At 50.7% G+C, this 115343-nt stretch carries 115 protein-coding genes, 1 tRNA gene and 1 pseudogene (1 of these 117 running past the window's edge); 69 read left to right on the top strand and 48 right to left on the bottom strand.

What is annotated here, in order from left to right; all coding sequences use genetic code 11:
* Nucleotides 1-294: 294 nt before the first annotated feature.
* Both cbpM and cbpA read right to left on the bottom strand, forming a co-directional pair.
* Nucleotides 295-600: a chaperone modulator CbpM gene (gene cbpM / locus ACJHYO_RS08150; protein ID WP_000024569.1), complete on the bottom strand. Its 306-nt coding sequence runs from the start codon at nt 598-600 to the stop codon at nt 295-297.
* Nucleotides 600-1520 carry a curved DNA-binding protein gene (gene cbpA, locus ACJHYO_RS08155; protein WP_000420625.1) on the bottom strand — a complete coding sequence of 307 codons (921 nt, stop codon included), beginning with the start codon at nt 1518-1520 and terminating at the stop codon, nt 600-602. The genes cbpM and cbpA overlap by 1 nt, the downstream gene beginning before the upstream one ends.
* Before the next feature lie 152 nt (nt 1521-1672).
* Between cbpA and ACJHYO_RS08160 the strand changes: the two are divergent.
* Nucleotides 1673-1774 (top strand): annotated as a pseudogene (locus tag ACJHYO_RS08160) (hypothetical protein); the annotation flags it as partial.
* Nucleotides 1775-2054: 280 nt separating this feature from the next.
* Nucleotides 2055-3296, top strand: a complete 1242-nt coding sequence (agp, locus tag ACJHYO_RS08165) for a bifunctional glucose-1-phosphatase/inositol phosphatase (RefSeq protein WP_001044299.1) — start codon at nt 2055-2057, stop codon at nt 3294-3296.
* Nucleotides 3297-3333: 37 nt separating this feature from the next.
* Here agp and ACJHYO_RS08170 read toward each other — a convergent pair whose 3' ends face one another.
* Together ACJHYO_RS08170 and wrbA are read right to left on the bottom strand one after the other, a co-directional pair.
* A complete protein-coding gene (locus ACJHYO_RS08170; RefSeq protein WP_001143120.1) occupies nt 3334-3561 on the bottom strand; it encodes a YccJ family protein in 228 nt (75 codons plus the stop codon).
* A gap of 20 nt (nt 3562-3581) precedes the next feature.
* A complete protein-coding gene (gene wrbA, locus ACJHYO_RS08175) occupies nt 3582-4178 on the bottom strand; it encodes an NAD(P)H:quinone oxidoreductase (protein ID WP_001151437.1) in 597 nt (198 codons plus the stop codon).
* Between the two features lie 372 nt (nt 4179-4550).
* On the opposite strand from wrbA, the gene ACJHYO_RS08180 reads away from it, so the two are divergent.
* Nucleotides 4551-4724: a general stress protein gene (locus ACJHYO_RS08180; RefSeq protein WP_001273658.1), complete on the top strand. Its 174-nt coding sequence runs from the start codon at nt 4551-4553 to the stop codon at nt 4722-4724.
* A gap of 82 nt (nt 4725-4806) precedes the next feature.
* Here ACJHYO_RS08180 and rutG read toward each other — a convergent pair whose 3' ends face one another.
* From rutG to rutA, 7 genes are read right to left on the bottom strand one after another with little or no spacing between them, the layout of a single operon-like run.
* Complete coding sequence (gene rutG, locus ACJHYO_RS08185) at nt 4807-6135, bottom strand: pyrimidine utilization transport protein G (protein WP_024705044.1); 1329 nt, start codon at nt 6133-6135, stop codon at nt 4807-4809.
* Between the two features lie 20 nt (nt 6136-6155).
* Nucleotides 6156-6650, bottom strand: coding sequence for an NADH-dependent FMN reductase RutF (rutF, locus tag ACJHYO_RS08190; RefSeq protein ID WP_001028095.1), 495 nt, complete (start codon nt 6648-6650; stop codon nt 6156-6158).
* 10 nt (nt 6651-6660) lie between these two features.
* On the bottom strand, nt 6661-7251 hold the full coding sequence (locus tag ACJHYO_RS08195) for a malonic semialdehyde reductase (RefSeq protein WP_001001173.1): 591 nt from the start codon (nt 7249-7251) through the stop codon (nt 6661-6663).
* A 9-nt stretch (nt 7252-7260) separates the two neighbouring features.
* Nucleotides 7261-8061 carry a pyrimidine utilization protein D gene (gene rutD / locus ACJHYO_RS08200; protein ID WP_024705045.1) on the bottom strand — a complete coding sequence of 267 codons (801 nt, stop codon included), beginning with the start codon at nt 8059-8061 and terminating at the stop codon, nt 7261-7263.
* Nucleotides 8062-8068: 7 nt separating this feature from the next.
* The gene (gene rutC / locus ACJHYO_RS08205) at nt 8069-8455 is read right to left on the bottom strand and encodes a 3-aminoacrylate deaminase (protein ID WP_001126780.1); all 387 of its coding nucleotides are present in this window, start codon (nt 8453-8455) and stop codon (nt 8069-8071) included.
* Nucleotides 8456-8466: 11 nt separating this feature from the next.
* Nucleotides 8467-9159, bottom strand: a complete 693-nt coding sequence (gene rutB / locus ACJHYO_RS08210) for a peroxyureidoacrylate/ureidoacrylate amidohydrolase RutB (RefSeq protein WP_001313728.1) — start codon at nt 9157-9159, stop codon at nt 8467-8469.
* Entirely contained in the window at nt 9159-10250 is a 1092-nt protein-coding gene (rutA, locus tag ACJHYO_RS08215) for a pyrimidine utilization protein A (protein ID WP_001340066.1), read from the bottom strand. Before rutA ends, rutB begins: the two co-directional genes overlap by 1 nt.
* A 287-nt stretch (nt 10251-10537) precedes the next feature.
* Here rutA and rutR point away from each other — a divergent pair, with 287 nt between their 5' ends.
* Nucleotides 10538-11176: an HTH-type transcriptional regulator RutR gene (gene rutR / locus ACJHYO_RS08220; RefSeq protein ID WP_001311595.1), complete on the top strand. Its 639-nt coding sequence runs from the start codon at nt 10538-10540 to the stop codon at nt 11174-11176.
* 39 nt (nt 11177-11215) lie between these two features.
* Here rutR and putA read toward each other — a convergent pair whose 3' ends face one another.
* The gene (putA, locus tag ACJHYO_RS08225; RefSeq protein WP_024705046.1) at nt 11216-15178 is read right to left on the bottom strand and encodes a trifunctional transcriptional regulator/proline dehydrogenase/L-glutamate gamma-semialdehyde dehydrogenase; all 3963 of its coding nucleotides are present in this window, start codon (nt 15176-15178) and stop codon (nt 11216-11218) included.
* Between the two features lie 54 nt (nt 15179-15232).
* On the opposite strand from putA, the gene ACJHYO_RS08230 reads away from it, so the two are divergent.
* From ACJHYO_RS08230 to phoH, 6 genes are all read left to right on the top strand, one after another.
* On the top strand, nt 15233-15442 hold the full coding sequence (locus ACJHYO_RS08230; protein WP_000979523.1) for a hypothetical protein: 210 nt from the start codon (nt 15233-15235) through the stop codon (nt 15440-15442).
* A 158-nt stretch (nt 15443-15600) separates the two neighbouring features.
* Nucleotides 15601-17109 carry a sodium/proline symporter PutP gene (putP, locus tag ACJHYO_RS08235; protein ID WP_001018494.1) on the top strand — a complete coding sequence of 503 codons (1509 nt, stop codon included), beginning with the start codon at nt 15601-15603 and terminating at the stop codon, nt 17107-17109.
* A gap of 219 nt (nt 17110-17328) precedes the next feature.
* Entirely contained in the window at nt 17329-18159 is an 831-nt protein-coding gene (gene efeU / locus ACJHYO_RS08240; protein WP_085455302.1) for an iron uptake transporter permease EfeU, read from the top strand.
* A 57-nt stretch (nt 18160-18216) separates the two neighbouring features.
* Complete coding sequence (gene efeO / locus ACJHYO_RS08245; protein WP_000154386.1) at nt 18217-19344, top strand: iron uptake system protein EfeO; 1128 nt, start codon at nt 18217-18219, stop codon at nt 19342-19344.
* A 5-nt stretch (nt 19345-19349) separates the two neighbouring features.
* Nucleotides 19350-20621, top strand: coding sequence for an iron uptake transporter deferrochelatase/peroxidase subunit (gene efeB / locus ACJHYO_RS08250; protein ID WP_085455303.1), 1272 nt, complete (start codon nt 19350-19352; stop codon nt 20619-20621).
* Nucleotides 20622-21240: 619 nt separating this feature from the next.
* Nucleotides 21241-22029, top strand: a complete 789-nt coding sequence (phoH, locus tag ACJHYO_RS08255) for a phosphate starvation-inducible protein PhoH (RefSeq protein ID WP_001764410.1) — start codon at nt 21241-21243, stop codon at nt 22027-22029.
* A 49-nt stretch (nt 22030-22078) separates the two neighbouring features.
* On the opposite strand, the gene pgaD is transcribed toward phoH, so the two are convergent.
* Genes pgaD through pgaA form a run of 4 tightly spaced genes read right to left on the bottom strand, consistent with a single transcriptional unit; the run spans nt 22079 to nt 28262 of the window.
* A complete protein-coding gene (pgaD, locus tag ACJHYO_RS08260; RefSeq protein WP_001061099.1) occupies nt 22079-22492 on the bottom strand; it encodes a poly-beta-1,6-N-acetyl-D-glucosamine biosynthesis protein PgaD in 414 nt (137 codons plus the stop codon).
* Between the two features lies 1 nt (nt 22493).
* Nucleotides 22494-23819 carry a poly-beta-1,6-N-acetyl-D-glucosamine synthase gene (gene pgaC, locus ACJHYO_RS08265; protein ID WP_000610446.1) on the bottom strand — a complete coding sequence of 442 codons (1326 nt, stop codon included), beginning with the start codon at nt 23817-23819 and terminating at the stop codon, nt 22494-22496.
* Nucleotides 23812-25830: a poly-beta-1,6-N-acetyl-D-glucosamine N-deacetylase PgaB gene (gene pgaB, locus ACJHYO_RS08270; RefSeq protein ID WP_001764411.1), complete on the bottom strand. Its 2019-nt coding sequence runs from the start codon at nt 25828-25830 to the stop codon at nt 23812-23814. The genes pgaC and pgaB overlap by 8 nt, the downstream gene beginning before the upstream one ends.
* An 8-nt stretch (nt 25831-25838) precedes the next feature.
* A complete protein-coding gene (pgaA, locus tag ACJHYO_RS08275) occupies nt 25839-28262 on the bottom strand; it encodes a poly-beta-1,6 N-acetyl-D-glucosamine export porin PgaA (protein ID WP_000287440.1) in 2424 nt (807 codons plus the stop codon).
* 587 nt (nt 28263-28849) lie between these two features.
* On the opposite strand from pgaA, the gene ACJHYO_RS08280 reads away from it, so the two are divergent.
* Nucleotides 28850-30217 (top strand): GGDEF domain-containing protein, encoded by a 1368-nt coding sequence (locus ACJHYO_RS08280; protein ID WP_000409834.1) that lies wholly within the window; start codon nt 28850-28852, stop codon nt 30215-30217.
* A 104-nt stretch (nt 30218-30321) separates the two neighbouring features.
* Here ACJHYO_RS08280 and ACJHYO_RS08285 read toward each other — a convergent pair.
* Nucleotides 30322-30409 (bottom strand) — tRNA-Ser (locus ACJHYO_RS08285).
* A 233-nt stretch (nt 30410-30642) separates the two neighbouring features.
* On the opposite strand from ACJHYO_RS08285, the gene ghrA reads away from it, so the two are divergent.
* The 4 genes from ghrA to ACJHYO_RS08305 all read left to right on the top strand — a co-directional run bounded on the left by ghrA (nt 30643) and on the right by ACJHYO_RS08305 (nt 33544).
* On the top strand, nt 30643-31581 hold the full coding sequence (gene ghrA / locus ACJHYO_RS08290) for a glyoxylate/hydroxypyruvate reductase GhrA (RefSeq protein WP_000351287.1): 939 nt from the start codon (nt 30643-30645) through the stop codon (nt 31579-31581).
* A 54-nt stretch (nt 31582-31635) separates the two neighbouring features.
* A complete protein-coding gene (ycdX, locus tag ACJHYO_RS08295) occupies nt 31636-32373 on the top strand; it encodes a zinc-binding phosphatase (protein WP_000283664.1) in 738 nt (245 codons plus the stop codon).
* Between the two features lie 23 nt (nt 32374-32396).
* Entirely contained in the window at nt 32397-32951 is a 555-nt protein-coding gene (gene ycdY, locus ACJHYO_RS08300; protein ID WP_001001909.1) for a molecular chaperone YcdY, read from the top strand.
* Between the two features lie 101 nt (nt 32952-33052).
* Entirely contained in the window at nt 33053-33544 is a 492-nt protein-coding gene (locus tag ACJHYO_RS08305; RefSeq protein WP_001309402.1) for a DUF1097 domain-containing protein, read from the top strand.
* A 64-nt stretch (nt 33545-33608) separates the two neighbouring features.
* On the opposite strand, the gene csgG is transcribed toward ACJHYO_RS08305, so the two are convergent.
* The 4 genes from csgG to csgD are packed head-to-tail and all read right to left on the bottom strand — an operon-like array spanning nt 33609 to nt 35954.
* Nucleotides 33609-34442 (bottom strand): curli production assembly/transport protein CsgG, encoded by an 834-nt coding sequence (csgG, locus tag ACJHYO_RS08310; protein ID WP_001189332.1) that lies wholly within the window; start codon nt 34440-34442, stop codon nt 33609-33611.
* A gap of 26 nt (nt 34443-34468) precedes the next feature.
* Complete coding sequence (gene csgF / locus ACJHYO_RS08315; protein ID WP_001264088.1) at nt 34469-34885, bottom strand: curli production assembly/transport protein CsgF; 417 nt, start codon at nt 34883-34885, stop codon at nt 34469-34471.
* A gap of 24 nt (nt 34886-34909) precedes the next feature.
* On the bottom strand, nt 34910-35299 hold the full coding sequence (csgE, locus tag ACJHYO_RS08320; RefSeq protein ID WP_000833288.1) for a curli production assembly/transport protein CsgE: 390 nt from the start codon (nt 35297-35299) through the stop codon (nt 34910-34912).
* A gap of 4 nt (nt 35300-35303) precedes the next feature.
* The gene (gene csgD, locus ACJHYO_RS08325; protein ID WP_000481500.1) at nt 35304-35954 is read right to left on the bottom strand and encodes a biofilm master transcriptional regulator CsgD; all 651 of its coding nucleotides are present in this window, start codon (nt 35952-35954) and stop codon (nt 35304-35306) included.
* 752 nt (nt 35955-36706) lie between these two features.
* On the opposite strand from csgD, the gene csgB reads away from it, so the two are divergent.
* From csgB to clsC, 6 genes are all read left to right on the top strand, one after another.
* Entirely contained in the window at nt 36707-37162 is a 456-nt protein-coding gene (gene csgB, locus ACJHYO_RS08330) for a curli minor subunit CsgB (RefSeq protein ID WP_000791650.1), read from the top strand.
* A 40-nt stretch (nt 37163-37202) separates the two neighbouring features.
* On the top strand, nt 37203-37661 hold the full coding sequence (gene csgA / locus ACJHYO_RS08335) for a curli major subunit CsgA (RefSeq protein WP_000771429.1): 459 nt from the start codon (nt 37203-37205) through the stop codon (nt 37659-37661).
* Between the two features lie 58 nt (nt 37662-37719).
* Nucleotides 37720-38052 carry a curli assembly chaperone CsgC gene (gene csgC / locus ACJHYO_RS08340; protein ID WP_000992815.1) on the top strand — a complete coding sequence of 111 codons (333 nt, stop codon included), beginning with the start codon at nt 37720-37722 and terminating at the stop codon, nt 38050-38052.
* Between the two features lie 120 nt (nt 38053-38172).
* On the top strand, nt 38173-38484 hold the full coding sequence (locus ACJHYO_RS08345; protein WP_085455304.1) for a type 1 fimbrial protein: 312 nt from the start codon (nt 38173-38175) through the stop codon (nt 38482-38484).
* A gap of 94 nt (nt 38485-38578) precedes the next feature.
* Complete coding sequence (ymdB, locus tag ACJHYO_RS08350; RefSeq protein ID WP_000857405.1) at nt 38579-39112, top strand: O-acetyl-ADP-ribose deacetylase; 534 nt, start codon at nt 38579-38581, stop codon at nt 39110-39112.
* Nucleotides 39054-40535, top strand: a complete 1482-nt coding sequence (gene clsC, locus ACJHYO_RS08355; protein WP_139815366.1) for a cardiolipin synthase ClsC — start codon at nt 39054-39056, stop codon at nt 40533-40535. Before ymdB ends, clsC begins: the two co-directional genes overlap by 59 nt.
* Nucleotides 40536-40542: 7 nt before the next feature.
* Here clsC and mdoC read toward each other — a convergent pair whose 3' ends face one another.
* Entirely contained in the window at nt 40543-41700 is a 1158-nt protein-coding gene (gene mdoC / locus ACJHYO_RS08360) for a glucans biosynthesis protein MdoC (protein WP_001070350.1), read from the bottom strand.
* A gap of 393 nt (nt 41701-42093) precedes the next feature.
* Here mdoC and mdoG point away from each other — a divergent pair, with 393 nt between their 5' ends.
* The 3 genes from mdoG to ACJHYO_RS08375 all read left to right on the top strand — a co-directional run bounded on the left by mdoG (nt 42094) and on the right by ACJHYO_RS08375 (nt 46564).
* Nucleotides 42094-43629 carry a glucans biosynthesis protein MdoG gene (gene mdoG, locus ACJHYO_RS08365; RefSeq protein WP_001300662.1) on the top strand — a complete coding sequence of 512 codons (1536 nt, stop codon included), beginning with the start codon at nt 42094-42096 and terminating at the stop codon, nt 43627-43629.
* Nucleotides 43622-46165, top strand: a complete 2544-nt coding sequence (gene mdoH, locus ACJHYO_RS08370; RefSeq protein ID WP_001304473.1) for a glucans biosynthesis glucosyltransferase MdoH — start codon at nt 43622-43624, stop codon at nt 46163-46165. The genes mdoG and mdoH overlap by 8 nt, the downstream gene beginning before the upstream one ends.
* A 171-nt stretch (nt 46166-46336) precedes the next feature.
* Entirely contained in the window at nt 46337-46564 is a 228-nt protein-coding gene (locus tag ACJHYO_RS08375) for a YceK/YidQ family lipoprotein (RefSeq protein ID WP_001237205.1), read from the top strand.
* Here ACJHYO_RS08375 and ACJHYO_RS08380 read toward each other — a convergent pair whose 3' ends face one another.
* The 3 genes from ACJHYO_RS08380 to lpxL all read right to left on the bottom strand — a co-directional run bounded on the left by ACJHYO_RS08380 (nt 46565) and on the right by lpxL (nt 49340).
* The gene (locus ACJHYO_RS08380; protein ID WP_021580660.1) at nt 46565-46939 is read right to left on the bottom strand and encodes a MysB family protein; all 375 of its coding nucleotides are present in this window, start codon (nt 46937-46939) and stop codon (nt 46565-46567) included.
* Between the two features lie 82 nt (nt 46940-47021).
* Nucleotides 47022-48248, bottom strand: a complete 1227-nt coding sequence (gene mdtG, locus ACJHYO_RS08385) for a multidrug efflux MFS transporter MdtG (RefSeq protein WP_000074159.1) — start codon at nt 48246-48248, stop codon at nt 47022-47024.
* A gap of 171 nt (nt 48249-48419) precedes the next feature.
* Nucleotides 48420-49340 (bottom strand): kdo(2)-lipid IV(A) lauroyltransferase, encoded by a 921-nt coding sequence (gene lpxL, locus ACJHYO_RS08390; RefSeq protein ID WP_001295958.1) that lies wholly within the window; start codon nt 49338-49340, stop codon nt 48420-48422.
* Between the two features lie 224 nt (nt 49341-49564).
* Between lpxL and ACJHYO_RS08395 the strand changes: the two genes are divergently transcribed.
* Nucleotides 49565-50617: a rhodanese-related sulfurtransferase gene (locus ACJHYO_RS08395; protein WP_021580662.1), complete on the top strand. Its 1053-nt coding sequence runs from the start codon at nt 49565-49567 to the stop codon at nt 50615-50617.
* A 41-nt stretch (nt 50618-50658) separates the two neighbouring features.
* On the opposite strand, the gene ACJHYO_RS08400 is transcribed toward ACJHYO_RS08395, so the two are convergent.
* From ACJHYO_RS08400 to mdtH, 10 genes are all read right to left on the bottom strand, one after another.
* The gene (locus tag ACJHYO_RS08400; protein ID WP_000749266.1) at nt 50659-51234 is read right to left on the bottom strand and encodes a YceI family protein; all 576 of its coding nucleotides are present in this window, start codon (nt 51232-51234) and stop codon (nt 50659-50661) included.
* Nucleotides 51235-51237: 3 nt separating this feature from the next.
* Nucleotides 51238-51804 carry a cytochrome b gene (locus ACJHYO_RS08405; protein WP_000011130.1) on the bottom strand — a complete coding sequence of 189 codons (567 nt, stop codon included), beginning with the start codon at nt 51802-51804 and terminating at the stop codon, nt 51238-51240.
* Nucleotides 51805-52065: 261 nt separating this feature from the next.
* On the bottom strand, nt 52066-52179 hold the full coding sequence (locus tag ACJHYO_RS08410) for a YceO family protein (RefSeq protein ID WP_001253739.1): 114 nt from the start codon (nt 52177-52179) through the stop codon (nt 52066-52068).
* A 47-nt stretch (nt 52180-52226) separates the two neighbouring features.
* A complete protein-coding gene (gene solA, locus ACJHYO_RS08415; RefSeq protein WP_000872794.1) occupies nt 52227-53345 on the bottom strand; it encodes an N-methyl-L-tryptophan oxidase in 1119 nt (372 codons plus the stop codon).
* Nucleotides 53346-53459: 114 nt separating this feature from the next.
* Nucleotides 53460-53714: a biofilm formation regulator BssS gene (gene bssS, locus ACJHYO_RS08420; RefSeq protein ID WP_000414438.1), complete on the bottom strand. Its 255-nt coding sequence runs from the start codon at nt 53712-53714 to the stop codon at nt 53460-53462.
* A 289-nt stretch (nt 53715-54003) separates the two neighbouring features.
* Nucleotides 54004-54249, bottom strand: a complete 246-nt coding sequence (gene dinI, locus ACJHYO_RS08425; protein WP_001217754.1) for a DNA damage-inducible protein I — start codon at nt 54247-54249, stop codon at nt 54004-54006.
* Between the two features lie 73 nt (nt 54250-54322).
* Nucleotides 54323-55369, bottom strand: coding sequence for a dihydroorotase (gene pyrC / locus ACJHYO_RS08430; RefSeq protein WP_000126520.1), 1047 nt, complete (start codon nt 55367-55369; stop codon nt 54323-54325).
* Nucleotides 55370-55474: 105 nt separating this feature from the next.
* A complete protein-coding gene (locus tag ACJHYO_RS08435) occupies nt 55475-56035 on the bottom strand; it encodes a lipoprotein (RefSeq protein WP_001443229.1) in 561 nt (186 codons plus the stop codon).
* 133 nt (nt 56036-56168) lie between these two features.
* The gene (gene grxB, locus ACJHYO_RS08440; protein ID WP_000780912.1) at nt 56169-56816 is read right to left on the bottom strand and encodes a glutaredoxin 2; all 648 of its coding nucleotides are present in this window, start codon (nt 56814-56816) and stop codon (nt 56169-56171) included.
* A gap of 63 nt (nt 56817-56879) precedes the next feature.
* Entirely contained in the window at nt 56880-58088 is a 1209-nt protein-coding gene (gene mdtH / locus ACJHYO_RS08445; RefSeq protein ID WP_000092206.1) for a multidrug efflux MFS transporter MdtH, read from the bottom strand.
* Between the two features lie 235 nt (nt 58089-58323).
* On the opposite strand from mdtH, the gene rimJ reads away from it, so the two are divergent.
* The 4 genes from rimJ to murJ all read left to right on the top strand — a co-directional run bounded on the left by rimJ (nt 58324) and on the right by murJ (nt 62136).
* Entirely contained in the window at nt 58324-58908 is a 585-nt protein-coding gene (gene rimJ / locus ACJHYO_RS08450) for a ribosomal protein S5-alanine N-acetyltransferase (protein WP_000468186.1), read from the top strand.
* A gap of 10 nt (nt 58909-58918) precedes the next feature.
* Complete coding sequence (locus tag ACJHYO_RS08455) at nt 58919-59566, top strand: YceH family protein (RefSeq protein ID WP_021531226.1); 648 nt, start codon at nt 58919-58921, stop codon at nt 59564-59566.
* A gap of 1 nt (nt 59567) precedes the next feature.
* Nucleotides 59568-60491, top strand: a complete 924-nt coding sequence (locus ACJHYO_RS08460; RefSeq protein ID WP_021580664.1) for a Gfo/Idh/MocA family protein — start codon at nt 59568-59570, stop codon at nt 60489-60491.
* Nucleotides 60492-60600: 109 nt separating this feature from the next.
* Nucleotides 60601-62136, top strand: coding sequence for a murein biosynthesis integral membrane protein MurJ (murJ, locus tag ACJHYO_RS08465; protein WP_085455305.1), 1536 nt, complete (start codon nt 60601-60603; stop codon nt 62134-62136).
* Nucleotides 62137-62175: 39 nt separating this feature from the next.
* On the opposite strand, the gene flgN is transcribed toward murJ, so the two are convergent.
* The 3 genes from flgN to flgA all read right to left on the bottom strand — a co-directional run bounded on the left by flgN (nt 62176) and on the right by flgA (nt 63625).
* Complete coding sequence (gene flgN / locus ACJHYO_RS08470; protein WP_000197366.1) at nt 62176-62592, bottom strand: flagella biosynthesis chaperone FlgN; 417 nt, start codon at nt 62590-62592, stop codon at nt 62176-62178.
* Between the two features lie 4 nt (nt 62593-62596).
* Nucleotides 62597-62890: a flagellar biosynthesis anti-sigma factor FlgM gene (flgM, locus tag ACJHYO_RS08475; protein ID WP_000020884.1), complete on the bottom strand. Its 294-nt coding sequence runs from the start codon at nt 62888-62890 to the stop codon at nt 62597-62599.
* A gap of 75 nt (nt 62891-62965) precedes the next feature.
* The gene (gene flgA, locus ACJHYO_RS08480; protein ID WP_000879681.1) at nt 62966-63625 is read right to left on the bottom strand and encodes a flagellar basal body P-ring formation chaperone FlgA; all 660 of its coding nucleotides are present in this window, start codon (nt 63623-63625) and stop codon (nt 62966-62968) included.
* A gap of 155 nt (nt 63626-63780) precedes the next feature.
* Between flgA and flgB the strand changes: the two genes are divergently transcribed.
* The 11 genes from flgB (at nt 63781) to flgL (ending at nt 73711) form a co-directional block, all read left to right on the top strand.
* Complete coding sequence (flgB, locus tag ACJHYO_RS08485) at nt 63781-64197, top strand: flagellar basal body rod protein FlgB (RefSeq protein WP_000884702.1); 417 nt, start codon at nt 63781-63783, stop codon at nt 64195-64197.
* A 3-nt stretch (nt 64198-64200) separates the two neighbouring features.
* The gene (gene flgC / locus ACJHYO_RS08490; protein ID WP_001196460.1) at nt 64201-64605 is read left to right on the top strand and encodes a flagellar basal body rod protein FlgC; all 405 of its coding nucleotides are present in this window, start codon (nt 64201-64203) and stop codon (nt 64603-64605) included.
* 11 nt (nt 64606-64616) lie between these two features.
* Nucleotides 64617-65312 carry a flagellar hook assembly protein FlgD gene (flgD, locus tag ACJHYO_RS08495; RefSeq protein WP_000020484.1) on the top strand — a complete coding sequence of 232 codons (696 nt, stop codon included), beginning with the start codon at nt 64617-64619 and terminating at the stop codon, nt 65310-65312.
* 24 nt (nt 65313-65336) lie between these two features.
* On the top strand, nt 65337-66542 hold the full coding sequence (gene flgE / locus ACJHYO_RS08500; protein ID WP_085455306.1) for a flagellar hook protein FlgE: 1206 nt from the start codon (nt 65337-65339) through the stop codon (nt 66540-66542).
* A gap of 19 nt (nt 66543-66561) precedes the next feature.
* Nucleotides 66562-67317 carry a flagellar basal-body rod protein FlgF gene (gene flgF / locus ACJHYO_RS08505; RefSeq protein WP_000349324.1) on the top strand — a complete coding sequence of 252 codons (756 nt, stop codon included), beginning with the start codon at nt 66562-66564 and terminating at the stop codon, nt 67315-67317.
* Between the two features lie 136 nt (nt 67318-67453).
* Complete coding sequence (flgG, locus tag ACJHYO_RS08510) at nt 67454-68236, top strand: flagellar basal-body rod protein FlgG (RefSeq protein ID WP_000625837.1); 783 nt, start codon at nt 67454-67456, stop codon at nt 68234-68236.
* A gap of 52 nt (nt 68237-68288) precedes the next feature.
* Nucleotides 68289-68987, top strand: coding sequence for a flagellar basal body L-ring protein FlgH (flgH, locus tag ACJHYO_RS08515; protein WP_001295442.1), 699 nt, complete (start codon nt 68289-68291; stop codon nt 68985-68987).
* Between the two features lie 11 nt (nt 68988-68998).
* Nucleotides 68999-70096: a flagellar basal body P-ring protein FlgI gene (gene flgI, locus ACJHYO_RS08520; protein ID WP_000589300.1), complete on the top strand. Its 1098-nt coding sequence runs from the start codon at nt 68999-69001 to the stop codon at nt 70094-70096.
* Nucleotides 70096-71037 carry a flagellar assembly peptidoglycan hydrolase FlgJ gene (flgJ, locus tag ACJHYO_RS08525; protein ID WP_021580667.1) on the top strand — a complete coding sequence of 314 codons (942 nt, stop codon included), beginning with the start codon at nt 70096-70098 and terminating at the stop codon, nt 71035-71037. Before flgI ends, flgJ begins: the two co-directional genes overlap by 1 nt.
* Before the next feature lie 65 nt (nt 71038-71102).
* Nucleotides 71103-72746: a flagellar hook-associated protein FlgK gene (flgK, locus tag ACJHYO_RS08530; protein ID WP_085455307.1), complete on the top strand. Its 1644-nt coding sequence runs from the start codon at nt 71103-71105 to the stop codon at nt 72744-72746.
* A gap of 11 nt (nt 72747-72757) precedes the next feature.
* Nucleotides 72758-73711: a flagellar hook-associated protein FlgL gene (gene flgL / locus ACJHYO_RS08535; RefSeq protein WP_001212764.1), complete on the top strand. Its 954-nt coding sequence runs from the start codon at nt 72758-72760 to the stop codon at nt 73709-73711.
* A gap of 194 nt (nt 73712-73905) precedes the next feature.
* On the opposite strand, the gene rne is transcribed toward flgL, so the two are convergent.
* Nucleotides 73906-77091: a ribonuclease E gene (gene rne, locus ACJHYO_RS08540; RefSeq protein WP_000827400.1), complete on the bottom strand. Its 3186-nt coding sequence runs from the start codon at nt 77089-77091 to the stop codon at nt 73906-73908.
* Nucleotides 77092-77663: 572 nt separating this feature from the next.
* Here rne and rluC point away from each other — a divergent pair.
* Complete coding sequence (gene rluC, locus ACJHYO_RS08545; RefSeq protein ID WP_000846326.1) at nt 77664-78623, top strand: 23S rRNA pseudouridine(955/2504/2580) synthase RluC; 960 nt, start codon at nt 77664-77666, stop codon at nt 78621-78623.
* A gap of 111 nt (nt 78624-78734) precedes the next feature.
* Here the strand turns inward: rluC and yceF are convergent, their stop codons facing one another.
* Nucleotides 78735-79319, bottom strand: coding sequence for a 7-methyl-GTP pyrophosphatase (yceF, locus tag ACJHYO_RS08550; RefSeq protein ID WP_001125202.1), 585 nt, complete (start codon nt 79317-79319; stop codon nt 78735-78737).
* Between the two features lie 198 nt (nt 79320-79517).
* On the opposite strand from yceF, the gene yceD reads away from it, so the two are divergent.
* From yceD to ptsG, 14 genes are all read left to right on the top strand, one after another.
* Complete coding sequence (yceD, locus tag ACJHYO_RS08555; protein WP_001174481.1) at nt 79518-80039, top strand: 23S rRNA accumulation protein YceD; 522 nt, start codon at nt 79518-79520, stop codon at nt 80037-80039.
* Between the two features lie 51 nt (nt 80040-80090).
* Nucleotides 80091-80264, top strand: a complete 174-nt coding sequence (gene rpmF / locus ACJHYO_RS08560; protein WP_000290727.1) for a 50S ribosomal protein L32 — start codon at nt 80091-80093, stop codon at nt 80262-80264.
* A gap of 80 nt (nt 80265-80344) precedes the next feature.
* Entirely contained in the window at nt 80345-81415 is a 1071-nt protein-coding gene (gene plsX, locus ACJHYO_RS08565; protein WP_000197578.1) for a phosphate acyltransferase PlsX, read from the top strand.
* A gap of 67 nt (nt 81416-81482) precedes the next feature.
* Complete coding sequence (gene fabH, locus ACJHYO_RS08570; protein ID WP_000288132.1) at nt 81483-82436, top strand: beta-ketoacyl-ACP synthase III; 954 nt, start codon at nt 81483-81485, stop codon at nt 82434-82436.
* Between the two features lie 15 nt (nt 82437-82451).
* Nucleotides 82452-83381 carry an ACP S-malonyltransferase gene (gene fabD / locus ACJHYO_RS08575; RefSeq protein WP_085455308.1) on the top strand — a complete coding sequence of 310 codons (930 nt, stop codon included), beginning with the start codon at nt 82452-82454 and terminating at the stop codon, nt 83379-83381.
* A gap of 12 nt (nt 83382-83393) precedes the next feature.
* Nucleotides 83394-84128 carry a 3-oxoacyl-ACP reductase FabG gene (gene fabG / locus ACJHYO_RS08580; protein ID WP_001008535.1) on the top strand — a complete coding sequence of 245 codons (735 nt, stop codon included), beginning with the start codon at nt 83394-83396 and terminating at the stop codon, nt 84126-84128.
* A gap of 210 nt (nt 84129-84338) precedes the next feature.
* Nucleotides 84339-84575 (top strand): acyl carrier protein, encoded by a 237-nt coding sequence (gene acpP, locus ACJHYO_RS08585; RefSeq protein WP_000103754.1) that lies wholly within the window; start codon nt 84339-84341, stop codon nt 84573-84575.
* A gap of 86 nt (nt 84576-84661) precedes the next feature.
* Nucleotides 84662-85903 (top strand): beta-ketoacyl-ACP synthase II, encoded by a 1242-nt coding sequence (gene fabF, locus ACJHYO_RS08590; RefSeq protein ID WP_085455309.1) that lies wholly within the window; start codon nt 84662-84664, stop codon nt 85901-85903.
* A gap of 119 nt (nt 85904-86022) precedes the next feature.
* A complete protein-coding gene (gene pabC / locus ACJHYO_RS08595; RefSeq protein ID WP_000478684.1) occupies nt 86023-86832 on the top strand; it encodes an aminodeoxychorismate lyase in 810 nt (269 codons plus the stop codon).
* Between the two features lie 2 nt (nt 86833-86834).
* Nucleotides 86835-87857, top strand: coding sequence for a cell division protein YceG (gene yceG, locus ACJHYO_RS08600; RefSeq protein ID WP_000756838.1), 1023 nt, complete (start codon nt 86835-86837; stop codon nt 87855-87857).
* The gene (gene tmk / locus ACJHYO_RS08605) at nt 87847-88488 is read left to right on the top strand and encodes a dTMP kinase (RefSeq protein ID WP_001257012.1); all 642 of its coding nucleotides are present in this window, start codon (nt 87847-87849) and stop codon (nt 88486-88488) included. Before yceG ends, tmk begins: the two co-directional genes overlap by 11 nt.
* A complete protein-coding gene (gene holB / locus ACJHYO_RS08610; RefSeq protein WP_085455310.1) occupies nt 88485-89489 on the top strand; it encodes a DNA polymerase III subunit delta' in 1005 nt (334 codons plus the stop codon). The genes tmk and holB overlap by 4 nt, the downstream gene beginning before the upstream one ends.
* Before the next feature lie 10 nt (nt 89490-89499).
* Complete coding sequence (locus ACJHYO_RS08615; protein WP_000480245.1) at nt 89500-90297, top strand: metal-dependent hydrolase; 798 nt, start codon at nt 89500-89502, stop codon at nt 90295-90297.
* 294 nt (nt 90298-90591) lie between these two features.
* Nucleotides 90592-92025: a PTS glucose transporter subunit IIBC gene (gene ptsG / locus ACJHYO_RS08620; RefSeq protein WP_000475719.1), complete on the top strand. Its 1434-nt coding sequence runs from the start codon at nt 90592-90594 to the stop codon at nt 92023-92025.
* Between the two features lie 59 nt (nt 92026-92084).
* Here the strand turns inward: ptsG and fhuE are convergent, their stop codons facing one another.
* Nucleotides 92085-94274, bottom strand: a complete 2190-nt coding sequence (gene fhuE / locus ACJHYO_RS08625) for a ferric-rhodotorulic acid/ferric-coprogen receptor FhuE (protein ID WP_000953416.1) — start codon at nt 94272-94274, stop codon at nt 92085-92087.
* Nucleotides 94275-94607: 333 nt separating this feature from the next.
* Between fhuE and hinT the strand changes: the two genes are divergently transcribed.
* The 8 genes from hinT (at nt 94608) to ACJHYO_RS08665 (ending at nt 100877) form a co-directional block, all read left to right on the top strand.
* Nucleotides 94608-94967: a purine nucleoside phosphoramidase gene (gene hinT, locus ACJHYO_RS08630; protein ID WP_001313744.1), complete on the top strand. Its 360-nt coding sequence runs from the start codon at nt 94608-94610 to the stop codon at nt 94965-94967.
* 2 nt (nt 94968-94969) lie between these two features.
* A complete protein-coding gene (locus ACJHYO_RS08635) occupies nt 94970-95347 on the top strand; it encodes a YcfL family protein (protein ID WP_001225269.1) in 378 nt (125 codons plus the stop codon).
* 13 nt (nt 95348-95360) lie between these two features.
* The gene (gene lpoB / locus ACJHYO_RS08640; protein ID WP_000164439.1) at nt 95361-96002 is read left to right on the top strand and encodes a penicillin-binding protein activator LpoB; all 642 of its coding nucleotides are present in this window, start codon (nt 95361-95363) and stop codon (nt 96000-96002) included.
* Nucleotides 95983-96807: a thiamine kinase gene (thiK, locus tag ACJHYO_RS08645; RefSeq protein WP_085455311.1), complete on the top strand. Its 825-nt coding sequence runs from the start codon at nt 95983-95985 to the stop codon at nt 96805-96807. The genes lpoB and thiK overlap by 20 nt, the downstream gene beginning before the upstream one ends.
* Before the next feature lie 10 nt (nt 96808-96817).
* A complete protein-coding gene (gene nagZ / locus ACJHYO_RS08650) occupies nt 96818-97843 on the top strand; it encodes a beta-N-acetylhexosaminidase (RefSeq protein ID WP_049595141.1) in 1026 nt (341 codons plus the stop codon).
* Nucleotides 97844-97865: 22 nt separating this feature from the next.
* On the top strand, nt 97866-98408 hold the full coding sequence (ycfP, locus tag ACJHYO_RS08655; RefSeq protein WP_000587933.1) for an alpha/beta hydrolase YcfP: 543 nt from the start codon (nt 97866-97868) through the stop codon (nt 98406-98408).
* 398 nt (nt 98409-98806) lie between these two features.
* A complete protein-coding gene (ndh, locus tag ACJHYO_RS08660) occupies nt 98807-100111 on the top strand; it encodes an NADH-quinone dehydrogenase (protein ID WP_001295966.1) in 1305 nt (434 codons plus the stop codon).
* Nucleotides 100112-100337: 226 nt separating this feature from the next.
* On the top strand, nt 100338-100877 hold the full coding sequence (locus ACJHYO_RS08665) for a glycine zipper 2TM domain-containing protein (protein WP_001043458.1): 540 nt from the start codon (nt 100338-100340) through the stop codon (nt 100875-100877).
* A 61-nt stretch (nt 100878-100938) separates the two neighbouring features.
* Here ACJHYO_RS08665 and comR read toward each other — a convergent pair whose 3' ends face one another.
* Nucleotides 100939-101571, bottom strand: coding sequence for a TetR family copper-responsive transcriptional repressor ComR (gene comR, locus ACJHYO_RS08670; RefSeq protein ID WP_001298465.1), 633 nt, complete (start codon nt 101569-101571; stop codon nt 100939-100941).
* 240 nt (nt 101572-101811) lie between these two features.
* Here comR and bhsA point away from each other — a divergent pair, with 240 nt between their 5' ends.
* Nucleotides 101812-102069 (top strand): multiple stress resistance protein BhsA, encoded by a 258-nt coding sequence (gene bhsA, locus ACJHYO_RS08675; protein WP_000800153.1) that lies wholly within the window; start codon nt 101812-101814, stop codon nt 102067-102069.
* 82 nt (nt 102070-102151) lie between these two features.
* On the opposite strand, the gene ldtC is transcribed toward bhsA, so the two are convergent.
* The 3 genes from ldtC to ACJHYO_RS08690 all read right to left on the bottom strand — a co-directional run bounded on the left by ldtC (nt 102152) and on the right by ACJHYO_RS08690 (nt 107904).
* Nucleotides 102152-103114: a L,D-transpeptidase LdtC gene (ldtC, locus tag ACJHYO_RS08680; protein WP_012578883.1), complete on the bottom strand. Its 963-nt coding sequence runs from the start codon at nt 103112-103114 to the stop codon at nt 102152-102154.
* 142 nt (nt 103115-103256) lie between these two features.
* Nucleotides 103257-106703 (bottom strand): transcription-repair coupling factor, encoded by a 3447-nt coding sequence (gene mfd / locus ACJHYO_RS08685; RefSeq protein WP_001443233.1) that lies wholly within the window; start codon nt 106701-106703, stop codon nt 103257-103259.
* Between the two features lie 127 nt (nt 106704-106830).
* Nucleotides 106831-107904 carry an acyltransferase family protein gene (locus tag ACJHYO_RS08690; RefSeq protein ID WP_000810242.1) on the bottom strand — a complete coding sequence of 358 codons (1074 nt, stop codon included), beginning with the start codon at nt 107902-107904 and terminating at the stop codon, nt 106831-106833.
* A 260-nt stretch (nt 107905-108164) separates the two neighbouring features.
* Between ACJHYO_RS08690 and lolC the strand changes: the two genes are divergently transcribed.
* From lolC to cobB, 5 genes are read left to right on the top strand one after another with little or no spacing between them, the layout of a single operon-like run.
* Nucleotides 108165-109364: a lipoprotein-releasing ABC transporter permease subunit LolC gene (gene lolC / locus ACJHYO_RS08695; RefSeq protein WP_000284714.1), complete on the top strand. Its 1200-nt coding sequence runs from the start codon at nt 108165-108167 to the stop codon at nt 109362-109364.
* The gene (gene lolD / locus ACJHYO_RS08700; protein ID WP_001033695.1) at nt 109357-110058 is read left to right on the top strand and encodes a lipoprotein-releasing ABC transporter ATP-binding protein LolD; all 702 of its coding nucleotides are present in this window, start codon (nt 109357-109359) and stop codon (nt 110056-110058) included. Before lolC ends, lolD begins: the two co-directional genes overlap by 8 nt.
* The gene (lolE, locus tag ACJHYO_RS08705; RefSeq protein WP_001251352.1) at nt 110058-111302 is read left to right on the top strand and encodes a lipoprotein-releasing ABC transporter permease subunit LolE; all 1245 of its coding nucleotides are present in this window, start codon (nt 110058-110060) and stop codon (nt 111300-111302) included. Before lolD ends, lolE begins: the two co-directional genes overlap by 1 nt.
* Before the next feature lie 28 nt (nt 111303-111330).
* Nucleotides 111331-112242: an N-acetylglucosamine kinase gene (gene nagK / locus ACJHYO_RS08710; protein WP_024705273.1), complete on the top strand. Its 912-nt coding sequence runs from the start codon at nt 111331-111333 to the stop codon at nt 112240-112242.
* 15 nt (nt 112243-112257) lie between these two features.
* Nucleotides 112258-113079, top strand: coding sequence for a Sir2 family NAD+-dependent deacetylase (gene cobB, locus ACJHYO_RS08715; protein ID WP_000952736.1), 822 nt, complete (start codon nt 112258-112260; stop codon nt 113077-113079).
* 137 nt (nt 113080-113216) lie between these two features.
* On the opposite strand, the gene ACJHYO_RS08720 is transcribed toward cobB, so the two are convergent.
* The 3 genes in view from ACJHYO_RS08720 to potD are tightly spaced (at most 57 nt apart) and all read right to left on the bottom strand, a layout consistent with a single transcriptional unit that may run on beyond the window.
* The gene (locus ACJHYO_RS08720; RefSeq protein ID WP_053290929.1) at nt 113217-114005 is read right to left on the bottom strand and encodes a TPM domain-containing protein; all 789 of its coding nucleotides are present in this window, start codon (nt 114003-114005) and stop codon (nt 113217-113219) included.
* Nucleotides 114002-114463: a DUF3592 domain-containing protein gene (locus ACJHYO_RS08725; RefSeq protein WP_001313748.1), complete on the bottom strand. Its 462-nt coding sequence runs from the start codon at nt 114461-114463 to the stop codon at nt 114002-114004. Before ACJHYO_RS08725 ends, ACJHYO_RS08720 begins: the two co-directional genes overlap by 4 nt.
* Nucleotides 114464-114520: 57 nt before the next feature.
* Nucleotides 114521-115343, bottom strand: partial view of a spermidine/putrescine ABC transporter substrate-binding protein PotD gene (gene potD / locus ACJHYO_RS08730; protein ID WP_000759310.1) — the 3' portion only. The gene runs 224 nt beyond the window's last position; the window shows 823 of its 1047 coding nt (coding positions 225-1047); the start codon falls outside the window, past its right edge — the gene reads right to left on this strand; the stop codon is at nt 114521-114523.

Raw genomic sequence — 115343 nt, forward strand, 5'->3', positions numbered from 1 at the left:
CGGATGCGGCGAGAACGCCTTATCCGGCCTACGGGAACAGTGCTTTTTGTGGGCCTGATAAGATGCGTTAAGCGTCGCATCAGGCATTATGGCGCAGTTGCCGGATGCGGCGAGAACGCCTTATCCGGCCTACGGGAACAGTGCTTTTTGTGGGCCTGATAAGATGCGTTAAGCGTCGCATCAGGCATTATGGCGCAGTTGCCGGATGCGGCATGAACGCCTTATCCGGCCTACGGGAACAGTGCTTTTTGTGGGCCTGATAAGACGCGTTAAGCGTCGCATCAGGCAACAAACTCACGGGTGAGCCACAAACCGGGAAAGCCGCTGGCGCAGCAGGCGGTTTTCCTGCTTCAGGTGCGCAATATCATCCATTAACGTCAGCGCCACCGCGATCCCCGGCCAGTCCAGAGCCAGTTCATGACGCAGGCGTACCGCGCGTTGCACCACAATGGCGGCATGGTCGTCAAATACCCAGGTTGTCTCCTGGATCTCACTCGGTTCAACCACCCCCAAACCGACAATTTCATTCAACTCCTCTTCAGAGATGCCGGTATGCAGGCAAAATTCGGTAATAGTAAAAGTCACCGTAACATTAGCCATTATGCTTTCCCCCAATCTTTACGTGGATCAAAAGACGACTGGGCGTCTGCCAGTTGCTGCCACAGCGCGGCAGTGTTTTCATCCGGTTTCGGCGGCATCACGATTTTCAGTACCGCATACAGATCGCCGGTCTGTTTTTTGCTCACCAGACCTTTGCCTTTAACGCGCAATCGTTGCCCGGCCTGGCTGCCAGGCGGGATAGTCAGCAAAATGCTTTCTTTCAGTGTTGGAACGGTGACTTTAGTACCCAGCGCCGCTTCCCACGGGCTAACCGGCACCACTATTTCCAGATCCTGGCCGACAATATCAAACAGCGGATGTGGCGCAATGTGAATCACCAGCCACAGGTCGCCATTTGGACCGCCGTTTTCGCCCGGCGTCCCCTGGCCTTTCAGGCGGATGCGTTGACCATTGCCGACGCCCGCCGGGATCTTCACATTCAGCGTTTTCGGGATTTCCTGTTCGATCATGCCAAAGGCGTTATAAACCGGCAGGTTATAGCTGATGGTACGCTTATGCTCAGTAAGCGTTTCTTCGAGGAATACCGCCACTTCGATTTCAATATCGTGGCCGCGTGTGGCGGGGCGTTGACGGCTCTGGCGGGCATGCTGACCGAAAATTGACGAGAAGATATCGTCAAAATCTTCGGCGTTAAAACTCTGACCGTCGCCATGATGGAACTGACGGTTAAATTGCGGATCGTTGCGATGTTGCCACATCTGATCATACTCAGCGCGACGTTGTTCATCACTTAACACTTCCCAGGCTTCAGCGACCTCTTTGAAGCGGGCTTCGGCATCCGGTTCTTTGCTGACATCAGGATGGTATTTGCGGGCCAGTCGACGATAGGCGGTCTTGATTGTCTTGAGATCGTCCGTCGGTTTCACGCCCATGATGGCGTAATAATCCTTTAATTCCATAGCGTTATCTCGCGTAAATCAACACAAATTGAAGGAACCCCTGTAAGGTAACTCCTATAAGTGTAGGGTAATCCTCAAAATTTCATATGCCAACACAGAATATGTTATTGAAATCATCGCGGAGGGGAGGTCGCCTCAAGGTGGGAGGAACATATTTTATTTACCTCACTCCTGAACTTTTGGCTCATGCTTACAAGTTAAACAATAAGGAAAGGAATGCACAACTCGACTATTTAAATCGTTATGCAATTTAATGATAAAGACATGTGCTAAAAACCATTGCTATTAGTCTCACATTCTTTTTTTATTGGTAATGGTAACGCCGCTGATTTTCTTTATAGCTACTGATGTAATCATTAGCGGCGTAAACGAGGCCGGGGCTAATCAGGCATAGTTTGTGTCAAAACTTGCCTGTTTTTAAAGGGGAATATAGAAAAACAGGCGTTCAACGAGCCATTTTGCGAACCTGTTCCCGGAAAAATGACATATTTCTGTCACACTCTTTAATTATTGATAACAAAAGAGGTGTGAGGAATGAACAAAACGCTAATCGCCGCAACTGTGGCAGGGATAGTTTTACTCGCTTCAAATGCTCAGGCACAAACCGTACCGGAAGGCTATCAGCTACAGCAAGTGCTCATGATGAGCCGCCATAACTTACGTGCGCCGCTGGCGAACAATGGCAGTGTGCTGGAGCAGTCGACGCCGAATAAATGGCCTGAATGGGACGTCCCCGGTGGGCAGCTCACCACTAAAGGGGGCGTGCTCGAAGTGTATATGGGCCATTATATGCGTGAATGGCTGGCAGAACAGGGGATGGTGAAATCAGGGGAATGCCCGCCACCGGACACCGTTTATGCCTATGCCAATAGTCTGCAACGCACCGTCGCGACCGCGCAGTTCTTTATTACTGGCGCATTCCCTGGGTGTGATATTCCTGTTCATCACCAGGAAAAAATGGGCACTATGGACCCCACCTTTAACCCAGTGATCACCGATGATTCCGCCGCATTCAGTGAACAGGCGGTGGCGGCAATGGAGAAAGAGCTCAGCAAACTCCAGCTTACCGACAGCTACAAGCTACTGGAACAAATCGTTAACTATAAAGATTCTCCTGCGTGTAAAGAGAAGCAACAATGTTCGCTTGTAGATGGCAAAAATACCTTTAGCGCGAAGTATCAACAAGAACCGGGCGTTTCCGGGCCGCTGAAAGTCGGCAACTCGCTGGTAGATGCGTTTACTTTGCAATACTACGAAGGTTTTCCGATGGATCAGGTGGCCTGGGGAGAAATCAAATCTGACCAGCAGTGGAAGGTGTTGTCGAAGCTGAAAAACGGTTACCAGGACAGCCTGTTTACCTCACCGGAAGTGGCGCGCAATGTTGCGAAACCGCTGGTCAGTTATATCGACAAAGCCCTGGTCACCGATCGCACCAGTGCACCGAAAATCACGGTATTAGTTGGGCACGACTCCAACATTGCCTCTCTGTTAACGGCGCTGGATTTCAAACCGTATCAGTTGCATGACCAGAACGAACGCACGCCGATTGGCGGCAAAATCGTTTTCCAGCGTTGGCATGACAGCAAAGCCAATCGCGATTTGATGAAAATTGAATATGTGTACCAGAGTGCGGAACAGTTACGTAATGCCGATGCGTTAACCCTGCAGGCACCTGCGCAGCGCGTGACGCTGGAATTAAGCGGTTGCCCGATAGATGCCAACGGTTTTTGCCCAATGGATAAGTTTGATCGCGTATTGAATGAAGCGGTGAAATAACAGAAAACTCCCCCGCGTGAAGCGGGGGAGTCGCTGGTTAAACGTTTTTACGTTCGATGGTCTGTTCGCCCCAAAAAAGCGAATCTTTATCGGTCTTAGCAAAGGCTTTGACTAACACTTCATCGCTACCTTCTTCCCAAATCTTTTCCGCCATTTTTTCGTCGTACCCGGCGACTTCGAAAATGGCCTCGGCTATTTCCGGCGACGTATTGCGCAGAGATGCCCATTCACCGACGTGATGAGCTTTCGCTTCTTGAGTTGGCATGCGTATCCTCCTGTTGAAGATTAGCCGTTAAGTTTAACTGCCAGACCTGCGACATATTCCCCTTGATAACGAGCAATAGACAGTTCTTCCTGGCTGGGCTGGCGTGAACCGTCACCGCCTGCGATGGTGGTTGCGCCGTACGGCGTACCGCCGCGAACCTGTGAAACGTCAAATAATTCCTGCGCTGCGTAGCCAATGGGGACAATCACCATGCCGTGATGCGCAAGGGTCGTCCAGGTGGATGTGATGGTTTGTTCCTGACCGCCGCCAGTACCGGTGGAACTAAAGACGCTCGCCAGTTTTCCGTATAGTGCGCCGGAAGCCCACAGGCCGCCCGTCTGGTCGAGGAAGGTACGCATTTGACCGGACATGTTACCAAAGCGGGTAGGTGTACCAAAAATAATGGCGTCGTAATCGGCCAGTTCTTGCGGGGTTGCAACCGGTGCAGTTTGCGTTTTACCGCCTGCTTTTTCAAATAATTGCGGCGGCATGGTTTCCGGTACACGCTTAACGACAACTTCTGCGCCATCCACTTTGCTTGCACCCTCAGCAACTGCGCGTGCCATCGTTTCAATATGTCCGTACATGGAATAATAAAGCACCAGAACTTTAGCCATTTCTAACCACTCCTCGTGTTATCTCTATTCCGTAGCGATTCGCTACCACTTATTTAAAGATAAGACGTCCTTTTCAGAGTGCAAATTTCACAACCACTTATTTGATTTATAACAACTTTCACAAGCACGTAATTTTGTCGCAAAATGACACATTTTTATCTCATCGCGTTTTTTTAATCATAAGAGCGGCTTATGGATAATTATTGGAGATGATATCTATTCTCGCTAAGAAGCTGTTGCAGGATATTACCAAACGCGGGTCTGCCCGCGTCAGTTCACTAAGCTTAGTCCCACGTAGCGAAAATATGGCAGCCGCCATACGCCGCGTTAATTCTATGCAATATGATGTCTATACCCAGACGGAGGTCAGTAATGGCAAACCATCGAGGCGGTTCCGGCAATTTTGCAGAAGACCGCGAAAGAGCATCAGAAGCAGGTAAAAAAGGTGGACAGCACAGCGGGGGTAATTTCAAAAATGACCCGCAGCGCGCATCTGAAGCAGGTAAAAAAGGTGGCAAGAGCAGTCACGGTAAAAGCGACAACTAGCCGGGCTAATCAATGACGCATGCATTTTTGTCTGTAGCTCGTCAAAACGCCATCACCGCCGGTTACCCCGGCGGTTTTCTGTTTATGGCTCCTGATGAACAACTTCTGGCGGTGGAACGTCAACCAACCTTCTGCTTAACAACGCATTGAGTAAAATCGCGCCAAAGGTGGCTGTACCGATCCCTCCCAACGTAAAACCGCCCAGTGTGAGAGCAAAATCACCCGCACCCAGCACTAAGGTTACTGCGACCATAATCAAATTACCGTTCTGGCTTAAATCCACACTGTTTTGTACCCAGATCCGTGCGCCTGCGACGGCAATCAGCCCGAACACAACAATTGATGCACCACCAATCACCGCAGCCGGAATAGTATGGATCAGCGCGCCAAATTTCGGCGAAAAGCCCAACAGCATGGCGATGACGGCAGCGGCAACAAACACCAGCGTCGAGTAGACTTTTGTCACGGCCATCACACCGATATTCTCGGCGTAGGTGGTTACGCCGCTACCGCCGACAGAGCCAGAAAGCATCGTCGCCAGCCCATCGCCTACGAATGCCCGCCCCATATACGGGTCCATATTGCGTCCGGTCATCCCGGCGACCGCCTTGAGATGACCTAAGTTTTCCGCCACCAGAATCACCGCCACGGGCGCAATCAGCATCATTGCCTGACCATTAAAAGCAGGAGTGGAAAAATGTGGCAGACCGAACCAGGCAGCATGGCTGACGAGAGTAAAATCGACGGCTTTTCCCAGCCCTAAAACGTTGGTCATCACGCCATACAGCAGACAGGCAACAATTAATCCTACGAGAATCAATAATCGCTGGATCATGCCACGGGTAAATACGGCTACCAGCCCAATACACAGCACCGTCATTACCGCCATCCAGCTATCAAAGGCCGAAGCCGATACATTTTTCACTGCGATAGGCGCTAAGTTCAGGCCAATCGCCATCACTACCGCACCTGTCACAACCGGTGGCATTAGTCGTTCAATCCAGCACGTACCGATTTTCATCACCACCAGGCCAATGACGGTATAAACCAGCCCACAGGCGATAATCCCGCCCAGCGCGATGCTGATATTCGGATTAATTCCCTGACCATTAAAGCCCGTCGCGGCAATCACCACGCCGACAAAAGCCGCGCTGGAACCGAGATAACTGGGCACGTGCCCGCCGGTAATAAAGAAAAACAGTAACGTGCCGATCCCCGACATTAAAATGGAAAGATTGGGATCCAGCCCCATCAGAATTGGCATTAACACCGTCGCGCCAAACATCGCCACCGCGTGTTGAACGCCCATTACTGCCGTTTGAGCAAACGGCAATCGTTCATCCGGCGCGACCACGCCGCTCTCTGTAGAGGTCGATTTTAACTGCCAGTGAGGAAAACCGAACATTGCCATCAGCTGTCTCCTTAAGGAGGTTAACAAGCAGGGCGCATCAGCGCGTGATAACTGCGATCGAACCACACCAGCCCGTAGGGTGTGGCGTGACGATGAATCGCTTCGATGGCGCAAAACAAAATGTCGTGGGTGCCGACGCTCACCACCTGGCTGATACGGCAGTCAAACGAAACCAGTGCCTCTTCCAGTTGCGGGCATCCGGTCACACCAGTCTGCCAGCGGGCGGCGGCAAAGCGGTGTTCCATGGGCGTTTTGCCGCCAAAAAGGTTTGAAAGCGGCTCCTGCCCGGCGCTAAGTGTATTTACACACAGCGTTCGATTTTCATTGAATACCGGCCAGACGGACGCCCCACGATTCAGGCACACCAGTAATGTGGGCGGCGTGTCGGTCACGCTGCAGACGGCGCTGGCGGTGAACCCGGCGCGCCCGGCTGGACCGTCCGTAGTGATGATATTGACCGCCGCGCCCATACAGGACATCGCATCGCGAAAGGTTTGTTGATCGACAATGTTCATTGTTTGCTCCTTATAACAGCCCGCAGGCTTCTTCAAAGGACAGACGTGGCAGGCGCGCAAAAAGTTTGCTGGAATCGCCATAGCCGATATTAATCAGCAGATTGCTCTTCAGCGTGCTGCCCGCAAAAAAGGCGTCGTCAACGTATTGACGGTCAAAGCCCGACATCGGGCCGGTATCCAGCCCCAGCGCACGGCAGGCGACGATCAGATAGGCCGCCTGCATGGAACTGTTGCGAAACGCTGTTTCTTCGGCAAGTTGTGGGCTGGAGGTAAACCAACTGCGGGCATCGCCGTGAGGAAACAGCTGTGGTAACCGTTCATAAAATTCACTGTCCCAGGCGACGATAGCGGTGACGGGCGCGGTCAGGGTTTTTTGCAGATTGCCGCTGGAAAGCGCCGGGCGAAGACGTTCTTTTCCTTCTGCAGTGCGGATAAACACGATCCGTGCCGGAGAACAGTTAGCAGATGTTGGCCCCCATTTCATCAGGGCATAAATCTCCCGTAACGTCTCATCGCTGACGGGTGTCTCCCGCCAGCCGTTGTGAGTGCGGGCATCGGTGAACAGGGTGCTAAGCGCACCTGGGCTAACGGCTTCGTTCATAGCAATTCCTTACAGGGCGGCTTCACGGTGATGTAACAGGCTGGCAAGCCCGTTGAGTAACAGAGCATTAAACGTTTCGGGATCGGTCACGTTGCAGGCGTGTCCGCCATAGCGCATCACCATTTTCTGGCTATCGGGCAGAGCGGCATGAAGTTCACTGGAACATGCTGATGGCACCAGCAGATCATCACTGGCGCAGATGATTTGCACCGGGCAGCGGATACGATCCGCATGGCGACTAAAGTCAGCGCGTTTGAGGGCGTTAAGTCGACGCAGTAAATTATTTTTGCCCTGAAAATGCGCCAGTGCCAGCGCGTCTTCTGCCTCAAGGCGAGGTGCGCGGGCCGCCATCCAGTCGGCGGGATAGAGGAACAACGGCTGCGCTTCCACCCATGCCTGCGCGCCGCCGCTATGTAGTAACTGTTCGCGAACCTGAAAACAGCGGCGCGTATGGGCGTTTATTCGTAGCCAGCCGTTAACGCTGACCAGCACAGTTACCGACGCGGTATAATCCAGCGCCAGCTGCATTCCCACCAGCGCACCGAGCGCATGGCCGACCACCGCGTAACGCTCAATCCCTGCGGCTACCAGCGCCTGATGCAGTTCCGCTGCCATCTGGGCGATACTGTAATCTTCTGCCAGCGTGTCGGGATTATTGCCGGTGCCGCGCTGGTCGTAACAGACTACCTGATACTCCTGAACCAACACCGCCAGTTGCGGTAACCAGTAACTGCCGCTACCGCCAAGACCCGAAATCAACACCACTACGGGCGCATCAGCATAAGGGGGAGGTGAGAGTGAAAGTTTCATCGCGGCCTCACTTGGCGATATGCGCAATTGTGGCGATTTCCACCAGCGCGTCAGGTTTTACCAGTCCGCACTGAATGCAGAATCGCGCCGGTTTGTCACCCGGGAAAAATTCGGCGTAGATTTCGTTAATCGCGGCGTAATTTTTCCAGTCGGTAATAAAGATGCTGTTGAAGGTCACATCCGCCATTGTGCCACCCGCCGTCTCGATGACCTTGCGGATGGTTTCCAGAACGTGGCGGGTTTGCGCCTTTGGGTCATCGGCAAACAGCACGTTGTTATGTTGATCAAAAGCCAGCGTACCGGAGACATACACCACGCCATCAGCCAGCGTGCCGGGAACGAAGGGGGCCAGCGGTGCGCTGCTGCCAGCAGGAATAATTACGGATTTTGGCATCGTTAAACTCCTTAAGCGATACGAGCAAAGGACGTGGAAGAAAGCGCGTCGCAGAACGTTTCGACGTCGCTGACCCAGCCAAAAAAGGTTTCGATATTGAACAACGCGGCTTTCTGTGCAAATTCCGGTCCCGCCTGGTGTGTTGCGTCTTCCAGCACCACGCCGAAATACTCCAGAAAAAAGCCGTCGCGTAGCGTCGATTCGACGCAGACGTTGGTAGCGATACCGGTGAAAACCAGATGGCGTATTCCACGGCTGCGCAAAATGCTGTCCAGCGGCGTATTGAAGAAACCGCTGTAGCGCGGCTTCGGCAGCACAATATCGCCAGGCTGCGGCATCAGTTCATCCACCAGTTGATAATCCCAGGAGCCTTTCGCCAGCAATTTCCCCTGCAGCTGCGGCTGATTACGCATGGTTTTCAGGGCGTTCGATTTATGAAAATTTGGTGAGCCGGGGCCGCCAGCCTCGACATACTGTTCATCCCAGCCATTTTGAAACCAGATGATCAGCATCCCTGCCGCTCGCGCTGCGGTCACGGCGGTTTGAATGTTGGCAATGACCGGGCGAGTGGTTGAGACATCAAACCCGGCGAGATCTAAGTAGCCGCCTGGCGTGGCATAGGCATTTTGCATATCCACCACGATCAGCGCAGTTTGCTGCGGATCGAAGGTAATGGCTTCCGGTCGTGCGGTTAAGGTCGTCATCATGCCACCTCCTGAGTCAGCGCAGGGAGATGGGCGCGGCACTGCATCAGTGGTTGAATGCGCTCGCCGAAGTTTTCGATTCCCGACAGAAAATCATCGAAGGTCAACAGCACGCCTTCGGCACCAGGCACGCTTGCGACTTCATCTAACATGCGCGCGACACTGGCGTAAGAACCGACTAACGTCCCCATATTGATGTTTACCGCCGAAGTGGGATCGGCCATCTGACGGACGTTGGTGTCTGTACCGGAGCGGGTATCTTTCTGACTTTGTTCGGTTAGCCAGCTTAACGCCTCTTCATCCGCGCCCGCTTTGTAGTGTTCCCATTTGGCGCGAGCGGCATCGTCGGTTTCGTCGGCAATCACCATAAACAACACATAAGAGCCAACGTCGCGTCCGGTTTGCTCTGCGGCCTGTTTCATCCGCGCAGCGGTCGGGGCGAAAGCCGTGGGTGTATTTACGCCTTTGCCGAAACAGAAGTTAAAATCGGCATACCGGGCGGAGAACGCCATGCCAGCGTCGCTTTGCCCGGCGCAGATCACTTTCATGGGGACACTCGGTTGCGGACTGACGCGACAATCATCCATAGTGAAAAAATCGCCTTTAAAATCGCTTTTCCCCGAGCCCCACAGGTCGCGCAGCACCTGAACATATTCGGTGAGATAGTCGTAACGACGGGAGAAATAGTCATCGCCAGGCCAGATCCCCATCTGCTCATACTCGGGCTTCTGCCAGCCAGTCACGAGGTTGACGCCAAAACGCCCGCCAGAGATGGAGTCGATGGTTGCGGCCATACGGGCGACGATTGCCGGAGGTAACGTTAAGGTGGCAGCTGTCGCGTATATCTGAATGCGTGAGGTGACGGCTGCCAGCCCCGCCATCAAGGTGAACGACTCAAGGTTGTGATCCCAGAACTCAGTTTTGCCGCCAAAGCCACGCAGTTTGATCATCGACAGGGCGAAATCGAAATGGTAGTGCTCCGCTTTTTGCACAATGGCTTTATTCAGTTCAAATGTCGGCATGTACTGCGGCGCGTGGGTCGAAATGAGCCAGCCGTTGTTGCCAATAGGTACGAATACGCCAATTTTCATCATCAACCTCTCTTCGTCTCGTAAAGTGAAAGTCAGACGGGGCGCTGCATCCTGCATATCCTTTTCAGCCGCGTAATGGCTTGTTTGCAAAGCGGATGCCAGTTTTTAAAAAGTGAATGTTATTAATGTGTTAATGTTAAGTTGTCTAAGATGCCTGAAAAAAAGTGGACTAAACGGTCAAAACAGTTGCACATAAAACATGCATTCGTGCGCGATGAGAGTGCAGAAGGTCGAGGCCGGGCGGGGGTTTTGCTATCCTGTTGCCAATCAACAAGAGGGGAGAGCGCATGACGCAAGGCGCAGTGAAAACAACGGGTAAGCGTTCGCGCGCAGTAAGCGCGAAGAAAAAAGCGATTCTTAGCGCAGCACTGGACACTTTTTCACAATTCGGTTTTCACGGCACAAGGCTGGAGCAGATCGCGGAGTTGGCGGGTGTTTCAAAAACCAATCTGCTGTATTACTTTCCGTCAAAAGAGGCGCTGTATATAGCCGTACTGCGGCAGATTCTCGATATCTGGCTGGCACCGTTAAAAGCGTTTCGAGAAGATTTCGCCCCGCTGGCGGCGATCAAAGAATACATCCGTCTGAAGCTGGAAGTTTCCCGCGATTATCCGCAGGCTTCGCGCCTGTTCTGTATGGAGATGCTGGCAGGTGCACCGCTGTTAATGGATGAACTGACGGGCGATTTGAAGGCATTAATTGATGAGAAATCGGCGCTCATTGCCGGTTGGGTTAAAAGCGGCAAACTCGCGCCGATTGACCCGCAGCATTTGATTTTTATGATTTGGGCTTCCACTCAACATTACGCCGATTTTGCCCCTCAGGTGGAGGCGGTGACAGGCTCGACGTTGCGCGATGAGGTATTTTTCAATCAAACGGTTGAAAACGTGCAGCGGATTATTATTGAGGGGATTCGACCACGCTAATGATGCCGGAGGAGGTTGTAACATCCTCCGGCTACCTGTTTAACCGATCGTCATTAAACTGGCGTTACCGCCAGCGGCAGCGGTATTCACACTCAGCGAACGCTCGATATACAGCCGTTCCAGAAGGATATTGCTTTCGCCACGGGCAAAACCCTGCACCGAAACAATTGCACCATCCCGCGCGGCAACGGCTTCACACAATGCGCGAAGCTGATCCGAATCACCGTGGAAGATCACCGCATCAAAGGGTTGAGCGGTTATATTTTCCGCTTTCGCCAGTTGAATACGTTCGCTGACTGCCGATGGCAATGCCTTCACTAACTGACGATGCAGCGCATCATCCGGCCACAGCACCTGGCTACCCACCGCCAGCACGGCGGCGAGCTGAGTCAGCGCATCCTGTTCATCATCCGCAATACACAACACGCGCTCACGCGGCAGCAGCGTCCAGGTGTTGCGTTCACCCGTCGGCCCTGGCAACAATCGTTGTGTTCCTGCCTGCGCCAACTCGCCATATTGCGTACATAACGCCTGCAATTCTGGACGGTTTGCCGCCCATTCCCGCAGTGCATTTAGCGGCTGAGTCAATGCGGCTTTCAACTGCGCATCGACCGGATACTCCGCATCCTGACGCGCGAGCGTCACCGCCAGCGCACTTTCCGGGCGATTCGCCAGCAGACGGTAGAGATAGAGCGGACCGCCTGCTTTCGGCCCGGTACCGGACAACCCTTCGCCGCCGAACGGTTGCACCCCAACCACCGCGCCCACCATATTACGGTTAACGTACAGATTACCGACCTGGGCCGAGCCAGTGACCTGGGCAATGGTTTCATCAATACGCGTATGAACGCCAAGCGTCAGACCATAGCCGGAAGCGTTAATCTGCTCGATCAGCTCTGGGAGCTGGTTACGGTTATAACGCACCACATGCAGCACCGGACCAAAGACCTCTTTTTGCAATTCGGCAAAGTCATCCAGTTCGATCAGCGTCGGAGCGACAAAGGTGCCGCTTTGCCATTCACGGGCATCTTCGCTGTTTTCCCGCACCGCCTGGAACACCGGGCGGCCTTTACTACGCATGGTCTGAATATGACGCTCGATATTGGCTTTCGCTTCGCTATCAATCACCGGACCGATATCGGTGGTCAGGCGACCCGGATTACCCATCCGGCATTCGGCCATTGCGCCGCGCAGCATTTTCAGCGTGTGGTCGGCAATCTCATCTTGCAGGCACAGCACGCGCAGTGCCGAACAACGCTGACCTGCACTGTCAAACGCCGAGGCCAGCACATCTATTACGACTTGTTCGGTCAGTGCTGAAGAATCGACAATCATCGCGTTCATGCCGCCGGTTTCCGCAATGAGCGGAATTGGGCGACCCTGAGCGTCCAGGCGGCTGGCGATATTGCGTTGCAGTAACGTAGCGACTTCGGTTGAACCGGTAAACATCACCCCGCGCACGCGTTCATCACCCGTCAGTTGCGCGCCCACGGTTTCACCCCGACCTGGCAGCAATTGCACCACGCCTGGCGGTACACCCGCTTCCAGCAAAATGGCGATCCCTTGCGCGGCAATCAGCGGCGTTTGTTCTGCCGGTTTTGCCAGCACGCTGTTACCTGCCGCCAGTGCGGCAGCGATCTGTCCGGTGAAAATCGCCAGCGGGAAGTTCCACGGACTGATACATACCACAGGCCCTAATGGACGGTGGGTTTCGTTAGCGAAATCATCCCGCACCTGTCCGGCATAGTAGTGGAGAAAATCGACCGCTTCGCGCACTTCGGCAATGGCGTTACTGAAGGTTTTTCCGGCTTCACGCACCAGAATACCAATCAGTTGCTGCATCTGGCTTTCCATTAGCACGGCAGCGCGATGCAAAATTGCCGCGCGTTCAGCCGGAGGCGTGGCAAACCAGATTGGCGCGTTATTAACCGCACTTTCCAGCGCCTGTTCTACTTCACGCGGCGTGGCTTCACGCACATAGCCCACAATATCTTTCGGTTCCGCAGGGTTAATAACGGGCGACATCTCACCAGCCGCGACCGATTGTTCCAGCATTGGCAAGGACTGCCATTTTTGCAGTGCACTATTGAGCAGGGCTGAAGAGAGCGAGGCCAGACGGTGTTCGTTAGCGAGATCCAGCCCTGCCGAGTTGTCGCGCCCGTGACCGTAAAGATCGCGCGGCAGGGGAATTTTCGGATGCGGTAATCCAGTTTGCCCTTCCTGTTGCGCCAGTTTTTCTACAGCAGTGACTGGATCGGCGACCAGTTCATCCAGTGGCAAAGAGGTGTCGGCAATACGGTTAACAAACGAGGTGTTAGCACCGTTTTCCAGCAGGCGGCGCACCAGATACGCCAGCAGCGTTTCATGTGTACCGACCGGAGCATAAATACGACACGGACGGTTAAGTTTGCCGTCGGCAACTTTCCCGGTGACCTGCTCATACAGTGGCTCGCCCATACCATGCAGGCACTGGAACTCGTACTGACCCGGGTAGTAGTTTTGACCCGCCAGTTGATAAATTGCCGCCAGCGTATGGGCGTTGTGCGTCGCGAACTGCGGGTAGATTAGATTTGGCACCGCCAGCAGCTTTTTCGCACAGGCAAGATAAGAAACGTCGGTATACACCTTGCGGGTATAAACCGGATAACCTTCAAGGCCGTCCATCTGTGCACGCTTGATTTCACTATCCCAGTACGCGCCTTTCACCAGGCGAATCATCAGACGGCGACGGCTGCGGGTGGCGAGATCAATCAGGTAATCGATCACCAACGGGCAGCGTTTTTGATAAGCCTGAATAACAAAACCGATGCCGTTCCAGCCTGCCAGTTCAGGCTCGAAACAGAGTTTTTCCAGCAGATCGAGGGAGAGCTCCAGGCGATCGGCCTCTTCGGCATCGATGTTAATACCAATATCGTACTGACGCGCCAGCAGGGTGAGTGATTTCAGACGCGGGTAAAGCTCTTCCATTACCCGGTCATACTGGGCGCGGCTATAACGCGGATGTAGCGCCGACAGCTTGATTGAAATGCCCGGACCTTCATAGATGCCACGACCGTTAGACGCTTTACCAATGGCGTGAATCGCCTGCTGATAGGAAACCATATACGCTTGTGCATCTGCGGCAGTCAGTGCGGCTTCGCCCAGCATATCGTAAGAGTAACGGAAACCTTTCTCTTCCAGTTTGCGGGCATTGGCTAACGCTTCCGCGATGGTTTCGCCCGTGACGAACTGCTCGCCCATCAGGCGCATCGCCATATCCACACCTTTGCGGATCAGCGGTTCACCGCTCTTACCGATAATGCGGTTCAGCGAGCGGGAGAGGCTGGCTTCGTTATGGGTGGAAACCAGTTTGCCGGTAAACAGCAGCCCCCAGGTAGCGGCATTAACAAACAGGGACGGGCTACGACCAATGTGTGACTGCCAGTTACCGTTACTGATTTTGTCGCGAATTAACGCGTCACGGGTGGCTTTGTCGGGAATACGCAACAACGCTTCCGCCAGACACATCAGCGCCACGCCTTCCTGCGATGACAACGAAAACTCCTGCAATAACCCCTGAACCATACCTGCGCGACCACTGGCGTTTTTTTGATTACGCAGTTTATCGGCCAGTTGATACGCCAGTTTGTGCGCCTGTTCAGCAACTGGCTGCGGCAGGCGAGCTTGTTCCAGCAGCATAGAAACCGCTTCGGTTTCCGGGCGGCGATAGGCTGCGGTGATCGCGGCGCGGGAAACCGACTGGGGCAATATTTGCTCGGCAAAGTCGAGGAAAGGCTGGTGTGGTTCCTCTGCCGGAGTCGGTGCTTCATCGCTCTCATTGGCCGCGCCAGAAAGCAGCGCAGGTAGCTCCGGGAGAGTATCGCTGTTTTCCAGTTGTTCAAGATAAGAAAAAATCGCCTGTTTAATTAACCAGTGTGGTGTGCGATCGATACGTGTCGCGGCAGACTTAATACGCTCACGCGTCGCGTCGTCCAGCTTAACCCCCATGGTGGTGGTTCCCATGCCATTACTCCTGTTGTTCTGAAAGGTGCAACTTAACGTTATCGTGAAATATCCATGATGTTGCAACTTTGTGCAACCGTGTTAAATGTGACCTGCGTAGCAAGCTTAAAAATGAATGAAATGTTAATAAACGAAATCGATATGACAGGGATTAAAAAAATAACTCAGACTTTTTCTCTGCGGCAGTTAACATTTTTGAAAGGTGCAACCGCAAAAAATGTGAGAGAGTGCAACCTGATGAAAAATAGTGTCGCTGAGCACTAAAATTTAATGTAAATGGTGTGTTAAATCGATTGTGAATAACCAGCGCTTCCGGCAGGATACGGTCGCCCTGGTAAAACATAAACTCTGTTACCCCGTTCCGGTGGCAGATATAACGGCAAGTTTCGACATTGCCGATAATAATTTTTTGGAGACTTTAGATGGCTATTAGCACACCGATGTTGGTGACATTTTGTGTCTATATCTTTGGCATGATATTGATTGGGTTTATCGCCTGGCGATCAACGAAAAACTTCGACGACTATATTCTGGGCGGTCGTAGTCTTGGGCCATTCGTGACGGCATTATCGGCGGGTGCGTCGGATATGAGCGGCTGGCTGTTAATGGGGTTGCCAGGCGCTGTTTTTCTTTCCGGGATTTCCGAAAGCTGGATCGCCATTGGTCTGACATTAGGCGCGTGGATCAACTGGAAACTGGTGGCCGGGCGGTTGCGTGTGCATACCGAATACAACAATAACGCCTTAACATTGCCGGATTATTTCACCGGGCGCTTTGAAGATAAAAGCCGCATTTTGCGCATTATCTCCGCGCTGGTTATTTTGCTGTTCTTCACCATTTATTGCGCTTCAGGCATTGTGGCAGGCGCGCGTCTGTTTGAAAGTACCTTTGGCATGAGCTACGAAACGGCTCTGTGGGCGGGGGCTGCGGCGACGATCCTTTACACCTTTATTGGCGGTTTCCTCGCGGTGAGCTGGACTGACACTGTACAGGCCAGCCTGATGATTTTTGCCCTGATCCTGACGCCGGTTATCGTGATCATTAGCGTCGGTGGGTTTGGCGACTCGCTGGAAGTAATCAAACAAAAGAGCATTGAAAACGTGGATATGCTCAAAGGGTTGAATTTTGTCGCCATTATCTCGCTGATGGGTTGGGGGCTGGGTTACTTCGGGCAGCCGCACATCCTGGCGCGTTTTATGGCGGCAGATTCTCACCACAGCATTGTCCATGCGCGTCGTATCAGTATGACCTGGATGATCCTCTGCCTGGCAGGGGCGGTGGCTGTCGGCTTCTTTGGTATCGCTTACTTTAACGAGCACCCGGCGGTAGCAGGTGCGGTAAACCAGAACGCCGAGCGCGTGTTTATTGAACTGGCACAAATTCTGTTTAACCCGTGGATTGCCGGGATTTTGCTGTCGGCGATTCTGGCAGCGGTAATGTCAACGTTAAGCTGCCAGCTGCTGGTATGTTCCAGTGCGATTACCGAAGATTTATACAAAGCGTTTCTGCGTAAACAGGCCAGCCAGAAAGAGCTGGTGTGGGTAGGGCGTGTGATGGTGCTGGTGGTGGCGCTGGTGGCGATTGCGCTGGCGGCAAACCCGGAAAACCGCGTGCTGGGCTTAGTGAGCTACGCGTGGGCAGGCTTTGGCGCAGCGTTTGGTCCGGTGGTGCTGTTCTCGGTGATGTGGTCACGCATGACGCGCAACGGTGCGCTGGCGGGGATGATCATCGGTGCGCTGACGGTTATCGTCTGGAAACAGTTCGGCTGGCTGGGTCTGTACGAAATTATTCCGGGCTTTATCTTCGGCAGTATCGGGATTGTAGTGTTTAGTTTGCTGGGTAAAGCGCCGTCAGCGGCGATGCAAAAACGCTTTGCCGAGGCCGATGCGCACTATCATTCGGCTCCGCCGTCACGGTTGCAGGAAGGGTAAGGGAAGGCGTTTTACCGAAAATTTCACGTCATAACCGGAAGCAGGCAGAGGGCAATCAGTGATTGCCCTCTGCGTTTTTTCTCAAAATATTTTTACATCTTCTCATCATTATCACTACATTCCACTTGTATTTTTCTTCATCGTAATGATAATCGCTATCACTGCGATTTACTTTTCTTTGCATAGATTGACTCAGAAAAACGTTTAAGGGTGGGTGGCATGTTTGTTCCGTTTCTCATTATGTTGCGCGAAGGACTTGAAGCCGCGCTGATTGTCAGTTTGATTGCCAGCTATCTTAAGCGTACCCAGCGAGGCCGATGGATTGGTGTGATGTGGATTGGCGTGCTGTTTGCCGCTGCGTTGTGCCTGGGCTTGGGTATCTTCATTAACGAAACCACCGGCGAATTTCCGCAAAAAGAACAGGAACTGTTTGAAGGTATCGTGGCGGTGATCGCCGTGGTGATCCTTACCTGGATGGTTTTCTGGATGCGCAAAGTGTCGCGCAACGTCAAAGTACAACTGGAGCAGGCAGTCGATAGCGCATTGCAGCGTGGAAATCATCATGGCTGGGCGCTGGTGATGATGGTCTTTTTTGCCGTTGCAAGGGAGGGGCTGGAGTCGGTCTTTTTCCTGCTGGCGGCATTTCAACAAGATGTCGGGATCTGGCCGCCGCTGGGTGCAATGCTCGGTCTTGCTACAGCCGTGGTGCTTGGCTTCCTGCTCTACTGGGGCGGTATTCGCCTCAATCTTGGTGCATTTTTTAAATGGACCAGTCTGTTTATTCTCTTCGTCGCCGCAGGGCTGGCAGCTGGTGCCATTCGCGCATTTCATGAAGCCGGATTGTGGAACCACTTTCAGGAAATCGCCTTCGATATGAGCGCGGTGCTCTCAACTCACTCGCTGTTTGGCACACTGATGGAAGGGATTTTTGGCTATCAGGAAGCACCGAGCGTCAGCGAAGTCGCCGTCTGGTTTATTTATCTCATCCCGGCGCTGGTGGCATTTGTTCTGCCACCACGCGCAGGGGCGACTGCGTCCCGCTCCGTGTAGCAAATACGACGCAAACTCTTGCTTAGTTACAACATACTTTAAAGGGATAGTCTCGTCATGACCATTAACTTCCGCCGTAACGCATTGCAGTTGAGCGTGGCTGCGCTGTTCTCTTCTGCTTTTATGGCTAACGCCGCTGATATTCCGCAAGTCAAAGTGACCGTGACGGATAAGCAGTGCGAGCCGATGACCATTACGGTTAACGCCGGGAAAACGCAGTTCATTATTCAGAACCACAGCCAGAAGGCGCTGGAGTGGGAGATCCTCAAAGGCGTGATGGTGGTGGAAGAGCGGGAAAATATCGCCCCTGGTTTTAGCCAGAAAATGACGGCGAATTTACAGCCTGGCGAATACGATATGACCTGCGGTCTGCTGACTAACCCGAAAGGGAAGTTGATCGTCAAAGGTGAAGCAACGGCGGATGCGGCGCAAAGTGATGCGCTGTTAAGTCTTGGTGGTGCAATTACTGCATATAAAGCGTATGTCATGGCGGAAACCACGCAACTGGTGACCGACACCAAAGCCTTTACCGACGCTATTAAAGCAGGCGATATCGAAAAAGCGAAAGCACTGTATGCGCCGACGCGCCAGCACTATGAGCGCATCGAACCGATTGCTGAACTGTTCTCCGATCTGGATGGCAGCATTGACGCCCGTGAAGATGATTACGAGCAAAAATCCGCCGATCCGAAATTCACCGGTTTCCACCGTCTGGAAAAAGCATTGTTTGGCGATAACACCACCAAAGGGATGGATAAGTATGCTGACCAGCTTTATACCGATGTGGTCGATTTGCAAAAACGCATCAGTGAACTGGCTTTCCCTCCTTCAAAAGTGGTCGGCGGTGCAGCCGGACTGATTGAGGAAGTGGCAGCCAGCAAAATCAGCGGTGAAGAAGATCGCTACAGCCACACCGATCTGTGGGATTTCCAGGCTAACGTTGAAGGCTCGCAGAAAATTGTCGATCTGCTGCGTCCACAACTACAAAAAGCGAATCCGGAACTGTTGGCAAAAGTCGATGCCAACTTCAAAAAGGTCGATACCATTCTGGCGAAATACCGTACTAAAGACGGTTTTGAAAATTACGACAAACTGACCGATGCTGACCGGAATGCACTGAAAGGACCGATTACTGCGCTGGCGGAAGATCTGGCGCAACTTCGCGGTGTGCTGGGGCTGGACTAAGCGTTATGCAGTATGAAGATGAAAACGGCGTGAATGAACCGTCACGCCGACGTTTACTGAAAGGGATTGGTGCGCTGGCGCTGGCGGGAAGTTGTCCGGTCGCTCATGCACAAAAAACGCAAAGTGCGCCGGGTACGCTTTCACCGGATGCACGCAATGAGAAACAGCCGTTTTATGGTGAGCATCAGGCAGGGATCCTGACACCACAACAGGCTGCAATGATGCTGGTGGCGTTTGATGTGCTTGCCAGCGATAAAGCCGATCTTGAACGGTTGTTTCGCTTGTTGACTCAGCGTTTTGCTTTTCTGACTCAGGGCGGAGCTGCACCAGAAACGCCAAATCCGCGCCTGCCACCACTCGATTCCGGCATTCTTGGCGGCTACATTGCGCCCGATAATCTCACCATCACGTTATCGGTGGGTCACTCATTGTTTGATGAGCGCTTTGGCCTTGCGCCACAGATGCCAAAAAAGTTGCAGAAGATGACGCGTTTCCCTAACGACTCGCTGGATGCGGCGTTATGTCATGGTGATGTGTTGCTACAAATTTGCGCCAACACCCAGGACACGGTGATCCATGCGCTGCGCGATATCATCAAACACACGCCGGATTTGCTCAGCGTGCGCTGGAAGCGGGAAGGGTTTATTTCCGACCACGCAGCGCGTAGTAAAGGCAAAGAGACGCCGATAAATTTGCTGGGCTTTAAAGACGGCACCGCCAATCCCGATAGCCAGAATGCGAAGTTGATGCAAAAAGTGGTGTGGGTGACGGCAGATCAGCAGGAGCCTGCGTGGACAATCGGTGGCAGCTATCAGGCAGTACGCTTGATTCAGTTTCGGGTGGAATTTTGGGACAGAACGCCGCTGAAAGAGCAGCAGACGATATTTGGTCGTGATAAGCAAACCGGTGCGCCGCTGGGCATGCTGCATGAGCATGATGTTCCCGATTACGCTAGCGATCCGGAAGGGAAGGTGATTGCGCTGGACAGCCATATCCGGCTGGCGAATCCCCGCACGCCAGAGAGTGAGTCCAGCCTGATGCTGCGTCGTGGCTACAGTTATTCGTTGGGCGTCACCAATTCCGGGCAACTCGATATGGGGTTACTGTTTGTCTGCTACCAACACGATCTGGAAAAGGGCTTCCTGACAGTACAAAAAAGGTTGAATGGCGAGGCGCTGGAGGAATATGTCAAACCTATCGGTGGCGGCTATTTCTTTGCGCTGCCGGGAGTGAAGGACGCGAACGATTATCTCGGAAGCGCATTATTGCGGGTTTAATGTTTTTAGGCGGATAAGGCATTCGTGCGCAGATGCCTGATGCGACGCTTGCGCGTCTTATCATGCCTACAATCGGTGCGGGTTTGGTAGGCTGGATCAGGCGTTCACGCCGCATCCGGCGTTCGTGCGCTGATGCCTGATGCGAATCCTGCTGAAAGCACACAGCTTTTTTCATCACTGTCATCACTCTGTCATCTTTCCAGTAGAAACTAATGTCACTGAAATGGTGTTTTATAGTTAAATATAAGTGAATATATTGTTGCAATGAATGCGAGATCTGTTGTACTTATTAAGTAGCAGCGGAAGTTCCCGGCAGTGATAGTCAGTCACTATGGAGATCGCGGATGGTAACGTCCTGTTCTGGACAATGTTTTGTTAAGCAAGGCTCCACCACTCGCGGAGATTTCTCCTCCGGTAGCAACTTCGTCACTCTGTATTTTTCTCACTTCCTCTCTTTACTCGTGTTACCGACGCCGCAAACGGTGTGCGTAGCCGTTTTTCGGCATTTTATCCAAAAGCAAACTATGGCTTACAAGGAAGCCAACCCTCTGATGTTCGTGCGCATAATCGCGCTGCCAACGGCGCGTGTGATGAATACAAACAACTCAAGGTGCTCTCCATGGGAAGACAAAAAGCAGTGATCAAAGCTCGTCGCGAGGCAAAACGTGTGCTGAGACGGGATTCGCGCAGCCATAAGCAGCGTGAAGAAGAATCGGTCACCTCGCTTGTGCAGATGAGCGGCGTAGAAGCCATTGGTATGGCCCGCGACAGTCGCGATACCTCGCCCATCCTCGCGCGAAATGAAGCGCAATTGCACTATCTGAAGGCTATTGAGAGTAAGCAGCTGATATTCGCCACGGGCGAAGCCGGGTGCGGAAAAACCTGGATCAGCGCAGCAAAAGCGGCAGAGGCCCTGATACATAAGGATGTCGACAGGATTATCGTCACCCGTCCAGTTCTGCAAGCTGATGAAGATCTTGGCTTCTTACCTGGTGATATCGCAGAAAAGTTTGCTCCCTATTTTCGCCCGGTCTACGACGTGCTGGTCCGTCGCTTAGGGACTTCCTTTATGCAGTACTGCCTGCGACCGGAAATAGGGAAGGTGGAAATTGCGCCGTTCGCCTATATGCGTGGACGTACCTTTGAAAATGCAGTCGTCATTCTTGACGAGGCGCAGAATGTGACTGCCGCGCAAATGAAAATGTTTTTAACCCGCCTCGGGGAGAACGTGACGGTTATCGTCAACGGTGATATCACGCAATGCGATTTGCCTCGCGGCGTGCGCTCCGGATTAAGTGACGCGCTGGAACGTTTCGAAGAAGATGAAATGGTCGGGATCGTCCGATTCGGTAAAGAGGATTGCGTACGTTCGGCACTTTGCCAACGTACGCTACATGCATACAGTTAAGTGTATTATCGGCGCAGAGCCCGGGCGAACCGGGCTTTGTTTTGGGTGTTTACGCCCGGACTAGCGCTTTTTCTGAAACCACCATTTTTATTTGCCCCTGGCTGGTGAAGTGTACGCTCATCCTGTGGCTTTTTTGTAGTTGCTGATAGAGCTCATCAGGTATTGCTAAGCTCTCAGCATATTCTTGCGGCGTATATTGGTAGGCTGCATGATGCTGCTGTTTTTGAAAACGTAGCTTATTGTACAGCGCCCAGACAATTAACACGACGGCATTCGCCACTGCCAGCAAAAAATAGAACTGAAGTCGGCTTCTGGCCTCGCTTTGCCAGTAATAACCCGTCAGCAGATCCATTGCGAATAAGAATATGAACAAAGCAAATAATGTCCATAAGATGGTTGTGGCAACATAATCAACCATTAAACGTACTGGCGATTGTCGGGTCGTAATAATTAAATTGTTCATATTAACCTCTCAGAATCCCGCGATCGGGACTTACCCAACGGGCGCGTTGCTTTTTAGGCATCAACATGACTCGTGTAAATGATACCAATGTCGTTGCCAGACTCAGCATCCAGAAAATAACCGGGAACCAAATAATCCAGAAAAGCGATGAAGTCAGATTATGCTCATAGCGATTCTCGATCATCAGGCTGACAATAAATTGCAGTAAACATAACGTACACAATAATATTCCGGCAGTATGTGTCGCAGCGATATGTGTCAATTCAATATTTAACGGTACACCGGCAAGTTGGACTGCGTAAATAATGAAACCGACCAGGCAAGTGAAGGCCCATATTGTCGTCAGGCAGTATTCAAAAAACAGCGGCCACATTCGAAAGTTTTCTTTGCGCCACAACCTTGTCATATTTTTGAGGAATACTTCTGCACCGCCCTGAGCCCAGCGCAGGCGCTGTTTCCACAGCCCTTTTAACGTTTCAGGCATTAATATCCAGCACAGCGCCCGTGGCTCGTAAAAAATCGCCCACTGATTCAACTGCAGCTTCCAGCTAATATCAATATCTTCGGTGATCATATCGTCACTCCAGTAACCCACTTCTGCCAGGGCGCTGCGACGAAATGCGGCAATAACACCGGAAACGGTAAATACGTTTCCATAGATACGCTGGGTTCGCTTGATCAAACCAATAATTGAGGAATACTCGCCAACCTGAATTTTACCCACCAGGGTAGAACGTGTTCGAATACGAGGATTACCGGTTACGGCACCCACACGCGGGTTGTACAACATCGGTTCCACAATATATGCCGCCGCATCGCGGTCTAATAACGCATCGCCATCAATGCACACCAGATATTCACTTTTCGCCGCGGCAGCTCCGGTTTTAAGCGCAATGGCTTTCCCCTGGTTTTGCGCCAGATGAATGACCCGCAGGTGGGGAATTTGTGCAGCCATGCGATCCAGGATGGCACGGGTTTTGTCTGTTGAACCGTCATTTACGGCAATAACTTCAATGTTCTCATAACGCTGTGCTAAAGCGGCGTGTATGGTTTCCTCAACGTTTTTCTCCTCATTAAAACAGGGAATGATAATGGAGATAGACGGATTATCTTTCAACTGGGGGGCTGGTGCGTTTTCTCCCCACGGCCAGTGGCGTTCACGATAGACCCAGAAATAGACGCCGCCAACAATCCACATAATAGACATAAAAAACGGCCAGAAGAAAACGAACCTCATCATCAGTTCACCAGAGTGAAAGTACGCTACGCATAGGGGGATGCATAACACCAGACATAATATAAAAAACGATACGATGCGATTAATCATTTTTCGGATACCAGGCTGTTGAAAACTCAGGACGAATAACGTCTATTTCAGGTTGGTTATGCAGAAAATTGTCGGGATAATAACCATAGTTTTTCCCTCCATTCAGTTGTAATAGGCTCATCCAGTGAGCGAGTTGTTGCGAAGAAATAGCCTGATGCTGACCATTTTTCTGCCAGTTTTGTGCCTGTAATTCTAAAATAGATTTGTCTTTAGCCTGAGGGATGTTTTTAATTTGATTGGTCAATTGTATTAACCATTGGTCAGCCGATTTTTCTGCGACACCTTCCATATAAGGCATAGCCATAATAGCGGTCCAGTCATAGCTTTTTAGGAAATCAGCATAATTCTGTGCAAACCACGCTTCACTTTCAGGTTGTATTACCGGAAGTGCAAAAATATTTCGTGCAGTTTTAACATGTGGACCGCGAATGGCTTTTACGCGCGCACTAAGTTCTAAAGTGAAGTCAGTTAACGCACGACTTTTAAAGCGGGTCCACTGTTTAAATTGCTCCGGGTTTTGTCGAATTTCGCTCAGACTCCCGCTAAAGCCTGCTTGCTGATAAGCCGTGATAGCCGGTGCACTGGCATCTTCATAATCTGAAAGCAAAGCATCATCGTGGAACAATATGCCATCAAAAGCAGCATGTCCGGCAAGATCTTCATATAACATGCCAACTTGTGCTCTGACTCTGTCATCGAAAGGAGAGAGACGGCGATATTGTTCAGGATGAATTTGTGCTTTTTTCTCCCCAGTCGGTAAGTATTTTACTCGCGTTAATGTGGGATCTAAATCCCAGCTTAATACCGGCATCCACGCATAGATGTTTACACCTGAGCGGGTACGTAATTGCCAGGCAACCCGACTAAAAATATCTGCTTTCATTGGTAGCAAACGATTTGGAAACCAGACCTCTTTGACCAGCCCATCACCATCGGGATCAGCAAATGCCTGCAAATACACGGTTGATATTTGCATATCTTTCACCCGCTGAATTAGCACATCAATATTGCGATCCATTTGCTGGTGGTTTTCGTCATAAACGTAATCAAGATCGATATGCATTATCCGTTGTGGTGATTTTTCCTGTACGGTAATAATTTGCTGGGCAAACTCTTTTAATGAGGGATTATTGGCGATTAATACTCGCGGAATGGAATCCAATTGTGACGCATTTGCCAAACCTGATTCAAGGGTGAAGAACATGTCATAACCGAGTTTTTTTAATTCCTCTATCGCTATGCCATTCGCTTCGCCATAAGGCCAAACAAAAACGTGTGGATTTACCTTAGCCTTTGTACGCAGGTATTCCGTCATTTTTACAGCATCCAGACGAATTCTTTCCCGGTATTCTGCTGCGGTTTCATACCGTGCGTGGTCAGTAAAATATGCACGATTTACATATACAGGCAATAAGCTGCCGGTGGCATTAGCCTGAATACCGTAGTGAGAATTCCATGTATGAGAAGCGACCGCAACGAGCCGGGAACGCGCAACTTCTCGCACTTGTTGCCACGTGGCAAAATATTCTCGATCGACCATCTCATCGCCAAATTTTACTTGTTCATCCGCTGGCGTATCGACCCAACTGCCGACGGGGGCCCATACAGCAGGCCACTGGAAGGCCTGAAGAATTGGGAAGACGCGGGTATAAAAACTCTGGTAGCCGTCATCAAAAGTCAGCACTACTGCTTTTTCCGGTAGCGGTTTTCCTCCTCGATGTGCTTCACGAATTTGAGCAATACTGACCGGTTGATAACCGTTCTCGCGCAGCCAGGCAAATTGTTCACGCAGTGCTGATGTCCGCACTGACATAAAACGCTGGTCGGCAGCTTCGTCTTCAACGTTATGCCATGAAATCGCCACAAAACCATTATGCGGCCACGGTTGCTCGGCGAGTAAAGATTCGCGATCCTGTGGCGGTATAAATGATGTTCTTGACTGGCTAATGCACGCAGTGAGCATAATTATACTCACCAGCATCAGGATATATTTATTTCCATTACGTAACATATTTATCCTTAAAATCTGAATGTCATATCGAATTCAACGTATAAGTTGTGTTCTCTGTCACCGTCATAAGGTCGTTTTTCCCAGCGTAGCGTTGCGCCAGCATCAATCACGTCATTCCAGCTAATACGTTGCCCGTAGCCGAGTTGGGTGACGACATCCGTGCCATAATGTTTTTGCCAGGAGGCACCAACACCTGCGCTGAAGATTTGCTCCCAGCTATTTTCATAGCTTCGCCATAACAAATGACTTGCCTCAAATGCCGGAACAATATCGAACGTTTTTATAGGGTTGTAGTATGGAGTGTCGTGTTCTGTATTTTGTTCGTAATACAGATTGGGTAGGAAATCGACAATCAAATATGGTGAAGACCAGATGCGTTCCTGACCCTCAAGTGAGACTTCCTGACGCTGGTTACTGTCGGAAAAATCAGTGAAAGCCCAGGAGACACCGTACTTACGCCGCTCATTTTGATACCAGCGAACATAAGCCTGAGCACTGTTGCCTGTAACACCATTTTTCATTGCCCGTAATGGAACGCGGTGAGAGAGGCGTTCCAGTTGCGAACCAATACGCCAGTTATCATTAAAATCATACCAGCCAGACAGGCGCGCGCCGGGTTTATGCTCATGATTGAAAACGCGTTCAGCGTACTCCGCCTCGAGCCAGATATTACGTGACCGCCACTCAACACCCGCCAGCCAGTCGCGAACAATCCCTTTTCCTTCGCTAAATTGTCCATCGGCATAACCGAATCCAGCAAAACCGCGCCAGTTATCCTTCAGCGGTGGTGAATAAACGATGGTGGTTAAGTCGACATCATGTTTACCACTATCCGGGCCTTCGGCATCAATTCCTGTTGAACCAGCTATACGAAGCTCTGCAAGATTATGTACATCAACCGCACGTTTTAAACGTACAACGCCGGGATCTTGCGGTTCACGTTCGACAACATCGTGCGTTAAGACAGCTGCCTGCTGCCATTCTTGTAACGTTAATGCTGTCCATGCTTGTTCAACCTCCAGATTAATATTACGTGGCTCGATCACTTCTGCTTTTTTTAATTCATTTTCTGCTGCACGATGCCAACCGCGGGCTTGTAACACACTCGCGTAATCAATGCGCAGTCCCTGATTTCCTGGTGCGTTATAAGCAAGCTCTCTGGCTATCATTTCAGCCTGAGGAAGATCATTACTATATTTTGCTACGGTTGAGAGAAACGAATGCCCCTGTAACCAGGTATCATTCGGGATGCTCGTAGGCGTGCCCATTAACCGAAGGAAAGGCGGCGAAGTATTAATGGTATGTTGGGTGACAGTTAGCGCGCCGGGATAATTTTCACTCTCCAGGTGGCTGTAAAAGAGATCCGCAAGTTCTTCATCGGATAAATCCGGGGCAATGGTCTCCTTGTGATAAAAGAGCTCTGTCATTATTGACTGTGCTTTTTTTGGCTGCTGTTCTTTGAGATAAGCCGACGCAACCCAATATTGCGCCCAGGGCGGAATAATTTGCCTCGTATTTTTTAAACGCTGATAGTGAGAAATAACGTCTTTATAACGATCGCGAGTTAATAACGCGCCAAGATGATCAACCTGAATACGCTGGTACTGGGCAGTGCGGTCTGAGTTATCATGCCACAGAATTTCTAATGCAGCGTATTGGGCGAGGGCGCGATCGGCAATGGCATAACGTTCACTTTCACTGCGCGTAGGCATAAACGACAGTCTGACCAGTTCGGCATGAATATCAGCGCGAATATCTGGCGTTAAATTGGCATCGTCAATCGCGGCAGCAAGTTGATTATTCCGTAATGCCTGCACGTATTCTGTGGGATATTGTTGCGTTAAGGCATTTTCAGGTAATGACCCTGTCATCGCCCGTAATTCATCCTCATGCCGCCCCGCCAGTTTATAGATATAGGCTTCTGCGAGTAAATTAGCTTTGTCCGGTGCTCCAGAGTTAAGCTGCTTAAGTTTAACCAGCGCAGAATCATAGTGACCCGCATCTGCCAGGGTTAAAATTTGTCCCCGTTGATAATCCTTATTTTGCGACTCCAGAGAGAGTGCCTTTTGCCACAGTGTAAGCGAGTTTTGCCATTGTTGCAGGTTACGATAAGCGACGGCGACAGCTGCATAACCACGCGCTGGTAATTGCTGATGACGGTAGCGGTTGTAAACGGTAATAACCTGTTTATCTTGCCCGGCCCATAAGGCAATCTGTAACCAGTCAGCAATTTGGTTATTACTGAGTGCTGATTTTTGTGCAAACCATAACAAAGCTGGCTGAGTATTTCCCTTGCGAGCTTCGATAATTAATGCATCATAGGCGTTATTAACAGCACTCTTCGCCGCGGGACTCGCTGCTAAAAATGCGGCAGTAAGAAGTTTCAAAGCCCATTTGGTTTTCGGGCACCTTTTTCTGCTACTTGAATACATCCTGTATTACTCCATGTATTGCCAAAATCTCTCTCTATATCTAATTACAGGTAACTGAAAAGAAAGATATTTTTGCATCTCATAATCCGTTATTAAACGCGGAAGAGACACGTGAATTGTTGATGATGAGAAGAAGAAATGATGAGCAGATTGTCCATATAAAATCCTTTTCTCGCCCGAAAATCCATTCCAATGATGAGGATCTTCAGGAATACGGCATAAATCCCAATGCCTTTTTCAAAATAAATTAGGATTAAAATAATTAAATCAGTAAATTCCGATGCATAATTTCGGATTTTTCGAAAGTCCTGATGAAAGGCAGCGCTACTGCACTCACGAATTTAATTGTTATTCCTAATGTATCTATTAATTAATGCTTTATAATGATTTTATTATAATCCTTTATAAGTATTTGCAAGCCTGCCTTGCAGCAAAAAATATATAAAGCATTAAAGTGATAATAATTGCATTCTGCAACTATCATCATCGGTATTGTTTGTGGGTGGATTTTCATATTGACAACAGTACAGTTCTTATATCTATTAATAATAAAAAGGGATCTACAACCTACAGGTTGGTGTAGCTTTATGGAAAAAGACTATTTGGGAATTAGTAGTACTGTATTAGTGAGCTTATTGTTTGGGCTTGCATTGGTTTTGGTTAATAGTTGGTTCAATCAGCCAACCGTTGAGGAAGTTGTTCCACGATCAACCTATCTGATGGTTATGATTGCTTTATTTTTTATCGATACTGTTGCATTTATTTTTATGCAGTTGTATTTCATTTATGACCGTAGGCAATTTTCAAACTGTATACTTAGTTTGGCTTTTCTAAGTTGTTTGATTTACTTTATTAAAACCGTCATTATCATTCAGCAAATTATTGAGGGGCGTTTGACAAGCAGTGTTGTTCAAAATGACATTGCAATCTATTATTTGTTTCGTCAGATGAGTTTGTGCATATTAATATTTCTGGCATTGGTGAATAAAGTTAGTGAAAACACAAAACAGCGCAATTTATTTTCCAAAAAAATGACTTTGTGCATAAGTTTGTTTTTTGTTGTTGGGGGGCCGATAGTTGCTCACATACTTTCTAGTCATTATGAGAGCTACAATTTACACATTGCCGAGTTAACCAATGAAAATGATCAGGTGGTTTGGAAAACATCATATGTTACCATAATGATTTTCATGTGGTTAACCTTGCTTTCAGTTAATCTATACTTTAATGGTTTACGCTGTGATATCTGGAATGGAGTGACGGTGATTGCTTTTTGTGCCGTACTGTACAATGTCTCTCTTTTATTTATGAGCAGGTATAGCGTGTCCATTTGGTATATTAGTCGCACTATTGAAGTAGTCAGTAAGTTAACCGTTATGGTAATATTTATGTGCCATATATTCAGTGCGCTACGAGTAACAAAGGACATTGCACATCGCGATTCCTTAACCAATATATTTAACAGAAATTATTTTTTTAATGAACTGACAGTTCAATCAGCATCGGCCAAAAAAACGCCTTATTGCGTCATGATTATGGATATCGACCACTTCAAAAAAGTCAACGACACCTGGGGGCATCCGGTTGGCGATCAGGTGATAAAAACAGTGGTGAGTATCATTGGGAAAAGCATACGGCCAGATGACCTTTTTGCGCGCGTCGGCGGCGAAGAGTTTGGCGTCTTGCTGACGGACATCGATACTGAACGTGCGAAAGCTTTAGCGGAAAGGATTCGGGAAAATGTTGAGCGTTTAACTGGTGATAATCCTGAATACGCCATACCACAAAAAGTGACGATTAGTATTGGCGCTGTTGTAACGCAGAAAAATGAGTTAAACCCTAAGGAGATCTATCAACTGGCTGATAACGCACTTTACGAGGCGAAAGAGACCGGGCGTAATAAGGTGGTAGTAAAAGAGGCAGAAATTCTTATCAACCGCAAGGATGATGAATGAGTCTGTCGCTAGTTGTCGACCTCCGCCTGGGGCTTCTCATCCCCCCGGTCTATGCAATATACGAAAAAAAAGCTCGTACTTTCGTACGAGCTCTTCTTTAAATATGGCGGTGAGGGGGGGATTCGAACCCCCGATACGTTGCCGTATACACACTTTCCAGGCGTGCTCCTTCAGCCACTCGGACACCTCACCAAATTGTTGTTCCTGTCTTGCTGGAACGGGCGCTAATTTAGGGAAATCATGACCTGAGGTCAACAAACTTTTTTAAAAAATCGCGCGTTTATTCAAACTTCAATCAATATGCAGTTTTAATAAGCGAAATCTGCTTTTTTTGCCACCGACCACGGATTTGTTATGCTGGTGGCCTTTGTAGATCATAACGATAAGTGCGAATAAATTTTGCGCAACGCTTTTCGGGAGTCAGTATGGACATCATCTTTTATCACCCAACGTTCGATACCCAATGGTGGATTGAGGCACTGCGCAAAGCTATTCCTCAGGCAAGAGTCAGAGCATGGAAAAGCGGAGATAATGACTCTGCTGATTATGCTTTAGTCTGGCATCCTCCAGTTGAAATGCTGGCAGGGCGCGATCTTAAAGCGGTGTTCGCACTCGGGGCCGGTGTTGATTCTATTTTGAGCAAGCTACAGGCACACCCTGAAATGCTGAAGCCTTCTGTTCCACTTTTTCGCCTGGAAGATACCGGTATGGGCGAGCAAATGCAGGAATATGCTGTCAGTCAGGTGCTGCATTGGTTTCGACGTTTTGACGATTACCGCATCCAGCAAAATAGTTCGCATTGGCAACCGCTTCCTGAATATCATCGGGAAGATTTTACCATCGGCATTTTGGGCGCAGGCGTACTGGGCAGTAAAGTTGCACAGAGTCTGCAAACCTGGCGCTTCCCGCTGCGTTGCTGGAGTCGAACCCGTAAATCGTGGCCTGGCGTGCAAAGCTTTGCCGGACGAGAAGAACTGTCTGCATTTCTGAGCCAATGCCGGGTATTGATTAATCTGTTACCGAATACCCCTGAAACCGTCGGCATTATTAATCAACAATTAATCGAAAAATTACCGGATGGCGCGTATCTCCTCAACCTGGCGCGTGGTGTTCATGTCGTGGAAGATGACCTGCTCGCGGCGCTGGATAGCGGGAAAGTTAAAGGCGCAATGTTGGATGTTTTTAATCGTGAACCCTTACCGCCGGAAAGTCTGCTCTGGCAACATCCACGCGTGACGATAACACCACATGTCGCCGCGATTACCCGTCCAGCTGAAGCTGTGGAGTACATTTCTCGCACCATTGCCCAGCTCGAAAAAGGGGAGAGGCTCTGCGGGCAAGTCGACCGCGCACGCGGCTACTAATAAAGCATCTGGTTTCCTGCTATCCTTGGCGGGAATTGAATACAGGAGAGAGTTATGTATCCCGTCGACCTTCATATGCATACCGTTGCCAGCACGCATGCATATAGCACATTGAGTGATTACATTGCCCAGGCCAAACAAAAGGGCATTAAACTTTTTGCGATCACCGATCATGGCCCGGATATGGAAGATGCGCCGCATCACTGGCACTTCATTAACATGCGTATCTGGCCGCGAGTGGTTGATGGGGTTGGGATCCTACGCGGCATCGAAGCTAACATTAAAAATGTTGACGGTGAAATTGACTGCAGTGGCAAAATGTTTGATTCGCTGGATCTGATTATTGCCGGTTTTCATGAGCCGGTGTTTGCGCCGCATGACAAAGCGACCAATACGCAAGCGATGATCGCCACTATCGCCAGCGGCAATGTGCATATAATAAGCCATCCCGGAAATCCGAAATATGAAATAGATGTTAAAGCCGTTGCTGAAGCAGCCGCGAAACATCAGGTGGCGCTGGAAATCAATAATTCCTCTTTTTTACACTCACGTAAGGGAAGTGAAGACAATTGTCGTGCGGTAGCCGCAGCGGTACGTGACGCTGGAGGTTGGGTGGCATTAGGCTCGGATTCTCACACCGCGTTTACCATGGGTGAATTTGAAGAGTGTCTTAAAATCCTCGACGCGGTAGATTTTCCGCCAGAGCGCATTTTGAATGTTTCTCCGCGCCGCTTACTGAACTTCCTTGAATCTCGCGGTATGGCACCGATTGCGGAATTTGCAGACCTTTAATTACTAGTAATGGAAATATATTAATGAACGAGTTTTCTATCCTCTGTCGTGTGCTGGGTTCGCTCTATTACCGCCAACCGCAAGATCCTTTACTGGTGCCGCTGTTTACCCTGATTCGTGAGGGGAAACTGGCTGCGAACTGGCCACTGGAGCAGGATGAGTTACTGACGCGTTTACAGAAAAGCTGTGATATGGCGCAAGTCTCTGCCGATTACAATGCGTTGTTTATCGGCGATGAATGTGCTGTGCCGCCATATCGTAGCGCATGGGTTGAGGGCGCGACGGAAGCGGAAGTGCGCGCTTTTCTTTCCGAACGGGGGATGCCATTAGCGGATACGCCAGCCGATCACATCGGCACATTGCTGCTCGCGGCTTCCTGGCTGGAAGATCAGTCAACGGAAGATGAGAGCGAAGCACTGGAAACACTGTTCAGTGAGTATCTGTTACCCTGGTGTGGTGCGTTCCTTGGCAAAGTGGAGGCCCATGCAACTACGCCTTTCTGGCGCACCATGGCACCGCTAACCCGCGATGCTATTAGTGCAATGTGGGACGAGCTGGAAGAAGATTCTGAAGAGTAAATGTGATCTGCATCACTCATAACTGCAACAGATAATTTGTTGTTGCATAAAATGTGTGCTCGATCTCATTCATGGCCGCGTTTTCTGCTATCATGCGCGGCATGAACATACTTCTCTCTATTGCAATCACAACAGGCATTCTCTCCGGTATCTGGGGATGGGTGGCTGTTTCCCTGGGCTTACTAAGCTGGGCGGGCTTCCTGGGCTGTACGGCCTACTTTGCCTGCCCGCAAGGTGGGCTGAAAGGGCTGGCGATCTCCGCTGCAACCCTGCTTAGTGGCGTGGTGTGGGCGATGGTCATTATTTACGGTAGTGCACTGGCACCACATCTGGAAATTCTCGGTTATGTCATAACCGGTATTGTCGCGTTTCTGATGTGTATTCAGGCCAAACAGCTGCTGCTTTCATTTGTTCCGGGAACGTTTATAGGCGCATGCGCGACGTTTGCCGGGCAGGGTGACTGGAAACTGGTGTTACCTTCGCTGGCGCTCGGACTGGTATTTGGTTACGCAATGAAAAACAGCGGCCTGTGGCTGGCGGCGCGTAGTACGAAGACCGCTCACCGTGAGCAGCAAATCAAAAATAAAGCGTGAGGGGCACTCACGCTTTCGCTTAAACAGTAAAATGCCGGATTATTAATTCCGGCATTTTTATCTATCAGGATTCCGGTGGAACCGACATATGGCGGTATTTCACCAGAATGTCATTCTGCCGTTCTGCTTTGTTCTGCAAATCCCACAGACCACGGTCAATACCATCATTAATCAGGAAAATGACCCCTGTTTCGATAGCCGACATCAGGCACAGCATAACGGGTTCGTTCGAGGTGTAACCCACTTCCCCTTCCAGCAAGCGCTGGTAGTCAATAAAGCGGAAAACCCCGGCCTGAACTTCATAGGAAAGTATCGTCTTACTGGTGTTCACCGAGGAGAGGATCTCACCGGTACTCACATTGACGACACGCAGGTTCACGGCAATCTGATCGAGCTGGTATTGCGTGTCTGCACCGATCCCAAAATATCTTGCCCCAACACCGCCCGATTTAACGTTGCTTTCATAACCGATAATTGAACCTTCAACCATGATATTTGCCGCCGTTAAAGATTGCAGCGGGATTCGGTTATTAATGGCAACCGTGCCGTTTTCTTGTGCCGCACGAATAATCTTGCGCTCGTTAAGCAGGTTTTGTAAGCCCTGGCGCTCCAGCGGTATAAACCAGCGAGAATCTTTCAATGCCGTGACCAGCATTGCCGTGGCGCTTTGCGGAACAGCAGTGGAGAAGTTACTTGCCGGGTAGGGTTTAAATTGCCCGGTTTCGTCCTGAATGTTGTATACCGAAACAAAGATCTTACCCGTCGGCGCTGGCAGATGGGTCAAATCTTTGTAGCTCTGAGCACGAGGCATTAATGTCGGTCTGGCGGCTTCTTTAGGCGGGACGGTTAAGCATCCGCTCAGTAACATGACGGCAACCAAAAGAAATAAGCGCTGCATGATTATTTTCCTTATGAAGCTGGGGCTTAAAAATCGGTTGAGTTATTTTGTAAACCCGAAACCTGGATGGTCGAGGTTTGTCCGGTTTTACGATCTGTCACGTTCAACTGCAATTGACCATCGCGGTTAGCAATATCAACAATATAATCGTTGGTCACCATGCGGCCCGGTTTACCGGTATTAATATTCGACAGTAGCCCACCCAAAATTTGTGACTGGATGGCCTGAGTAAAGTTATCTAACGCCGAGGGCGTTTCAATACCAAAGTCATCGTTATAGCTCGGATCTTTATAAGAGTTTTGGGCCTGAGCGCTATTTAACAAAAAAGCGCCATTATTTGGGTTACCACCAAAGTTTGGATTACGGAACTGGAAAGTCATGGTTCCAGCCCAACTTAATGGCGAAATAAGCATGAGTAGAACTACTGCATGTTTGACACGCATTGCAGCCTCCGAACAATTTTTTATTTAAAATTCATCATGCGCCAAATCGCCCGTACTTAATAACGCCTGGTTTATCTGGCGACGATTTAGTGCTTCTTCAGTTTGAATCAGTGCAAAGACGACAGTTTTCTCGAAGTCTCTTTTCAACGGAAATAAAAAAGTCTGGAAAATAACGTCCTGATTCACCGTTATTGTGATCCAGCTTCCCCATCGTGCACTGGGCCTTTCATTAATCGTTAAGTTACCCGTATAGTCACTTTCCCATTTATCACTAAAGGCTCGGTAAAAATCATGGCCAATAGATGAAACAGTATGGTCAGTTAACAATCCCGGGACTTCTACCTCAACGGCGTGAAGATTCCCTGCGGCGAACAGAAATTCTGCCGCCACAATCCAGCGTAAATAACGTTTCATGTCTTTATCGCCTGAGGTTATCGTTTGCCCAGGAAACCGCTTGTGTCCGGTTTTTTACGGCTATCTTCTTGAAAAGATTATAAAGATGCGTTTTAACCGTATTTTCGCTGATGAACAACGAACGAGCGATCTCGTTATTAGACGCGCCGATACGCAGCTTATTCAGGATCTCTTTTTCCCGATGAGTAAGGAGGGCTGATTCCGTGCTGTTATAACGATAGTTACCTGAATGCGTAATCAGGTAACTGGCAAGCTTTTGCGTAAAGTAGCATTCGCCGCGCAGGACGCCTTGCAACCCATTGACAACACGTTCTTGATCCTCCATGGCATAAAAAACGCCGTTGATATGAGGCCAGTTTTCAATGTCGCGGTACGGGTAATCTTCAGGCGTATTTAGCAACAATATTTTGATATTGTTGTTTTTCCTGCTCAAAGTATCCTGCCAATAATGGATAAGCTTTTTATCCGCTTCCATCATATCCAGAAGAATAATAGAGCCTGAAGATATATCGTCCAGAGAACGTTGAATATTATGTAATTTTCCTGTAATTGCCAGCGATTGTTTAAGGTGCTGCAAGAGAGCTGTCGCCTGCAAAGAAGGTTTAGTGATCAACAATAATGTATGACCATGAATACTATGGACTTCATTAAACATGATGAAACCCCGCTTTTTTTATTGATCGCACACCTGACAGCTGCCTCTAAAATAGAAGCACCAGAAGTACTGACAGATGTTGCACTGCTGTGTGTAGTAATAAATCAGCCCTAAATGGGTAAAATATAAAACTAATGGATTACATCTGATTTCAATCTAGCCATTACAAATCTTAAATCAAGTGTTAAACATGTAACTAAATGTAACTCGTTATATTAAAATGTTAACCTTAAGGTTTTATTAAGTTTATAAATGATAGAAAAGTTGTACATTTGGTTTTTATTGCACAATTTTAAAAAATCATACAAATGGTGCTAACTTACTAATAATGCATATAAAAAATATTTCGCTGTAGTCCTTTCGTCATGAAAAACGTTCTTGTTTTTTCTCCATACCACCGTGGACAATTTTTTACTGCAAAAAGACGAGGTTTGTCACGGCTTGTGCGCAAGACATATCGCAGCAATCAGCGACGGGCAAGAAGAATGACTGTCTGGTGATTTTTGATAGCGGAAAACGGAGATTTAAAAGAAAACAAAATATTTTTGCGTAGATAACAGCGTATTTACGTGGGTTTTAATACTTTGGTATGAACAAAAAAAGAAAAATACAACGTGCGGGTGAGTTATTAAAAATATTTCCGCAGACATACTTTCCATCGTAACGCAGCGTTAACAAAATACAGGTTGCGTTAACAACCAAGTTGAAATGATTTAATTTCTTAAATGTACGACCAGGTCCAGGGTGACAACATGAAAAACAAATTGTTATTTATGATGTTAACAATACTGGGTGCGCCTGGGATTGCAGCCGCAGCAGGTTATGATTTAGCTAATTCAGAATATAACTTTGCGGTAAATGAATTGAGTAAGTCTTCATTTAATCAGGCAGCCATAATTGGTCAAGCTGGGACTAATAATAGTGCTCAGTTACGGCAGGGAGGCTCAAAACTTTTGGCGGTTGTTGCGCAAGAAGGTAGTAGCAACCGGGCAAAGATTGATCAGACAGGAGATTATAACCTTGCATATATTGATCAGGCGGGCAGTGCCAACGATGCCAGTATTTCGCAAGGTGCTTATGGTAATACTGCGATGATTATCCAGAAAGGTTCTGGTAATAAAGCAAATATTACACAGTATGGTACTCAAAAAACGGCAATTGTAGTGCAGAGACAGTCGCAAATGGCTATTCGCGTGACACAACGTTAATTTCCATTCGACTTTTAAATCAATCCGATGGGGGTTTTACATGAAACTTTTAAAAGTAGCAGCAATTGCAGCAATCGTATTCTCTGGTAGCGCTCTGGCAGGTGTTGTTCCTCAGTACGGCGGCGGCGGTGGCAACCACGGTGGTGGCGGTAATAACAGCGGCCCGAATTCAGAGCTGAATATTTACCAGTACGGTGGCGGTAACTCTGCTCTTGCTCTGCAAGCTGACGCCCGTAACTCTGATCTGACCATTACCCAGCACGGCGGCGGTAATGGCGCAGATGTGGGCCAAGGTTCTGATGACAGCTCAATCGATCTGACTCAGCGTGGTTTCGGCAACAGCGCTACTCTTGATCAGTGGAATGGTAAAGATTCTACTATGACTGTTAAACAGTTCGGTGGCGGTAACGGTGCTGCTGTTGACCAGACTGCATCTAACTCCAGCGTTAACGTCACTCAGGTTGGCTTTGGTAACAACGCGACCGCTCATCAGTACTAATACATCATCAGTATGAAAGAAACAGGGCGCAAGCCCTGTTTTTTTTCGGGAGAAGAATATGAATGCGTTATTACTCCTTGCGGCACTTTCCAGTCAGATAACCTTTAATACGACCCAGCAAGGGGATATGTACACCATTATTCCTGAAGTCACTCTTACTCAATCTTGTCTGTGCAGAGTACAAATATTGTCCCTGCGCGAAGGCAGTTCAGGGCAAAGTCAGACGAAGCAAGAAAAGACCCTTTCATTGCCTGCTAATCAACTCATTGCTTTGACGAAGTTGAGTTTAAATATTTCCCCGGACGATCGGGTGAAAATAGTTGTTACTGTTTCTGATGGACAGTCACTTCATTTATCACAACAATGGCCGCCCTCTTCAGAAAAGTCTTAATTTGTTGAAATATCGAGCATAAGATGAATCTGGAGAGAATGGTCTGCTGCGGATCAGCCAACCTGAAAGTATGGATAACACAACCCTCAAGGATGACTAATCATTGAGGAAATAGAATAAATGTTCAGACCTTTTTTAGACTCTCTAATGCTCGGCAGTATGTTTTTTCCTTTTATTGCCATCGCAGGAAGCACCGCGCAAGGGGGCGTGATCCACTTTAATGGCCAAATTGTGGAACCGGCATGTGACGTCAGCACCCAGTCAACACCCGTAGAAATGAACTGCCCGCAGAATGGCTCTGTTCCGGGCAGAACCTATTCCAGCAAAGCGTTAATGAGCGGCAATGTTAAAAACGCGCAAATAGCCTCAGTAAAAGTGCAGTATCTTGATAAACAGAAAAAGCTGGCTGTAATGAACATCGAATATAACTAAGTTTCTGAACAACTCACGTTGCTGAGCAGAAAAATGCGATTTAACCAAAAAGCCTGCTGTACACTTAAGAAACAAGAAGGTGTAAGGAGGCGTTATGAAAACGCGTATTCATGTTGTGCAGGGTGATATTACCAAACTGGCCGTTGATGTGATTGTGAATGCGGCTAATCCGTCATTAATGGGAGGCGGCGGCGTCGATGGGGCCATTCATCGCGCAGCGGGTCCGGCCCTGCTGGATGCCTGTTTAAAAGTCAGGCAGCAGCAGGGCGATTGCCCTACGGGGCATGCCGTTATTACGCTTGCAGGCGATCTTCCCGCGAAAGCCGTAGTGCACACCGTCGGGCCAGTCTGGCGTGGTGGTGAACAAAACGAAGACCAGCTTTTGCAGGATGCCTATCTCAATAGCCTGCGACTGGTGGCAGCAAACAGCTATACGTCAGTGGCTTTTCCTGCAATCAGTACTGGAGTTTATGGTTACCCTCGTGCGGCAGCGGCTGAAATCGCAGTAAAAACCGTTTCAGAATTTATTACCCGTCACGCTTTACCCGAACAGGTATACTTTGTCTGTTATGATGAAGAAAACGCCCACCTCTACGAAAGACTCCTTACTCAACAAGGAGATGAATGATTTGCCCCGGCTGGCGAGCGCGGTGCTGCCACTGTGTTCGCAACATCCCGGTCAGTGTGGCCTTTTTCCTCTGGAGAAAAGTCTGGATGCGTTTGCCGCCCGGTATCGTCTGGCCGAAATGGCAGAGCATACGCTGGATGTTCAGTATTACATCTGGCAGGACGATATGTCGGGTCGGTTACTCTTTTCCGCCCTGTTAGCCGCAGCAAAGCGTGGCGTTCGCGTCCGTTTGTTGCTGGACGACAACAATACGCCCGGACTTGATAACATTTTACGCTTGCTTGACAGCCATCCACGCATTGAAGTCCGGCTTTTTAATCCTTTCTCGTTTCGCTTGCTACGTCCGCTTGGTTATATCACCGACTTTTCCCGTCTCAATCGCCGTATGCACAATAAAAGTTTCACTGTCGATGGCGTGGTGACGCTGGTGGGAGGACGAAATATTGGTGATGCCTATTTTGGTGCAGGGGAAGAGCCACTTTTTTCGGATTTAGATGTCATGGCAATAGGACCCGTGGTAGAGGACGTTGCCGATGATTTCGCCCGCTATTGGTATTGCAAATCGGTTTCCCCCTTACAGCAGGTGCTGGATGTCCCGGAAGGTGAAATGGCGGATCGCATCGAGTTACCGGCATCCTGGCATGACGATGCCATGACGCATCGTTATTTACGCAAAATGGAATCCAGTCCGTTTATAAATCATCTGGTTGATGGAACGTTGTCGCTTATCTGGGCGAAAACACGTTTATTAAGTGATGATCCGGCGAAAGGGGAGGGCAAGGCAAAACGGCATTCACTGTTACCGCAGCGCCTGTTCGATATCATGGGCTCACCCAGTGAACGCATCGATATTATCTCTTCCTATTTTGTACCGACACGTGCAGGTGTGGCGCAACTCTTACGGATGGTGAGAAAAGGGGTAAAGATTGCGATCCTAACCAATTCTCTTGCCGCTAACGATGTTGCTGTCGTCCATGCAGGATACGCGCGCTGGCGCAAAAAATTGCTCCGCTATGGGGTGGAATTATATGAACTCAAGCCGACGCGTGAACAAAGTAGTACGTTACACGATCGCGGCATAACCGGTAATTCAGGGGCCAGCCTGCATGCTAAAACCTTTAGTATCGATGGTAAAACGGTGTTTATCGGCTCTTTCAATTTCGATCCGCGTTCAACGTTGCTCAATACTGAAATGGGCTTCGTGATAGAGAGCGAAACGCTGGCACAGTTAATTGATAAACGCTTTATTCAGAGCCAGTATGATGCGGCCTGGCAGCTCCGTCTGGACAGGTGGGGACGGATCAACTGGGTTGATCGTCATTCAAAGAAAGAGATTATTCTGAAAAAAGAACCCGCCACCAGTTTCTGGAAGCGGGTTATGGTCAAACTGGCGTCGATATTGCCCGTGGAATGGTTATTGTAAACGCGGCTTAACGGGCTGGTGCTTTATCGTTCTCACGCTTAACAACCGGTTTACCAGAGAACAAAAACTTCAATAATGGGATGCGTAAATGAATTTCATACAGAATTATCGCAATCCCTACTACGAATATCAGGCCACAGAGAAAACCAAGCCAGTTGGAGGTGATGTGTGGTGTAATGTATGCGCCGAAAAACAGCGTTAACGGGTGGTGAACCAGATAGATAAACAGCGATGCGTTAACAAAATAAGTCACCCGCGCTGACTGGAAGTTAAGCAAACGGTGGCCAAAGGAGAAGACCACATTCACCATCCACAGACCGAGGACCATAGTGATCACCGACTCGGTTTCATACATCCAGGCATCGCCACTGCCATAGCGCTGGTTGAGTAAATAAGCGACAAACGCCAATGCTGCTGCAAGGGTACAGCCACGAGACGGCGTGGTAAACAAGGCTTTAAGATGAGGGAAAATGAAAGCCAGTGCGCCGAGGATAAAGAACGGCAAATAAAATAACGTTTGCATGACAATAAAATTGAACATGCCGTTACTCAGAATGGGTGGATACACAATAAAAATCGTTCTTCTTATTACCGCATAACCGATGCCGAGGCACAAAAAAATCACCGATAATTTTACCATCGAGAATTTTTTATTCGTTTTATCAGAATTTTCTAAATTATTTCTGATGCGTTTAAATATCCATACGCACAGCGTCGTCATGACCACTAACACCAGTAAAAACCACAGGTGTGATATTAATTCCCAGGCCAACGTATTATATTTGTCATACAATGACAGCCCAGGCCAACTTTCCGCTTTCCCTTTGACGTATTGCAGCATAATAAATTGCGGCAATGTCAGTAAGGGGATGGCTGTTAACATCGGGATCCCTACACGTTCGACACGTACTTTCCACCATTTTTTCAAGGGATAGCGTAAAAAAAGCATGTAGGAAAAGTACCCGGATATAACGAAAAACACCTGCATGCGGAACGAGTGGATGAAGTCATTAAAAAGGGTCAGCCACAATGACGGTTCGGCGCTATTCACATGCCATGTATGGCTCGAATAGATTAAAGAAATATGAAAAGGGATCCCTAACAACATCAGCCAGGCGCGGATGGAGTCGAGGAAATATTCACGTTGCGCGGGTACTGGATTCATATATGGTTAACTAATCTCGGATTTTTCGTCTTATCCCTGTCGGGTTATGCCTTTAGGCTTGTTGCCATAGCGACACCGACCTGACCGCGCTAGGCGCAGGCTTCAAGGTTTTTATGCATAGCATCATCGCTACCACTAACCAGAATGGAAGCGTCAGTAAGACGGTTGATAAATAAATTTGCTGGCAAACCCTACACGAAGTCGATGCTTCTGTCTTTAGGAGAAGCACGGAAAGTGAAAACGGTTGCAATCAGGTGCTTAATCCATGAGCCAGTGTGCTGAACGATACCGGGATTCTGTTGTCGGAATGGCTGGTTATCCATTAAAATAGATCGGATCGATATAAGCACACAAAGGGGGAAGTGCTTACTAATTATGAAACATAAACTACAAATGATGAAAATGCGTTGGTTGAGTGCTGCAGTAATGTTAACCCTGTATACATCTTCAAGCTGGGCTTTCAGTATTGATGATGTCGCAAAGCAAGCTCAATCCTTAGCCGGGAAAGGCTATGAGGCGCCCAAAAGCAACTTGCCCTCCGTTTTCCGCGATATGAAATACGCGGACTATCAGCAGATCCAGTTTAATCATGACAAAGCGTACTGGAACAATCTGAAGACCCCATTCAAACTCGAGTTCTACCATCAGGGTATGTACTTCGATACCCCGGTCAAAATAAATGAAGTGACTGCCACCGCAGTCAAACGAATCAAATACAGCCCAGATTATTTCACTTTCGGCGATGTTCAGCATGACAAAGACACGGTAAAAGACCTTGGTTTTGCCGGTTTCAAAGTGCTTTACCCGATCAACAGCAAAGATAAAAACGATGAAATCGTCAGCATGCTCGGGGCCAGCTATTTCCGCGTGATTGGTGCAGGTCAGGTTTATGGCCTTTCTGCACGCGGCCTGGCAATTGATACCGCCTTGCCATCGGGTGAAGAATTTCCACGCTTCAAAGAGTTCTGGATCGAGCGTCCAAAACCGACTGATAAACGTTTAACCATTTATGCATTGCTTGACTCGCCGCGCGCGACAGGTGCTTACAAATTCGTAGTTATGCCAGGACGTGACACGGTTGTGGATGTGCAGTCGAAAATCTATCTGCGCGATAAAGTCGGCAAACTGGGGGTTGCACCGTTAACCAGTATGTTCCTGTTTGGGCCGAACCAACCGTCGCCTGCAAATAACTATCGTCCGGAGTTGCACGACTCTAACGGTCTGTCTATCCATGCTGGTAATGGCGAATGGATCTGGCGTCCGTTGAATAACCCGAAACATTTAGCGGTCAGCAGCTTCTCGATGGAAAACCCGCAAGGCTTCGGTCTATTGCAGCGTGGTCGTGATTTCTCCCGCTTTGAAGATCTCGATGATCGTTACGATCTTCGTCCAAGCGCATGGGTGACTCCGAAAGGGGAGTGGGGCAAAGGCAGCGTTGAGCTGGTGGAAATTCCAACCAACGATGAAACCAACGATAACATCGTCGCTTACTGGACGCCGGATCAGTTGCCGGAGCCGGGTAAAGAGATGAACTTTAAATACACCATCACCTTCAGCCGTGATGAAGACAAACTGCATGCGCCAGATAACGCATGGGTGCAACAAACGCGTCGTTCAACGGGGGATGTGAAGCAGTCGAACCTGATTCGCCAGCCTGACGGTACTATCGCCTTTGTGGTCGATTTTACCGGCGCTGAGATGAAAAAACTGCCAGAGGATACCCCGGTCACAGCGCAAACCAGCATTGGTGATAATGGTGAGATAGTTGAAAGCACGGTGCGCTATAACCCGGTTACCAAAGGTTGGCGTCTGGTGATGCGTGTGAAAGTGAAAGATGCCAAGAAAACCACTGAAATGCGTGCTGCGCTGGTGAATGCCGATCAGACGTTGAGTGAAACCTGGAGCTACCAGTTACCTGCCAATGAATAAGACAACTGAGTACATTGACGCAATGCCCATCGCCGCAAGCGAGAAAGCGGCATTGCCGAAGACTGATATCCGCGCCGTTCATCAGGCGCTGGATGCCGAACACCGCACCTGGGCGCGGGAGGATGACTCCCCGCAAGGCTCGGTAAAGGCGCGTCTGGAACAAGCCTGGCCAGATTCACTTGCTGATGGACAGTTAATCAAAGACGACGAAGGGCGCGATCAGCTAAAGGCGATGCCAGAAGCAAAACGCTCCTCGATGTTTCCCGACCCGTGGCGTACCAACCCGGTAGGCCGTTTCTGGGATCGCCTGCGTGGACGCGATGTGACGCCGCGCTATCTGGCTCGTTTGACCAAAGAAGAGCAGGAGAGCGAGCAAAAGTGGCGTACTGTCGGTACCATCCGCCGTTACATTCTGTTGATCCTGACGCTCGCGCAAACTGTTGTCGCGACCTGGTATATGAAGACCATTCTTCCTTATCAGGGGTGGGCGCTGATTAATCCTATGGATATGGTTGGTCAGGATGTGTGGGTTTCCTTTATGCAGCTTCTGCCTTATATGCTGCAAACCGGTATCCTGATCCTCTTTGCGGTACTGTTCTGTTGGGTGTCCGCCGGATTCTGGACGGCGTTGATGGGCTTCCTGCAACTGCTTATTGGTCGCGATAAATACAGTATATCTGCGTCAACAGTTGGCGATGAACCATTAAACCCGGAGCATCGCACGGCGTTGATCATGCCTATCTGTAACGAAGACGTGAACCGTGTTTTTGCTGGCTTGCGTGCAACGTGGGAATCAGTAAAAGCCACCGGGAATGCCAAACACTTTGATGTCTACATTCTGAGTGACAGTTATAACCCGGATATCTGCGTCGCAGAGCAAAAAGCCTGGATGGAGCTTATCGCTGAAGTCGGTGGCGAAGGTCAGATTTTCTATCGCCGCCGCCGCCGTCGCGTGAAGCGTAAAAGCGGTAATATCGATGACTTCTGCCGTCGTTGGGGCAGCCAGTACAGCTACATGGTGGTGCTGGATGCTGACTCGGTAATGACCGGTGATTGTTTGTGCGGCCTGGTGCGCCTGATGGAAGCCAACCCGAACGCCGGGATCATTCAGTCGTCACCGAAAGCGTCCGGCATGGATACGCTGTATGCGCGCTGCCAGCAGTTCGCGACCCGCGTGTATGGGCCACTGTTTACAGCCGGTTTGCACTTCTGGCAACTTGGCGAGTCGCACTACTGGGGGCATAACGCGATTATCCGCGTGAAACCGTTTATCGAGCACTGTGCACTGGCTCCGCTGCCGGGCGAAGGTTCTTTTGCCGGTTCAATCCTGTCACATGACTTCGTGGAAGCGGCGTTGATGCGCCGTGCAGGTTGGGGGGTCTGGATTGCTTACGATCTCCCGGGTTCTTATGAAGAATTGCCGCCTAACTTGCTTGATGAGCTAAAACGTGACCGCCGCTGGTGCCACGGTAACCTGATGAACTTCCGTCTGTTCCTGGTGAAGGGTATGCACCCGGTTCACCGTGCGGTGTTCCTGACGGGCGTGATGTCTTATCTCTCCGCTCCGCTGTGGTTTATGTTCCTCGCGCTCTCTACTGCATTGCAGGTAGTACATGCGTTGACCGAACCGCAATACTTCCTGCAACCACGGCAGTTGTTCCCGGTATGGCCGCAGTGGCGTCCTGAGCTGGCGATTGCACTTTTTGCTTCGACCATGGTGCTGTTGTTCCTGCCGAAGCTATTGAGCATTTTGCTTATCTGGTGCAAAGGAACGAAAGAATACGGCGGCTTCTGGCGCGTTACATTATCGTTGCTGCTGGAAGTGCTGTTTTCCGTGCTGCTGGCTCCGGTTCGCATGTTGTTCCATACGGTCTTCGTCGTCAGCGCGTTCCTTGGCTGGGAAGTAGTGTGGAATTCGCCGCAGCGTGATGATGACTCCACTTCCTGGGGGGAAGCGTTCAAACGCCACGGCTCACAGCTGCTGTTAGGGTTAGTGTGGGCTGTTGGGATGGCGTGGCTGGATCTGCGTTTTCTGTTCTGGCTGGCACCGATTGTCTTCTCGTTGATCCTGTCACCGTTTGTTTCGGTGATTTCCAGCCGTGCCACCGTTGGTCTGCGAACCAAACGCTGGAAACTGTTCCTGATCCCGGAAGAGTATTCACCGCCGCAGGTGCTGGTTGATACCGATCGGTTCCTTGAGATGAATCGTCAACGCTCCCTTGATGATGGTTTTATGCACGCGGTGTTTAACCCGTCATTTAACGCTCTGGCAACCGCAATGGCGACCGCGCGTCACCGCGCCAGCAAGGTGCTGGAAATCGCCCGTGACCGCCACGTTGAACAGGCGCTGAACGAGACGCCAGAGAAGCTGAATCGCGATCGTCGCCTGGTGCTGCTAAGCGATCCGGTGACGATGGCCCGTCTGCATTTCCGCGTCTGGAATTCCCCGGAGAGATATTCCTCATGGGTGAGTTATTACGAAGGGATAAAGCTCAATCCACTGGCATTACGTAAACCGGATGCGGCTTCGCAATAAAAACGTAGTTGCCTGATGCGCTACGCTTATCAGGCCTACATCGTTCCTGCAATTTATTGATTTTGCAAGATTTTGTAGGTCGGGTAAAGCGTTCACGCCGCATTCGGCAAAAACAACGAGCCAATAAAAATACCGGCGTTATGCCGGTATTTTTTACGGAAGAGGTATCAAATGCGTTTAATTGTGGTGAGCATAATGGTGACCTTGCTGAGTGGCTGTGGCAGCATCATTAGTCGCACTATACCGGGGCAGGGGCATGGCAACCAATATTATCCCGGTGTGCAATGGGACGTGCGTGACTCCGCCTGGCGTTACGTCACGATCCTTGATCTGCCATTCTCCCTGGTTTTCGATACTTTACTGCTGCCGATCGACATTCATCATGGCCCGTATGAGTGATTAACGCTCATCCCACTCATCAGCTGCTGTGCGTCCTTCCTCGGTATCCAGCGGTGGCTCAAGCTGAAATTCCCCCTCGTCCCATTCATGTAATGTATTCTCATCTTGCCACTCCTGGCGGATCTCAATCTCATCATAGTCGCCGTCAAAGACACTTTGCGCAGCTTCACCGCTAAGCATGGGTAAACATTCACCTTCTTCCCCTTCGTCGGCAAAAAACTCAACTTGCCACATGATGTCGCCGTCCTGCAAAACGTATTTTTGGGCATTGAACTGTTGCACATTCGCGTTTTCGGCGTCGACGCCGGGGTTGTCTGCAAGAAATTCTTCGCGTGCAGCGTCAATGGCTTCTTCAAGCGTTGCGTACATGGTCATCACGATTCTCCCTTTGAGTTGATGAGGTTTCAGGGAAAAGGATAGCTGATTCTCCGCTTTTGCAAGTATGAAAGGCGAAAAATCAGTTCGATATCTGGGGGATTCGACGACGACGTAGACTGTTCCATGAATAGACTGCGTTGAATAACACTACGCCAGCGGTGACGAGAAATACCGCCCTGAAACCGTAGTTCGCTGAAATCGCTGCTCCCATCAATGGTCCGGTAACGTTGCCAATATCACGAAACGATTGGTTATAGCTGAAGATACGCCCGGCGATCTGGTTGCTCGAGTTATAAACTAATAGTGTCTGTACGGCGGGGAGTAGTGCACCATCGGCGGCACCGAGCAAAAAACGTAAAATCCCAAGTTGTAATGGCGTCTGAACGTAAGACATTGGGATCAACAGCAGTACAGAAAAGATCAGCGCTGTAATCAGGATCTTTTCGGGTCCGATTCGATCGCCAAGTTTGCCGAGTCGTGGTGCACTTAGCAGAGCCGCCACGCCTGGCACCGAGGCGATCATGCCACTGATAAAGGCGACGTTACTGACGTTACCCGCCAGTTCGCGGACATACAGCGTCAGAATGGGGGCAATTGAGCCCGTCGCCACCTGGATGATTAACGTGGTGACAAACAGGCTGAGTACCAGTTTCGGGTTTTTAAGTGATGTCACCACTTCCCGCATATGCAGCATCTCTTTTTTGCTGACCGGCTGGAATTTTTCTCTGATGCAAAACAGGGTGACGAAAAAGCAGAGTATGAGCACACTGGCGGTAATAAAGAATACCGGACGTAAGCCGTAGCTATCGGCGAGCAAACCGCCAGCCATTGGGCCGAGCAACGCGCCGCTAACGCCGCCTGTGGAGAGCGTACCCAGCGCCCAGCCGCTTTTATTACGCGGTACTTGTGTGGCGATAAGAGCATTAGCGTTGGGGACAAATCCGCCAAGTAAACCAAGAAGCGCCCGCAGGATCAAAAACTGCCAGATATTTTGTGCCAGTCCCATCAACACCATCACGATGCCCATGCCGAGAGCAGAGCGTAATAGCATGATTTTTCGGCCTTTACGGTCGGCGAGTCCACCCCAAAACGGTGAGGCGATGGCCGAAAATAAAAATGTAATGCTGAAGACAATACCGGACCACATATTCAGGGCGGAGTGGCCGGTAACGCCAAGCTGCTCAACGTAGAGGGGTAAGAAGGGCATTACCAGGCTGAAGGCGGCACCGGTAAGAAAACAGCCTAGCCAGGCGACGATCAGGTTTCGTTTCCAGTTTATAGGGGTGTCATTTTCACAGGGTGACATAGCAATCCGCTGTTGGTGCGCCAGGCGCGGTGAACATAAGAAGAAAAGATAAGCACACTAATTATGCGCCCGACTTCCAGGGGGCGCAATCCAGAGAGCTTTTATCGCTAAATCAGGGGGATTTTCTGTGGTAATGCCGGATGCCATTCTGAAGCATCCAGCATGGAAGATTTAATAGCGTGAAGGAACGCCTTCCGGGCGTGTTTTAAAGCGACGGTGTAACCACATATACTGCTCTGGTGCCATCATGATGCATTTTTCGACCACTTTGTTCATCCACGCGGCGGTAGTTTCGGCATCATCCAGCGGCGGAGAACACTCTGGCGGCAGTATAATCAACTGATACCCTTTGCCATCTGGCTTACGGCGTGGAACGAAGGGCACCAGACATGCGCCGGACATCCGTGCCAGCATCCAGGTTCCGGTCGTGGTCGCAGCCTGCTCAACGGCAAACAACGGGACGAAAACGCTTGAGCGCGGGCCGTAATCATGATCCGGTGCGTACCAGACCACTTCGCCTTTTTTCAGGGCTTTAATCATGCCTTTTAAATCTTTGCGGTCGAGCATCGATTTATTTGAGCGCAAACGGCCCCAGGTTTGTAGCCAGTCAATCAGTGGATTATCGTTCGGGCGGTAAACGCCAATCCCCGGTTCCTGCATACCAAACTGCCGCGCACCCAGCTCCAGTGTCAGAAAATGGATGCCAACTAACAGGATGCCGCGTTTTTGCGCCTGCACGTCACGAATGTGTTCCATGCCGATCACTTCCGTCCAGCGGGCGATTCGGCGGTCCGGCCAGAACCACGCCATGCCGGTTTCCATCAGGCCCATGCCAACGGATTCGAAATTCTTCACCACCATTTTACGGCGTTCTTGTTCGCTCATTTCCGGAAAGCACAGTTCCAGGTTGCGATGCACAATTTTTGCGCGTCGTTTCATAAAACGTAACGCCAGTTTTCCTAATCCACAACCGAGGCGGTAGATAACCGGGTAGGGCAATTGCACGACCAACCAAAGTACGCCAATACCCAACCAGGTTAACCAATAACGCGGATGAAGCAGTGCGGTGGAGAACTTGGGTAGATTCGTCATATCAATCCTGTTTTTCAACCTATACGGGCAATTGTATGTATTGTCGCATTTTTTCGTCCGCAACCAAAATTTGTGACTGAAGATTGGGCGAAATTGCCGCGCTTGTAAATAACAAATAATTTTTAATGCTAAAATGTAGCGTAAAATGTGTGGATGTTAATTATCGATAATTGCTATATCATGCCGCGGATTTTTACTTTCCCATCTCGCAGGAACCGTACACCATGCCAGTGTTACACAACCGCATTTCCAACGACGCGTTAAAAGCCAAAATGTTGGCTGAGAGCGAACCGCGAACCACCATTTCGTTTTATAAGTATTTCCACATTGCCGATCCTAAGGTGACCCGTGACGCTTTATATCAACTGTTTACCGCGCTGAATGTTTTTGGGCGAGTGTATCTGGCGCATGAGGGCATTAACGCGCAAATCAGCGTACCTGCGAGCAATGTTGAAACATTTCGCGCGCAGCTCTATGCCTTCGACCCGGCTTTAGAGGGTTTACGCCTGAATATCGCGTTGGATGATGACGGGAAATCCTTCTGGGTACTGCGTATGAAGGTACGCGATCGCATTGTTGCCGACGGTATTGACGATCCTCACTTTGATGCCAGCAATGTTGGTGAGTATCTGCAAGCGGCAGAAGTGAACGCCATGCTTGACGATCCCGATGCATTGTTTATCGACATGCGTAACCACTATGAGTATGAAGTGGGGCACTTTGAAAACGCGCTGGAAATACCGGCAGATACCTTCCGTGAGCAGCTGCCAAAAGCAGTTGAGATGATGCAGGCACATAAAGATAAAAAAATCGTCATGTACTGCACCGGCGGCATTCGTTGTGAAAAGGCCAGTGCCTGGATGAAACATAACGGATTCAACAAAGTCTGGCATATCGAGGGCGGAATTATTGAATACGCCCGTAAGGCGCGCGAGCAGGGCTTGCCGGTGCGTTTTATTGGCAAAAATTTTGTTTTTGACGAGCGGATGGGCGAACGAATATCTGATGAGATTATCGCGCACTGCCACCAGTGCGGTGCGCCGTGCGACAGCCATACCAACTGTAAAAATGATGGCTGCCATCTGTTGTTTATTCAGTGTCCAGTATGTGCGGAAAAAAACAAAGGTTGTTGTAGTGAGATTTGCTGCGAAGAAAGCGCGTTACCGCCAGAGGAACAGCGACGCCGTCGGGCAGGACGTGAAAATGGCAATAAGATCTTTAATAAGTCTCGTGGACGTCTGAATACAACACTGGGCATTCCTGATCCAACAGAATAAATATCATTGCCGGATGCGTGCCATCCGGCAACATTTCACTCTTACTTCTGCTGTACGCCTTCCACTGAAATAATCAGATCCACTTCCTGAGACGCTGGACCTAAATCTGTCTTGATATTGAAGTCTTTGAGCTTGATTTTGCCTTCGGCCTCAAAGCCTGCACGTTTACCGCCCCACGGGTCGTCACCCTGACCAATTAATTTCGCTTCCAGTGTGACGGGCTTGGTTACACCATTCAGCGTCAGATCGCCGGTAATATCCAGTTTGTCACCGTCTTTCTTCACGCTGGTGGAGGTGAATGTTGCCTGTGGATATTTTGCGGTATTGAGGAAATCCGCACTGCGAAGATGTTTATCGCGTTCGGCGTGATTAGTATCGACGCTGGTGGTGTTAATTGTCACATTCACTTTATCGGCAGCTGGATTTTTTTCATCAAAGGTAAAAGTACCGTCGAAATCTTTGAAGGTGCCATATAACCAGCTATAGCCAAGATGCTGGATGCGGAAGTTAACAAAGGCGTGCTGACCTTCTTTGTCAATTTTGTAATCGGCGGCAACCGCTGAACCGGCAGAGAACATCAAGGAAGCGAAGGTTAAACCAAGCAGGCTTTTTTTCATTTTTTATACTCCATAGTCAGATGACGACTTTCCCAGCATGCGCTTCAGAGTGTCGTCTTTATCGATGAAATGATGCTTCAGGGCCATAAATCCGTGCATAACGGACAGTACTACAACGCTCCACGCGAGCCAAAAATGCAGGGCACCGGCAAAGTCAGCCTGTGCGCCAGCGTCGGAGAGGGTCGCGGGGACGTCAAACCAGCCAAAAACGCTGATCGGTTTACCATCGGCAGTTGAGATCAGATAGCCGCTGATGCCGATGGCGAACAGCAATAGGTACAATGCGAGATGTCCAGCTTTTGCTGCAAGACGAGTCATGGGCAAATAACTCGGCAGCGGACCCGGCGGTGGAGATATGACACGCCACAGAACGCGAATAACCAGCCCCATCATTAACAAAATGCCGATGCTTTTATGCAGTTCCGGTGCCTGGTGATACCAGCCATCGTAATAACTGAGCGTGACCATCCACAGACCTAAAGCAAACATGCCATAGACAATAATTGCGCTTAGCCAATGTAAGGCCGCAGATATAACACCATAGCGTTCAGGGGTATTTGTGAATGACATAAGTACATCCAAAACGAATTTGCGAGAGAAAGAAAATGGCGTGTCGGAGAATGAATTGCAACACAAAAATAACAAATTGAATGATATTTATTTTTATTTCAATAATTTTGAATTAATAATGAAAGAATCTTCATAAGTTTAGTGGGTTCAGCATCTGGAAGGTCTAGTGAGTGCTGTAGAGGCAGGAAGAATCTCATTCAATTTTTCACGCTAAATGAAAGGGAGATTAAATATTTGTCAGTTTATGTCAGTGCGGAAAAACTAAAAATAAAACACGTAGATTAGGTCCATAATTGCTAATAGTCCCCAGAGAAAAAGATAAAGCATCAGATGCTCGCGAATATTATTAATGAGATAGTTCACCAACCGACGCATTAAATACCCCTGTAAAAACGGCCTCATTCTGGAGGCCGTAATGATGATTATTGGAAGCGGGAAAGCCTGAATGGCGTCAAATCAAAATCGCTTTTTTTGTCTTGCGCAAAATCGGCAGCTATTTCCCCTAAAACTGACGCAAATTTAAAACCGTGCCCACTCAGGCCGGTAATAAGCAGGGTATTATCGTGGCCGGGTAAGGTATCGATAATAAAATCCTCGTCAGGCGAATTATCATAGGTGCAGGCAGCGCCGTACAGGCAGCAGCCGATACCCGGCAACACATTGCGCAAGAACGGGAAGGCTTCCGAACCATCGCTGACCACTTCCGCAAACGGAACACGTTCATCCGCTGAATGGATAACCTGGCCTCCGTTATGTTTGCCAATCTTCAACGCGTCGTTTTCTGCCGGAAAACCATAATATTGATCGCCATTGGGCAGTTCACCGGTAAATGCCGGGAATTTATTCTTCACGCTATAGCGGCCATCGGCCTGATACCAGGCAAATACTTTGCGTACGGGCTGGACAGGCAGCTCCGGGAGTAGGTCTTTTACCCATGTTCCCGCGCAGACAATCGCTTTTTTCGCCTGATACTCACCGTCAGCCGTTTCAATAGTTACGCCATCATCGTCATGACGAATTGCGGTGACCGGGCAGTTGAACAGCTGCGCACAGCCCGCTTCCTTCGCCAGTTGGATCCAGGTTTTAATCGCCAGTTCGCTGCGCAAAAAACCGGAATCAGTTTCAAATAAACCGATGTAGTTGTCCGGGACGCGTATTTCTGGCCAGCGGGCCATAATCCCTTGCGCGTCGAGCTTTTCAACGTTGAGTTGCCACTGTTCGGCGCTGTGGGCGACGTTGGCGAGAAATGCGGAGTCAGCCGGACCGAGGTTAATGACACCAGAGCGTACAAAAATGGGATCATCTTCGTTGTGGCGGGAAAGTTCATCCCACAGCATTTGCGCGCGGAGGACCAGCGGGACATACTTTTCACCTTCACCATAAGCATGGCGAATTAATCGCGTATCGCCGTGGTGGCTGCCGTGTTGATGTGGTGGCATATGGGCGTCGGTCATTAGCACGTTTAAACCGGCGCGGGTTGCATAATACCCGGCGGCAGCGCCTACGGAACCGCTGCCAATAATGATGAGATCGTATTTCATTTTTTTCTCTCTGCTCTCATGGTTTAAGCAGAGTAATTAACTGAATGCAGATATACAACCCAGAAATGGTAAAGGCACCGGTGAGGTGCCTTTTGGGTGGATGGTCATGTCATGTTAATGACGCCGATACTCGTTTACCTGGAAATCACCGGATTCAATTTTGGCGATTCCTGCTTCTAATATCGAAATAAATTGTCTGGCAACATCAGTGGTTAACCAGAGCGTCTGACCAACTTCAGTCCCTTCCTGCTCGGACTTATTTGGGGTCTGGTAGTGCAAACGCAACATCAGCGCATCATAGCTATCAACGGTGCTGATGTCCCACCCTACGAGCGGATGAGTCTGAATGACTTCATTATTTTTTTCCATCATGGCCCCCTAATTCGTGTTACTAGACAACGTTATTCGAGGTTCAATGCGTTTTTATCTGAAGCAACTTCAGTATACCAATAAGTAAGGGTATTCACCGAATTTTTAAAGGGGGGAACAGATAAATTTCTACTTTTAAGATTGATATGAACAATAAAACAGCATGTCATTCATATTTTTTTAGCATATTGTGCAATTATTTTGAGGGAGTGTAGAAATTTTGTACTCACAATTCGCAAGTAAAATAAAAAAGCCGGGGCGACCCGGCAAAAACAAAAATCACTGCATATTATTCGCTGACAAACCAGTCATCGGCGCTTTCCCACGTTTCCTGGAGAATTTCGCTAATGCGCTGTTTATCTTCTTTTGTCGCGCCAATAACCGATAAATTATTTGCTGCGGCATAACGTACCGATACGTGGCCTTCATTATCAGGAAACGCATACTGAATACGGCGGGAAAGTTCGCCAGCCAGGGCGTCAATAGCCCCAGCTGGCAATGGAGAAGTTTTCGCTATGGTGACTTCAATTCGCATAATAGCCCCCTGTTGAATATACTGGTTATTTATACAGGTAAAATAACCTAATGACAACAGGAAGCTACGATTTTTATTGTTTAACGGACCAGCGTACCGTTTCTCCGGCGAGGAATGGCACCAGCGTGTCATCAGTCAGTGCGATGCTTTCAGCAACCTGTTGCTCTTCACGTACCAGTTCGATGAATGTGTCGTTGACCGGCAAGCCATAGAACTGCGGGCCGTTTACAGAACAGAATGCTTCAAAGTGCTGCAAAGCATTCATCTCTTCAAAGACGGTAGCGTAACTGCCCAGCGCAGTTGGGGCGTTGAAACAGCCCGCGCAGCCGCAGCTGCTCTCTTTGCGATGACGTGCATGTGGCGCAGAATCCGTTCCGAGGAATACACGATTAAAACCGCTGGCGACCAGTTCACGCAATGCCTGTTGGTGGATATTGCGTTTGAGGATGGGTAGACAATACAGGTGCGGACGCACGCCACCAACCAGCATATGGTTGCGGTTAAACATCAGATGCTGCGGAGTGATGGTGGCAGCCAGCCGTTCATTTCCGTCACGGACATAGTCGGCAGCGTCTTTGGTGGTGATGTGCTCAAAAACGACTTTCAGTGCAGTCAGGCGCTGGCGCAGCGGTTCCATCACGCTTTCTATAAAGCGCGCTTCACGATCAAAAATGTCGATATCTGCATGTGTTACTTCACCATGCACCAGTAGCGGCATACCGATTTTTTCCATGCGCTCAAGTACCGGCATGATTGCGTCAACTGACGTAACGCCGTGGCTGGAGTTAGTGGTTGCGTTTGCCGGATAAAGTTTTGCAGCGGTGAACACGCCTTCGTTAAATCCGCGCTCCAGCTCATTAGGATCCAGCGAATCTGTTAAATAACAGGTCATCAGCGGGGTGAAATCGTGCCCGGCAGGTACGGCGTCAAGAATGCGCTGGCGATACGCCACGGCAGCCTCAACGGTGGTCACGGGCGGAGCCAGATTGGGCATTACGATAGCCCGTCCATAAATTTCGCTGGTATACGGCACGACAGTTTTTAACATGTCGCCATCGCGGAGGTGAAGGTGCCAGTCGTCTGGGCAGCGGATCTTTAATACCTGGGATGGTGCAGTCATTAATCTCTATGCTCCGGCTGAAGGGATGTTTTTGCCGGACACAAAGGATAAGCGGAAACGTTTTCCTTTGCACGAAAAATAAAGGGCGCGAATGCGCCCTCGTGATTAATCAGTAAACGGAATGACAATTTCGCCTGGCTTCACTTCAATGCCTTTCGCCAGTTTCTTCGCCATTGCTTCGCCCTGGCTGCCATCTTCGCGCAGGACGTAAGCAGGTTGCTGGTTAAAGTAATTGCGTAATGCCTGGTTTAAATAGGGAAGCAACGTTTGCATCACCGTTTGCATTTTTCCCGGTTGTACCGTCGCATCGACCACTTCCATCTCTTTCAGGAAGATCGCGCCTTTTTCTTTATCAAACACGGGCAGCGCTTTCAGCTTCAGTTTCATGGTCGCTTTCTGGCTACCGAACAGGGAGTTCATGTCCAGATTGGCGTCTCCGGTTAGGGTAACCTTATTCGGCTCTTCGCGACCAATTTGGCTGGTCAGGTTTGTCAGAACAATATGGGCGTCAGCCACGCCGGGTAAACCGATATCTTTTGAGAAATTATTATGTTTCGCAAGCGACTGGTTAATTTCTTGTTCGGTGATGGTGTATTGGGTGAGTTGATTACAGCCAACGAGCAGGCCACTGACGATCAATGCAGCGGCAAATAAAAACTTGTTCATGGTAGTCCTCGACATGAAATCTGCGTCAATATCCTGACACAACGCAGCATGTGTCACCAGCGATAAACGCGCCAGCAGAAAAAACTGAAAACGGCGGCAACCCGCGAATACAGGCTGCCGCGGCGGGTCAGGATTAAATCGCCATTGATGATAACAAATTGATTTGTGTCTGTTTCGCCATATTATCGCGGTAATCAGCAACGCGGCTTGGCCAGTTGATTCCGGCTACTAGCGTCAGATTACGCAGGAGCGGAAATAGCTGAATATCATCTTCCGAAAGTTCGCCATTCACGGCGTTCGGTTTGACGATCAGTTTGTCCAGCGCACGTAAATCATCGCTGATATTCTTAATCAGACCGTCAGAGTGGGCCAGCAGGTCGGCAAAATTACCCGCGCTGGCCTCTTTCTTGTCGACGAAATATTTGCGCGCGGCAGGAGTAGAAAACTCATCAAATGCCGATTTGGCAAAACGCGGCAACAGCAGTTTGTTGGCGTAGCCATTGACCTTGCGCAGCCACTCTTCAATGGCAGGGGAACGTTTGCCGGTCAGTAACGGTTTGCCGTCGAGTTTATCGACATAGTGAACGATGTCCATGCTTTCTGGCATATAGCGGCTGTCATCTTTTTGCAGAATGGGAACCTGTTTTTGACCGACCATCCGGGTGGGTGTTTCTGCGTCGTCGTTGAGCAGAACATGTAATTCGACGGGGATATTTTTCAGGCCGAAAATCATGCGGGCTTTGAGGCAGTAAGGGCAGTGATCGTAAATGTATAGCTTCACGTGACTCCTCCATTTGGCTATCAGTTCACTTTCAGTATGGAGGAGTCAGGGGGGAGTATCAAATCAGGCGTCGCGTTCAAGCAAACGACGCGCGGCGCGTTTCTGGCTAAACTGCCAACCCAGCGCAAGGAAAGTGAAGATGCCAATAATGCCCAGCATCATCCACGGAAGCTCTGGCTGGTGCGCCGATTTGCCCAGATCAAACAGCCAGCCGCCACCGATATAACCAATAGCGCCGCCAATCGCCAGACCCAGACGGCTAAACCCCATATAGCTGCCGCGAGCTCTTGCGTCTGCCAGCGAAGCACTTAAGGTTTCACGCGCAGGCTCGGCAATGATCGACCCGATATAAAACAGACAAATCAGGGTGAAAAGTTGTTGCAGGCCGCTGACCATGCCCACTGGCATCATGCTTAATGACATTATCAACAGCCCAGCCATTAACCGGTGTTCCAGACGAAAATGCTTTTCACTCCAGCGGGCGATAGGGTAGAGCAACGTTAACGACAGACACGCTTCAATGGCATACATCCATTTAACGGCAGAGGGCGCGCCAGCCACGTCGTTGACCATAATTGGCAGCATCAGCATCACTTGTACAGCCAGCATGTAGTAACCCGCCAGCGTCAGGACATAGGTGACAAAACGCTTGTCGCGCATCACGCGGGTCATGCCTTCGCGAACGGGCGTGCGCACGGTGGAGAGTTTCCATGCCGGTAACAACCACGCATTGAACGCTGCACACAGCACAAACAAAACTGCCCCTGTGGCGCAGACCAGGCGAAAGTCGTATTGCAACAGCCAGCTCCCCAACAATGCGCCAATGACCGCACCGGCACTGTCCTGCATCATCAACAGCGAGAAAAAACGACCACGCTGCTGTGGACGGATTAATTTCACCACCAGCGCCGAACGCGGAGGATCAAACAACGTGCCGCCGAGTCCCGAAAGCAGGCATGAAAACCACAGTAGCCACGGTTCGTGGGCGATACCCATTGTGGCGAATCCGGCGGCACGCATCAGCATACCGGTGACAATCATCGGTTTGGCACCAAAGCGGTCGGCAATTGCGCCGCCGAAAATACCCAGACCTTGCTGAATAAACTGGCGTAGACCGAGGGCAATACCGACCATGACGGCGGCCCAGCCCATTTGATCAACGAAGCGGATAGAGATCAGCGGGAAGACAACAAAGAACCCCAGCACGACCAGCATATTATCGATGAGCAGGAAATATTTACCCAGGTTCCTCGCCTGCGACACGCGGGACATTTCCCCTCCCGGGAAATAAAAGATGAGCACTTTCTATTCTGCATTGCCGCTAAGACTTTTCCCATCACTTCGGGGACAATATTTTTTTATCAAAACGTCGCTTTGATAGAGAGTTTTTATCAAATATGTGAATAATGCAGAAAATGGCATTCTGGACTTTTCACAGGGTCTGGTTGCGCAGGTATAGTAATACTTACAGCGTATTAAAGACGTTACGGGAAGGAGTAGGTATAGAATGTTTGGCTATCGCAGTAACGTGCCAAAAGTGCGCTTAACCACAGACCGACTGGTCGTGCGTCTGGTGCATGATCGTGATGCCTGGCGTCTGGCGGATTATTACGCAGAGAATCGCCATTTCCTCAAGCCCTGGGAGCCAGTGCGCGACGAAAGCCACTGTTATCCATCAGGCTGGCAGGCCAGGCTAGGGATGATTAACGAATTTCATAAACAAGGTTCAGCTTTTTACTTTGGCTTATTCGACCCGGACGAAAAAGAGATTATTGGCGTTGCCAATTTTTCCAATGTTGTTCGCGGCTCTTTTCATGCCTGCTATCTCGGTTATTCGATTGGGCAAAAATGGCAGGGCAAAGGACTCATGTTTGAAGCCCTGACCGCAGCCATTCGTTATATGCAGCGCACCCAACATATTCATCGCATTATGGCTAATTATATGCCGCACAATAAACGTAGTGGTGATTTACTGGCGCGACTGGGTTTTGAAAAAGAAGGCTATGCGAAAGACTATCTGTTGATTGATGGACAATGGCGCGATCACGTACTGACGGCATTAACTACCCCAGACTGGACGCCCGGCCGCTAAGGAGAATCTCATGAAATATCAACTTACTGCCCTGGAAGCTCGCGTGATTGGTTGCTTGCTGGAAAAGCAGGTGACCACGCCGGAGCAATACCCGCTCTCAGTCAATGGTGTAGTCACGGCCTGTAATCAGAAAACGAACCGTGAACCGGTTATGAATCTGAGTGAATCTGAAGTGCAGGAACAGCTGGATAATCTGGTCAAACGTCATTATCTACGCACGGTGAGCGGTTTTGGTAATCGGGTCACCAAATATGAGCAACGTTTTTGTAATTCAGAATTTGGCGATCTGAAACTGAGCGCCGCAGAAGTGGCGTTAATCACCACGTTGTTATTGCGTGGTGCCCAGACGCCGGGGGAACTGCGCAGCCGCGCCGCGCGAATGTATGAATTCAGCGATATGGCGGAAGTGGAGTCGACGCTGGAACAACTGGCGAATCGCGAAGATGGTCCTTTTGTGGTGCGTCTGGCCCGCGAACCGGGTAAACGCGAAAGCCGCTACATGCACCTTTTCAGTGGTGAGGTTGAGAATCCGCCGGCGGTAACGGATATGTCGAACGCAGCTGACGGTGATTTACAGGCCCGCGTCGAAGCCCTGGAAATCGAAGTGGCAGAACTGAAACAGCGTCTTGATTCGTTGCTGGCCCATCTGGGAGATTAAAGTGAAAAAATTACGTATCGGCGTAGTGGGGTTAGGCGGCATCGCGCAAAAAGCGTGGTTACCGGTGCTGGCGGCAGCGTCTGACTGGACGTTACAAGGTGCGTGGTCGCCTACGCGCGCCAAAGCCCTGCCAATTTGTGACAGCTGGCGCACTCCTTATGCTGATTCGTTATCCAGCCTTGCCGCCAGTTGCGATGCGGTTTTTGTGCATTCCAGCACCGCCAGCCACTTTGATGTGGTCAGTACGTTACTCAATGCGGGGGTACATGTCTGTGTCGATAAACCGCTGGCAGAAAATCTGCGCGATGCTGAACGGCTGGTGGAACTGGCGGCGCGGAAAAAACTGACGTTGATGGTCGGTTTTAACCGTCGTTTCGCACCACTCTACGGTGAGTTAAAAACGCAACTCGCCACCGCGTCCTCGCTAAGAATGGATAAACATCGTACCAATAGCGTCGGGCCACACGATCTTTATTTCACATTGCTGGATGATTATTTGCATGTGGTTGATACCGCGCTGTGGTTGTCAGGTGGCCAAGCCTCTCTGGATGGCGGTACGTTACTGACTAACGACGCTGGCGAAATGCTGTTTGCCGAGCACCATTTTTCGGCTGGTCCTTTGCAGATCACCACCTGTATGCATCGCCGTGCCGGAAGTCAGCGTGAAACCGTGCAGGCCGTGACTGATGGTGCGCTCATCGACATTACGGATATGCGCGAATGGCGTGAGGAGCGCGGGCAGGGCGTAGTGCATAGACCGATTCCTGGTTGGCAGAGTACGCTTGAGCAACGTGGATTTGTCGGCTGTGCTCGGCACTTCATTGAATGCGTGCAAAATCAGACAGTTCCGCAAACCGCCGGCGAACAGGCCGTGCTGGCGCAACGTATCGTTGACAAGATCTGGCGCGATGCGATGAGTGAATAAACCCTGTAACATCTGGCGGTAGCAATTCACCATAATCCAGGTAGACTATTCGCCTCTTTCAGCGCCTGCCTTGCAGGCGTTTTGCCCGTGGGTCTGGATTAGAACACCGATGAATTTATTAAAATCGCTGGCCGCCGTCAGCTCGATGACCATGTTTTCGCGTGTGCTTGGCTTCGCACGTGACGCAATTGTCGCCAGAATCTTTGGCGCAGGGATGGCAACCGACGCCTTTTTCGTCGCTTTTAAACTTCCTAACTTGTTGCGCCGTATCTTTGCCGAAGGGGCATTTTCCCAGGCATTTGTACCGATTCTGGCAGAATATAAAAGCAAGCAGGGTGAAGACGCCACGCGGGTCTTTGTCTCTTATGTTTCTGGCCTGCTGACACTCGCACTGGCGGTTGTGACGGTCGCTGGCATGCTCGCTGCACCGTGGGTGATCATGGTGACCGCGCCAGGCTTCGCTGACACTGCCGACAAATTTGCCCTGACCAGCCAGCTACTAAAGATAACCTTTCCCTATATCTTGCTGATCTCCCTGGCGTCGCTGGTGGGAGCGATTCTGAATACCTGGAACCGCTTCTCAATTCCGGCGTTTGCCCCGACATTGCTCAATATCAGCATGATTGGTTTTGCGCTGTTTGCCGCGCCGTACTTTAATCCACCGGTGCTGGCGCTGGCCTGGGCTGTTACGGTCGGCGGCATCCTGCAGCTGGTGTATCAGCTACCTCATCTGAAGAAGATCGGCATGCTGGTTTTGCCACGCATTAACTTCCACGATGCCGGAGCAATGCGCGTGGTGAAACAGATGGGACCGGCGATCCTTGGCGTCTCTGTGAGCCAGATCTCCTTAATCATCAACACCATTTTTGCCTCGTTTCTTGCTTCCGGTTCGGTGTCGTGGATGTATTACGCCGACCGCTTAATGGAGTTTCCGTCCGGTGTACTGGGCGTGGCGCTTGGCACCATTTTGCTGCCGTCGCTGTCGAAAAGTTTTGCCAGTGGCAATCATGATGAATACAACCGTTTGATGGACTGGGGGCTGCGTCTTTGTTTCCTGTTGGCGCTGCCGAGTGCGGTTGCGTTGGGCATTCTTTCAGGTCCGTTAACCGTTTCGCTGTTCCAGTACGGTAAATTTACCGCCTTTGATGCGCTGATGACCCAGCGGGCGTTAATTGCCTACTCGGTGGGTTTGATTGGCCTGATTGTAGTGAAAGTGTTGGCTCCTGGCTTTTATTCCCGCCAGGACATTAAAACGCCAGTGAAAATTGCCATCGTTACGCTGATTTTAACGCAATTGATGAACCTGGCGTTTATTGGTCCGTTGAAACATGCCGGGCTGTCACTTTCTATTGGTCTGGCGGCGTGTCTGAATGCTTCGCTGCTTTACTGGCAGTTGCGTAAGCAGAAAATCTTTACCCCGCAACCCGGCTGGATGGCGTTTCTGTTGCGTCTGGTGGTGGCGGTACTGGTGATGTCTGGCGTGCTTTTAGGTATGTTACATATCATGCCGGAGTGGTCATTGGGTACCATGCCCTGGCGTTTACTGCGTTTAATGGTGGTCGTGCTGGCGGGGATTGCCGCGTACTTCGCTGCACTGGCGGTACTGGGCTTCAAAGTTAAAGAGTTTGCCCGCCGGACGGTGTAACAATGCATTCCGGCCTGCAGTGCAGGCCGGAGATAATCTTCAGATCGAAATCTTTTTACTGCCGCGATGGGTTGTTGAGGTCTGACCGTTCGCTCCATATAGCGTCGGTTCCTGATGCGGTTTCAACATTTCCAGCGCCTGTTGATTGCGTTCAATCTGTCCTTCCAGTAACCAGCCGTTATGTTGATTCATTTGGCGTAGTTGCTGCGTTTTCACAGTAATTTCCTGCCAGCGTTGACTAATATCAACGCTATTTGCTGAATTGGGTTCTTTCCTGCGTAACTGTTCGAGGTAATCCAGCGTCGCCAGCAGAGAGCTTTTTTGTTCTGTAATCCATTGCAACTGGCTGCCGTTGATCTGCCCCATATAGAGATGTTGCTGCTCTTGATCCATTACCGTTTTGAGATCGTTAAGCACAGCGGACATCTGGTCGAGGATCTCTGCAAGACGCGTCATACGATCAGTTACTCTGCAAGTCTTGCTGCGCTTCGTTGATCAGCGCATCGGCAATTTTGCCGGTGTCCATTTTTAGTTCACCGTTACGAATCGCCAGCTTTAACGCTTCGACACGTTCAAGATTGATATCACTGCTGCCGGGTTGCATCAGTTTTGCTTGCGCGTCGCTTAAAGTCACACTGGTGCTGGTGGAGGCGGTTGTTTTTGCCGCCCGGGTGTTTGTTACCGGCGCGTCAGTGGTTTCGCGCGGTTGAACGGTGCTTACTGGCTTCAGAGGCGAAGTGCGATCAATACTCATGGTTTATTCCTCATTGAGGGCGCTTTTATCATGTGTTGCTTATTTATCGGCAAGGGATGGGTTATCTTTAACAGCTTACAGGTTTATAAGAATATTCCCATCTGCATCAACAACGCCGCTGACCACCTGTCCCGATACCATGCGCACCCGCGCATTCTGTGCGACGGCAGCATTGTTCAGCGCCTGACCTTCTGCGTTGGCGCTAAACCCATAACCGCTGGCGATCACGTTGACGCGTTGTCCCGCTTTTACCCGCCATGCCTGGCGAAACTGGGTTAACTGGATAGGTTGATCGGGTGATAGATCGCGCAGGCTAACGGCATCAACAAGTTGATTGATATCCAGCACCGTACGCGGTGGCAGGGTGTCCAGCCGTCCGCGTTTCAGTTTGACATTGCCAGCTTCCAGCTTTTCTCCCCGCACAATGGGCATTGCGGCAACCACATAATTTCCTGTGGCCTGCACATTAACCTGTAAATATCGTTTGTCGTTACCGCAGCGTGCCAACACATTCACATTGCCCCACAGGCGGGAATTATTGCTCATCGAAAGCAATGGCTGCTCGCACGGCGGCAGTAGATTGGGCGCTGTACGAATAGAAACACGAACCTCATCACTTACCCCCGCGAGCTGGGCGCTAAAAAAGGTGTGCAATTGCGATGTGAGATTGCTCGCCGCACTTAACGGACTGAACAGTATCGCGATGATCGCCACGCGACGTTTTATTGCCAGCATTTTCGCCCCCCAGCCATTTCTACAACGTGAATTGTACCTGTCCGCAATGACCATCAACGGCATAAATAGCGACCCATTTTGCGTTTATTCCGCCGATAACGCGCGCGTAAAGGCATTTAAGCTGATGGCAGAATTTTGATACCTGCGGAGGAGATATGCTCGATAAGCTCGACGCCGCCTTACGTTTTCAACAAGAGGCGCTCAATCTGCGCGCCCAGCGTCAGGAAGTGCTGGCAGCAAACATCGCCAATGCCGATACCCCTGGTTATCAGGCTCGCGATATCGATTTTGCCAGTGAACTTAAAAAAGTCATGCAACGTGGACGGGATGCAACAAGTGTGGTTGCACTGACGATGACCTCAACGCAACACATTCCGGCGCAGGCGCTGACGCCTCCTACCGCAGAACTGCAATACCGTATTCCGGACCAGCCTTCGCTTGACGGTAATACCGTCGATATGGATCGCGAACGCACCCAGTTTGCCGATAACAGCCTGCAATACCAGATGAGCCTTAGCGCGTTGAGCGGGCAGATCAAAGGCATGATGAACGTTTTACAGAGCGGAAATTAACGGATGGCACTGCTGAATATTTTTGATATCGCCGGGTCGGCGTTAACTGCCCAGTCCCAGCGCCTGAACGTGGCGGCCAGTAATCTGGCGAATGCTGATAGCGTGACCGGTCCCGATGGACAGCCATATCGGGCAAAACAGGTGGTATTCCAGGTTAACGCTGCGCCAGGTGCTGCGACAGGCGGCGTAAAGGTTGCCGATGTTATAGAAAGTCAGGCTCCGGACAAACTGGTTTATGAACCGGGTAATCCGCTGGCGGATGCAAAGGGCTACGTGAAAATGCCAAACGTTGATGTCGTCGGGGAGATGGTTAACACCATGTCGGCGTCACGCAGTTATCAGGCCAATGTTGAAGTGCTCAACACGGTGAAAAGCATGATGCTGAAAACCCTTACGCTCGGTCAATAAAGGAGAAAGCTATGTCCATTGCGGTAACCACCACCGATCCGACGAATACCGGCGTCAGTACCACCAGCAGTAGTTCGCTCACGGGCAGCAACGCCGCAGATTTACAAAGCAGTTTTCTGACTTTGTTGGTGGCGCAGCTGAAAAACCAGGACCCGACCAATCCAATGGAAAACAACGAGCTGACGTCGCAATTGGCACAAATCAGCACGGTCAGTGGGATTGAAAAACTCAATACCACGCTCGGATCTATTTCCGGACAGATTGATAACAGCCAGTCGTTACAGGCCAGTAACCTTATCGGTCACGGCGTGATGATCCCCGGTACCACAGTTCTTGCGGGAACCGGCAGTGAAGAAGGGGCTGTGACCACGACCACGCCGTTTGGTGTTGAGTTGCAACAGGCAGCAGACAAAGTGACGGCCACCATCACCGATAAAAACGGCGCGGTCGTCCGTACCATTGATATCGGTGAACTGACTGCCGGAGTCCACAGTTTCACCTGGGACGGTACGTTGACTGACGGCAGCACTGCGCCGAACGGTTCTTACAATGTAGCGATTAGCGCCAGTAACGGTGGTACACAACTGGTTGCCCAACCGCTGCAGTTTGCTCTGGTGCAGGGGGTGATCCGCGGCAACAACGGTAATACGCTGGATCTTGGCACTTACGGCACCACTACCCTCGACGAAGTACGGCAGATAATTTAAGCCTTCACATTTCAGGAGTCAGTCATGGCCTTTTCTCAAGCGGTTAGCGGATTAAACGCTGCCGCCACCAACCTCGATGTTATTGGCAACAATATCGCCAACTCCGCCACCTACGGCTTTAAATCAGGCACGGCCTCTTTTGCCGATATGTTTGCCGGTTCGAAAGTGGGACTGGGGGTAAAAGTTGCTGGTATCACTCAGGACTTTACCGATGGCACGACCACCAACACCGGGCGTGGTCTGGACGTTGCTATCAGCCAGAACGGTTTTTTCCGTCTGGTAGACAGCAATGGTTCGGTGTTCTACAGCCGTAACGGACAATTTAAGCTGGATGAAAACCGTAACCTGGTGAATATGCAAGGTTTACAGCTGACGGGTTACCCGGCAACCGGTACGCCGCCGACTATTCAGCAAGGGGCGAATCCGACCAATATTTCGATTCCGAATACCCTGATGGCAGCGAAAACTACCACCACGGCGTCGATGCAGATCAACCTGAATTCCAGTGATTCGCTTCCCTCTGTTAACGCATTTGATGCCAGCAATGCGGATAGCTATAACAAAAAAGGTTCGGTGACTGTTTTCGATAGTCAGGGTAATGCTCATGACATGAGCGTCTACTTTGTGAAGACCGGGGATAATCACTGGGATGTTTACACCCTGGATAGCAGTGATCCAACAGGCACAGCTAACCCTGCAACGACGCTGGTGTTTAATGCCAATGGCGTTCTGACCTCAGATCCAACAAAGGATATTACCACCGGCGCAATTAACGGCGCAGATCCCGCCACGTTTAGCCTGAGCTTCCTCAACTCCATGCAGCAAAATACCGGCGCTAACAACATTGTGGCAACCACCCAGAACGGCTACAAACCGGGCGATCTGGTGAGTTATCAAATCAATGATGACGGTACGGTTGTCGGCAACTATTCCAACGAACAAACCCAACTGCTGGGGCAGATTGTACTGGCGAACTTTGCCAACAACGAAGGTCTGGCATCCGAAGGCGACAACGTCTGGTCCACTACGCAATCTTCTGGCGTGGCGCTGTTGGGGACAGCCGGGACGGGCAACTTTGGCACACTGACCAACGGGGCGCTGGAAGCGTCCAACGTCGATCTCAGTAAAGAACTGGTCAATATGATCGTTGCCCAGCGTAACTATCAGTCTAACGCCCAGACCATCAAAACCCAGGACCAGATCCTCAACACGCTGGTTAACTTACGCTAATCGCTGACGGGATAGCTCAATGGATCACGCAATTTATACCGCGATGGGAGCAGCCAGCCAGACGCTGAATCAACAGGCGGTAACCGCCAGTAATCTGGCCAATGCCTCTACGCCCGGTTTTCGCGCGCAGTTAAACGCCTTGCGCGCAGTGCCGGTGGAAGGGCTTTCACTGCCCACGCGCACGCTGGTAACGGCGTCAACACCGGGTGCAGACATGACACCCGGCAAGATGGATTACACCTCGCGCCCGCTGGACGTTGCGTTGCAGCAGGATGGTTGGCTGGCCGTGCAGACCGCTGACGGCAGTGAAGGGTATACGCGTAATGGCAGCATTCAGGTTGATCCCACCGGGCAACTGACAATTCAGGGACATCCGGTGGTAGGCGAGGCGGGGCCAATTGCTGTGCCGGAAGGGGCGGAAATCACTATTGCTGCCGATGGCACAATCTCGGCGCTGAATCCGGGCGATCCGGCAAATACGGTTGCGCCAGTGGGGCGTCTGAAGCTGGTGAAAGCCACGGGCAGCGAAGTCCAGCGCGGTGACGATGGCATTTTTCGTTTAAGCGCAGAAAGCCAGGCTAGGCGTGGGCCGGTACTGCAGGCAGATCCAACCTTGCGTGTGATGTCGGGAGTTCTGGAAGGCAGTAACGTCAATGCCGTTGCGGCAATGAGCGACATGATTGCCAGCGCGCGGCGTTTTGAAATGCAGATGAAGGTGATCAGCAGCGTCGATGATAACGCAGGCCGTGCCAACCAACTGCTGTCGATGAGTTAATTAAACGATTGATGACATTGCAATAAAAGCGCGCGGACTATTCTCTCGCCCATTTTGGGAGAGGTTAGGGTGAGGGGAAATTCGCACCGTCGCGTGCTTCTGCTCTGCTTGTCACTAATCCACTACAGGACATTTTATGATCAGTTCATTATGGATCGCCAAAACGGGCCTTGACGCCCAGCAAACCAATATGGACGTCATTGCCAACAACCTGGCAAACGTTAGTACCAACGGTTTTAAGCGTCAGCGCGCGGTGTTTGAAGATCTGCTTTATCAAACCATTCGCCAGCCGGGGGCACAGTCTTCCGAACAAACCACCTTACCATCCGGATTACAAATCGGTACGGGGGTACGCCCGGTCGCCACGGAACGTTTACACAGCCAGGGCAACCTGTCGCAAACCAATAACAGCAAAGATGTCGCGATTAAAGGGCAGGGCTTTTTCCAGGTGATGTTGCCAGATGGCTCATCAGCCTATACCCGTGACGGCTCTTTCCAGGTGGATCAGAACGGGCAGCTGGTGACGGCTGGTGGTTTTCAGGTGCAGCCAGCGATCACCATACCGGCGAATGCGCTAAGTATCACCATCGGTCGTGATGGCGTGGTCAGCGTAACACAACAAGGCCAGGCAGCTCCGGTTCAGGTTGGGCAGCTCAATCTCACCACCTTTATGAATGATACCGGACTGGAGAGCATTGGCGAAAACCTCTACACCGAAACGCAATCCTCCGGTGCACCGAACGAAAGCACGCCGGGTCTGAACGGCGCGGGACTGCTGTATCAAGGGTATGTTGAAACGTCTAACGTCAATGTGGCGGAAGAACTGGTCAATATGATTCAGGTGCAACGCGCTTACGAAATCAACAGTAAAGCGGTATCCACCACCGATCAGATGCTGCAAAAACTGACGCAACTCTAAGGCATAACCGGTGGCAGATTCACCGGTTTACTGATTTTTGAAGATGATAGCCATGCAAAAAAACGCTGCGCATACTTATGCCATTTCCAGCTTGTTGGTGCTTTCACTAACCGGCTGCGCCTGGATACCCTCCACGCCGCTGGTACAGGGGGCGACCAGTGCACAACCGGTTCCCGGTCCGACGCCCGTCGCCAACGGGTCTATTTTCCAGTCTGCTCAGCCGATTAACTATGGCTATCAACCGCTGTTTGAAGATCGTCGACCACGCAATATTGGCGATACGCTGACTATCGTGTTGCAGGAGAACGTCAGCGCCAGCAAAAGCTCCTCTGCGAATGCCAGCCGTGATGGTAAAACTAATTTTGGCTTTGATACTGTGCCGCGCTATTTGCAGGGGTTGTTTGGTAACGCTCGTGCCGATGTCGAAGCCTCCGGTGGTAACACGTTCAACGGAAAAGGCGGGGCCAATGCCAGCAATACCTTTAGCGGTACGTTGACGGTGACGGTTGACCAGGTACTGGTCAACGGCAACCTGCATGTGGTGGGTGAAAAACAGATCGCCATTAATCAGGGTACCGAATTTATTCGCTTCTCTGGCGTGGTTAATCCACGCACTATCAGCGGCAGCAATACCGTACCATCTACTCAGGTGGCGGATGCGCGCATTGAATACGTAGGCAATGGCTACATTAACGAAGCGCAAAATATGGGCTGGTTGCAGCGTTTCTTCCTTAACCTGTCGCCAATGTAAGTGAGGCTGTGGTGATTAAATTTCTCTCTGCATTAATTCTTCTACTGGTTATCACGGCGGCTCAGGCTGAGCGTATTCGCGATCTCACCAGTGTTCAGGGGGTAAGGCAAAACTCACTGATTGGCTATGGCCTAGTGGTGGGGCTGGATGGAACCGGTGACCAGACAACCCAGACGCCGTTTACCACACAAACGCTTAATAACATGCTCTCACAGCTGGGAATTACCGTTCCGACGGGCACCAATATGCAGCTAAAAAACGTCGCTGCGGTAATGGTGACGGCGTCACTTCCGCCGTTTGGACGCCAGGGGCAAACCATCGATGTGGTGGTTTCTTCCATGGGTAATGCCAAAAGCTTGCGTGGCGGTACGTTGTTGATGACACCGCTTAAGGGCGTTGACAGTCAGGTGTATGCGCTGGCGCAGGGCAATATTCTGGTTGGTGGCGCTGGAGCCTCCGCTGGCGGTAGCAGTGTTCAGGTGAACCAACTGAACGGTGGACGGATCACCAATGGTGCGGTTATTGAACGTGAATTGCCCAGCCAGTTTGGCGTCGGGAATACCCTTAATTTGCAACTTAACGACGAAGATTTCAGCATGGCGCAGCAAATCGCTGACACCATCAACCGCGTGCGTGGATATGGCAGCGCCACCGCGTTAGATGCGCGGACTATTCAGGTGCGCGTACCAAGTGGCAACAGTTCCCAGGTCCGTTTCCTTGCCGATATCCAGAATATGCAGGTTAATGTCACCCCGCAGGACGCTAAAGTAGTGATTAACTCGCGCACTGGCTCGGTGGTGATGAATCGCGAAGTGACCCTCGACAGCTGCGCGGTAGCGCAGGGGAATCTCTCGGTTACGGTCAATCGTCAGGCCAATGTCAGCCAGCCAGATACACCGTTTGGTGGTGGGCAGACTGTGGTTACTCCACAAACGCAGATCGATTTACGCCAGAGCGGCGGTTCGCTGCAAAGCGTACGTTCCAGCGCCAGCCTCAATAACGTGGTGCGCGCGCTCAATGCGCTGGGCGCTACGCCGATGGATCTGATGTCTATTTTGCAATCAATGCAAAGTGCGGGATGTCTGCGGGCAAAACTGGAAATCATCTGATGATCAGCGACAGCAAACTACTGGCAAGTGCGGCCTGGGATGCGCAATCACTCAACGAACTAAAGGCGAAAGCTGGCGAAGATCCAGCGGCAAATATCCGTCCGGTGGCCCGCCAGGTGGAAGGGATGTTCGTGCAGATGATGTTGAAAAGCATGCGCGACGCTTTACCAAAAGATGGCCTGTTCAGCAGCGAGCACACTCGCCTGTATACCAGTATGTATGACCAGCAGATTGCCCAACAGATGACGGCGGGCAAAGGTCTGGGGCTTGCAGAGATGATGGTTAAACAGATGACGCCAGAACAACCATTGCCAGAGGAGTCCACGCCAGCAACACCGATGAAATTCCCGCTCGAAACTGTGGTGCGTTATCAAAATCAGGCGCTTTCTCAGCTGGTGCAAAAGGCCGTACCACGTAACTACGATGATTCGTTGCCGGGTAACAGTAAAGCATTCCTCGCGCAACTCTCACTGCCCGCCCAACTGGCAAGCCAGCAAAGCGGTGTGCCACATCATTTGATCCTCGCTCAGGCGGCGCTTGAATCTGGCTGGGGGCAACGGCAAATCCGCCGCGAAAACGGCGAGCCGAGTTATAACCTGTTTGGCGTCAAAGCCTCTGGCAACTGGAAAGGGCCAGTCACTGAAATCACCACGACTGAATATGAAAACGGCGAAGCGAAGAAAGTAAAAGCGAAATTTCGGGTCTACAGCTCGTATCTGGAAGCATTGTCGGATTACGTTGGGCTGTTAACACGTAATCCGCGCTACGCTGCCGTGACGACCGCCGCGAGTGCGGAGCAGGGGGCGCAGGCCCTACAGGACGCGGGCTATGCCACCGATCCTCACTATGCCCGCAAACTCACCAACATGATTCAGCAGATGAAATCGATAAGCGACAAAGTGAGCAAAACCTACAGTATGAACATTGATAATCTGTTCTGAATAACTCAAGTCCGGCGGGTCGCTGCCGATAATACTCTGTAATTGAAGGCTTATAAGGAACCTCCATGTCCAGCTTGATCAATAACGCCATGAGCGGACTGAACGCGGCCCAGGCGGCGTTAAATACGGCAAGTAATAATATCTCCAGCTATAACGTTGCCGGATATACCCGCCAAACCACTATTATGGCGCAGGCCAATAGCACGTTGGGCGCTGGCGGCTGGGTTGGCAATGGCGTCTACGTTTCTGGTGTGCAGCGAGAGTATGATGCATTTATTACCAACCAGTTACGTGCGGCGCAGACGCAAAGTAGCGGCCTGACTGCCCGCTATGAGCAGATGTCGAAAATCGACAATATGCTCTCCACCAGTACCTCTTCGCTGGCAACACAGATGCAGGATTTCTTCACCAGCCTGCAAACGCTGGTAAGTAACGCGGAAGACCCGGCAGCGCGCCAGGCGCTGATTGGGAAATCAGAAGGGTTGGTGAATCAGTTTAAAACCACCGATCAATATCTGCGCGACCAGGACAAACAGGTCAATATCGCGATAGGTGCCAGCGTTGATCAGATCAACAATTACGCTAAACAAATCGCCAGCCTGAACGATCAAATCTCGCGTCTGACAGGCGTGGGGGCAGGGGCGTCACCTAACAATCTGCTGGATCAACGCGATCAACTGGTGAGTGAATTAAACCAGATTGTTGGCGTAGAAGTTAGCGTTCAGGATGGTGGCACTTATAACATCACGATGGCCAATGGCTACTCACTGGTTCAGGGAAGTACGGCGCGGCAGCTGGCGGCAGTTCCTTCCACCGCCGACCCTTCGCGTACGACTGTCGCTTATATTGATGGGACGGCTGGCAATATTGAGATCCCGGAGAAATTACTGAATACCGGGTCGCTGGGCGGCATTCTGACATTCCGTTCTCAGGATCTGGACCAGACGCGTAATACGCTTGGACAACTGGCGCTGGCATTTGCCGAGGCTTTCAACACCCAACACAAAGCCGGATTTGATGCTAACGGCGATGCCGGTGAAGATTTCTTTGCTATCGGTAAGCCCGCGGTACTGCAAAACACGAAAAACAACGGTGACGTTGCGATCGGTGCCACGGTAACTGATGCCTCCGCGGTACTGGCGACAGATTACAAAATCTCGTTCGATAATAATCAGTGGCAGGTCACCCGCCTTGCCAGTAATACCACTTTTACGGTGACGCCGGATGCCAACGGTAAAGTGGCATTTGATGGTCTGGAGTTGACGTTTGCAGGAACGCCTGCCGTTAACGACAGCTTCACACTGAAACCGGTAAGTGACGCCATCGTCAACATGGATGTATTAATCACCGACGAAGCGAAAATCGCCATGGCGAGCGCAGAAGATGCGGGTGATAGCGACAACCGCAACGGTCAGGCCCTGCTGGATCTGCAAAGCAACAGTAAAACGGTGGGCGGTGCGAAATCCTTTAACGACGCTTATGCCTCATTAGTGAGTGATATCGGGAATAAAACCGCGACGTTGAAAACCAGTAGCGCCACGCAAGGTAATGTGGTGACGCAGCTTTCCAATCAGCAGCAGTCGATTTCCGGTGTCAATCTCGATGAGGAGTACGGAAATCTGCAACGTTTTCAGCAGTATTACCTGGCGAATGCGCAGGTTCTGCAGACGGCAAACGCGATTTTTGATGCGCTGATTAACATTCGCTAAGGGGAGATAAAATGCGTTTCAGTACCCAGATGATGTACCAGCAAAACATGCGTGGCATCACCAATTCTCAGGCAGAATGGATGAAGTACGGCGAACAGATGTCGACGGGTAAGCGAGTCGTTAACCCTTCAGATGATCCCATTGCTGCATCACAAGCTGTTGTTCTCTCCCAGGCACAGGCACAAAACAGCCAGTACACGCTGGCGCGTACTTTCGCCACTCAAAAAGTGTCACTGGAAGAGAGTGTGCTTAGCCAGGTCACCACTGCTATCCAGAATGCTCAGGAAAAAATTGTCTACGCCAGCAATGGCACCTTGAGTGACGATGACCGGGCCTCACTGGCTACGGATATTCAGGGGCTTCGTGACCAGTTACTGAATCTGGCGAACACCACTGACGGTAACGGGCGCTACATTTTTGCCGGTTATAAAACAGAGACTGCGCCGTTTAGTGAGGCTGACGGTGATTATGTCGGCGGAACAGAAAGTATTAAACAACAGGTCGATGCTTCGCGTTCGATGGTGATAGGACATACGGGCGACAAAATTTTCGACAGTATTACCAGCAACGCGGTAGCGGAACCAGACGGTAGCGCTTCTGAAACCAATCTTTTTGCCATGCTGGATAGCGCCATCGCAGCCCTGAAAACGCCGGTCGCGGATAGCGAAGCGGATAAAGAAACCGCCGCTGCGGCACTGGATAAAACCAACCGCGGACTGAAAAACTCGCTGAACAATGTGCTGACTGTTCGCGCGGAATTAGGCACGCAGCTGAACGAACTGGAGTCGCTTGATTCATTAGGTAGCGATCGCGCTTTAGGGCAAACGCAGCAGATGAGCGATCTGGTTGATGTGGACTGGAATGCAACTATTTCATCTTACATCATGCAGCAAACGGCATTGCAGGCATCGTATAAAGCATTTACCGATATGCAGGGATTGTCGCTCTTCCAGCTCAACAAATAATTTCGCTTTAAAACATATCATGAAACTGGGTATGTTTTGTCTGCCTGCTCTGGGATCGCCGGGGCGGGCATTTTTTTGCCTATTTTGTATTGTTGGTTAGCAAGGATGCCATTTGATGAATTTTAATATGTTGATTCAAAGATGAAATAAAAAAGCCCTGGCAGTTACCAGGGCTTGATTGCTTGAGCTAATTATTACTCAACAGGTTGCGGACGCGCAGGAGCGGCAGAGGCATGATGCGTTGCCGTATGACCACCTGCGGCACCTTTACCTTCGAAGGCGAAAGTAGGGCGCTGCCAGTCACTGTGACGCGGTGCCTCCGGAACATATTCCGGTGCCGGAGCGCGCGTCATTGGCGCGGTAGCGTGGTTATGCTCAACGGTGATCTCTGGTTCAACCGCGGCTACTGTTTCAACTTCTGCTGCGACTTCAGCGACGACTGGCGCGGCAGGTTGAGCAACAACTTCAGGTTCAGCAACCACAACCTCAGCAGTTTCGGCAACTTCTTCAATATCTGCCGTCTCTTCCTGCGGTTCAACCACCGGTTCTGCGTGTTCTGCAACTTCCTGGGCTACGGCAACATCAGACTCGGTAATCACCTGCGGCTGTTCAGTTACCGCGGCGGCAATCACTTCAGGATGCGTCGTTTCAACCACTTTCGGTTGCGGTTCGGCAACCTGAACGGGGGCTTCTACGACTTCAGCCACTTCTTCAACAACTGGCGCGCTAACAACAGGTTCGGCAGCGGCGGCGACAGGGACCTCAGTCACCATCGGCTGCACTTGTACTTCTTCCTGTTCGCGCTGCTCTTCAACCTGTACATCTTGCGGACGTACAATTGGATAGCGGATCCAGACTTTGCCAGAGGCCAGTTCCGGAGACGCGCACGCTACGGTCAACGGCATTGGCGACTGGGTTGGATAACGCTCGTCACGATAGCGACGACGACGCTGACCACTTACGCGCAGGTGACGAGGCGAGCGGCGAGAACGACGCGGCATGCCACCGTTGTCACGGTTATCAGCATTGTTCTCTTCTTGCTGTTCTGGTGCAGTTTGCGCTACGACTGGCAGCGGAACTTTCACCAATTCTGTGCGTGGGGCTGCCGCTTCCTGAACAATTGGTTCGGCTGCGACAGTTTCTTCAACCACCGGTGCGACTACCGCTTCTTCGGCTACGCTTTGCTCGTAACGCACTTTCTGATTGAGCTGACGCTGTTTACGACGCGGCTGAACCGGACGTACACGTTCTTCCTGTTCGGTTTCCTGAACAGATTGCTCTTCAACATTCAGCGCTTTCGCTTCTTGTTGCGCCTGACGTTTATCATCGTTACGGCGGCGGCTACGTTCACGACGTGGCGCTTGCTGCTCGTCGGTGGTACGCGCTTTTTCCGTTACCTCAGCCTGCTGACGGCTCTCACGCGTCTCGACAGTCTGCTGCTGTGCCTGGCGACGATTACGACGGTTTTCTTCGCGATTATCGCTGCCTTCTGTACGTTCACTACGGGTATCGCGGCGCTCATTACGGTCACGGCGGTTGTTCTGACGAGGCTTGCGACGATCCTGTTGACGTTCCGGTTTCGCTTCTGCTTTCGGTGCTGGTTGCTCGGCCGGTTTGGTTTCTTCACCACCGCTGAACAGCGCTTTCAGTGCGCCGAAGAAGCGGCTCAACAACCCTGGTTGTGCAGGAGATGCTGGTGTTGCCGTTGCAGCTTTAGGTGCTGGGGCTACAACAGGCGCGGCAGGTTCAGCTGGGGTTGGAGCTGGCGGCACATCCGGCATGGCAAAGGTTGCCAGCGCAGGTTGTTCCGGACGCTTACGTTCAGCGAACTCTTCTTCAGACGGCAGCGCCATCGCTTCTTCATGCAGCTTCGGCAGCATGTAGCTTAAGGTTGGGGTTTCTTCCCCTTTGCGCACGCGCAGCACATGGTAGTGCGGGGTTTCCATCTGATCGTTTGGCACAATCACACAGCGTACGCCGTCCTGACGAGTTTCAATCGCATTTACCGCAGAACGTTTTTCATTCAGCAGGTAAGAAGCAATTGGCACAGGAACAATGGCGTGAACTTCCTGGGTGTTCTCTTTCAGCGCTTCTTCTTCGATCAGACGCAGAATAGAGAGCGACAGCGATTCGTTGTCACGAACGGTACCGGTACCGGAGCAGCGCGGGCAGACGTGATGGCTGGATTCACCCAGTGATGGGCTCAGGCGCTGACGGGACATTTCCAACAGGCCAAAGCGAGAAATATGGCTGATTTGAATACGCGCACGGTCCTGACGCACCGCTTCACGCAGACGGTTTTCTACCGCACGCTGGTGGCGTACAGGCGTCATGTCGATGAAGTCGATAACAATCAGGCCGCCGAGGTCACGCAGGCGCAGCTGACGAGCAATCTCATCGGCAGCTTCGAGGTTAGTGTTAAACGCGGTTTCTTCGATATCGCCGCCGCGGGTCGCGCGTGCGGAGTTGATGTCGATGGCCGTTAACGCTTCGGTGCTGTCGATAACAATCGAACCACCGGATGGCAGACGAACTTCACGCTGGAAGGCGGACTCGATCTGCGACTCGATCTGGTAGTGGCTGAACAGCGGGATCTCGCCGGTGTACAGTTTGATTTTGCTGCTGAAATCCGGGCGGCCTAATGCAGCGATATGCTGACGTGCCAGTTCGAGCACTTTCGGGTTATCGATAAGGATTTCGCCGATGTCCTGGCGTAAGTAATCGCGGAATGCGCGAACGATTACGTTGCTCTCCTGATGAATCAGGAACGGAGCCGGGCGGCTTTCAGCGGCTTTTTTGATGGCTTCCCAGTGTTTCAGACGGAAGCTTAAATCCCATTGCAGCGCCTCAGCAGATTTGCCGACGCCAGCGGTGCGCACGATAAGCCCCATGCCTTCCGGCAGTTCAAGGCTTGCCAGTGCTTCTTTTAATTCGGTACGGTCGTCGCCTTCGATACGACGAGAAATACCGCCCGCGCGCGGGTTGTTCGGCATCAGAACCAGATAGCTACCCGCCAGACTGATAAAGGTGGTTAATGCCGCGCCTTTGTTGCCGCGCTCTTCTTTATCGATCTGAACAATGACTTCCTGACCTTCACGCAACACATCTTTAATGTTGGGACGACCATGAGCACTGTAGTTAGCAGGGAAATATTCGCGGGCAATTTCTTTTAGTGGGAGGAAACCGTGACGTTCAGCGCCGTAATCAACAAAAGCAGCTTCCAGACTCGGTTCAATGCGGGTGATTTTACCTTTGTAGATGTTTGCCTTTTTCTGCTCGTGCCCTGGACTTTCGATATCCAGGTCATACAGACGCTGCCCATCTACAAGGGCAACGCGCAACTCTTCCTGCTGAGTTGCGTTGATTAACATTCTTTTCATCGTAACTTACTCATTATTCTTACATTGACGACTAAGCTGCGGGCAAAGTAACGCCTTTCCGGGTGTGAACCGATGGCCTCGTGTCTAGTCGCGTCGCCAACCTCACGGTTATCGTCAGCTCAAAGAGGCGCAGAGTGTCGGTTGCCCGTTTTTCATGCGGAAAAACAGCGCAATTATCAAAGAAACAGACTGGGTATTACTCTCCAGAAATATTTCCATCTACCGGTAAGGACTGCAACCCGCAGCCCGCTAACTGCCTGAAAGATCAATACGTCTTACGCCATTGCTGCGTGGATGATCGGTCGGGCAAAATGGGTTATTCCGTAAAATTTCTTGTTTTAACAAGGATGGACACGGAAACGGCCTCATTATTCCACTGCAAGCCTTGTTATAGCAAGATGACTTTTACCATTTATCACCCGCTTACTCACAGTTTTTTCACTTCTTGCTGGTGATTGGTTTAATAACCATCAATAAAGTGATCACCTAGTGAAGTAATAAGGTGTAAAACTAAATATAAGCATAGAAAAATGAGTGGCGCGAATCCTGTTGGCTAATTAGAATCGCCCACCATGAAAACAGAGACTCCATCCGTAAAAATTGTTGCTATCACCGCTGACGACGCGGGGCAACGTATCGACAACTTTTTGCGTACCCAATTGAAAGGCGTACCAAAAAGTATGATTTACCGTATTTTGCGTAAAGGCGAAGTGCGGGTGAACAAAAAACGTATTAAGCCTGAATATAAACTCGAAGCGGGTGATGAGGTGCGTATCCCACCGGTTCGCGTTGCTGAGCGGGAAGAAGAGGCGGTTTCGCCACATCTGCAAAAGGTGGCGGCGCTGGCGGACGTCATCTTATATGAAGATGATCATATCCTGGTGCTGAATAAACCTTCCGGTACGGCGGTACATGGCGGCAGTGGTTTAAGCTTCGGCGTTATTGAAGGTTTGCGGGCGTTGCGCCCGGAAGCGCGGTTCCTTGAACTGGTTCATCGTCTTGACCGGGACACCTCAGGTGTGTTGCTGGTAGCGAAAAAACGCTCGGCGTTGCGTTCTCTGCATGAGCAATTACGTGAAAAAGGGATGCAAAAAGATTACCTGGCGCTGGTGCGCGGTCAGTGGCAGTCGCATGTGAAGAGCGTTCAAGCGCCGTTACTGAAAAATATTCTGCAAAGCGGCGAACGTATTGTGCGTGTGAGTCAGGAAGGCAAACCGTCGGAAACACGCTTTAAAGTGGAAGAACGCTATGCATTTGCCACCCTGGTGCGTTGTAGCCCGGTAACAGGGCGTACTCATCAGATCCGTGTGCATACACAATATGCGGGTCATCCGATTGCCTTTGACGATCGCTACGGTGACCGTGAATTTGACAGACAGCTCACTGAAGCAGGCACGGGATTAAATCGCCTGTTCCTGCACGCCGCAGCGTTGAAGTTTACTCATCCGGGGACCGGTGAGGTGATGCGTATTGAAGCGCCGATGGATGAAGGTTTGAAGCGTTGTTTGCAAAAGCTGCGTAACGCGCGCTAATACAAGCATATAAACCTGATAATGGGCGGTTGGCCTGATAAGGCGTTTACGCCGCATCAGGCCGCCAGCACCGATTGCCGGATGCGAAGTAACCGCATCCGGCGCAAAAAACTATCCCATCAGCGGGTTTTTCCCTTCCCGACGTAACATCTGACACAGCGCGATTAGCGGTAAACCAACCAGCGTGTTAGGATCACGCCCCTCTAAACGCTCAAACAGCGTAATGCCAAATCCTTCACTCTTAAAGCTACCCGCGCAGTGCAGGGGATGCTCTTTACGCACGTAATTATCAATCTCCGCCTCGCTCAGGTGACGGAAATGGACGTCAAAAGGCTCCACTTCTGTTTGTAGATGCCCATTCGCCGAATTAAACAACGCCAGTCCAGTATAGAAGGTGACGATATTGCCGCTGGCTTTGCGTAATTGCAGACGGGCATTTTCTTCCGTTAACGGTTTACCGGTGATTTCGCCATCAAGAACACATACCTGGTCTGAACCAATAATTAAATGATCCGGATAACGTGACGCCAGAGATTGCGCTTTTTCTTGTGCCAGTCGAAGCACCAACTGTCGCGGTGATTCGTCGCTGCGTGGAGTTTCGTCGACCTCGGGTGCTGCACATTCAAAAGAGATTTGCAGTTTTTCCAGAAGAGCGCGACGCCAGGGCGAGGTGGAGGCTAAAATAAGTTTAGGCATATTTTTTTCCATCAGATATAGCGTATTGATGATAGCCATTTTAAACTATGCGCTTCGTTTTGCAGGTTGATGTTCGTTATCAGCACTGAACGAAAATAAAGCAGTAACCCGCAATGTGTGCGAATTATTGGCAAAAGGCAACCACAGGCTGCCTTTTTCTTTGACTCTATGACGTTACAAAGTTAATATGCGCGCCCTATGCAAAAGGTAAAATTACCCCTGACTCTCGATCCGGTTCGTACGGCTCAAAAACGCCTTGATTACCAGGGTATCTATACTCCTGATCAGGTTGAGCGCGTCGCCGAATCCGTAGTCAGTGTGGACAGTGATGTGGAATGCTCCATGTCGTTCGCTATCGATAACCAACGTCTCGCAGTGTTAAACGGCGATGCGAAGGTGACGGTAACGCTCGAGTGTCAGCGTTGCGGGAAGCCGTTTACTCATCAGGTCTACACAACGTATTGTTTTAGTCCTGTGCGTTCAGACGAACAGGCTGAAGCACTGCCGGAAGCGTATGAACCGATTGAGGTTAACGAATTCGGTGAAATCGATCTGCTTGCAATGGTTGAAGATGAAATCATCCTCGCCTTGCCGGTAGTTCCGGTGCATGATTCTGAACACTGTGAAGTGTCCGAAGCGGACATGGTCTTTGGTGAACTGCCTGAAGAAGCGCAAAAGCCAAACCCATTTGCCGTATTAGCCAGCTTAAAGCGTAAGTAATTGGTGCTCCCCGTTGGATCGGGGATAAACCGTAATTGAGGAGTAAGGTCCATGGCCGTACAACAGAATAAACCAACCCGTTCCAAACGTGGCATGCGTCGTTCCCATGACGCGCTGACCGCAGTCACCAGCCTGTCTGTAGACAAAACTTCTGGTGAAAAACACCTGCGTCACCACATCACTGCCGACGGTTACTACCGCGGCCGCAAGGTCATCGCTAAGTAATCACGCGTCTGCGTGATGAAGCTTAGTGAGGATTTTCCCCAGGCAACTGGGGAAAGACCAAACCGGGCGGCGACGATACCTTGACACGTCTAACCCTGGCGTTAGATGTCATGGGAGGGGATTTTGGCCCTTCCGTGACAGTGCCTGCAGCATTGCAGGCACTGAATTCTAATTCGCAACTCACTCTTCTTTTAGTCGGCAATCCCGACGCCATCACGCCATTACTTGCTAAAGCTGACTTTGAACAACGTTCGCGTCTGCAGATTATTCCTGCGCAGTCAGTTATCGCCAGTGATGCCCGGCCTTCGCAAGCTATCCGCGCCAGTCGTGGGAGTTCAATGCGCGTGGCCCTGGAGCTGGTGAAAGAAGGTCGAGCGCAAGCCTGTGTCAGTGCCGGTAATACCGGGGCGCTGATGGGGCTGGCAAAATTATTACTCAAGCCCCTGGAGGGGATTGAGCGTCCGGCGCTGGTGACGGTATTACCGCATCAGCAAAAGGGCAAAACGGTGGTCCTCGATTTAGGGGCCAACGTCGATTGTGACAGTACAATGTTGGTGCAATTTGCCATTATGGGCTCAGTTCTGGCTGAAGAGGTGGTGGAAATTCCTAATCCTCGCGTGGCGTTGCTCAATATTGGTGAAGAAGAAGTAAAGGGTCTCGACAGTATTCGGGATGCCTCAGCGGTGCTTAAAACAATCCCTTCTATCAATTATATCGGCTATCTTGAAGCCAATGAGTTGTTAACTGGCAAGACAGATGTGCTGGTTTGTGACGGCTTTACAGGAAATGTCACATTAAAGACGATGGAAGGTGTTGTCAGGATGTTCCTTTCTCTGCTGAAATCTCAGGGTGAAGGGAAAAAACGGTCGTGGTGGCTACTGTTATTAAAGCGTTGGCTACAAAAGAGCCTGACGAGGCGATTCAGTCACCTCAACCCCGACCAGTATAACGGCGCCTGTCTGTTAGGATTGCGCGGCACGGTGATAAAAAGTCATGGTGCAGCCAATCAGCGAGCTTTTGCGGTCGCGATTGAACAGGCAGTGCAGGCGGTGCAGCGACAAGTTCCTCAGCGAATTGCCGCTCGCCTGGAATCTGTATACCCAGCTGGTTTTGAGCTGCTGGACGGTGGCAAAAGCGGAACTCTGCGGTAGCAGGACGCTGCCAGCGAACTCGCAGTTTGCAAGTGACGGTATATAACCGAAAAGTGACTGAGCGTACATGTATACGAAGATTATTGGTACTGGCAGCTATCTGCCCGAACAAGTGCGGACAAACGCCGATTTGGAAAAAATGGTGGATACCTCTGACGAGTGGATTGTCACTCGTACCGGTATCCGCGAACGCCACATTGCCGCGCCAAACGAAACCGTTTCAACCATGGGCTTTGAAGCGGCGACACGCGCAATTGAGATGGCGGGTATTGAGAAAGACCAGATTGGCCTGATCGTTGTGGCAACGACTTCTGCGACGCACGCTTTCCCGAGCGCAGCTTGTCAGATTCAAAGCATGTTGGGCATTAAAGGTTGCCCGGCATTTGACGTTGCAGCAGCCTGCGCAGGTTTCACCTATGCATTAAGCGTAGCCGATCAATACGTGAAATCTGGGGCGGTGAAGTATGCTCTGGTCGTCGGTTCTGATGTACTGGCGCGCACCTGCGATCCAACAGATCGTGGGACTATTATTATTTTTGGCGATGGCGCGGGCGCTGCGGTGCTGGCTGCCTCTGAAGAGCCGGGAATCATCTCCACCCATCTGCATGCCGACGGTAGCTATGGTGAATTGCTGACGCTGCCTAATGCTGACCGTGTGAATCCAGAGAATTCAATTCATCTGACGATGGCGGGCAACGAAGTCTTCAAGGTTGCGGTAACGGAACTGGCGCACATCGTTGATGAGACGCTGGCGGCGAATAATCTTGACCGTTCTCAACTGGACTGGCTGGTTCCGCATCAGGCTAACCTGCGTATTATCAGTGCAACGGCGAAAAAACTCGGCATGTCGATGGACAATGTCGTGGTGACGCTGGATCGCCACGGTAATACCTCTGCGGCCTCTGTCCCGTGCGCGCTGGATGAAGCTGTACGTGACGGGCGCATTAAGCCGGGACAGTTGGTTCTGCTTGAAGCCTTTGGCGGTGGATTCACCTGGGGCTCCGCGCTGGTTCGTTTCTAGGATAAGGATTAAAACATGACGCAATTTGCATTTGTGTTCCCTGGACAGGGTTCTCAAACCGTTGGAATGCTGGCTGATATGGCGGCGAGCTATCCAATTGTCGAAGAAACGTTTGCAGAAGCTTCTGCGGCGCTGGGCTACGATCTGTGGGCGCTGACCCAGCAGGGGCCAGCTGAAGAACTGAATAAAACCTGGCAAACTCAGCCAGCGCTGTTGACTGCATCTGTTGCGCTGTATCGCGTATGGCAGCAGCAGGGCGGTAAAGCACCGGCAATGATGGCCGGTCACAGCCTGGGGGAATACTCCGCGCTGGTTTGCGCTGGTGTAATTGATTTCGCTGATGCGGTGCGTTTGGTTGAGATGCGCGGCAAGTTCATGCAAGAAGCCGTACCGGAAGGCACGGGCGCTATGGCGGCAATCATCGGTCTGGATGATGCGTCTATTGGAAAAGCGTGTGAAGAAGCTGCAGAAGGTCAGGTCGTTTCTCCGGTAAACTTTAACTCTCCGGGACAGGTGGTTATTGCCGGTCATAAAGAAGCAGTTGAGCGTGCTGGCGCTGCCTGTAAAGCTGCGGGCGCAAAACGCGCTCTGCCGTTACCAGTGAGCGTACCGTCTCACTGTGCGCTGATGAAACCAGCAGCCGACAAACTGGCAGTAGAATTAGCGAAAATCACCTTTAACGCACCAACAGTTCCTGTTGTGAATAACGTTGATGTGAAATGCGAAACCAATGGTGATGCCATCCGTGACGCACTGGTACGTCAGTTGTATAACCCGGTTCAGTGGACGAAGTCTGTTGAGTACATGGCAGCGCAAGGCGTAGAACATCTCTATGAATTCGGCCCGGGCAAAGTGCTTACTGGCCTGACGAAACGCATTGTCGACACCCTGACCGCCTCGGCGCTGAACGAACCTTCAGCGATGGCAGCGGCGCTCGAGCTTTAAAAGAGGAAAATCATGAATTTTGAAGGAAAAATCGCACTGGTAACCGGTGCAAGCCGCGGAATTGGCCGCGCAATTGCTGAAACGCTCGCAGCCCGTGGCGCGAAAGTTATTGGCACTGCGACCAGTGAAAATGGCGCTCAGGCGATCAGTGATTATTTAGGTGCCAACGGCAAAGGTCTGATGTTGAATGTGACCGACCCGGCATCTATCGAATCTGTTCTGGAAAAAATTCGCGCAGAATTTGGTGAAGTGGATATCCTGGTCAATAATGCCGGTATCACTCGTGATAACCTGTTAATGCGAATGAAAGATGAAGAGTGGAACGATATTATCGAAACCAACCTTTCATCTGTTTTCCGTCTGTCAAAAGCGGTAATGCGCGCTATGATGAAAAAGCGTCATGGTCGTATTATCACTATCGGTTCTGTGGTTGGTACCATGGGAAATGGCGGTCAGGCCAACTACGCTGCGGCGAAAGCGGGCTTGATCGGCTTCAGTAAATCACTGGCGCGCGAAGTTGCGTCACGCGGTATTACTGTAAACGTTGTTGCTCCGGGCTTTATTGAAACGGACATGACACGTGCGCTGAGCGATGACCAGCGTGCGGGTATCCTGGCGCAGGTTCCTGCGGGTCGCCTCGGCGGCGCACAGGAAATCGCCAACGCGGTTGCATTCCTGGCATCCGACGAAGCAGCTTACATCACGGGTGAAACTTTGCATGTGAACGGCGGGATGTACATGGTCTGACCGCGATTTGCACAAAATGCTCATGTTGCGCGCAGTCTGCGTGGTTATGAGTAATAATTAGTGCAAAATGATTTGCGTTATTGGGGGGTAAGGCCTCAAAATAACGTAAAATCGTGGTAAGACCTGCCGGGATTTAGTTGCAAATTTTTCAACATTTTATACACTACGAAAACCATCGCGAAAGCGAGTTTTGATAGGAAATTTAAGAGTATGAGCACTATCGAAGAACGCGTTAAGAAAATTATCGGCGAACAGCTGGGCGTTAAGCAGGAAGAAGTTACCAACAATGCTTCTTTCGTTGAAGACCTGGGCGCGGATTCTCTTGACACCGTTGAGCTGGTAATGGCTCTGGAAGAAGAGTTTGATACTGAGATTCCGGACGAAGAAGCTGAGAAAATCACCACCGTTCAGGCTGCCATTGATTACATCAACGGCCACCAGGCGTAAGTGAACATCTCCAGGCGGTCGTTCGACCGCCTGAGTTTTATCTTTTGTCCCACTAGAATCATTTTTTCCCTCCCTGGAGGACAAACGTGTCTAAGCGTCGTGTAGTTGTGACCGGACTGGGCATGTTGTCTCCTGTCGGCAATACCGTAGAGTCTACCTGGAAAGCTCTGCTTGCCGGTCAGAGTGGCATCAGCCTAATCGACCATTTCAATACTAGCGCCTATGCAACGAAATTTGCTGGCTTAGTAAAGGATTTTAACTGTGAGGACATTATCTCGCGCAAAGAACAGCGCAAGATGGATGCCTTCATTCAATATGGAATTGTCGCTGGCGTTCAGGCCATGCAGGATTCTGGCCTTGAAATAACGGAAGAGAACGCAACCCGCATTGGTGCCGCAATTGGCTCCGGGATTGGCGGCCTCGGACTGATCGAAGAAAACCACACATCTCTGATGAACGGTGGTCCACGTAAGATCAGCCCATTCTTCGTTCCGTCAACGATTGTGAACATGGTGGCAGGTCATCTGACTATCATGTATGGCCTGCGTGGCCCAAGCATCTCTATCGCGACCGCCTGTACTTCCGGCGTGCACAACATTGGCCATGCTGCGCGTATTATCGCGTATGGCGATGCTGACGTGATGGTTGCAGGTGGCGCAGAGAAAGCCAGTACGCCGCTGGGCGTTGGTGGTTTTGGCGCGGCACGTGCATTATCTACCCGCAATGATAACCCGCAAGCGGCGAGCCGCCCGTGGGATAAAGAGCGTGATGGTTTCGTACTGGGCGATGGTGCCGGTATGCTGGTACTTGAAGAGTACGAACACGCGAAAAAACGCGGTGCGAAAATTTACGCTGAACTCGTCGGCTTTGGTATGAGCAGCGATGCTTATCATATGACGTCACCGCCAGAAAATGGCGCAGGCGCAGCTCTGGCGATGGCAAATGCTCTGCGTGATGCAGGCATTGAAGCGAGTCAGATTGGCTACGTTAACGCGCACGGTACTTCTACGCCGGCTGGCGATAAAGCTGAAGCGCAGGCGGTGAAAACCATCTTCGGTGAAGCTGCAAGCCGCGTGTTGGTAAGCTCCACGAAATCTATGACCGGTCACCTGTTAGGTGCGGCGGGTGCAGTAGAATCTATCTACTCCATCCTGGCGCTGCGCGATCAGGCTGTTCCGCCAACCATCAACCTGGATAACCCGGATGAAGGTTGCGATCTGGATTTCGTACCGCACGAAGCGCGTCAGGTTAGCGGAATGGAATACACTCTGTGTAACTCCTTCGGCTTCGGTGGCACTAATGGTTCTTTGATCTTTAAAAAGATCTAAGTTGTCATTTTCCACCCTTATAAAAGGTCCGCTTGCGGGCCTTTTTTCTTAGCTTTTATTCCGACTTGTTCCGTAGTGAACATGCTGCCACACTAACAATTCTCTGATAAGGAGCCGGTATGTTCTTAATTAACGGTCATAAGCAGGAATCGCTGGCAGTAAGCGATCGGGCAACGCAGTTTGGTGATGGTTGTTTTACCACCGCCAGAGTTATCGACGGTAAAGTCAGTTTGTTATCGGCGCATATCCAGCGACTACAGGATGCTTGTCAGCGGTTGATGATTTCCTGTGACTTCTGGCCTCAGCTTGAACAAGAGATGAAAACGCTGGCAGCAGAACAGCAGAATGGTGTGCTGAAAGTCGTGATCAGTCGCGGTAGTGGCGGGCGAGGGTACAGCACATTGAACAGTGGACCGGCAACGCGGATTCTCTCCGTTACGGCTTATCCTGCACATTACGACCGTTTGCGTAACGAAGGGATGACGTTGGCGCTAAGCCCGGTGCGGCTGGGGCGCAATCCTCATCTTGCAGGTATTAAACATCTTAATCGGCTTGAGCAAGTATTGATCCGCTCTCATCTTGAGCAGACAAACGCTGATGAGGCGCTGGTCCTTGACAGCGAAGGGTGGGTTACGGAATGCTGTGCGGCTAATTTGTTCTGGCGGAAGGGCAACGTAGTTTATACGCCGCGACTGGATCAGGCAGGTGTTAACGGCATTATGCGACAATTCTGTATCCGTTTGCTGGCACAATCCTCTTATCAGCTTGTCGAAGTGCAAGCCTCTCTGGAAGAGGCGTTGCAGGCAGATGAGATGGTTATTTGTAATGCGTTAATGCCAGTGATGCCCGTACGTGCCTGTGGCGATGTCTCCTTTTCGTCAGCAACGTTATATGAATATTTAGCCCCACTTTGTGAGCGCCCGAATTAGTCATGAAAAAAGTGTTATTGATAATCTTGTTATTGCTGGTGGTACTGGGTATCGCCGCTGGTGTGGGCGTCTGGAAGGTTCGCCATCTTGCCGACAGCAAATTGCTTATCAAAGAAGAGACGATATTTACCCTTAAGCCAGGGACCGGACGTCTGGCGCTAGGTGAACAGCTTTATGCCGATAAGATCATCAATCGCCCACGGGTTTTTCAATGGTTGCTGCGTATCGAACCGGATCTTTCTCACTTTAAAGCCGGGACTTACCGCTTTACACCGCAGATGACCGTGCGCGAGATGCTGAAATTGTTGGAAAGCGGTAAAGAAGCACAGTTCCCGCTGCGACTGGTAGAAGGGATGCGTCTGAGCGACTACCTCAAGCAATTGCGTGAGGCTCCGTATATCAAGCACACGCTGAGCGACGATAAGTACGCCACCGTAGCGCAGGCACTTGAACTGGAAAACCCGGAGTGGATTGAAGGTTGGTTCTGGCCAGACACCTGGATGTATACCGCCAATACCACCGATGTCGCGTTACTCAAGCGAGCGCACAAGAAAATGGTGAAAGCGGTCGATAGCGCCTGGGAAGGGCGTGCGGACGGTCTGCCTTATAAAGATAAAAACCAGTTGGTGACGATGGCATCAATTATCGAAAAAGAAACCGCCGTTGCCAGTGAACGCGATCAGGTTGCCTCAGTATTTATCAACCGTTTACGCATTGGTATGCGCCTGCAGACCGACCCGACCGTGATTTACGGGATGGGAGAGCGTTATAATGGCAAACTTTCTCGTGCAGACCTGGAAACGCCGACAGCGTATAACACCTATACCATTACCGGTCTGCCGCCAGGTGCGATAGCGACGCCGGGGGCGGATTCGCTGAAGGCTGCTGCGCATCCGGCAAAAACGCCGTATCTCTATTTTGTGGCCGATGGTAAAGGTGGTCACACGTTTAATACCAATCTTGCCAGTCATAACAAGTCTGTGCAGGATTATCTGAAAGTGCTTAAGGAAAAAAATGCGCAGTAAGTATATCGTCATTGAGGGGCTGGAAGGCGCAGGCAAAACTACCGCGCGTAACGTGGTGGTTGAGACGCTTGAGCAACTGGGTATCCGCGACATGGTTTTCACTCGGGAACCTGGCGGTACGCAACTTGCCGAAAAGTTAAGAAGCCTTGTGCTGGATATCAAATCGGTAGGCGATGAAGTCATTACCGATAAAGCCGAAGTTCTGATGTTTTATGCCGCGCGCGTTCAACTGGTAGAAACGGTCATCAAACCTGCGCTGGCTAATGGCACCTGGGTGATTGGCGATCGCCACGATCTCTCCACTCAAGCCTATCAGGGTGGAGGACGAGGTATTGACCAACATATGCTGGCAACACTGCGTGATGCTGTTCTCGGGGGGTTTCGCCCCGACTTAACGCTCTATCTCGATGTTACCCCGGAGGTTGGCTTAAAACGCGCGCGTGCGCGCGGCGAGCTGGATCGTATTGAGCAAGAATCTTTCGATTTCTTTAATCGCACCCGCGCCCGCTATCTGGAACTGGCAGCACAAGATAAAAGCATTCATACCATTGATGCCACCCAGCCGCTGGAGGCCGTGATGGATGCAATCCGCACCACCGTGACCAACTGGGTGAAGGAGTTGGACGCATGAGATGGTATCCATGGTTACGACCTGATTTCGAAAAACTGGTAGCCAGCTATCAGGCCGGAAGAGGTCACCATGCGCTACTCATTCAGGCGTTACCGGGCATGGGCGATGATGCTTTAATCTACGCCCTGAGCCGTTATTTACTCTGCCAACAACCGCAGGGCCACAAAAGTTGCGGTCACTGTCGTGGATGTCAGTTGATGCTGGCTGGCACACATCCCGATTACTACACCCTGGCTCCCGAAAAAGGGAAAAATGCGCTGGGCATTGATGCGGTACGTGAGGTCACCGAAAAGCTGAATGAGCACGCACGCTTAGGTGGTGCGAAAGTTGTCTGGGTAACCGATGCTGCCTTACTAACCGACGCCGCGGCTAACGCATTGCTGAAAACGCTTGAAGAGCCACCAGCAGAGACGTGGTTTTTCCTTGCTACCCGCGAGCCAGAACGTTTACTGGCAACATTACGTAGTCGTTGTCGGTTACATTACCTTGCGCCGCCGCCGGAACAGTACGCCGTGACCTGGCTTTCACGCGAAGTGACAATGTCACAGGCTGCACTACTTGCCGCATTGCGCTTAAGCGCCGGTTCGCCTGGGGCGGCACTGGCGTTGTTTCAGGGAGATAACTGGCAGGCTCGTGAAACATTGTGTCAGGCGCTGGCATATAGCGTGCAATCGGGCGACTGGTATTCGCTGCTAGCGGCCCTTAATCATGAACAAGCTCCGGCACGTTTACACTGGCTGGCAATGTTGCTGATGGATGCGCTAAAACGCCATCATGGCGCTGCGCAGGTGACCAATGTTGATGTGCCGGGCCTGGTCGTCGAACTGGCAAACCATCTTTCTCCCTCGCGCCTGCAGGCTATACTGGGGGATGTTTGCCACATTCGTGAACAGTTAATGTCTGTCACAGGCATCAACCGCGAGCTTCTCATCACCGATCTTTTACTGCGTATTGAGCATTACCTGCAACCGGGCGTTGTGCTACCGGTTCCTCATCTTTAAGAGAGACATCATGTTTTTAGTCGACTCACACTGCCATCTCGATGGTCTGGATTATGAATCTTTGCATAAGGACGTGGATGACGTTCTGGCGAAAGCCGCCGCACGCGATGTGAAATTTTGTCTGGCAGTCGCCACAACATTACCGGGTTATTTACACATGCGGGATCTGGTAGGCGAACGCGACAACGTCGTATTTTCTTGTGGCGTGCATCCACTCAACCAGAATGATCCCTACGATGTAGAAGATTTACGTCGTCTGGCGGCAGAAGAGGGCGTTGTAGCGCTGGGTGAAACCGGGCTGGATTATTATTACACGCCGGAAACTAAAGTACGTCAGCAAGAGTCCTTCATCCATCATATCCAGATTGGTCGTGAACTGAACAAGCCGGTTATCGTCCACACCCGTGACGCCCGCGCCGATACGCTGGCAATTCTGCGCGAAGAAAAAGTGACGGATTGCGGTGGCGTACTACACTGTTTTACAGAGGACAGAGAAACGGCGGGCAAATTACTGGATCTCGGATTTTACATCTCCTTTTCCGGCATTGTGACCTTCCGTAATGCGGAGCAACTGCGCGATGCTGCGCGTTATGTCCCCCTGGATCGGTTACTGGTGGAAACTGACTCACCTTACCTTGCGCCAGTACCGCATCGAGGAAAAGAGAATCAACCTGCGATGGTTCGTGACGTTGCAGAATACATGGCTGTGTTGAAAGGTGTTGCCGTTGAAGAACTGGCGCAGGTAACCACCGATAACTTCGCCCGTCTGTTTCACATCGACGCTTCCCGCCTTCAATCCATCCGTTGAATGAGTTTTTTTAAAGCTCGTAATTAATGGCTAAAACGAGTAAAGTTCACCGCCGAAAATCGGGCGGTGAATAACCACGTTTGAAATATTGTGACATATGTTTTGTCAAAATGTGCAACTTCTCCAATGATCTGAAGTTGAAACGTGATAGCCGTCAAACAAATCGGCACTGAATTATTTTACTCTGTGTAATAAATAAAGGGCGCTTAGATGCCCTGTACACGGCGAGGCACTCCCCCCTTGCCACGCGTGAGAACGTAAAAAAAGCACCCATACTCAGGAGCACTCTCAATTATGTTTAAGAATGCATTTGCTAACCTGCAAAAGGTCGGTAAATCGCTGATGCTGCCGGTATCCGTACTGCCTATCGCAGGTATTCTGCTGGGCGTCGGTTCCGCGAATTTCAGCTGGCTGCCCGCCGTTGTATCGCATGTTATGGCAGAAGCAGGCGGTTCCGTCTTTGCAAACATGCCACTGATTTTTGCGATCGGTGTCGCCCTCGGCTTTACCAATAACGATGGCGTATCCGCGCTGGCCGCAGTTGTTGCCTATGGCATCATGGTTAAAACCATGGCCGTGGTTGCGCCACTGGTACTGCATTTACCTGCTGAAGAAATCGCCTCTAAACACCTGGCGGATACTGGCGTACTCGGGGGGATTATCTCCGGTGCGATCGCAGCGTACATGTTTAACCGTTTCTACCGTATTAAGCTGCCTGAGTATCTTGGCTTCTTTGCCGGTAAACGCTTTGTGCCGATCATTTCAGGCCTGGCTGCCATCTTTACTGGCGTTGTGCTGTCCTTCATTTGGCCGCCGATTGGTTCTGCAATCCAGACCTTCTCTCAGTGGGCTGCTTACCAGAACCCGGTAGTTGCGTTTGGCATTTACGGTTTCATCGAACGTTGCCTGGTACCGTTTGGTCTGCACCACATCTGGAACGTACCTTTCCAGATGCAGATTGGTGAATACACCAACGCAGCAGGTCAGGTTTTCCACGGCGACATTCCGCGTTATATGGCGGGTGACCCGACTGCGGGTAAACTGTCTGGTGGCTTCCTGTTCAAAATGTACGGTCTGCCAGCTGCCGCAATTGCTATCTGGCACTCTGCTAAACCAGAAAACCGCGCGAAAGTGGGCGGTATTATGATCTCCGCGGCGCTGACCTCGTTCCTGACCGGTATCACCGAGCCGATCGAGTTCTCCTTCATGTTCGTTGCGCCGATCCTGTACATCATCCACGCGATTCTGGCAGGCCTGGCATTCCCAATCTGTATTCTTCTGGGGATGCGTGACGGTACGTCGTTCTCGCACGGTCTGATCGACTTCATCGTTCTGTCTGGTAACAGCAGCAAACTGTGGCTGTTCCCGATCGTCGGTATCGGTTATGCCATTGTTTACTACACCATCTTCCGCGTGCTGATTAAAGCACTGGATCTGAAAACGCCGGGTCGTGAAGATGCGACTGAAGATGCAAAAGCGACAGGTACCAGCGAAATGGCACCGGCTCTGGTTGCTGCATTTGGTGGTAAAGAAAACATTACTAACCTCGACGCATGTATTACCCGTCTGCGCGTCAGCGTTGCTGATGTGTCTAAAGTGGATCAGGCTGGCCTGAAGAAACTGGGCGCAGCGGGCGTAGTGGTTGCTGGTTCTGGTGTTCAGGCGATTTTCGGTACTAAATCCGATAACCTGAAAACCGAGATGGATGAGTACATCCGTAACCACTAATCCGTAAGACGTTGGGGAGACTAAGGCAGCCAGATGGCTGCCTTTTTTACAGGTGTTATTCAGAATTGATACGTGCCGGTAATGCTGAAATTACGCGGTGCGCCGTAGACGATAGAACCTTCCACGTTGGTATCGTAGGTTTTGTCGAACAGGTTATTGACGTTCCCCTGTAACGAGAAGTTTTTCGTCACCTGGTAGCGGGTGAAGAGATCCACCAGCGCGTAGCTACCTTGCTCGGCGCGGAAGGTGCCATACGGTGTCACGGTGTCGGTATACACGCGATTTTGCCAGTTAACACCACCGCCGACCGTCAACTCTGGCATGACAGGCAACCGGTAGCTGGTGAACATTTTAACCGTGGTGCGTGGCAGATTAGGATTAACGGCGTTTCCTTCGTTATCTTCTGCAATATAGCGCGTTGCGCCAAACGTCAGCTGCCAGTTGTCGGTAATTGCGCCGTTGAGTTCAAATTCCACACCTTTACTGACTGTCCCATCCACCGCTTTATAGGCGGTTTCGCCGTTGCTGCCGGGGATAGGTGTACCGGTGGACTGAGCGACATTATCCTGCTCAATACGGAAGATGGCTAACGTGGTGGTCAGACGGCTATTCATCCAGTCCGATTTCAGACCCAGCTCGTAGTTGTTACCGGTGATTGGAGTCAGATATTTGCCTGAACTGTCACGATCATTTTGCGGCTGGAAAATAGAGGTATAGCTGGCGTAGGTCGACCAGTTGTCATTGATGTCAAACACCAGACCAGCGTAAGGCGTGGTGTGGTTTTTCTCCATGCTGTAAGTCAGCGTATCAACCCGCCAGTTGGTATAACGTGCGCCGAGGATCAGATGCAGCGGATCGGCAAGGGTGACACGAGTGGCAGCATATAACGATTTCATATGTGTGGTATCGTCCTGCGCCAGGCTCTGTGGTGACCAGTCGGTTTGTGGGAAATTGCCATTAAAGTTGTAGAAACTGCCAATTTCATCCGGGAAGATGTTGGCCCATGAACTGAAGTAACGATTGTTTTGTTTGCTGTAACTGCCACCAAACATTAGATTGTGCTGACGACCAAACAATTCATAACTACCGTCAGCGAACAAATCCAGCGCATCAACTTTACGTTTGCCGCTGTTCCAACCGGTGCCGCCGACATAATCAAAACCAGGTCCATAATTACTGTATGGCCCAACCAGCATACCATCCGCTTTGTTTACATAGGCATCGACATACATCATTTTGCTGTCAAATTCGACTTCAGAGTGGGTGGCATTCAGCGTCGCTTGCCAGGTATCAGCAAACCGCTGCTTCAGGGTCATAAAGACCTTGTTGATCTCTTTATCGTTGTACGCCCAGTCAGGTGCGGTACTGCGTGCGCGATCGTAACTGTTGCTGCTGCCATCAGTATTCCAGCGCGGTAAACCACCCCAGGTTGGGCTATTAACATCAATACGCTGATATTCGTAACCGGCTGAAAGCATCGTAAGATCGCCTAAATCAGCATCGACAATGCCGGAGAAGAAGGTCTTTTCACTGTTGTAGCGGTCCAGCCATGAGTCGTTATTCTGGTAGCCGCCGACAATTCGTGCGCGGATTTTACCATCTTCGGTGAGTGGGCTTTGTAAATCCGCCACATACCGTTCTTTGTTCCAGCTACCGTATTCCGCCGAGACATCGCCTTTAAATTCACGACTGGTCGCGTGTTTTCGAACCATATTAATTGCCGCAGATGGATTACCCGTCCCGGTCATGAGGCCTGTCGCGCCACGCACTACTTCTACGCGTTCAAACAGTGCCATATCAGAAAGTGCGTCGCCCAGATTCCAGCGCGATTCAAAATAGGTGGGGATACCATCAACCATATAGTTATCGATCTGGAATCCGCGGGAATAATAAAGAGCACGATCGGAATCCGCCTGACTTTTGCTGATCCCCAGCGTGTTTTCCATCACTTCGCCCAGCGTTTGTAACTGCTGATCTTCCATCCGCTGCTGGCTAACAATAGTGACCGACTGAGGAATATCACGTTGAGTCATCTGCATTTTTGTACCCGCAGAGGTAGACGTTACGTTGTAATCATTTTCGCCATCATCTGGGGCTGTGGCTGAACCCTCAACAATCACCGTTTCTTCAGTGACTGGTGCAGCAAAAGCGGCGGAAGGTAATAGTGCCAGTGCTATGCAACCGGCAAGGAGTGACGGTTTGATGATAGCTTGATGTTGATTATCCCTGTTAAATTGTGTCGAAAGCATTTGAAATCTCTTGGTTTATGTTGGCGTCAGGCTCATGCCGGAGCAGGGTGATGAGCGGTTATATTTAGTGTGCGAATAATTTTGTATGTAAATGCAAATGAGAAATATACGCATTCATATTTAGTGTGTAAACCAAACAGAGAATGTCTTTTCAGCGCATTCGCAGGCAGAAATGGGAATAATGGCGATATATACGGCAGCAAAACGATTTTTTGCTTAAGAAATCGTGAGTTAAGGTTGAAAGAGCAGGTTTAACTCGACCATACTCTATACTCGCAGTGTGGCGCGGCGTAGCATGGCGCAACGCATGGCTATTTGAAAAAGGAAAATGTCGTGGCAGAAGAAACTATATTCAGCAAAATTATTCGTCGTGAGATCCCCTCCGATATCGTCTACCAGGATGATCTGGTAACGGCGTTTCGCGATATTTCGCCGCAAGCGCCAACGCATATTCTGATCATTCCGAATATCCTCATTCCGACTGTGAACGACGTGTCAGCTGAGCATGAGCAGGCGCTGGGACGCATGATCACCGTAGCGGCAAAAATTGCTGAGCAAGAAGGTATTGCCGAAGATGGCTATCGTCTGATCATGAACACCAACCGCCATGGCGGACAAGAGGTTTACCACATCCATATGCATTTGTTGGGTGGCTGTCCGCTGGGACCAATGCTGGCGCATAAAGGTCTGTAACGATGAGAAAAGGATGCTTTGGGCTGATGTCTCTGGCGTTGTTAGTGCTGGTGGGCTGTCGTTCACATCCGGAAATTCCGGTGAATGATGAGCAATCGCTGGTGATGGAGTCATCTTTATTAGCTGCGGGCATCAGTGCAGAAAAGCCCGTCCTTTCGACATCTGATATTCAACCTTCAGCATCCTCAACGCTTTATAACGAAAGGCAAGAACCCGTTACCGTTCATTATCGTTTTTACTGGTATGACGCCAGAGGGCTGGAGATGCATCCTCTGGAAAGGCCACGCAGCGTTACCATTCCCGCACATTCGGCGGTCACGCTGTACGGCAGCGCCAATTTTCTGGGGGCGCACAAAGTCAGACTTTATCTATATTTGTAAGGGGTGAATCTTGATGACAAAAATGAGTCGCTACGCCTTGATTACCGCGCTGGCGATGTTTCTTGCCGGGTGTGTGGGGCAACGTGAACCTGCACCGGTAGAAGAAGTGAAACCAGCGCCGGAACAACCTGCTGAGCCACAACAGCCTGTCCCCACAGTGCCATCGGTGCCGACGATACCGCAGCAGCCAGGCCCAATTGAGCACGAAGATCAAACTGCACCGCCTGCGCCGCATATTCGCCATTATGACTGGAATGGCGCAATGCAGCCGATGGTCAGTAAGATGCTTGGGGCTGACGGCGTGACTGCGGGTAGCGTCCTGCTGGTTGATAGCGTTAACAACCGTACTAATGGTTCGTTGAATGCCGCAGAAGCGACCGAAACGCTGCGAAATGCGCTGGCTAATAACGGTAAATTTACCCTGGTTTCCGCCCAGCAGCTGTCGATGGCTAAGCAACAATTAGGTTTGTCGCCGCAGGACAGTTTAGGCACCCGTAGTAAAGCCATAGGCATTGCCCGCAATGTTGGCGCTCATTACGTGCTGTACTCCAGCGCCTCTGGCAACGTTAACGCTCCGACCCTACAAATGCAGCTGATGCTGGTGCAGACGGGCGAAATTATCTGGTCAGGTAAAGGTGCCGTTTCGCAGCAATAATCCCCTCACGCGCGACGAATTGCTGTCGCGCTTTTTCCCGCAGTTTCATCCCGTCACGACGTTTAATAGTGGGCTTAGTGGCGGGAGTTTTCTCATTGAACATCAGGGCCAGCGTTTTGTTGTGCGTCAGCCGCACGATCCTGATGCGCCGCAGTCCGCGTTCTTGCGCCAGTATCGGGCTTTATCACAACTACCCGCATGCATTGCACCGAAGCCGCATTTATATCTCCGTGACTGGATGGTGGTCGACTATCTGCCCGGCGAGGTAAAAACGTATTTGCCGGATACCAACGAACTGGCAGGCTTGCTGTATTATCTACATCAACAACCGCGTTTTGGCTGGCGAATAACGCTGTTGCCGTTACTGGAACTGTACTGGCAGCAAAGCGATCCGGCGCGGCGGACAGTGGGTTGGCTGCGAATGTTAAAACGTCTGCGCAAAGCGCGGGAACCACGGCTTTTACGCTTAAGTCCATTGCATATGGATGTCCACGCCGGAAATTTAGTGCATAGCGCGTCAGGGTTAAAACTCATCGACTGGGAGTATGCCGGAGATGGTGATACCGCGCTGGAACTGGCGGCGGTGTGGGTGGAAAATACTGACCAGCATCGGCAATTGGTCAATGACTATGCCACTCGCGCGAAGATTTATCCGGCGCAATTATGGCGTCAGGTCAGGCGATGGTTTCCCTGGCTGCTGATGCTCAAAGCAGGGTGGTTTGAGTACCGCTGGCGACAAACCGGCGATCAACAATTTATCAGGCTGGCCGATGACACCTGGCGGCAGCTATTAATAAAACAATAAGGAGAGCAGTGTGGGTCCAGTAATGTTGGATGTCGAAGGTTACGAACTGGACGCGGAAGAGCGTGAAATACTGGCGCATCCGCTGGTGGGAGGGCTGATTCTCTTTACGCGAAACTATCATGATCCTGCCCAGTTACGTGAACTGGTGCGCCAGATCCGCGCAGCATCGCGCAATCATCTGGTGGTGGCGGTAGATCAGGAAGGTGGACGCGTGCAGCGTTTTCGTGAAGGTTTTACCCGCTTGCCAGCGGCACAATCATTCGCTGCGCTGTTGGGAATGGAAGAAGGCGGAAAACTGGCGCAAGAGGCAGGTTGGTTGATGGCCAGCGAAATTATTGCTATGGATATTGATATCAGCTTTGCGCCAGTGCTGGACGTCGGGCATATCAGCGCGGCGATTGGCGAGCGTTCTTATCATGCCGATCCACAAAAAGCCCTGGCAATTGCCAGCCGGTTTATTGATGGTATGCATGAAGCCGGAATGAAAACTACCGGGAAACACTTCCCAGGTCACGGTGCAGTAACGGCAGACTCACACAAAGAAACACCGTGCGACCCACGTCCGCAAGCGGAGATTCGCGCTAAAGATATGTCGGTCTTCAGTTCCTTAATCCGCGAAAATAAACTCGACGCCATTATGCCTGCGCATGTGATCTACAGTGATGTTGATCCGCGTCCGGCGAGCGGTTCTCCCTACTGGCTGAAAACCGTTTTGCGTCAGGAATTGGGTTTTGACGGCGTGATTTTCTCTGACGATTTATCGATGGAAGGCGCAGCGATTATGGGCAGTTATGCCGAGCGTGGACAGGCATCACTGGATGCAGGTTGCGATATGATCCTGGTCTGCAATAATCGTAAAGGGGCCGTCAGCGTGTTAGATAATCTGTCACCGATCAAGGCAGAACGTGTTACACGTTTGTATCATAAAGGTTCATTTTCGCGACAGGAACTGATGGACTCGGCTCGCTGGAAAGCGATCAGCGCCCGTCTGAATCAGTTACATGAACGCTGGCAGGAAGAGAAGGCAGGTCATTAACCCTGGCTTATGTGAGGAAGCGATGATTATCTATTTGCACGGTTTTGACTCTAACAGTCCGGGTAACCACGAGAAAGTCTTACAATTGCAGTTTATTGACCCGGATGTACGGCTAATAAGCTACAGTACGCGGCATCCGAAACATGATATGCAGCATTTGCTCAAAGAAGTGGACAAAATGTTGCAACTGAACGTCGACGAGCGCCCGCTCATTTGTGGTGTTGGTCTGGGCGGTTATTGGGCTGAGCGGATTGGTTTTCTCTGTGATATCCGCCAGGTGATCTTCAACCCCAATTTGTTCCCTTATGAGAACATGGAAGGGAAGATTGATCGCCCGGAAGAGTATGCCGATATTGCCACTAAGTGTGTGACCAACTTCCGTGAGAAGAATCGCGATCGTTGCCTGGTGATTTTGTCGCGTAATGATGAAGCGCTTAACAGCCAGCGGACATCTGAAGAGTTGCATCATTATTACGAGATTGTCTGGGACGAAGAGCAGACGCACAAATTCAAGAATATCTCCCCGCATTTACAGCGCATTAAAGCGTTCAAAACCCTCGGGTAAATGCCCTCGTCGCATCAGGTAACCTTGCCGGTACCTGATGCGCTCCGGATTCTGTGGGTTGGATAAGGCGTTCCGCCGCATCCGACAGTCGAGCATCAATGCCTGATGCGCCTCTTATCAGGCCTACCGAACGCCCTCCATACACACCTCACTCTATATCATTCTCACAAATCAGCTCAAATAATAAACAACAAACTCTGTTTTTTGATCTCACCCGGTAAAGTTGCCTATCTTTTCAGCAATAAAACTTGATTAACATCAATTTTGGTATGACCAATGCACCATTCATGTTATTCTCAATAGCGAAGAACATTTTCATTGCTGTAACCTGTTGTTAATTAAGAGCTATGTTAATAACCATTAATTAACAATTGGTTAATAAATTTAAGGGGGTCACGTTGACTACGCCATTGAAAAAAATTGTGATTGTCGGCGGCGGTGCTGGTGGGCTGGAAATGGCAACACAGCTGGGGCATAAGCTGGGACGCAAGAAAAAAGCCAAAATTACGCTGGTCGATCGTAACCACAGCCACCTGTGGAAACCGCTGCTGCACGAAGTGGCGACTGGCTCGCTTGATGAAGGCGTCGATGCGTTGAGCTATCTGGCCCATGCGCGCAATCATGGTTTCCAGTTCCAGCTGGGTTCCGTAATTGATATTGATCGTGAAGCGAAAACAATCACTATTGCAGAACTGCGCGACGAGAAAGGTGAACTGCTGGTTCCGGAACGTAAAATCGCCTATGACACCCTGGTAATGGCGCTGGGTAGCACCTCTAACGATTTCAATACACCAGGTGTCAAAGAGAACTGCATTTTCCTCGATAACCCGCACCAGGCGCGTCGCTTCCACCAGGAGATGCTGAATCTGTTCCTGAAATACTCCGCCAACCTGGGCGCGAATGGCAAAGTAAACATTGCGATTGTCGGCGGCGGCGCGACGGGTGTAGAACTCTCCGCTGAATTGCACAACGCGGTCAAGCAACTGCACAGTTACGGTTATAAAGGTCTGACCAACGAAGCCCTGAACGTAACGCTGGTAGAAGCGGGCGAACGTATTTTGCCTGCATTGCCGCCACGTATCTCTGCTGCGGCCCATAGTGAGTTAACGAAACTTGGCGTTCGCGTGCTGACGCAAACCATGGTCACCAGTGCTGATGAAGGCGGCCTGCACACTAAAGATGGCGAATATATTGAGGCTGATCTGATGGTGTGGGCAGCCGGGATCAAAGCGCCAGACTTCCTGAAAGATATCGGTGGTCTTGAAACCAACCGTATCAACCAGCTGGTGGTGGAACCGACGCTGCAAACCACTCGCGATCCAGACATATACGCTATTGGCGACTGCGCGTCATGCCCGCGTCCGGAAGGGGGCTTTGTTCCGCCGCGCGCTCAGGCCGCACATCAGATGGCAACCTGCGCAATGAACAACATTCTGGCGCAGATGAACGGTAAGCCGCTGAAAAATTATCAGTATAAAGATCACGGTTCGCTGGTATCGCTGTCGAACTTTTCCACAGTCGGTAGCCTGATGGGTAACCTGACGCGCGGCTCAATGATGATTGAAGGACGAATTGCGCGCTTTGTATACATCTCGCTGTACCGAATGCACCAGATTGCGCTGCATGGTTACTTTAAAACCGGATTAATGATGCTGGTGGGGAGTATTAACCGCGTTATCCGTCCACGTTTGAAGTTGCATTAATCGGCTTGTACTGGCGGATGCGGCGTAAACGCCTTATCCGCCCTGGACAAATGGTACGAGCGGTAGGCCTGATAAGACGCGTTAAGCGTCGCATCAGGCATTCCTTCAGACTCCTCCGAATCCCTAAGTATTTCCAGCCATTCCCGCGCTTTTCATCTTCTGTCTGATAGCTGCTTTTCTCCTTCGCTTGCATGATTGGCATAACTGCAAAGAAGGAGGTATTCCCGTGAATAAGTCAATGTTGGCGGGTATCGGGATTGGTGTCGCAGCTGCGCTGGGCGTAGCGGCAGTGGCCAGTCTGAACGTGTTTGAACGTGGCCCGCAATACGCTCAGGTTGTTTCTGCAACCCCAATCAAGGAAACGGTTAAAACACCGCGTCAGGAGTGTCGCAACGTTACAGTGACCCATCGTCGACCGGTGCAGGATGAAAATCGCATTACCGGGTCGGTGCTCGGCGCTGTTGCTGGCGGCGTGATTGGGCATCAGTTTGGTGGTGGTCGCGGTAAAGATGTCGCCACTGTTGTGGGGGCGCTGGGGGGTGGATATGCAGGTAACCAGATCCAGGGCTCTCTCCAGGAAAGCGATACTTACACGACTACGCAACAGCGTTGTAAAACGGTGTATGACAAGTCAGAAAAAATGCTCGGTTATGATGTGACCTATAAGATTGGCGATCAGCAGGGCAAAATCCGAATGGACCGCGATCCGGGTACGCAGATCCCGCTAGATAGCAACGGGCAGCTGATTTTGAATAACAAAGCATAACAAGGTTGTACTCTGCAATTTAGCCCCTCATTCGCTCAAGCTGAGGGGCTTTTTTTGCGACTTATTTCAGCAGTTCCGGCCATAAACGCAAAGTCGTTCGGGCAATCTGCATCAGTTTTTCCAGCGATGCACCTTCGCGTGCGCTGATCGACATCCCCTGAATAATACAATTAAGGAATTCTGCCAGATGCGTCACGTCACAGTGGGTCGGGATTTCCCCGCGCGCTTGTCGTTGACATAAAAACTGCTGCAAAGTGCGCTCTTGCATCGCATGGCGTGATTTCAGCGTATTGGCGATATCTCCAGAATCCGGGGAGAGGGTGGTGCAGTTGTTGATCATGAAGCAGCCCGCCGGGGTGTCTTTGCTGGTAAAGCAGTTGGCGATGGCAGCAAAATAGTCAGCCAGCGCAGACTCCACGCTTTTCTCTTCACAAAACAGCTGTGCTTCATGCTTAGCGGCAAAACGATCGATATAGCGGTCGAGTACGGCGCGGAATAACCCCTCTTTGTTGGTAAATTCCGCGTATAGCGTGGGCGCTTTAGCTCCGGTCGCTTCAACGAGGTCCGCAAGAGAAGTCGCTTCATAACCGTGCTGCCAGAACAATTTCATGGCCTTATCAAGCGCGGCATCCCTGTCGAACACTTTTGGGCGGCCACGGCTTTTTTTTACACATTGTGTTGAGTCAGTTGCCATGATGCCGTTGTACCTGGTGACTGTGAATGAAAGGTTATTATAAAAATAATCACCTCCGTTCACCAGTCCAGAAACCATAAAAATAATCGCTTTCTATTTAACTGAAATTTAAAGATTTTTAAATTAATTAATGATTGTTATAAAAAATATCTTGTATGTGATCCAGATCACATCTATCATTTAGTTATCGATCGTTAAGTAATTGCTTGCGACGTCATTCATCTGCATAAGGCCACTATTATGAAAAACGTAAAAACCCTCATCGCTGCGGCGATTTTAAGCTCCATGTCATTTGCCAGCTTTGCGGCTGTCGAAGTTCAGTCAACGCCAGAAGGCCAACAAAAAGTCGGTACTATCAGTGCTAACGCGGGGACAAATCTGGGATCGCTGGAAGAGCAGCTGGCGCAAAAAGCGGATGAGATGGGCGCAAAATCTTTCCGTATTACTTCTGTAACCGGTCCGAATACCCTCCATGGAACAGCAGTAATTTATAAATAAGCATTAACCCTCATTAATGCCTGCTACTGCTTGTTTTTTTCCCCGCGACATGCCGTGTCGCGGGGATTTTTTTATCCGAGCTTTACAGAGTTTGTGGGCTCACTTGATGACGGCGGACATCCACCGGCATCCCGGAACGGACATCCATCACATGTTGCATCACTTCAGCGTCAGTTTGTGCTGCATCTTTAAATGATTGCATTGCGCTATTCAGCGTAATTGGCAGCAGCTGCGGATCGTCATCAATCTTCTCTGACAGCGGCTGATGTACTTCAACCAGACGCGCACCGTTTGGTTCGGCAGAGACTTTAATCGGGGTGTTGATGATATTCACTTTGGTGCCTGGGGTGACCTGGCTAAAGAGTGTTTTGATATCGTCATCCCGCAGACGAATACAGCCAGAACTTACCCGCATGCCAATGCCGAAATCAGCGTTCGTACCGTGAAGCAAATAAACGCCGCCATAGGCCGCCAGACGAATCGCATGATGGCCCATTGGGTTATCCGGTCCAGCCGGAACTACCGCAGGCAACTCAATTCCCTGTGCCTTATACCGCGCGCGAATGTTTGCCGTTGGCGTCCAGGTTGGGTTTGCACGCTTGTCAGAAACGGTGGTCACCATTGTCGGTGTCAGCGTGTCACCACCTAACTGACCAATGCCGATGGGATATACGGTTACCGAATTTTTTCCCGGCGGATAATAATAGAGACGCAGCTCCGCAATGTTGATCACAATGCCTTCGCGCGGCGCGTCTGGAAGTAGGGTTTGCAACGGGATCGTTAACACGCTACCCGCGCGCGGTACGTAAGGATCAACGCCGGGGTTAGCCTGTAACAGAGCGAGAAAGCCGACGTTATATTTTTTGGCGATCGCTTCCAGAGAACCACCGTCATTTTCCACCACATGAAATTTGTTTTCACCAACCAGACGACTGCCCGCTGACGGCAGCGGCCAGGTGTTGGCTTTTGCCGGTAGCGCCAGCGCCACGGCAGCGGCGAACGTAAAAAACGTTAGCCAGCGAGAAAAACGCGTTTTGATCATCACCAAAGTCCATAATAAATATAAGGCTATTGTAATAAAAAGGTAAGTCTGAATTATGGAGGGTGACAGTGTCGGATAATGCAGGGAAGTGCAAAGAATTTGTAAATATTGCAGATGGGGGCGCAGAAACGCCCCCGATTTACCATTAAGCGATCGCGTTCTCTTCCAGTTCACGCATAAACTGGCGTACCCATTCGATACGCGTTTTCCGCTCGCTCAAATCCTGAATAAACTTCAGACGCGTCGGACCATCAAGGCGGTAATGCTGCGGCTGTTTTTGCAGCAAACCAATCAACCAGGCCGGATTAACGTGATTCTTCTCGGCAAATTCGATCACGCCGCCTTTCTCATTACCTTCCAGCTTCCTGATCCCCAGTTTCTGCGCTTGCTGGCGCAGACGGGCAATATCCAGCAGGGTACGCGCCGGATCCGGCAGCAGGCCGAAGCGATCGATAAGCTCGACTTTGATCTCTTCCAGTTCGTTTTCCGTTTTGGCGCTGGCAATACGTTTGTAGAACGACAGACGCGTGTTCACGTCAGGGATGAAATCATCTGGCAATAGCGACGGCATCCGCAGGTCGACTTCTGTTTGCTGGCTGGTGAGATCTTCCAGCGACGGCTCGCGTCCGGCTTTCAGCGCATCGACGGCGTTTTCCAGCAACTCCATATACAGCGAGAAACCGATGGTTTCCATTGAGCCGCTTTGTTCTTCGCCAAGCAGTTCACCTGCGCCGCGGATCTCCAGATCGTGCGTTGCCAGCGCAAAACCTGCACCGAGATCTTCCAGCGAGGCAATCGCTTCAAGACGTTTTTGCGCATCGGTAGTCATCGCTTTTGGATGCGGCGTCAGTAGCCATGCATATGCCTGGTGGTGAGAACGCCCGACGCGACCGCGCAACTGGTGCAACTGTGCCAGACCGAAGTGATCCGCGCGTTCAATGATAATGGTGTTGGCGGTAGGAATGTCGATCCCGGTTTCGATAATGGTGGTACAAACCAGCACGTTGAAACGTTGATGATGGAAATCATTCATCACCCGTTCCAGTTCGCGCTCACGCATTTGCCCGTGACCGATGGCAATCCGCGCTTCAGGTACCAGTTCTGCCAGCCGTTCGGCGGCTTTCTGGATGTTTTCCACATCATTGTAGAGATAATAAACCTGTCCTCCGCGCAAAATTTCACGCAGGATCGCCTCCCGGACCACCAGACTGTCATACTCACGGACAAAGGTTTTAACTGCCAGACGACGGGCGGGCGGCGTGGCGATAATCGACAGATCGCGCATTCCGCTCATTGCCATATTCAGCGTACGTGGGATCGGCGTTGCGGTAAGCGTCAGAATATCCACGTTCGCGCGCATCGCTTTAATGCGCTCTTTATGACGCACCCCGAAGCGGTGTTCTTCATCGACAATCAGCAGGCCTAAATCTTTAAACTTGACGTCACTTTGCAGCAGTTTGTGCGTACCGATCAGAATATCGATTTTCCCTTCCGCCACTTCCGCAAGGATTTGCGTCTGCTCTTTGGCGCTGCGGAAACGGGAGATCATTTCGATACGTACCGGCCAGTTGGCGAAACGGTCGCGGAAGTTGTCGTAATGCTGCTGCGCGAGAAGGGTGGTAGGCACCAGCACCGCCACCTGTTTGTGGTTATCTACCGCCAGGAAAGCGGCGCGCATCGCCACTTCTGTTTTACCAAAGCCAACATCGCCGCACACCAGACGATCCATTGCCAGCGGCTGACACATGTCGCTAAGCACCGCATTAATGGCCTGCGCCTGATCCGGCGTGGTTTCAAACGGGAAGCTGTCGCAGAATAACTGATACTGCTCGCGATCGTGTTTAAACGCGAAGCCCTCTTTGGCGGCGCGTTGCGCGTAGATATCCAGCAATTCCGCCGCCACATCACGCACTTTTTCCGCCGCTTTCTGCCGTGCGCGTGACCAGGCATCGCCACCAAGTTTATGCAGTGGTGCGTTTTCTTCTGCGCCACCCGCGTAACGGCTAATCAGATGCAGTGACGACACCGGAACATACAGTTTGGCGTCGTTGGCATAGGTGAGCATCAAATACTCGCCAGTAATGCCTCCAGCTTCGAGCGTGGTCATTCCGGCATAACGACCGACGCCGTGCTCCAGATGGACCACCGGCTGACCAATATGCAGCTCCGCAAGGTTACGGATCAGTGTATCGGGGTTGATGGCGCGGCGAGAATCCTGACGACGACGGGCAACGCGTTCACCGAGCAGATCGCTTTCGCAAATCAGCGCCAGGTTACGCATCGTATCGACAAAACCATGTTCGGCAGCGCCAATCATCAGATAACGCCCACGGTCGCTGGCTTCATCAAGACGCATAATGCGTTGCGGAGCAATTTTAATTCGCGCGAGCAGTTCACCCAACGCTTCACGGCGGCCTTCACTTTCTACCGAGAACACCACCGGACCGTCGAAAGACTCGAGGAACTTACGCAGCGCATCCAGCGGCGCTTTTTGTTGTGCCTGAATGGCCAGGTCTGGCAGTTTCTGGAAACCTAAATTGGCATTCGCTGCTTTTGTCGGTAAATGTTCAGTTTTTAGCTGCACACGGGGCCAGTTTTTCAGCTCTGAGAAGAGCTCATCCACCCGCAGCCAGAGCGATTGTGGTGGCAACAGTGGGCGCATTGGGTCGACGCCGCGATTCTCAAAACGCGCCAGCGTGTCAGCCTGGAAACGTTCGGCACTGTTTTCCAGATCGCCAGTATTCACCAACAGCGTATTGGCAGGGAAATAACTGAACAGTGGCGGCAGCGGTTCGCTGAAGAATAGCGGCTGCCAGTACTCGATCCCGGCAGGTAATGTGCCTTTACTCACTTGCTGATAAATATGTTCCGGGTCGCGCTTCACTTCGAAGGTATCACGCCACTGGCTGCGGAACAGTTCAATTGCCGCTTTATCGGTAGGAAATTCGTGCGCGGGAAGCAGATTGATCTCTTCTACTTCCTCCAGCGTGCGCTGGCTATCGACGTCAAACACCCGCAGACTGTCGATTTCATCATCAAAGAAATCAAGACGATAAGGCAGCTCACTCCCCATCGGGAAGAGATCCAGCAACGCGCCGCGCGTGGCGTATTCGCCGTGCTCCATCACCTGGTCAACATGGCGATAACCGGCGCTGTCCAGTTGGGTTCGTAATGCATCTCGTGACAGGCGCTGACCTTTTTTCATCACCAGCGCATGACCGTGGAGAAAGCTGTGCGGGCAAACGCGCTGCATAAGCGTATTCACCGGAACAATCAGTACGCCACGCTGCATGGTCGGTAGCTGGTAAAGGGTGGAAAGACGCGAGGAGATAATGTCCTGATGAGGCGAAAAACTGTCGTAAGGGAGGGTTTCCCAGTCCGCCAGATTCATCACCATCTGATCGGTGAACTGGCTGATTTCATCATGCAAACGCAGAGCATTTTGCATATCTGGTGCAATGAGTACCACCGGACCGGCGTGACGTTCGGCAATTTCCGCTACCAGCGTCGCGCAGGCAGCGCCGGTTAACTCGCCCAGCAGACGCTGCTCACCCGCTTTGACGGGCAGCGTATAACGATATTGTTCAGGCATAACGGTTGTCAGATTCTCGTTAGGATATGCCTCAACATATGAGGGCATATCTCTGATAAGCAATGCTGTTCATTATCCGTAATCGGCATGGTTTAGCAAATTGAATCGCCCCGGCTGGGGCGATGGCTTAGCGGGAGTAACTGACGGTAGCGGGCAGAGAAGGCGGGGAGAACAACAGATCGCTGAATGCGCGCTGTGAAAGTTTTCTTACCAGCAAGCCCGCAACAGTACAAATCAACAAACTGACAAAGGGGTAAATCAGCAGGAGCGTCAGTTCGACTTGCGGCGACCAGCGTACCGCGTTCATTTGCGGAATCAGGCTTAAGCTGAATATTTCTACCAGAATGCGATGGGTGGTATAGATAGCAATGGTGTTGGAGCCAATCACATTCAGCAGGCTGGAGGAACGCATACCGAAACGCTGCTCGTACTGATAAAACAGCTTCATGATTACCACAATCGATACCAGCGACAACAGCAGCGAGATATTAAACAACCAGGCACCGACCGCCAGAACGGTCAGCAAAGAAGCCATCAGCAGATGGCGGCGCAACGGTACCGCTTTAACACAGGTCATTAATGTTGCGCCAAACCATGCGCCAAGGCTGTAATAAGGCAAATTGCGGATCACACTGTTCATTCCCCACCACGGTGTGGGTACGAAATTAACAGCCACACTCATCAGTACAAACAGAACAAATAACGGCAGGGCCAGGCGGTTAAAAATTTTACATATCACGAAATAGACAATTAACGCATACAGATACCACAAGCTGGTGCTGGCGGTGATCATCCCGTGCAGGAACTCACCGGTGGAATCGGCATAAGCGGCATTGGAGGCATTGCTTAAATCGCGCTCAGGTGCCAGCCACTGGTTCAGCGCACTTAACGCCAGCCACTGCACCACGCCCCAAAGCGCCAGCACCCAGAAGATGTTCCAGATGCGTTTATCGAGACAATTTCCCCACGGTACGCTGTCGATATAGCGGCGAATCAAATAGCCAGAGATAAAGAAAAAAACCGGCATACGAAAGGGTGCAAGGTAAAGATTGAAATAGATCCAGCATTTGCTCAGGACTTCTGATAACGGATGCTGGAAAGTGGTCAGATGCGGATAAAAGGTAATGACCGAGTGATAAATCACCACCAGACAAATACATAACCCTTTGATCTGGTTAATCCATAGCTCTTTTTGTTTCATCAGGACAACACGCTCTTTTTATTTAACATGCGGTTGATCCTGCGGGGCGAGTCGCGTGGTGTAATGCGTATCTGTCTGTATTTGGTTATTTTTCAGATAAAGATCAGGCCACATGGCCGATGATAAAATGAGGCACTTTAGCCGATTGATTTGCCGGTACTTTTCAGATTAGCCCTGACGATCACTTACAGTTCAGACGTTTACCCATCCTGCTTTCGCTTATATACTCGTGTCTTTGCTACAGCAACCAGACGGATTTCATGTACCAACCTGTCGCTCTATTTATTGGCCTGCGTTACATGCGTGGGCGTGCAGCGGATCGCTTCGGTCGTTTCGTCTCCTGGCTTTCTACCATCGGCATTACCCTCGGGGTGATGGCGCTGGTCACAGTATTGTCAGTGATGAACGGCTTTGAGCGCGAGCTGCAAAACAACATCCTTGGCCTGATGCCACAGGCAATTCTCTCTTCTGAGCATGGCTCTCTTAACCCGCAGCAACTCCCGGAAACGGCCGTCAAACTGGACGGCGTTAATCGCGTCGCACCTATTACTACCGGTGATGTGGTACTGCAAAGCGCGCGCAGCGTGGCGGTCGGGGTGATGCTGGGTATCGACCCGGCGCAAAAAGATCCACTAACGCCGTATCTGGTCAATGTGAAACAAACTGACCTCGAGCCGGGGAAATATAATGTCATCCTCGGTGAACAGCTTGCCTCACAGTTGGGCGTCAATCGCGGTGATCAAATCCGCGTGATGGTGCCATCTGCTAGCCAGTTCACGCCGATGGGGCGTATTCCAAGTCAGCGCCTGTTCAATGTGATTGGCACTTTCGCCGCCAACAGTGAAGTCGATGGCTATGAAATGCTGGTGAATATTGAGGATGCCTCGCGTCTGATGCGTTATCCGGCAGGCAATATTACCGGCTGGCGTTTGTGGCTGGATGAGCCGCTGAAAGTCGACTCATTAAGTCAGCAAAAACTGCCTGAAGGCAGCAAATGGCAGGACTGGCGTGACCGTAAAGGCGAGCTGTTCCAGGCCGTACGCATGGAAAAAAATATGATGGGCTTGCTGCTGAGCCTGATTGTCGCCGTTGCGGCGTTTAACATTATTACCTCGCTGGGACTGATGGTGATGGAGAAGCAGGGCGAAGTCGCGATCCTGCAAACGCAAGGCTTAACTCCGCGACAAATCATGATGGTCTTTATGGTGCAAGGGGCCAGCGCTGGGATTATCGGTGCGATCCTCGGAGCGGCGCTTGGCGCACTGCTTGCCAGCCAGTTAAATAATCTGATGCCGATAATCGGCGTCCTGCTTGATGGCGCGGCGCTGCCGGTCGCTATCGAACCTTTACAGGTCATTGTTATTGCGCTGGTGGCGATGGCTATCGCGCTGCTGTCTACGCTTTACCCTTCATGGCGCGCTGCCGCCACTCAACCCGCTGAGGCTTTACGTTATGAATAAGATCCTGTTGCAATGCGACAACCTGTGCAAACGCTATCAGGAAGGCAGTGTGCAAACCGATGTACTGCACAATGTCAGTTTCAGCGTCGGCGAAGGTGAAATGATGGCGATCGTCGGTAGCTCTGGTTCCGGTAAAAGTACCTTGCTGCACCTGCTGGGCGGGCTGGATACACCAACCTCCGGCGATGTGATCTTTAACGGTCAACCGATGAGCAAACTGTCTTCGGCGGCGAAAGCAGAACTGCGCAACCAGAAGCTGGGCTTTATTTATCAGTTTCACCACCTGCTGCCGGATTTTACTGCCCTGGAAAACGTGGCTATGCCACTGCTGATTGGCAAGAAAAAGCCCGCTGAAATCAACAGCCGTGCGCTGGAGATGTTAAAAGCGGTAGGGCTGGAGCATCGTGCGAATCACCGCCCATCTGAACTTTCTGGCGGCGAACGCCAGCGTGTGGCGATTGCCCGTGCGCTGGTCAATAACCCGCGTCTGGTACTGGCGGATGAACCTACCGGTAACCTCGATGCGCGTAACGCCGACAGCATCTTCCAGTTGCTTGGGGAATTGAATCGCTTGCAGGGCACCGCCTTCCTGGTGGTTACTCACGACCTGCAACTGGCGAAACGTATGAGCCGCCAACTGGAGATGCGTGATGGTCGTCTGACGGCGGAACTGAGCCTGATGGGGGCGGAGTAATGGCGATGCCTTTATCGTTATTAATTGGCCTGCGTTTTAGTCGCGGACGGCGGCGCGGCGGCATGGTGTCGCTGATCTCCGTCATTTCTACCATCGGCATTGCCCTCGGCGTGGCGGTATTGATCGTCGGCTTAAGCGCGATGAACGGCTTTGAACGCGAACTGAATAACCGCATTCTGGCGGTGGTGCCGCATGGTGAAATCGAAGCGGTGGATCAGCCGTGGACTAACTGGCAGGAAGCACTGGATAAAGTGCAGAAAGTGCCGGGTATTGCCGCCGCTGCGCCGTATATCAATTTCACCGGGCTGGTGGAAAGTGGAGCGAATCTGCGCGCAATCCAGGTGAAGGGCGTTAACCCGCAACAGGAACAGCGTCTGAGCGCATTACCCTCGTTTGTTCAGGGGGATGCCTGGCGCAATTTTAAAGCGGGCGAACAGCAAATTATCATCGGCAAAGGCGTGGCGGATGCGCTGAAAGTGAAGCAGGGCGATTGGGTGTCGATTATGATCCCCAACTCGAATCCTGAGCATAAACTGATGCAGCCAAAACGTGTGCGTTTGCACGTTGCCGGTATTTTGCAGTTGAGTGGTCAACTCGATCACAGTTTTGCCATGATCCCACTGGCGGATGCCCAACAATATCTTGATATGGGTTCCAGCGTGTCAGGTATTGCCCTTAAAATGACGGATGTTTTCAACGCCAATAAGCTGGTACGCGATGCGGGTGAAGTGACCAACAGCTATGTTTATATTAAAAGCTGGATTGGTACTTACGGCTATATGTATCGCGATATTCAGATGATCCGCGCCATTATGTATCTGGCGATGGTACTGGTGATTGGCGTGGCCTGTTTCAACATCGTCTCCACCTTAGTGATGGCGGTGAAAGACAAGAGTGGCGATATCGCAGTATTAAGAACGCTGGGGGCGAAAGATGGTTTAATTCGCGCCATCTTTGTCTGGTATGGATTGCTGGCAGGGCTGTTCGGCAGCCTGTGTGGTGTGATTATCGGCGTAGTGGTTTCACTGCAACTTACCCCGATTATTGAGTGGATCGAAAAGCTGATCGGTCATCAGTTCCTCTCCAGCGATATCTATTTTATTGACTTCCTGCCATCGGAATTGCACTGGCTGGACGTCTTCTACGTACTGGTCACAGCATTGTTGCTGAGTCTTTTGGCAAGTTGGTATCCGGCGCGGCGCGCCAGTAATATTGACCCTGCGCGAGTCCTTAGCGGCCAGTAAAGGCAGTACATTAAAACAAGGAGCGGCAATGTATTACGGGTTTGATATTGGTGGAACAAAAATTGCGCTAGGCGTGTTTGATAGCGGTCGGCAGTTGCAGTGGGAAAAGCGGGTGCCGACACCGCGTGACAGCTATGACGCATTTTTAGATGCAGTGTGCGAGCTGGTAGCCGAAGCTGACCGGCGTTTTGGCTGTAAAGGTTCTGTCGGCATCGGTATTCCGGGAATGCCGGAAACAGAAGATGGTACGCTGTATGCCGCCAATGTCCCTGCTGCCAGCGGTAAACCGCTGCGTGCCGACCTGAGCGCACGTCTTGATCGCGATGTCCGCCTTGATAACGATGCCAACTGTTTTGCCCTTTCTGAAGCATGGGATGATGAATTTACTCAATATCCACTGGTGATGGGGTTGATTCTCGGCACCGGCGTTGGCGGCGGGCTGATTTTCAACGGTAAACCAATTACCGGTAAAAGCTATATTACCGGCGAATTTGGCCATATGCGTCTGCCGGTTGATGCGTTAACCATGATGGGGCTGGATTTCCCGTTACGCCGCTGCGGCTGTGGTCAGCATGGCTGCATTGAAAATTATCTGTCTGGTCGCGGTTTTGCGTGGCTGTATCAACACTATTATCATCAACCGTTGCAGGCTCCTGAGATCATTGCGCTTTATGATCAAGACGATGAGCAGGCAAGGGCGCACGTTGAGCGTTATCTGGATTTATTAGCGGTTTGTCTGGGAAATATCCTGACCATTGTTGACCCTGACCTGGTCGTCATTGGTGGAGGCTTATCGAATTTCCCGGCAATCACAACGCAACTGGCGTACAGGCTGCCTCGTCATCTCTTACCTGTAGCTCGTGTTCCGCGCATTGAACGCGCGCGCCACGGTGATGCGGGAGGAATGCGTGGTGCGGCTTTCCTACATCTAACCGATTAAACAACAGAGGTTGCTATGCTGTCGCGTCGGGGTCATCGGTTAAGTCGTTTTCGTAAAAATAAACGCCGCCTGCGCGAGCGTTTGCGTCAGCGTATTTTTTTCAGAGATAAAGTGGTGCCGGAAGCAATGGAAAAACCAAGAGTACTCGTACTGACAGGGGCAGGGATTTCTGCGGAATCAGGTATTCGTACCTTTCGCGCCGCAGATGGCCTGTGGGAAGAACATCGGGTTGAAGATGTGGCAACGCCGGAAGGTTTCGATCGCGATCCTGAACTGGTGCAAGCGTTTTATAACGCCCGTCGCCGACAGCTGCAGCAGCCAGAAATTCAGCCTAACGCCGCGCATCTTGCGCTGGCTAAACTGCAAGACGCCCTCGGCGATCGCTTTTTGCTGGTGACGCAGAATATCGACAACCTTCATGAGCGTGCCGGTAACACCAATGTTATTCATATGCATGGGGAACTGCTGAAAGTTCGTTGTTCACAAAGTGGTCAGGTTCTCGACTGGACCGGAGACGTTACCCCAGAAGATAAATGCCATTGCTGCCAGTTCCCGGCACCATTGCGACCGCACGTAGTGTGGTTTGGCGAAATGCCACTCGGCATGGATGAAATTTATATGGCGTTGTCGATGGCCGATATTTTCATTGCCATTGGTACTTCGGGGCATGTTTATCCAGCGGCTGGGTTTGTTCACGAAGCGAAACTGCATGGCGCGCACACCGTGGAACTGAATCTTGAACCAAGTCAGGTCGGTAATGAATTTGCCGAGAAATATTACGGCCCGGCAAGCCAGGTGGTGCCAGAATTTGTTGAAAAGTTGCTGAAGGGCTTATAAAGCAGGAAGCATTGCCTGATGCGCTACGCTTATCAGGCCTACAAGGGGACGCAATTAATTGAATTTGCGGGTTTTGTGGGCCAGATAAGGCGTTCGCGCCGCATCCGGCATAATAGACGCACACTTTACTGCCTCTTTTACCGTTTACTCGTCAATAACAACGCGGCAATAAACGTACAGACACCAATCAGCCCTGCCCAGAGTGGCGATATTCTGGTAATCGCAAAGCTGTTATCGATATACAAACATAAAGCCTGATAACCCATATTGGCAACAGCCATCGCCACTGCAAATTTTAACGCATAATAAAGGCGCGTTGTGTAGTTAAAAAATGCAGCAAAGACGATGAATGCAACTGCCCAGGCAAAAAGGCCTAATGTCGTGGTACTGCCGGGTGGATCATTTTCATGCTGTTGTCCGGGATGCGGATAATATGTCAGTGGTGGCGTCGGTTGTTTTAATATCTGTGCTTGTAAAACAGCCAATGCATTATTGACACCCTGATACCAGAGATCCGCATGTAAATAAGCCAGCGTGTGATTTTCTACCAGAAGGCCGAGATGTTTATCGTCCATACTGCTTTCGACCTGGCCGTTGGTTATCATAATTAACCGTGGCTCGCGGGTAGTAAAGAGTAACAGAACACTTCCTTTTACATTACTCATTGAAGATGCCGCATGCGCCAGCATCGCTTTGCCATTTTGCCTGAGACTGGCTTCATTATTAATGTCGGGTAAAACCACAATAAACGGTACAACTCCGGTTTGTTGGCGAAAAAGTTCGGCTTTATGCGCGATCTCTTCAGCATCTGGTACAGTACCGGTAACATCCGTAAAAAGTGTCTTCATTATTGGAATTAAGGGCTTACTGATTGCCGTCAGAGGCAGGAACATCAGTAAACTGAGCAGTATCATGATTTTTTTCATGGGCGGGACTTCCGTTTCCTGCGTGTCTTTTTAGAGGAGGGCATACTGATTAATAAACCGACGGCGATAAAAATAACGCCCATAATGCCGATAAACCCCCATTTAAAAAAATTAACCCACGGGTTATTTATCTCAGCCTTTTCAGGATGTCCTGGAGAATAATAAACATTAACTTTATCGCCTTCGCTGTCTTCATAAAAATCGCTGCCAATACTCGAATTGAAAATTAGCGTGTAATCTGGCGTCGGACGAAAGGCAACGACGGGATACCACGAACCATTTTTACCCGTGCGATGAGAATGACTGGAGTGCCAGACGGTATCAACAATGACGCCTTCAGTATGAATCGCGTCTTTGCTATAGGTGAACTGGTTATAAAAGATAACAACAGAAATGAGGATCAGTACCAGACCGATACCGAAGAATATACGAAAGAAAACTTTACTGTCCTGACTCATTAGCCACATCCTTGCTAAATAAAAAACGGGCGGTAATACCACCGCCCGCTTGCTGAATTAACGTCCTGCTTTCAGCTTCTGATAATACTCTTCATAAATGCTGCTGGCGGAGCCTACGTCATTCTGCCATTCACCATTTTTAATGGTTTCAGCATCCGGGTAGAGCGTTTTGTCGTTCGCCACTTCAGGACTTAACAGCTTACGCGCCGCAAGGTTTGGCGTTGGATAACCGATAGTTTCAGCAACCTGTTTTGCCACATCGGGGCGCAGCAGGAAGTTGATCAATTTCAGCGCACCTTCTTTGTTTTTGGCATTTGCCGGGATCGCCAGGCTGTCCATCCAGAAAATGCCGCCTTCTTTCGGCCACACCACGTCAATTGGCGTACCCGCCTGCCGTGCAACGAAAGCAGAACCGTTCCAGATCATGCCGAGGTTAACTTCGCCTTCCATGTACGGGTTAGCCGGGTTATCGGAGTTAAACGCTGCGACGTTTGGCATCAGTTTTTTCAGCTCGTTATATGCAGCTTCAATCTCTTTCGGATCGGTAGTGTTACCGGAGTAGCCCAGTTTGCGCAGCGCCATCTGGAACACTTCACGGGCATCGTCGGTCAGCAGCAGGCTGCCTTTGTACTCAGGTTTCCACAGATCGGCCCAGCTGGTGACAGATTTCGGATCCACCGCATCACCGTTAACGCCAATCGCCGTCGCCCCCCAGATATACGGAATGGAGTAGTCGTTATTCGGGTCAAACGGCTTGTTGAGCATGTCTGGATCGAGGTTGCTGAAATTGCTTAACTTCGACTTGTCGATCTTCTGGATCATCCCTTCTTTACGCATTTTATCGACGTAATAGGTTGAAGGAACCACCAGGTCATAGGCA

The organism is Escherichia sp. WS1118, assembly GCF_046487695.1.
Taxonomy (GTDB): domain Bacteria; phylum Pseudomonadota; class Gammaproteobacteria; order Enterobacterales; family Enterobacteriaceae; genus Escherichia; species Escherichia coli.

Bases quoted from the DNA above. Each gene is read 5' to 3' on its own strand.
- ACJHYO_RS08615 (WP_000480245.1), top strand. From the start codon at position 89,500: ATGTTTTTAGTCGACTCACACTGCCATCTCGATGGTCTGGATTATGAA.
- ACJHYO_RS08380 (WP_021580660.1), bottom strand. From the start codon at position 46,939: ATGACCATGTACGCAACGCTTGAAGAAGCCATTGACGCTGCACGCGAA.
- rne (WP_000827400.1), bottom strand. From the start codon at position 77,091: ATGAAAAGAATGTTAATCAACGCAACTCAGCAGGAAGAGTTGCGCGTT.
- ACJHYO_RS08635 (WP_001225269.1), top strand. From the start codon at position 94,970: ATGAGAAAAGGATGCTTTGGGCTGATGTCTCTGGCGTTGTTAGTGCTG.
- flgJ (WP_021580667.1), top strand. From the start codon at position 70,096: ATGATCAGCGACAGCAAACTACTGGCAAGTGCGGCCTGGGATGCGCAA.
- ACJHYO_RS08375 (WP_001237205.1), top strand. From the start codon at position 46,337: ATGCGTTTAATTGTGGTGAGCATAATGGTGACCTTGCTGAGTGGCTGT.
- clsC (WP_139815366.1), top strand. From the start codon at position 39,054: ATGATGAAGAAAACGCCCACCTCTACGAAAGACTCCTTACTCAACAAG.
- nagK (WP_024705273.1), top strand. From the start codon at position 111,331: ATGTATTACGGGTTTGATATTGGTGGAACAAAAATTGCGCTAGGCGTG.
- efeU (WP_085455302.1), top strand. From the start codon at position 17,329: ATGTTTGTTCCGTTTCTCATTATGTTGCGCGAAGGACTTGAAGCCGCG.
- flgL (WP_001212764.1), top strand. From the start codon at position 72,758: ATGCGTTTCAGTACCCAGATGATGTACCAGCAAAACATGCGTGGCATC.
- fabH (WP_000288132.1), top strand. From the start codon at position 81,483: ATGTATACGAAGATTATTGGTACTGGCAGCTATCTGCCCGAACAAGTG.
- ACJHYO_RS08725 (WP_001313748.1), bottom strand. From the start codon at position 114,463: ATGAGTCAGGACAGTAAAGTTTTCTTTCGTATATTCTTCGGTATCGGT.
- flgK (WP_085455307.1), top strand. From the start codon at position 71,103: ATGTCCAGCTTGATCAATAACGCCATGAGCGGACTGAACGCGGCCCAG.
- rutG (WP_024705044.1), bottom strand. From the start codon at position 6,135: ATGGCAATGTTCGGTTTTCCTCACTGGCAGTTAAAATCGACCTCTACA.
- flgA (WP_000879681.1), bottom strand. From the start codon at position 63,625: ATGCTGGCAATAAAACGTCGCGTGGCGATCATCGCGATACTGTTCAGT.
- lolD (WP_001033695.1), top strand. From the start codon at position 109,357: ATGAATAAGATCCTGTTGCAATGCGACAACCTGTGCAAACGCTATCAG.
- solA (WP_000872794.1), bottom strand. From the start codon at position 53,345: ATGAAATACGATCTCATCATTATTGGCAGCGGTTCCGTAGGCGCTGCC.
- bssS (WP_000414438.1), bottom strand. From the start codon at position 53,714: ATGGAAAAAAATAATGAAGTCATTCAGACTCATCCGCTCGTAGGGTGG.
- pgaC (WP_000610446.1), bottom strand. From the start codon at position 23,819: ATGATTAATCGCATCGTATCGTTTTTTATATTATGTCTGGTGTTATGC.
- cobB (WP_000952736.1), top strand. From the start codon at position 112,258: ATGCTGTCGCGTCGGGGTCATCGGTTAAGTCGTTTTCGTAAAAATAAA.
- csgD (WP_000481500.1), bottom strand. From the start codon at position 35,954: ATGTTTAATGAAGTCCATAGTATTCATGGTCATACATTATTGTTGATC.
- ptsG (WP_000475719.1), top strand. From the start codon at position 90,592: ATGTTTAAGAATGCATTTGCTAACCTGCAAAAGGTCGGTAAATCGCTG.
- csgE (WP_000833288.1), bottom strand. From the start codon at position 35,299: ATGAAACGTTATTTACGCTGGATTGTGGCGGCAGAATTTCTGTTCGCC.
- ACJHYO_RS08400 (WP_000749266.1), bottom strand. From the start codon at position 51,234: ATGAAAAAAAGCCTGCTTGGTTTAACCTTCGCTTCCTTGATGTTCTCT.
- yceD (WP_001174481.1), top strand. From the start codon at position 79,518: ATGCAAAAGGTAAAATTACCCCTGACTCTCGATCCGGTTCGTACGGCT.
- flgF (WP_000349324.1), top strand. From the start codon at position 66,562: ATGGATCACGCAATTTATACCGCGATGGGAGCAGCCAGCCAGACGCTG.
- rutD (WP_024705045.1), bottom strand. From the start codon at position 8,061: ATGAAACTTTCACTCTCACCTCCCCCTTATGCTGATGCGCCCGTAGTG.
- ACJHYO_RS08435 (WP_001443229.1), bottom strand. From the start codon at position 56,035: ATGAACAAGTTTTTATTTGCCGCTGCATTGATCGTCAGTGGCCTGCTC.
- dinI (WP_001217754.1), bottom strand. From the start codon at position 54,249: ATGCGAATTGAAGTCACCATAGCGAAAACTTCTCCATTGCCAGCTGGG.
- yceF (WP_001125202.1), bottom strand. From the start codon at position 79,319: ATGCCTAAACTTATTTTAGCCTCCACCTCGCCCTGGCGTCGCGCTCTT.
- putP (WP_001018494.1), top strand. From the start codon at position 15,601: ATGGCTATTAGCACACCGATGTTGGTGACATTTTGTGTCTATATCTTT.
- efeO (WP_000154386.1), top strand. From the start codon at position 18,217: ATGACCATTAACTTCCGCCGTAACGCATTGCAGTTGAGCGTGGCTGCG.
- rpmF (WP_000290727.1), top strand. From the start codon at position 80,091: ATGGCCGTACAACAGAATAAACCAACCCGTTCCAAACGTGGCATGCGT.
- ycfP (WP_000587933.1), top strand. From the start codon at position 97,866: ATGATTATCTATTTGCACGGTTTTGACTCTAACAGTCCGGGTAACCAC.
- rutC (WP_001126780.1), bottom strand. From the start codon at position 8,455: ATGCCAAAATCCGTAATTATTCCTGCTGGCAGCAGCGCACCGCTGGCC.
- cbpM (WP_000024569.1), bottom strand. From the start codon at position 600: ATGGCTAATGTTACGGTGACTTTTACTATTACCGAATTTTGCCTGCAT.
- efeB (WP_085455303.1), top strand. From the start codon at position 19,350: ATGCAGTATGAAGATGAAAACGGCGTGAATGAACCGTCACGCCGACGT.
- ACJHYO_RS08720 (WP_053290929.1), bottom strand. From the start codon at position 114,005: ATGAAAAAAATCATGATACTGCTCAGTTTACTGATGTTCCTGCCTCTG.
- flgM (WP_000020884.1), bottom strand. From the start codon at position 62,890: ATGAGTATTGATCGCACTTCGCCTCTGAAGCCAGTAAGCACCGTTCAA.
- ACJHYO_RS08405 (WP_000011130.1), bottom strand. From the start codon at position 51,804: ATGTCATTCACAAATACCCCTGAACGCTATGGTGTTATATCTGCGGCC.
- mdoH (WP_001304473.1), top strand. From the start codon at position 43,622: ATGAATAAGACAACTGAGTACATTGACGCAATGCCCATCGCCGCAAGC.
- ACJHYO_RS08455 (WP_021531226.1), top strand. From the start codon at position 58,919: ATGAAATATCAACTTACTGCCCTGGAAGCTCGCGTGATTGGTTGCTTG.
- cbpA (WP_000420625.1), bottom strand. From the start codon at position 1,520: ATGGAATTAAAGGATTATTACGCCATCATGGGCGTGAAACCGACGGAC.
- flgC (WP_001196460.1), top strand. From the start codon at position 64,201: ATGGCACTGCTGAATATTTTTGATATCGCCGGGTCGGCGTTAACTGCC.
- rluC (WP_000846326.1), top strand. From the start codon at position 77,664: ATGAAAACAGAGACTCCATCCGTAAAAATTGTTGCTATCACCGCTGAC.
- ycdX (WP_000283664.1), top strand. From the start codon at position 31,636: ATGTATCCCGTCGACCTTCATATGCATACCGTTGCCAGCACGCATGCA.
- csgA (WP_000771429.1), top strand. From the start codon at position 37,203: ATGAAACTTTTAAAAGTAGCAGCAATTGCAGCAATCGTATTCTCTGGT.
- flgH (WP_001295442.1), top strand. From the start codon at position 68,289: ATGCAAAAAAACGCTGCGCATACTTATGCCATTTCCAGCTTGTTGGTG.
- ACJHYO_RS08280 (WP_000409834.1), top strand. From the start codon at position 28,850: ATGGAAAAAGACTATTTGGGAATTAGTAGTACTGTATTAGTGAGCTTA.
- fabG (WP_001008535.1), top strand. From the start codon at position 83,394: ATGAATTTTGAAGGAAAAATCGCACTGGTAACCGGTGCAAGCCGCGGA.
- putA (WP_024705046.1), bottom strand. From the start codon at position 15,178: ATGGGAACCACCACCATGGGGGTTAAGCTGGACGACGCGACGCGTGAG.
- mdtH (WP_000092206.1), bottom strand. From the start codon at position 58,088: ATGTCCCGCGTGTCGCAGGCGAGGAACCTGGGTAAATATTTCCTGCTC.
- phoH (WP_001764410.1), top strand. From the start codon at position 21,241: ATGGGAAGACAAAAAGCAGTGATCAAAGCTCGTCGCGAGGCAAAACGT.
- flgN (WP_000197366.1), bottom strand. From the start codon at position 62,592: ATGACGCGTCTTGCAGAGATCCTCGACCAGATGTCCGCTGTGCTTAAC.
- fhuE (WP_000953416.1), bottom strand. From the start codon at position 94,274: ATGCTTTCGACACAATTTAACAGGGATAATCAACATCAAGCTATCATC.
- ACJHYO_RS08180 (WP_001273658.1), top strand. From the start codon at position 4,551: ATGGCAAACCATCGAGGCGGTTCCGGCAATTTTGCAGAAGACCGCGAA.
- ACJHYO_RS08195 (WP_001001173.1), bottom strand. From the start codon at position 7,251: ATGAACGAAGCCGTTAGCCCAGGTGCGCTTAGCACCCTGTTCACCGAT.
- ymdB (WP_000857405.1), top strand. From the start codon at position 38,579: ATGAAAACGCGTATTCATGTTGTGCAGGGTGATATTACCAAACTGGCC.
- ACJHYO_RS08170 (WP_001143120.1), bottom strand. From the start codon at position 3,561: ATGCCAACTCAAGAAGCGAAAGCTCATCACGTCGGTGAATGGGCATCT.
- mfd (WP_001443233.1), bottom strand. From the start codon at position 106,703: ATGCCTGAACAATATCGTTATACGCTGCCCGTCAAAGCGGGTGAGCAG.
- pgaD (WP_001061099.1), bottom strand. From the start codon at position 22,492: ATGAACAATTTAATTATTACGACCCGACAATCGCCAGTACGTTTAATG.
- tmk (WP_001257012.1), top strand. From the start codon at position 87,847: ATGCGCAGTAAGTATATCGTCATTGAGGGGCTGGAAGGCGCAGGCAAA.
- csgG (WP_001189332.1), bottom strand. From the start codon at position 34,442: ATGCAGCGCTTATTTCTTTTGGTTGCCGTCATGTTACTGAGCGGATGC.
- murJ (WP_085455305.1), top strand. From the start codon at position 60,601: ATGAATTTATTAAAATCGCTGGCCGCCGTCAGCTCGATGACCATGTTT.
- lolC (WP_000284714.1), top strand. From the start codon at position 108,165: ATGTACCAACCTGTCGCTCTATTTATTGGCCTGCGTTACATGCGTGGG.
- flgD (WP_000020484.1), top strand. From the start codon at position 64,617: ATGTCCATTGCGGTAACCACCACCGATCCGACGAATACCGGCGTCAGT.
- ghrA (WP_000351287.1), top strand. From the start codon at position 30,643: ATGGACATCATCTTTTATCACCCAACGTTCGATACCCAATGGTGGATT.
- comR (WP_001298465.1), bottom strand. From the start codon at position 101,571: ATGGCAACTGACTCAACACAATGTGTAAAAAAAAGCCGTGGCCGCCCA.
- acpP (WP_000103754.1), top strand. From the start codon at position 84,339: ATGAGCACTATCGAAGAACGCGTTAAGAAAATTATCGGCGAACAGCTG.
- ACJHYO_RS08305 (WP_001309402.1), top strand. From the start codon at position 33,053: ATGAACATACTTCTCTCTATTGCAATCACAACAGGCATTCTCTCCGGT.
- rutR (WP_001311595.1), top strand. From the start codon at position 10,538: ATGACGCAAGGCGCAGTGAAAACAACGGGTAAGCGTTCGCGCGCAGTA.
- pgaA (WP_000287440.1), bottom strand. From the start codon at position 28,262: ATGTATTCAAGTAGCAGAAAAAGGTGCCCGAAAACCAAATGGGCTTTG.
- lpoB (WP_000164439.1), top strand. From the start codon at position 95,361: ATGACAAAAATGAGTCGCTACGCCTTGATTACCGCGCTGGCGATGTTT.
- flgG (WP_000625837.1), top strand. From the start codon at position 67,454: ATGATCAGTTCATTATGGATCGCCAAAACGGGCCTTGACGCCCAGCAA.
- pabC (WP_000478684.1), top strand. From the start codon at position 86,023: ATGTTCTTAATTAACGGTCATAAGCAGGAATCGCTGGCAGTAAGCGAT.
- ycdY (WP_001001909.1), top strand. From the start codon at position 32,397: ATGAACGAGTTTTCTATCCTCTGTCGTGTGCTGGGTTCGCTCTATTAC.
- csgC (WP_000992815.1), top strand. From the start codon at position 37,720: ATGAATGCGTTATTACTCCTTGCGGCACTTTCCAGTCAGATAACCTTT.
- pyrC (WP_000126520.1), bottom strand. From the start codon at position 55,369: ATGACTGCACCATCCCAGGTATTAAAGATCCGCTGCCCAGACGACTGG.
- mdoG (WP_001300662.1), top strand. From the start codon at position 42,094: ATGATGAAAATGCGTTGGTTGAGTGCTGCAGTAATGTTAACCCTGTAT.
- flgE (WP_085455306.1), top strand. From the start codon at position 65,337: ATGGCCTTTTCTCAAGCGGTTAGCGGATTAAACGCTGCCGCCACCAAC.
- rutB (WP_001313728.1), bottom strand. From the start codon at position 9,159: ATGACGACCTTAACCGCACGACCGGAAGCCATTACCTTCGATCCGCAG.
- mdoC (WP_001070350.1), bottom strand. From the start codon at position 41,700: ATGAATCCAGTACCCGCGCAACGTGAATATTTCCTCGACTCCATCCGC.
- ACJHYO_RS08410 (WP_001253739.1), bottom strand. From the start codon at position 52,179: ATGCGTCGGTTGGTGAACTATCTCATTAATAATATTCGCGAGCATCTG.
- ACJHYO_RS08395 (WP_021580662.1), top strand. From the start codon at position 49,565: ATGCCAGTGTTACACAACCGCATTTCCAACGACGCGTTAAAAGCCAAA.
- flgB (WP_000884702.1), top strand. From the start codon at position 63,781: ATGCTCGATAAGCTCGACGCCGCCTTACGTTTTCAACAAGAGGCGCTC.
- lpxL (WP_001295958.1), bottom strand. From the start codon at position 49,340: ATGACGAATCTACCCAAGTTCTCCACCGCACTGCTTCATCCGCGTTAT.
- csgF (WP_001264088.1), bottom strand. From the start codon at position 34,885: ATGCGTGTCAAACATGCAGTAGTTCTACTCATGCTTATTTCGCCATTA.
- holB (WP_085455310.1), top strand. From the start codon at position 88,485: ATGAGATGGTATCCATGGTTACGACCTGATTTCGAAAAACTGGTAGCC.
- rutF (WP_001028095.1), bottom strand. From the start codon at position 6,650: ATGAACATTGTCGATCAACAAACCTTTCGCGATGCGATGTCCTGTATG.
- rimJ (WP_000468186.1), top strand. From the start codon at position 58,324: ATGTTTGGCTATCGCAGTAACGTGCCAAAAGTGCGCTTAACCACAGAC.
- bhsA (WP_000800153.1), top strand. From the start codon at position 101,812: ATGAAAAACGTAAAAACCCTCATCGCTGCGGCGATTTTAAGCTCCATG.
- fabD (WP_085455308.1), top strand. From the start codon at position 82,452: ATGACGCAATTTGCATTTGTGTTCCCTGGACAGGGTTCTCAAACCGTT.
- agp (WP_001044299.1), top strand. From the start codon at position 2,055: ATGAACAAAACGCTAATCGCCGCAACTGTGGCAGGGATAGTTTTACTC.
- pgaB (WP_001764411.1), bottom strand. From the start codon at position 25,830: ATGTTACGTAATGGAAATAAATATATCCTGATGCTGGTGAGTATAATT.
- ACJHYO_RS08690 (WP_000810242.1), bottom strand. From the start codon at position 107,904: ATGAAACAAAAAGAGCTATGGATTAACCAGATCAAAGGGTTATGTATT.
- wrbA (WP_001151437.1), bottom strand. From the start codon at position 4,178: ATGGCTAAAGTTCTGGTGCTTTATTATTCCATGTACGGACATATTGAA.
- lolE (WP_001251352.1), top strand. From the start codon at position 110,058: ATGGCGATGCCTTTATCGTTATTAATTGGCCTGCGTTTTAGTCGCGGA.
- csgB (WP_000791650.1), top strand. From the start codon at position 36,707: ATGAAAAACAAATTGTTATTTATGATGTTAACAATACTGGGTGCGCCT.
- ACJHYO_RS08230 (WP_000979523.1), top strand. From the start codon at position 15,233: ATGATGTTGCAACTTTGTGCAACCGTGTTAAATGTGACCTGCGTAGCA.
- rutA (WP_001340066.1), bottom strand. From the start codon at position 10,250: ATGAAAATTGGCGTATTCGTACCTATTGGCAACAACGGCTGGCTCATT.
- mdtG (WP_000074159.1), bottom strand. From the start codon at position 48,248: ATGTCACCCTGTGAAAATGACACCCCTATAAACTGGAAACGAAACCTG.
- ACJHYO_RS08345 (WP_085455304.1), top strand. From the start codon at position 38,173: ATGTTCAGACCTTTTTTAGACTCTCTAATGCTCGGCAGTATGTTTTTT.
- yceG (WP_000756838.1), top strand. From the start codon at position 86,835: ATGAAAAAAGTGTTATTGATAATCTTGTTATTGCTGGTGGTACTGGGT.